The 111,530-nt window shown below is 68.3% G+C and carries 109 protein-coding genes, 1 tRNA gene, 1 pseudogene and 1 riboswitch (2 of these 112 cut by a window edge); of the genes and pseudogenes, 44 read left to right on the top strand and 67 right to left on the bottom strand.

Annotated elements, in window-relative coordinates; translation table 11 throughout:
• The 8 genes from K9D25_RS07470 to rsfS all read right to left on the bottom strand — a co-directional run.
• Window positions 1-655, bottom strand: partial view of an efflux RND transporter periplasmic adaptor subunit gene (locus tag K9D25_RS07470; protein WP_244450230.1) — the 5' portion only. It extends 608 nt beyond the left edge of the window; only the first 655 of its 1,263 coding nucleotides appear in the window; its start codon is at window positions 653-655; the stop codon falls past the left edge of the window.
• Window positions 652-1,344, bottom strand: coding sequence for a TetR/AcrR family transcriptional regulator (locus K9D25_RS07465; RefSeq protein ID WP_244450229.1), 693 nt, complete (start codon window positions 1,342-1,344; stop codon window positions 652-654). Before K9D25_RS07465 ends, K9D25_RS07470 begins: the two co-directional genes overlap by 4 nt.
• 159 nt (window positions 1,345-1,503) lie before the next feature.
• A complete protein-coding gene (locus tag K9D25_RS07460) occupies window positions 1,504-2,013 on the bottom strand; it encodes an RNA pyrophosphohydrolase (RefSeq protein ID WP_244450228.1) in 510 nt (169 codons plus the stop codon).
• 88 nt (window positions 2,014-2,101) lie between these two features.
• On the bottom strand, window positions 2,102-2,503 hold the full coding sequence (locus tag K9D25_RS07455) for a hypothetical protein (protein ID WP_244450227.1): 402 nt from the start codon (window positions 2,501-2,503) through the stop codon (window positions 2,102-2,104).
• 172 nt (window positions 2,504-2,675) lie between these two features.
• The gene (locus tag K9D25_RS07450) at window positions 2,676-4,025 is read right to left on the bottom strand and encodes a S41 family peptidase (RefSeq protein WP_244450226.1); all 1,350 of its coding nucleotides are present in this window, start codon (window positions 4,023-4,025) and stop codon (window positions 2,676-2,678) included.
• Window positions 4,022-5,368: a murein hydrolase activator EnvC family protein gene (locus K9D25_RS07445; protein ID WP_244450225.1), complete on the bottom strand. Its 1,347-nt coding sequence runs from the start codon at window positions 5,366-5,368 to the stop codon at window positions 4,022-4,024. The genes K9D25_RS07450 and K9D25_RS07445 overlap by 4 nt, the downstream gene beginning before the upstream one ends.
• Window positions 5,369-5,464: 96 nt before the next feature.
• Window positions 5,465-5,947 (bottom strand): 23S rRNA (pseudouridine(1915)-N(3))-methyltransferase RlmH, encoded by a 483-nt coding sequence (gene rlmH / locus K9D25_RS07440; protein WP_244450224.1) that lies wholly within the window; start codon window positions 5,945-5,947, stop codon window positions 5,465-5,467.
• Between the two features lie 7 nt (window positions 5,948-5,954).
• Window positions 5,955-6,368 carry a ribosome silencing factor gene (gene rsfS, locus K9D25_RS07435; RefSeq protein WP_244450223.1) on the bottom strand — a complete coding sequence of 138 codons (414 nt, stop codon included), beginning with the start codon at window positions 6,366-6,368 and terminating at the stop codon, window positions 5,955-5,957.
• A gap of 253 nt (window positions 6,369-6,621) precedes the next feature.
• On the opposite strand from rsfS, the gene K9D25_RS07430 reads away from it, so the two are divergent.
• Complete coding sequence (locus tag K9D25_RS07430; protein ID WP_244450222.1) at window positions 6,622-7,395, top strand: hypothetical protein; 774 nt, start codon at window positions 6,622-6,624, stop codon at window positions 7,393-7,395.
• A 459-nt stretch (window positions 7,396-7,854) separates the two neighbouring features.
• Here the strand turns inward: K9D25_RS07430 and nhaA are convergent, their stop codons facing one another.
• Window positions 7,855-9,228 carry a Na+/H+ antiporter NhaA gene (gene nhaA / locus K9D25_RS07425; RefSeq protein WP_244450221.1) on the bottom strand — a complete coding sequence of 458 codons (1,374 nt, stop codon included), beginning with the start codon at window positions 9,226-9,228 and terminating at the stop codon, window positions 7,855-7,857.
• Window positions 9,229-9,547: 319 nt separating this feature from the next.
• On the opposite strand from nhaA, the gene K9D25_RS07420 reads away from it, so the two are divergent.
• Window positions 9,548-11,215, top strand: coding sequence for an alpha/beta hydrolase (locus K9D25_RS07420; RefSeq protein ID WP_244450220.1), 1,668 nt, complete (start codon window positions 9,548-9,550; stop codon window positions 11,213-11,215).
• Window positions 11,216-11,278: 63 nt separating this feature from the next.
• Here K9D25_RS07420 and K9D25_RS07415 read toward each other — a convergent pair whose 3' ends face one another.
• The 3 genes from K9D25_RS07415 to K9D25_RS07405 form a co-directional block, all read right to left on the bottom strand.
• The gene (locus K9D25_RS07415; RefSeq protein WP_244450219.1) at window positions 11,279-12,772 is read right to left on the bottom strand and encodes an MFS transporter; all 1,494 of its coding nucleotides are present in this window, start codon (window positions 12,770-12,772) and stop codon (window positions 11,279-11,281) included.
• A 112-nt stretch (window positions 12,773-12,884) separates the two neighbouring features.
• The gene (locus tag K9D25_RS07410) at window positions 12,885-13,562 is read right to left on the bottom strand and encodes a nicotinate-nucleotide adenylyltransferase (RefSeq protein WP_244450218.1); all 678 of its coding nucleotides are present in this window, start codon (window positions 13,560-13,562) and stop codon (window positions 12,885-12,887) included.
• 182 nt (window positions 13,563-13,744) lie between these two features.
• Complete coding sequence (locus tag K9D25_RS07405; RefSeq protein WP_244450817.1) at window positions 13,745-14,986, bottom strand: glutamate-5-semialdehyde dehydrogenase; 1,242 nt, start codon at window positions 14,984-14,986, stop codon at window positions 13,745-13,747.
• 302 nt (window positions 14,987-15,288) lie between these two features.
• Between K9D25_RS07405 and K9D25_RS07400 the strand changes: the two genes are divergently transcribed.
• The 10 genes from K9D25_RS07400 to K9D25_RS07355 all read left to right on the top strand — a co-directional run bounded on the left by K9D25_RS07400 (window position 15,289) and on the right by K9D25_RS07355 (window position 22,492).
• Complete coding sequence (locus tag K9D25_RS07400; RefSeq protein ID WP_244450217.1) at window positions 15,289-16,122, top strand: YihY/virulence factor BrkB family protein; 834 nt, start codon at window positions 15,289-15,291, stop codon at window positions 16,120-16,122.
• Between the two features lie 107 nt (window positions 16,123-16,229).
• The gene (locus K9D25_RS07395; RefSeq protein ID WP_244450216.1) at window positions 16,230-16,688 is read left to right on the top strand and encodes a host attachment protein; all 459 of its coding nucleotides are present in this window, start codon (window positions 16,230-16,232) and stop codon (window positions 16,686-16,688) included.
• Window positions 16,689-16,859: 171 nt separating this feature from the next.
• On the top strand, window positions 16,860-17,336 hold the full coding sequence (locus K9D25_RS07390; RefSeq protein WP_244450215.1) for a TspO/MBR family protein: 477 nt from the start codon (window positions 16,860-16,862) through the stop codon (window positions 17,334-17,336).
• A 34-nt stretch (window positions 17,337-17,370) separates the two neighbouring features.
• Window positions 17,371-17,574, top strand: coding sequence for a twin transmembrane helix small protein (locus tag K9D25_RS07385; RefSeq protein WP_244450214.1), 204 nt, complete (start codon window positions 17,371-17,373; stop codon window positions 17,572-17,574).
• Window positions 17,575-17,584: 10 nt separating this feature from the next.
• Complete coding sequence (locus tag K9D25_RS07380; protein ID WP_244450213.1) at window positions 17,585-18,190, top strand: cob(I)yrinic acid a,c-diamide adenosyltransferase; 606 nt, start codon at window positions 17,585-17,587, stop codon at window positions 18,188-18,190.
• Window positions 18,187-18,852, top strand: a complete 666-nt coding sequence (locus tag K9D25_RS07375; RefSeq protein ID WP_244450212.1) for a glutathione S-transferase family protein — start codon at window positions 18,187-18,189, stop codon at window positions 18,850-18,852. The genes K9D25_RS07380 and K9D25_RS07375 overlap by 4 nt, the downstream gene beginning before the upstream one ends.
• Before the next feature lie 40 nt (window positions 18,853-18,892).
• The gene (locus K9D25_RS07370; protein WP_244450211.1) at window positions 18,893-19,660 is read left to right on the top strand and encodes a rhomboid family intramembrane serine protease; all 768 of its coding nucleotides are present in this window, start codon (window positions 18,893-18,895) and stop codon (window positions 19,658-19,660) included.
• A 207-nt stretch (window positions 19,661-19,867) separates the two neighbouring features.
• Window positions 19,868-20,617: an electron transfer flavoprotein subunit beta/FixA family protein gene (locus K9D25_RS07365; protein WP_244450210.1), complete on the top strand. Its 750-nt coding sequence runs from the start codon at window positions 19,868-19,870 to the stop codon at window positions 20,615-20,617.
• 2 nt (window positions 20,618-20,619) lie between these two features.
• Window positions 20,620-21,564 (top strand): electron transfer flavoprotein subunit alpha/FixB family protein, encoded by a 945-nt coding sequence (locus K9D25_RS07360; protein ID WP_244450209.1) that lies wholly within the window; start codon window positions 20,620-20,622, stop codon window positions 21,562-21,564.
• Between the two features lie 46 nt (window positions 21,565-21,610).
• The gene (locus K9D25_RS07355; RefSeq protein WP_244450208.1) at window positions 21,611-22,492 is read left to right on the top strand and encodes a 3-hydroxybutyryl-CoA dehydrogenase; all 882 of its coding nucleotides are present in this window, start codon (window positions 21,611-21,613) and stop codon (window positions 22,490-22,492) included.
• Between the two features lie 111 nt (window positions 22,493-22,603).
• Here the strand turns inward: K9D25_RS07355 and K9D25_RS07350 are convergent, their stop codons facing one another.
• Together K9D25_RS07350 and tlpA are read right to left on the bottom strand one after the other, a co-directional pair.
• Window positions 22,604-23,566 (bottom strand): DMT family transporter, encoded by a 963-nt coding sequence (locus K9D25_RS07350; RefSeq protein ID WP_244450207.1) that lies wholly within the window; start codon window positions 23,564-23,566, stop codon window positions 22,604-22,606.
• A gap of 247 nt (window positions 23,567-23,813) precedes the next feature.
• Window positions 23,814-24,593, bottom strand: a complete 780-nt coding sequence (tlpA, locus tag K9D25_RS07345) for a thiol:disulfide interchange protein TlpA (protein ID WP_244450206.1) — start codon at window positions 24,591-24,593, stop codon at window positions 23,814-23,816.
• Window positions 24,594-24,619: 26 nt separating this feature from the next.
• Here tlpA and argH point away from each other — a divergent pair, with 26 nt between their 5' ends.
• A complete protein-coding gene (gene argH / locus K9D25_RS07340) occupies window positions 24,620-26,002 on the top strand; it encodes an argininosuccinate lyase (protein WP_244450205.1) in 1,383 nt (460 codons plus the stop codon).
• A gap of 68 nt (window positions 26,003-26,070) precedes the next feature.
• Here argH and K9D25_RS07335 read toward each other — a convergent pair whose 3' ends face one another.
• Window positions 26,071-28,338: a heavy metal translocating P-type ATPase gene (locus K9D25_RS07335; protein WP_244450204.1), complete on the bottom strand. Its 2,268-nt coding sequence runs from the start codon at window positions 28,336-28,338 to the stop codon at window positions 26,071-26,073.
• Between the two features lie 80 nt (window positions 28,339-28,418).
• Here K9D25_RS07335 and K9D25_RS07330 point away from each other — a divergent pair, with 80 nt between their 5' ends.
• The gene (locus K9D25_RS07330) at window positions 28,419-28,853 is read left to right on the top strand and encodes a MerR family transcriptional regulator (protein WP_244450203.1); all 435 of its coding nucleotides are present in this window, start codon (window positions 28,419-28,421) and stop codon (window positions 28,851-28,853) included.
• Between the two features lie 15 nt (window positions 28,854-28,868).
• Here the strand turns inward: K9D25_RS07330 and K9D25_RS07325 are convergent, their stop codons facing one another.
• Window positions 28,869-29,798, bottom strand: coding sequence for a LysR family transcriptional regulator (locus K9D25_RS07325; RefSeq protein WP_244450202.1), 930 nt, complete (start codon window positions 29,796-29,798; stop codon window positions 28,869-28,871).
• Window positions 29,799-29,914: 116 nt separating this feature from the next.
• On the opposite strand from K9D25_RS07325, the gene K9D25_RS07320 reads away from it, so the two are divergent.
• The 3 genes from K9D25_RS07320 to K9D25_RS07310 all read left to right on the top strand — a co-directional run bounded on the left by K9D25_RS07320 (window position 29,915) and on the right by K9D25_RS07310 (window position 32,639).
• Entirely contained in the window at window positions 29,915-31,405 is a 1,491-nt protein-coding gene (locus tag K9D25_RS07320; RefSeq protein ID WP_244450201.1) for a CoA-acylating methylmalonate-semialdehyde dehydrogenase, read from the top strand.
• 96 nt (window positions 31,406-31,501) lie between these two features.
• Window positions 31,502-32,209 (top strand): helix-turn-helix transcriptional regulator, encoded by a 708-nt coding sequence (locus tag K9D25_RS07315; protein WP_244450200.1) that lies wholly within the window; start codon window positions 31,502-31,504, stop codon window positions 32,207-32,209.
• Window positions 32,210-32,264: 55 nt separating this feature from the next.
• Window positions 32,265-32,639, top strand: coding sequence for a VOC family protein (locus K9D25_RS07310; protein WP_244450199.1), 375 nt, complete (start codon window positions 32,265-32,267; stop codon window positions 32,637-32,639).
• 20 nt (window positions 32,640-32,659) lie between these two features.
• Here the strand turns inward: K9D25_RS07310 and K9D25_RS07305 are convergent, their stop codons facing one another.
• The 3 genes from K9D25_RS07305 to K9D25_RS07295 form a co-directional block, all read right to left on the bottom strand.
• Window positions 32,660-33,595, bottom strand: a complete 936-nt coding sequence (locus K9D25_RS07305) for a prephenate/arogenate dehydrogenase family protein (RefSeq protein WP_244450198.1) — start codon at window positions 33,593-33,595, stop codon at window positions 32,660-32,662.
• A complete protein-coding gene (gene hisC / locus K9D25_RS07300; RefSeq protein WP_244450197.1) occupies window positions 33,585-34,709 on the bottom strand; it encodes a histidinol-phosphate transaminase in 1,125 nt (374 codons plus the stop codon). Before hisC ends, K9D25_RS07305 begins: the two co-directional genes overlap by 11 nt.
• Before the next feature lie 71 nt (window positions 34,710-34,780).
• A complete protein-coding gene (locus K9D25_RS07295; RefSeq protein ID WP_244450196.1) occupies window positions 34,781-35,713 on the bottom strand; it encodes a chorismate mutase in 933 nt (310 codons plus the stop codon).
• A gap of 133 nt (window positions 35,714-35,846) precedes the next feature.
• Between K9D25_RS07295 and metX the strand changes: the two genes are divergently transcribed.
• Together metX and metW are read left to right on the top strand one after the other, a co-directional pair.
• Complete coding sequence (metX, locus tag K9D25_RS07290) at window positions 35,847-37,034, top strand: homoserine O-acetyltransferase MetX (RefSeq protein ID WP_244450195.1); 1,188 nt, start codon at window positions 35,847-35,849, stop codon at window positions 37,032-37,034.
• Window positions 37,034-37,687 carry a methionine biosynthesis protein MetW gene (metW, locus tag K9D25_RS07285; protein WP_244450194.1) on the top strand — a complete coding sequence of 218 codons (654 nt, stop codon included), beginning with the start codon at window positions 37,034-37,036 and terminating at the stop codon, window positions 37,685-37,687. Before metX ends, metW begins: the two co-directional genes overlap by 1 nt.
• Window positions 37,688-37,694: 7 nt before the next feature.
• Here the strand turns inward: metW and K9D25_RS07280 are convergent, their stop codons facing one another.
• Window positions 37,695-38,561: a DUF6236 family protein gene (locus tag K9D25_RS07280; RefSeq protein WP_244450193.1), complete on the bottom strand. Its 867-nt coding sequence runs from the start codon at window positions 38,559-38,561 to the stop codon at window positions 37,695-37,697.
• 60 nt (window positions 38,562-38,621) lie between these two features.
• A complete protein-coding gene (locus K9D25_RS07275; protein ID WP_244450192.1) occupies window positions 38,622-39,350 on the bottom strand; it encodes a class I SAM-dependent methyltransferase in 729 nt (242 codons plus the stop codon).
• Between the two features lie 293 nt (window positions 39,351-39,643).
• Here K9D25_RS07275 and K9D25_RS07270 point away from each other — a divergent pair, with 293 nt between their 5' ends.
• Together K9D25_RS07270 and infA are read left to right on the top strand one after the other, a co-directional pair.
• A complete protein-coding gene (locus K9D25_RS07270) occupies window positions 39,644-41,077 on the top strand; it encodes a DEAD/DEAH box helicase (RefSeq protein ID WP_244450191.1) in 1,434 nt (477 codons plus the stop codon).
• A gap of 153 nt (window positions 41,078-41,230) precedes the next feature.
• The gene (gene infA / locus K9D25_RS07265) at window positions 41,231-41,512 is read left to right on the top strand and encodes a translation initiation factor IF-1 (RefSeq protein WP_013168254.1); all 282 of its coding nucleotides are present in this window, start codon (window positions 41,231-41,233) and stop codon (window positions 41,510-41,512) included.
• Between the two features lie 54 nt (window positions 41,513-41,566).
• Here the strand turns inward: infA and tenA are convergent, their stop codons facing one another.
• The 8 genes from tenA to ccmA form a co-directional block, all read right to left on the bottom strand.
• Window positions 41,567-42,256: a thiaminase II gene (tenA, locus tag K9D25_RS07260; protein ID WP_244450190.1), complete on the bottom strand. Its 690-nt coding sequence runs from the start codon at window positions 42,254-42,256 to the stop codon at window positions 41,567-41,569.
• Between the two features lie 90 nt (window positions 42,257-42,346).
• Complete coding sequence (locus K9D25_RS07255; RefSeq protein ID WP_244450189.1) at window positions 42,347-42,763, bottom strand: F0F1 ATP synthase subunit epsilon; 417 nt, start codon at window positions 42,761-42,763, stop codon at window positions 42,347-42,349.
• Between the two features lie 68 nt (window positions 42,764-42,831).
• Window positions 42,832-44,265 carry a F0F1 ATP synthase subunit beta gene (atpD, locus tag K9D25_RS07250; RefSeq protein WP_244450188.1) on the bottom strand — a complete coding sequence of 478 codons (1,434 nt, stop codon included), beginning with the start codon at window positions 44,263-44,265 and terminating at the stop codon, window positions 42,832-42,834.
• A 25-nt stretch (window positions 44,266-44,290) separates the two neighbouring features.
• Window positions 44,291-45,172 carry a F0F1 ATP synthase subunit gamma gene (locus tag K9D25_RS07245; protein ID WP_244450187.1) on the bottom strand — a complete coding sequence of 294 codons (882 nt, stop codon included), beginning with the start codon at window positions 45,170-45,172 and terminating at the stop codon, window positions 44,291-44,293.
• A gap of 24 nt (window positions 45,173-45,196) precedes the next feature.
• The gene (gene atpA / locus K9D25_RS07240; protein ID WP_244450186.1) at window positions 45,197-46,729 is read right to left on the bottom strand and encodes a F0F1 ATP synthase subunit alpha; all 1,533 of its coding nucleotides are present in this window, start codon (window positions 46,727-46,729) and stop codon (window positions 45,197-45,199) included.
• Window positions 46,729-47,283: a F0F1 ATP synthase subunit delta gene (locus K9D25_RS07235; protein ID WP_244450185.1), complete on the bottom strand. Its 555-nt coding sequence runs from the start codon at window positions 47,281-47,283 to the stop codon at window positions 46,729-46,731. Before K9D25_RS07235 ends, atpA begins: the two co-directional genes overlap by 1 nt.
• Window positions 47,284-47,658: 375 nt before the next feature.
• Window positions 47,659-48,330, bottom strand: a complete 672-nt coding sequence (gene ccmB / locus K9D25_RS07230; RefSeq protein ID WP_244450184.1) for a heme exporter protein CcmB — start codon at window positions 48,328-48,330, stop codon at window positions 47,659-47,661.
• On the bottom strand, window positions 48,327-48,965 hold the full coding sequence (gene ccmA / locus K9D25_RS07225) for a heme ABC exporter ATP-binding protein CcmA (protein ID WP_244450183.1): 639 nt from the start codon (window positions 48,963-48,965) through the stop codon (window positions 48,327-48,329). The genes ccmB and ccmA overlap by 4 nt, the downstream gene beginning before the upstream one ends.
• A 220-nt stretch (window positions 48,966-49,185) precedes the next feature.
• Here ccmA and acnA point away from each other — a divergent pair, with 220 nt between their 5' ends.
• From acnA to aguA, 5 genes are all read left to right on the top strand, one after another.
• On the top strand, window positions 49,186-51,870 hold the full coding sequence (gene acnA / locus K9D25_RS07220; protein WP_244450182.1) for an aconitate hydratase AcnA: 2,685 nt from the start codon (window positions 49,186-49,188) through the stop codon (window positions 51,868-51,870).
• Window positions 51,871-52,138: 268 nt separating this feature from the next.
• Window positions 52,139-52,957 (top strand): DUF1223 domain-containing protein, encoded by an 819-nt coding sequence (locus K9D25_RS07215; protein WP_244450181.1) that lies wholly within the window; start codon window positions 52,139-52,141, stop codon window positions 52,955-52,957.
• Window positions 52,958-53,359: 402 nt separating this feature from the next.
• Window positions 53,360-53,701, top strand: a complete 342-nt coding sequence (locus tag K9D25_RS07210; protein WP_244450180.1) for a DUF2794 domain-containing protein — start codon at window positions 53,360-53,362, stop codon at window positions 53,699-53,701.
• Window positions 53,702-53,730: 29 nt separating this feature from the next.
• Window positions 53,731-54,621, top strand: a complete 891-nt coding sequence (gene aguB, locus K9D25_RS07205) for an N-carbamoylputrescine amidase (RefSeq protein WP_244450179.1) — start codon at window positions 53,731-53,733, stop codon at window positions 54,619-54,621.
• Between the two features lie 4 nt (window positions 54,622-54,625).
• Complete coding sequence (gene aguA, locus K9D25_RS07200; protein ID WP_244450178.1) at window positions 54,626-55,717, top strand: agmatine deiminase; 1,092 nt, start codon at window positions 54,626-54,628, stop codon at window positions 55,715-55,717.
• Window positions 55,718-55,720: 3 nt separating this feature from the next.
• Here the strand turns inward: aguA and K9D25_RS07195 are convergent, their stop codons facing one another.
• The 8 genes from K9D25_RS07195 to K9D25_RS07160 form a co-directional block, all read right to left on the bottom strand.
• Window positions 55,721-56,752 (bottom strand): SDR family oxidoreductase, encoded by a 1,032-nt coding sequence (locus tag K9D25_RS07195; protein ID WP_244450177.1) that lies wholly within the window; start codon window positions 56,750-56,752, stop codon window positions 55,721-55,723.
• Window positions 56,752-57,411 carry a nickel pincer cofactor biosynthesis protein LarB gene (gene larB, locus K9D25_RS07190; RefSeq protein ID WP_244450176.1) on the bottom strand — a complete coding sequence of 220 codons (660 nt, stop codon included), beginning with the start codon at window positions 57,409-57,411 and terminating at the stop codon, window positions 56,752-56,754. The genes K9D25_RS07195 and larB overlap by 1 nt, the downstream gene beginning before the upstream one ends.
• Before the next feature lie 3 nt (window positions 57,412-57,414).
• Window positions 57,415-58,233, bottom strand: a complete 819-nt coding sequence (locus K9D25_RS07185; RefSeq protein WP_244450175.1) for an adenine nucleotide alpha hydrolase — start codon at window positions 58,231-58,233, stop codon at window positions 57,415-57,417.
• A complete protein-coding gene (locus tag K9D25_RS07180) occupies window positions 58,226-59,548 on the bottom strand; it encodes a LarC family nickel insertion protein (protein ID WP_244450174.1) in 1,323 nt (440 codons plus the stop codon). The genes K9D25_RS07185 and K9D25_RS07180 overlap by 8 nt, the downstream gene beginning before the upstream one ends.
• On the bottom strand, window positions 59,545-60,852 hold the full coding sequence (larA, locus tag K9D25_RS07175) for a nickel-dependent lactate racemase (RefSeq protein ID WP_244450173.1): 1,308 nt from the start codon (window positions 60,850-60,852) through the stop codon (window positions 59,545-59,547). Before larA ends, K9D25_RS07180 begins: the two co-directional genes overlap by 4 nt.
• A gap of 120 nt (window positions 60,853-60,972) precedes the next feature.
• Entirely contained in the window at window positions 60,973-62,034 is a 1,062-nt protein-coding gene (gene selD, locus K9D25_RS07170) for a selenide, water dikinase SelD (RefSeq protein ID WP_244450172.1), read from the bottom strand.
• Between the two features lie 117 nt (window positions 62,035-62,151).
• Entirely contained in the window at window positions 62,152-63,282 is a 1,131-nt protein-coding gene (locus tag K9D25_RS07165) for a transglutaminase-like domain-containing protein (protein ID WP_244450171.1), read from the bottom strand.
• A complete protein-coding gene (locus K9D25_RS07160; protein ID WP_244450170.1) occupies window positions 63,279-63,839 on the bottom strand; it encodes a TlpA disulfide reductase family protein in 561 nt (186 codons plus the stop codon). Before K9D25_RS07160 ends, K9D25_RS07165 begins: the two co-directional genes overlap by 4 nt.
• A 293-nt stretch (window positions 63,840-64,132) precedes the next feature.
• On the opposite strand from K9D25_RS07160, the gene fdnG reads away from it, so the two are divergent.
• From fdnG to K9D25_RS07120, 8 genes and pseudogenes are all read left to right on the top strand, one after another.
• On the top strand, window positions 64,133-67,222 hold the full coding sequence (fdnG, locus tag K9D25_RS07155) for a formate dehydrogenase-N subunit alpha (RefSeq protein WP_244450169.1): 3,090 nt from the start codon (window positions 64,133-64,135) through the stop codon (window positions 67,220-67,222).
• Between the two features lie 12 nt (window positions 67,223-67,234).
• Window positions 67,235-68,224: a formate dehydrogenase subunit beta gene (gene fdxH, locus K9D25_RS07150; RefSeq protein ID WP_244450168.1), complete on the top strand. Its 990-nt coding sequence runs from the start codon at window positions 67,235-67,237 to the stop codon at window positions 68,222-68,224.
• Window positions 68,221-68,940, top strand: coding sequence for a formate dehydrogenase subunit gamma (locus K9D25_RS07145; protein WP_244450167.1), 720 nt, complete (start codon window positions 68,221-68,223; stop codon window positions 68,938-68,940). The genes fdxH and K9D25_RS07145 overlap by 4 nt, the downstream gene beginning before the upstream one ends.
• Window positions 68,941-69,032: 92 nt before the next feature.
• Entirely contained in the window at window positions 69,033-69,944 is a 912-nt protein-coding gene (gene fdhE, locus K9D25_RS07140; RefSeq protein WP_244450166.1) for a formate dehydrogenase accessory protein FdhE, read from the top strand.
• A gap of 11 nt (window positions 69,945-69,955) precedes the next feature.
• The gene (gene selA, locus K9D25_RS07135; RefSeq protein WP_244450165.1) at window positions 69,956-71,377 is read left to right on the top strand and encodes an L-seryl-tRNA(Sec) selenium transferase; all 1,422 of its coding nucleotides are present in this window, start codon (window positions 69,956-69,958) and stop codon (window positions 71,375-71,377) included.
• Window positions 71,374-73,221, top strand: a pseudogene (gene selB / locus K9D25_RS07130) (selenocysteine-specific translation elongation factor); the annotation flags it as partial. The gene selA and the pseudogene selB, both read left to right, overlap by 4 nt.
• Window positions 73,222-73,359: 138 nt before the next feature.
• A tRNA-Sec gene (locus K9D25_RS07125) sits at window positions 73,360-73,455 on the top strand.
• 180 nt (window positions 73,456-73,635) lie between these two features.
• Window positions 73,636-74,883, top strand: coding sequence for a cupin domain-containing protein (locus K9D25_RS07120; RefSeq protein WP_244450164.1), 1,248 nt, complete (start codon window positions 73,636-73,638; stop codon window positions 74,881-74,883).
• A gap of 61 nt (window positions 74,884-74,944) precedes the next feature.
• On the opposite strand, the gene K9D25_RS07115 is transcribed toward K9D25_RS07120, so the two are convergent.
• The 11 genes from K9D25_RS07115 to rplU form a co-directional block, all read right to left on the bottom strand.
• Window positions 74,945-75,832, bottom strand: a complete 888-nt coding sequence (locus K9D25_RS07115; protein ID WP_244450163.1) for an ABC transporter permease — start codon at window positions 75,830-75,832, stop codon at window positions 74,945-74,947.
• 13 nt (window positions 75,833-75,845) lie between these two features.
• Window positions 75,846-76,856, bottom strand: coding sequence for an ABC transporter permease (locus tag K9D25_RS07110; RefSeq protein WP_244450162.1), 1,011 nt, complete (start codon window positions 76,854-76,856; stop codon window positions 75,846-75,848).
• A 2-nt stretch (window positions 76,857-76,858) separates the two neighbouring features.
• A complete protein-coding gene (locus K9D25_RS07105) occupies window positions 76,859-77,932 on the bottom strand; it encodes an ABC transporter ATP-binding protein (protein WP_244450161.1) in 1,074 nt (357 codons plus the stop codon).
• A gap of 100 nt (window positions 77,933-78,032) precedes the next feature.
• On the bottom strand, window positions 78,033-79,205 hold the full coding sequence (locus K9D25_RS07100; RefSeq protein WP_244450160.1) for an extracellular solute-binding protein: 1,173 nt from the start codon (window positions 79,203-79,205) through the stop codon (window positions 78,033-78,035).
• A 189-nt stretch (window positions 79,206-79,394) separates the two neighbouring features.
• Window positions 79,395-80,411, bottom strand: coding sequence for a serine hydrolase domain-containing protein (locus K9D25_RS07095; RefSeq protein ID WP_244450159.1), 1,017 nt, complete (start codon window positions 80,409-80,411; stop codon window positions 79,395-79,397).
• A gap of 56 nt (window positions 80,412-80,467) precedes the next feature.
• Window positions 80,468-81,700, bottom strand: coding sequence for a PIN domain-containing protein (locus K9D25_RS07090; protein WP_244450158.1), 1,233 nt, complete (start codon window positions 81,698-81,700; stop codon window positions 80,468-80,470).
• A 68-nt stretch (window positions 81,701-81,768) separates the two neighbouring features.
• Window positions 81,769-82,947, bottom strand: coding sequence for a glutamate 5-kinase (gene proB, locus K9D25_RS07085; RefSeq protein ID WP_244450157.1), 1,179 nt, complete (start codon window positions 82,945-82,947; stop codon window positions 81,769-81,771).
• Between the two features lie 198 nt (window positions 82,948-83,145).
• Window positions 83,146-84,180, bottom strand: coding sequence for a GTPase ObgE (gene obgE / locus K9D25_RS07080; protein ID WP_244450156.1), 1,035 nt, complete (start codon window positions 84,178-84,180; stop codon window positions 83,146-83,148).
• 65 nt (window positions 84,181-84,245) lie between these two features.
• On the bottom strand, window positions 84,246-84,917 hold the full coding sequence (locus tag K9D25_RS07075) for a GNAT family N-acetyltransferase (RefSeq protein WP_244450155.1): 672 nt from the start codon (window positions 84,915-84,917) through the stop codon (window positions 84,246-84,248).
• A 144-nt stretch (window positions 84,918-85,061) separates the two neighbouring features.
• Window positions 85,062-85,331, bottom strand: a complete 270-nt coding sequence (rpmA, locus tag K9D25_RS07070) for a 50S ribosomal protein L27 (protein ID WP_244450154.1) — start codon at window positions 85,329-85,331, stop codon at window positions 85,062-85,064.
• Between the two features lie 30 nt (window positions 85,332-85,361).
• Window positions 85,362-85,670 (bottom strand): 50S ribosomal protein L21, encoded by a 309-nt coding sequence (gene rplU / locus K9D25_RS07065; RefSeq protein WP_244450153.1) that lies wholly within the window; start codon window positions 85,668-85,670, stop codon window positions 85,362-85,364.
• 275 nt (window positions 85,671-85,945) lie between these two features.
• Between rplU and K9D25_RS07060 the strand changes: the two genes are divergently transcribed.
• Entirely contained in the window at window positions 85,946-87,184 is a 1,239-nt protein-coding gene (locus K9D25_RS07060; protein WP_244450152.1) for a CaiB/BaiF CoA transferase family protein, read from the top strand.
• 63 nt (window positions 87,185-87,247) lie between these two features.
• Here the strand turns inward: K9D25_RS07060 and K9D25_RS07055 are convergent, their stop codons facing one another.
• The 15 genes from K9D25_RS07055 to ccoN all read right to left on the bottom strand — a co-directional run bounded on the left by K9D25_RS07055 (window position 87,248) and on the right by ccoN (window position 101,074).
• On the bottom strand, window positions 87,248-88,207 hold the full coding sequence (locus K9D25_RS07055; RefSeq protein ID WP_244450151.1) for a hydroxymethylglutaryl-CoA lyase: 960 nt from the start codon (window positions 88,205-88,207) through the stop codon (window positions 87,248-87,250).
• A complete protein-coding gene (locus tag K9D25_RS07050; RefSeq protein WP_244450150.1) occupies window positions 88,204-89,460 on the bottom strand; it encodes a CaiB/BaiF CoA transferase family protein in 1,257 nt (418 codons plus the stop codon). The genes K9D25_RS07055 and K9D25_RS07050 overlap by 4 nt, the downstream gene beginning before the upstream one ends.
• 89 nt (window positions 89,461-89,549) lie before the next feature.
• Complete coding sequence (locus K9D25_RS07045; RefSeq protein ID WP_244450149.1) at window positions 89,550-90,227, bottom strand: energy-coupling factor ABC transporter permease; 678 nt, start codon at window positions 90,225-90,227, stop codon at window positions 89,550-89,552.
• 35 nt (window positions 90,228-90,262) lie between these two features.
• Window positions 90,263-90,495, bottom strand: a riboswitch (cobalamin riboswitch).
• 29 nt (window positions 90,496-90,524) lie between these two features.
• The gene (locus K9D25_RS07040; protein ID WP_244450148.1) at window positions 90,525-91,400 is read right to left on the bottom strand and encodes a Crp/Fnr family transcriptional regulator; all 876 of its coding nucleotides are present in this window, start codon (window positions 91,398-91,400) and stop codon (window positions 90,525-90,527) included.
• 54 nt (window positions 91,401-91,454) lie between these two features.
• Window positions 91,455-91,937, bottom strand: a complete 483-nt coding sequence (locus K9D25_RS07035; protein WP_244450147.1) for a hypothetical protein — start codon at window positions 91,935-91,937, stop codon at window positions 91,455-91,457.
• Window positions 91,938-92,049: 112 nt separating this feature from the next.
• Window positions 92,050-92,742 (bottom strand): sulfite exporter TauE/SafE family protein, encoded by a 693-nt coding sequence (locus K9D25_RS07030; protein WP_244450146.1) that lies wholly within the window; start codon window positions 92,740-92,742, stop codon window positions 92,050-92,052.
• A 7-nt stretch (window positions 92,743-92,749) separates the two neighbouring features.
• Entirely contained in the window at window positions 92,750-93,493 is a 744-nt protein-coding gene (locus tag K9D25_RS07025) for a hypothetical protein (protein ID WP_244450145.1), read from the bottom strand.
• Window positions 93,490-93,648, bottom strand: coding sequence for a cbb3-type cytochrome oxidase assembly protein CcoS (gene ccoS, locus K9D25_RS07020; RefSeq protein WP_018388272.1), 159 nt, complete (start codon window positions 93,646-93,648; stop codon window positions 93,490-93,492). The genes K9D25_RS07025 and ccoS overlap by 4 nt, the downstream gene beginning before the upstream one ends.
• Window positions 93,648-95,873 carry a heavy metal translocating P-type ATPase gene (locus K9D25_RS07015; RefSeq protein ID WP_244450144.1) on the bottom strand — a complete coding sequence of 742 codons (2,226 nt, stop codon included), beginning with the start codon at window positions 95,871-95,873 and terminating at the stop codon, window positions 93,648-93,650. Before K9D25_RS07015 ends, ccoS begins: the two co-directional genes overlap by 1 nt.
• Window positions 95,870-96,343, bottom strand: a complete 474-nt coding sequence (locus K9D25_RS07010; RefSeq protein WP_244450143.1) for a FixH family protein — start codon at window positions 96,341-96,343, stop codon at window positions 95,870-95,872. Before K9D25_RS07010 ends, K9D25_RS07015 begins: the two co-directional genes overlap by 4 nt.
• Window positions 96,340-97,824 carry a 4Fe-4S dicluster domain-containing protein gene (locus tag K9D25_RS07005; RefSeq protein WP_244450142.1) on the bottom strand — a complete coding sequence of 495 codons (1,485 nt, stop codon included), beginning with the start codon at window positions 97,822-97,824 and terminating at the stop codon, window positions 96,340-96,342. Before K9D25_RS07005 ends, K9D25_RS07010 begins: the two co-directional genes overlap by 4 nt.
• Entirely contained in the window at window positions 97,824-98,693 is an 870-nt protein-coding gene (gene ccoP / locus K9D25_RS07000; protein ID WP_244450141.1) for a cytochrome-c oxidase, cbb3-type subunit III, read from the bottom strand. The genes K9D25_RS07005 and ccoP overlap by 1 nt, the downstream gene beginning before the upstream one ends.
• The gene (locus K9D25_RS06995) at window positions 98,680-98,847 is read right to left on the bottom strand and encodes a cbb3-type cytochrome oxidase subunit 3 (protein ID WP_244450140.1); all 168 of its coding nucleotides are present in this window, start codon (window positions 98,845-98,847) and stop codon (window positions 98,680-98,682) included. The genes ccoP and K9D25_RS06995 overlap by 14 nt, the downstream gene beginning before the upstream one ends.
• A complete protein-coding gene (ccoO, locus tag K9D25_RS06990) occupies window positions 98,844-99,587 on the bottom strand; it encodes a cytochrome-c oxidase, cbb3-type subunit II (protein ID WP_244450139.1) in 744 nt (247 codons plus the stop codon). The genes K9D25_RS06995 and ccoO overlap by 4 nt, the downstream gene beginning before the upstream one ends.
• 11 nt (window positions 99,588-99,598) lie before the next feature.
• A complete protein-coding gene (ccoN, locus tag K9D25_RS06985) occupies window positions 99,599-101,074 on the bottom strand; it encodes a cytochrome-c oxidase, cbb3-type subunit I (protein WP_244450138.1) in 1,476 nt (491 codons plus the stop codon).
• Window positions 101,075-101,210: 136 nt separating this feature from the next.
• Here ccoN and K9D25_RS06980 point away from each other — a divergent pair, with 136 nt between their 5' ends.
• The 4 genes from K9D25_RS06980 to K9D25_RS06965 all read left to right on the top strand — a co-directional run bounded on the left by K9D25_RS06980 (window position 101,211) and on the right by K9D25_RS06965 (window position 103,966).
• Window positions 101,211-101,468 carry a hypothetical protein gene (locus tag K9D25_RS06980; RefSeq protein WP_244450137.1) on the top strand — a complete coding sequence of 86 codons (258 nt, stop codon included), beginning with the start codon at window positions 101,211-101,213 and terminating at the stop codon, window positions 101,466-101,468.
• Between the two features lie 15 nt (window positions 101,469-101,483).
• Window positions 101,484-101,831, top strand: coding sequence for a hypothetical protein (locus tag K9D25_RS06975; protein WP_244450136.1), 348 nt, complete (start codon window positions 101,484-101,486; stop codon window positions 101,829-101,831).
• A 315-nt stretch (window positions 101,832-102,146) separates the two neighbouring features.
• Window positions 102,147-103,427, top strand: a complete 1,281-nt coding sequence (locus K9D25_RS06970; protein WP_244450135.1) for an ATP-binding protein — start codon at window positions 102,147-102,149, stop codon at window positions 103,425-103,427.
• Window positions 103,424-103,966: a response regulator transcription factor gene (locus tag K9D25_RS06965; RefSeq protein WP_244450134.1), complete on the top strand. Its 543-nt coding sequence runs from the start codon at window positions 103,424-103,426 to the stop codon at window positions 103,964-103,966. The genes K9D25_RS06970 and K9D25_RS06965 overlap by 4 nt, the downstream gene beginning before the upstream one ends.
• Window positions 103,967-104,009: 43 nt before the next feature.
• On the opposite strand, the gene K9D25_RS06960 is transcribed toward K9D25_RS06965, so the two are convergent.
• The 3 genes from K9D25_RS06960 to K9D25_RS06950 are packed head-to-tail and all read right to left on the bottom strand — an operon-like array spanning window position 104,010 to window position 107,404.
• A complete protein-coding gene (locus K9D25_RS06960; RefSeq protein WP_244450133.1) occupies window positions 104,010-105,263 on the bottom strand; it encodes an SAM-dependent methyltransferase in 1,254 nt (417 codons plus the stop codon).
• Between the two features lie 12 nt (window positions 105,264-105,275).
• Window positions 105,276-106,058 carry a DUF1365 domain-containing protein gene (locus K9D25_RS06955; protein WP_244450132.1) on the bottom strand — a complete coding sequence of 261 codons (783 nt, stop codon included), beginning with the start codon at window positions 106,056-106,058 and terminating at the stop codon, window positions 105,276-105,278.
• A complete protein-coding gene (locus K9D25_RS06950; RefSeq protein WP_244450131.1) occupies window positions 106,058-107,404 on the bottom strand; it encodes an NAD(P)/FAD-dependent oxidoreductase in 1,347 nt (448 codons plus the stop codon). The genes K9D25_RS06955 and K9D25_RS06950 overlap by 1 nt, the downstream gene beginning before the upstream one ends.
• A 206-nt stretch (window positions 107,405-107,610) precedes the next feature.
• On the opposite strand from K9D25_RS06950, the gene K9D25_RS06945 reads away from it, so the two are divergent.
• From K9D25_RS06945 to K9D25_RS06930, 4 genes are read left to right on the top strand one after another with little or no spacing between them, the layout of a single operon-like run.
• On the top strand, window positions 107,611-108,174 hold the full coding sequence (locus tag K9D25_RS06945; RefSeq protein WP_244450130.1) for a sigma-70 family RNA polymerase sigma factor: 564 nt from the start codon (window positions 107,611-107,613) through the stop codon (window positions 108,172-108,174).
• Window positions 108,171-108,857, top strand: a complete 687-nt coding sequence (locus tag K9D25_RS06940) for a ChrR family anti-sigma-E factor (protein ID WP_244450129.1) — start codon at window positions 108,171-108,173, stop codon at window positions 108,855-108,857. Before K9D25_RS06945 ends, K9D25_RS06940 begins: the two co-directional genes overlap by 4 nt.
• 2 nt (window positions 108,858-108,859) lie before the next feature.
• Window positions 108,860-109,741, top strand: coding sequence for an alpha/beta hydrolase (locus K9D25_RS06935; RefSeq protein WP_244450128.1), 882 nt, complete (start codon window positions 108,860-108,862; stop codon window positions 109,739-109,741).
• Window positions 109,738-110,544 carry a DUF1295 domain-containing protein gene (locus K9D25_RS06930; RefSeq protein ID WP_432207919.1) on the top strand — a complete coding sequence of 269 codons (807 nt, stop codon included), beginning with the start codon at window positions 109,738-109,740 and terminating at the stop codon, window positions 110,542-110,544. The genes K9D25_RS06935 and K9D25_RS06930 overlap by 4 nt, the downstream gene beginning before the upstream one ends.
• Here K9D25_RS06930 and K9D25_RS06925 read toward each other — a convergent pair.
• Complete coding sequence (locus K9D25_RS06925) at window positions 110,534-110,935, bottom strand: DUF2177 family protein (RefSeq protein WP_244450127.1); 402 nt, start codon at window positions 110,933-110,935, stop codon at window positions 110,534-110,536. The genes K9D25_RS06930 and K9D25_RS06925 overlap by 11 nt on opposite strands.
• A gap of 166 nt (window positions 110,936-111,101) precedes the next feature.
• Between K9D25_RS06925 and K9D25_RS06920 the strand changes: the two genes are divergently transcribed.
• Window positions 111,102-111,530 carry the 5' portion of a ferritin-like domain-containing protein gene (locus tag K9D25_RS06920; protein ID WP_244450126.1) on the top strand. The gene runs 69 nt beyond the window's last position, so only the first 429 of its 498 coding nucleotides appear in the window; the start codon lies at window positions 111,102-111,104; its stop codon lies off the right edge, out of view.

Genomic DNA, 111,530 nt, shown 5'->3' with positions numbered 1-111,530 from the left:
CCTGGATTTCGTCGCGATTGGCCTTGATCTGGTCGGCCTCGGCCTGCGCGGCGGTGACCATTTCCTCGGCCGCCGTCACCTGCGCCGCCGCGACCTTGGCCGCGCGCTCGCGCTGGTCCAGCACTTCCTGCGAGGTGGCGCCGGTCTTGATCAGGGTACGGGCGCGCTCGACGGCGGCATTGGCCTCGATCAGCTGCGCCTGCGCCTGCTCCAGCTGCGCCCGCTGCTGGGCGATGGAGGCCTGCGCCTTGGCGCCATTGGCGGTGTTCTGGGCCAGCAGCGTCTCCAGCATGTCGCGCGACAGCCGGGCAAGGACCTGGCCCACTTCCACCCGGTCGCCCTCTTCCACCAGGATTTCGGTGATCTGGTAGCCGTCGATCTCCGGCCCGACCATCACCTCCTCGCGCGCCACCAGCGTGCCGGTGACGGGCAGCTTCTCCACCACCTCGCGCCGCTTGGCCGGCACGACGGAAATGGTGATACCCTTCACCTCGCTCGGCGCCGGCGCGGCGACCTCGGCCTGCGCCGGCTCGAACAGGCCGAGCCCGGTGGCGATGCGGTCACGGAAGGCGTAGCCGGCGACACCCACCACCACGGCGGTCATGGTAAGGGCAAGGGCGATGCGCCCGCGCAGGGATGGCGGCTTCACGGTCATGATGTGCGGTCCGGTGAAAGGGTCGGCGCCGGGACGGGCGCCAGCATGCGGGCGACGAGGCCGGAAAGGGCCGGCATCATCTTGTCGAGCGGCAGCGTCGGCTCGAAGCCGTGGCGCAGCACCAGCCCGTCGCCAATGGCGTTGATCATCACCATGGCGAGGTCGGGGTCGAGGGCAGGATCGATCTCGCCGCGCGCCTGTGCGTCGACGAAGCAGGCGCGGATCGCCGCGTTCATCTCGTCCTCGGCGGCGTCGAAGGTCGGCTTCAGCGCCGGGTTGCGGGCCGCCTCGGCGTAGATTTCCGGGCCGAGTTCCAGCGTCACCATGCGCGTCTCGCCGGAGAACAGCGCCGCGCCCATGCGGGCGAGGCCCTCGACGAAGCTGGGGGCGGTCTCCAGCATGTCGACGCAGCTCATCCGCAGCGCCCGCTCCTCGTCGACGATGGCGATGATGATCGATTCCTTCGACGGGAAATAACGGTAGAGCCCGCCCGGGCTCATGCCGGCCTCGGTGCAGATTTGCTGCATTGAGGTGCCGTGGAAGCCGGAGCGGCCGAAACAGGCGATGGCCGCCTCCAGCACCCGGCGACGCGGGTCCCGCCGCTCCTTTTCCGGGCGTGCGGCCGCCGACTTTCCGTCCGGCGTACGGGCCGCTGGGGCGGCGGTCGCGCGGGGGGCAAGGGTGTTCATGCACCGATCCGGGTTGGAGCGAACGTTCATTCGCATTTAGACAGGCCCTTGCCCTGAGTCAAGAACGAACGTTCGTTCGCATTCTGTAACGGCCAGAAATGCTTGCTCCGGCCTTGGATGAAATACGCGGCGCGGGCAGCAACGGATGCAGGCGCCGGCTTATCCCGCCGCCACCACCGGCTGGAAGGCGTTTACCACCTGCTCATAGACCGGCCGCTTGAACGGCACGATCAGCCCCGGCGTGCGCTCCAGCTTCTCCCAGCGCCAGGCGACGAATTCGGGCTTGTGGTGCCCGCCGCCGGGATTGAGCACGTCGATCTCGTCATCCGTGCCGGTGAAGCGCAGCGCGATCCACTTCTGCGTCTGGCCGCGATACCGGCCCTTCCAGGCCTGCCGCGCCAGCGGCTCCGGCAGGTCGTAGGCGAACCAGTCCGGCGCGACGGCGAGGGGCTCGACGGAGGAGACGTTGGTTTCCTCGTAAAGCTCGCGCCGCGCCGCCTCTTCCGGGCTCTCGCCCTCGTCAATGCCGCCCTGCGGCATCTGCCAGGAATGCTGCGCGTCCACCTGTTCCGGCCCGCCCCGGCGCTCGCCAAGAAAGACGAGGCCATCACGATTGACGAGCACCACCCCGACGCAGGGGCGATAGGGAAGCTGGTCGAAAGGGATCATGGGGCCACCGCACAAGCTGGAAACACGCGCCGGCCGGGATCATAGGCAAGCGGCGGCGCGACACCAGAGGCCGCGCGGTGCCGCTTGGTCACGGGGTTAACGTGGTGTCGCCAACGCCGCCGGCGAGCGGACCGGGACCGGTCAGCACTTCGCTGCGGCCGGTCGCGCCGTCGAACACGGTGATGCTCACGCCCTCATCGCCGCCCTGGCTCGGCCGCAGCGCCGGCATGTCGGCGGCGACGCCCATGGTCGGGAAGCCACTATCCTCCAGAGTCAGCGGCAGGCCCTGCGGCGCGGCGCCGGCACCGGGTCGCAGCACATAGGCCGCCACCGCGACGCTGATCACCGAGAGTGCGGCGAGGCCGAACACGCCCACCGCCGCATAGTGCCGCGCGTGGTCGCGGCTGGCGTCGCGGCCGGGAAGGCTGTCACCGGCGGGCAGCGTGTCCAGCGGGCGGGGCGGCAGGCGGAGGGGAGTCGCGCGGTTCATGCTGCCTTTGTCGCCCCCGACCAAGGCAGGATCGGGGCAGAATCGGGCATTCGTCGCGGCAGCGCAAAAAAGCGCCAGAGCCCATTCACGCAAAAGGCCCGCTTGGGGAAGCGGGCCTTGCCTATTTCACGTCGCCACCGGCACGGGGCCGGCGGCGCCCTCTTATCTGCGATCAGTTCGGCACGGCCGCCTTGGGATCGGCGGGATAGGCGGCGTTCTTCTGCACGCCCTCGATCAGGTCGATCGCCAGCTTGAGCTGGGTGTCGTCCTTCGGGTCCGGCGGCACATAGGCCGGGGAACCGGTCTGCTCGTCCTCGCCATTCTTCAGATGGCCCTTGAGCGAGGCCTCGCCGCGCGTGGTCTCGACGCCGGCCGCCTCGGCCTTCGCCTTCACATCCTGCGGCACGTCCTGCACCAGCTCGATGTCGGGCTGGATGCCCTTGGCCTGGATCGAGCGGCCCGACGGCGTGTAGTAGCGCGCCGTGGTGAGCTTGATCGCGGCATTGCCGGAGACCGGGATCACCGTCTGCACCGAACCCTTGCCGAAGGAGAGCGAGCCCAGCACCGTGGCGCGCTTGTGGTCCTGCAGCGCGCCGGCGACGATTTCCGACGCCGAGGCCGAGCCGCCATTGACCAGCACGATGATCGGCTTGCCCTTGGCGAGGTCGCCCGGCCGGGCGTTGCGGCGCTCGGTCTGCTCGGGGTCGCGGCCGCGGGTGGAGACGATCTCGCCACGGTCGAGGAAGGTGTCGGACACGTCGATCGCCTGGTCGAGCAGACCGCCCGGATTGTTGCGCAGGTCGATGATGAAGCCCTTGAGCTTGTCCTCGCCGATCTGCTTGGTCAGGTCGGCCACCGCCTTCTTCAGGCCCTCGCCGGTCTGCTCGCTGAAGGAGGTGATGCGGATATAGCCGATATCGTCATGCTCGACCCGGGCGCGCACCGACTTGATGTTGATGATGTCGCGGGTGATCGACAGCTCGATCGGCTTGTCCTGGCCCTTGCGGATGATGGTGAGCTTGATCGGCGTGTTGACGGCGCCGCGCATCTTGTCGACCGCCTGGTTCAGGGTCATGCCCTTCACCTCTTCGCCGTCGAGCTTGGCGATCAGGTCGCCGGCCTGCACGCCGGCCTTGGCCGCCGGGGTGTCGTCGATCGGGGCGACAACCTTGACGAGGCCGTCCTCCATCGTCACCTCGATGCCGAGCCCGCCGAACTGGCCGCGGGTCTGCACCTGCATGTCGCGAAAATCCTTCGCGTCCATATAGGTGGAGTGCGGATCGAGCGAGGACAGCATGCCGTTGATGGCAGCCTCGACCAGCTTCGAATCCTCGGGCTTCTCGACATAGTCGGCGCGCACGCGCTCGAACACGTCGCCGAACAGGTTCAGCTGGCGGTACGTGTCGGAAGCCGCCGCCATGGCCGCCGTCGGCTCAAGCAGCAGCCGCGGCTGGGTGGCACCGACCGCGATCAGGGCGCCGGCCGCCGCACCGAAGAGAAATACAGACGTCCTACGCATCATCCGCGTACCTTCTCGCTTTCGCTCGTCGCCCACCATGGCGTTGGATCGATCGAGTTACCATCCTTGCGGAACTCGACGTAAAGAATGGGTTGGGCAGTTCCAAGGCCGGCCGACGAGACCAGCTGGGGACCGCGCCCCATGATCCCGACCGGCTCGCCCGACAGCACGAACTGACCCAATTCCACCGTGATCTTATCCATTCCGGCGAGCAGGATATGATAACCATTGCCGGCATTGATAATTAACAGTTGTCCATATGAGCGGAAAGGCCCGGCATAGACCACCCAGCCATCGCTGGGGGAGGCCACCTGGGCCTCGATCCGCGTGCCCAGCGACAGGCCCTTTTCCTGCCCGCCATAACCGTCATCGGCGCCGAAGGCCTTGAGCACCGCGCCGCCGACCGGCAGCTTCAGCAGGCCCTTGGCGTCCTCGAACGGCACGCCGGGGCTCAGCCGGCCAGGGTTCTGCAACGCCGCCAGCCGGTCCGCCGCACTGCCGCCCGCGCCTTGCGCCGCCTCGCTTTGCGCGGCTTCCTGCGCCGCCTTGCGGGTGGCGGAAATCTCCGTCTCCATGCGCTCCATCAGCTCGCGCACATTGCCCGCCTCGGCGGCGAGCGCGGCGGCGCGGGTCTTCTCCTCGGCGAGGGCCGCCTCGCCCTGCTGCAGCGAGTTCTTCTTCTCCTCGATCAGCGCGGCGGTGCGGGCGCGCTCATCGGCGAGGGAGCGTTTCAATTCTGCGAGAGCGTCGCGCTCGCGGGCGGTGTCCTGGCGCACCCGCTCCTGTGCGGCGAGTTCGCTGGCGAGGAGGTCCGTCTCCGCCTTGAGTTCCGGCAGCACGGCGCCGAGCATCATGGCGGAGCGGATCGATTCCAGCGCGTCGTCCGGGCGCACCATCAGCGCCGGCGGTGGACGGCGGCCGAGCCGCACCAGCCCGCCCAGCACTTCCGCCAGCACGGCGCGGCGGGCCTCCAGCGATTCCTTGATGTCGTCCGCCTCGCGGCTGAGCAGCAGCAGGCGCTGCTCGCTGGCGTCGAGCTTGCCCTCGGTCTCGCGCACCCGGATCGCGGTGTCGAGCAGCGCCTCGTTCAGCTTGGCCCGGTCGCCCTCCAGCGCCGCCACCTCGGCGGCGAGCCGCTTCTGCACGGCGGAAGAGTCCTTCAGCTCGGCATCGAGCCGCTCGATGCGCTGCTGCTTGTCCTGCTGCTTGTCGTGCGGCGCGGCGGCGGGTCCAGCCGCAGCGGGCGTGGCGCCGGCCTGCGTGGTGTCGCCCTGCGCGGCGGCCGGCCCTGCCCACAGCCCGGCCAGCAGCGCCAGCGCGCACACCCCCGCGACCGCCGCGCGCAAGGGCGGGCGGGGTACGGGGGGCGAAGAGGAGCGGCGCGCGGGCATCGGGATAGGAGGGGCCGGCGTGGTTAAGAACGGGTTAGCGCCGCCGCCCGCTCAGGCCTTATGGTAGGGATGGCCTGCGAGGATCGTCGTCGCGCGGTAGATCTGTTCGGCCATCATGACGCGGACGAGCTGGTGGGGAAAGGTGGCGCGGCCGAAGGCGATCAGCCGGTCCGCCCGCCCGCGCACCGCCTCGCTCAGCCCGTCCGCTCCGCCAATGACGAAGGTGAGGCTGCGCGAACCCCGGTCGCGCAAGGCGGCGAGGTCGGCGGCGATCTGCTCGCTGGTCATCTCTAGCCCGCGCGGGTCGAGCGCAAGCACCGCCCCGGCGTCGGGCAGCGCGGCGAGAAGGGCGGCGCCCTCCTCGGCCATGCGGTCCTCGGGGCGGCGCGCGGCGCTTTCCGCGATCTCGGTTACGTCAGGTCCGGAGAGGCCCAGCGCCCGCCCGCTTTTGGCCGAGCGGTCGAGATAGCGGGCGCACAACTCCCTTTCGGGCCCGGCCTTCAGCCGGCCGACCGCGAGAATAATGAGCCGCAAGACGCGCTCAGCCGCGCGTCAGCGTCGACGGCCCGCCGGGAATGGCGGCCGACCACATCTTCTCGATATTGTAGAACCCGCGCACTTCCGGCTGGAAGATGTGGACGATCACGTCGCTCGCATCGATCAGCACCCAGTCGCAGGCCGGCTGGCCCTCGACGCGCACGCCCTTGACGCCAAGGCCCTTGAGCGCCTCGACGAGGTGCTCGGCAATGGCGCCGACATGACGCTGGTTGCGGCCGGAGGCGACGACCATGTAATCGGCAATGGTCGTCTTGCCGCGCAGTTCGATGGAGACGACGTCCTCGGCCTGGTCATCATCGAGACGGGCGAGAACGAGGGCAAGAATCTCCTCGGCGTCGAAGCGCGCGTCGGAGACAGGTGCAGTCGCCGGGCTGGTGTCGGCCGCTGCAAGCGCCATGATGGACAGGGGTCCTGATCCTCTCGTCTTTACCGCAAGCCACGGACGGACCTTCCGCACCGTGCCTGCCCCCTTAGGATAATGCGGATGCGGCCGATCTTCAACCAGGCGGTGGGGAGGCCAAATTCGGTAGCCCCTTACGCGGGACGGTTGACGTACCAGATGTCCCAATACCCATGATTATTCCGAACACATCAGCACACCCGGCCTTTCTTTTGCTATAACAGCCAGAGATACGTGGGGGGGGACGTACATGGTGAAGAAACCGCAGCGCAGAACGCGCATCGAACATCTTTACGGCACCACGGCGGGCGACGTGAAGGAAATTGGCGTGACGTTCGATGAAAGAACTGGCGAAATCCAGTTCGCTAACGCGATGGTCGACACTTATTCCGAAGTCAGCTACGAACGCCCAAAGGGACCAAAGGTAATTTCGCGAATTCCTCAGGCTTCCACCACCCTTACATTTCACAATTCAATTGCATTATCAAGCAATTATGACTTTCTTTGCGCGGTAGATACAAATACTCGCATAATAAATCAGCGGAAGATATCCGCCGTGGGCTTTGTTACGTTTTCGAAGGCGCCACCGCCGCAAGGCACAGGTGATTACTGGTCGCTTGATGTCCCATTTTGTTGGGAATTTGTAAATATTAAGGTAGAAAATCCAGAAAATTTTGGATGGCTAGTTGCATTAGAAACTATATATTTTCGGCGATTAATTACGAATGAGATGCGTATTGGCATGGTCGTGGATTCAGATTTAGGAAATTTGATCGCATACAATGCGCGACGTAAACCATTCTTCGAAAATCGTCTATTACCCAAAAATGTTCAACTCATTTATGCAAGCGCTGACACGGGCGGGGAGAATATAATCAATAAAGTACTAAAGATTGCAGATTCAGTATCCGGGCAGATTCTCCATGCGGTAGAAACCGGTAAAGTGACCCCAAACCTCGAGGTAGCGAATAGCCCATATTTCGAAGGTCAGCGAATCGTGATGCCTTCCTTGAAGAGATACTAGTCCACATGGAAGCAGTATAGCGTCGAGAGAATTTTATCGCCCGAATGAATCGGAGCATCAGCCCAAGATAGGACCCGAGCGGGCGCCGCGTCGCCAGTGGCAAGGCATCTCGGCGGACCGCCGCCACGCCAAGGGCCCCTTCCCAACCAACTATCATCCCCCCGTATCCGCATCGAGGACACCGGCGACTTGAGGGCGTGCAAAAAACCCACGCCGGCAGGCGCCGCGTGAGGAGCATGGCCGCCTCGAACTCCGACACCCGCGGGCGAGCGCCTGCGCCACCGGGCTGGCCATGGCGGGGAAGGTGCACCCATGGCGGCCGATGATCGCCATCGGCACCAGCGCCGCAATCTCGCGCCAGTGCTGCCAGCGGTGGAAGGCGGCGAGGCTGTCCCCCCTCTGCCAAACCGACAGGCACCACCGGGAAAGCGCCCCTTCCGCCCGCCCCCCAGGTGTGCCTCAGGCCGAGGCGGAAGCGGCCGCCACCGCCCGCGCCCGCCGCGCCTGCACCAGCCCCCAGCCGAGGCCGAGGCCGACGGCGGTGAGCGAGGCGACCAGCACGCCGAGCTTGGCGGCGCCGAGCAGCGCCGGGTCGGCGAAGGCGAGCGTCGCGATGAAGATCGACATGGTGAAGCCGATACCGGCCAGCAGCCCCACCAGCAGCACCCCGCCCCAGGTGACGCCCGGCGGCAGGCTGCCCCAGCCGGCACGCACCACCAGCCAGCTGGCGGCGAACACCCCGAGCGGCTTGCCCACCACCAGCGCCACCACCACGCCCGCCATCACGGCGAAGGCATCCGCCCGGCCGAGATCGACCCCGTCGAGGCTCACCCCGGCATTGGCGAGGGCGAAGATCGGCATCACGCCATAGGCGACATAGGGGTGCAGCAGCATCTGCACCCGCGTTACCGGCGGGGTCATCTCGCGCTGGGCGAGGGCGAGGCGGCGCAGCGGCGGCAGCAGGCTGGCGGCCGCCTCGGGCGAACGGGCGGCCCTGGCGCGGATCTCGTCCAGCGCCCGCATCGCCGCATTCAGCGCCGGCTCGCGCCCGCGCGCCGGCAGCACCGGGGTCAGCATGCCGAGCATCACCCCGGCGAGGGTGGGGTGCGCGCCCGCCTGCAACAGCCCGATCCACAGCACCGCGCCGGGCAGCACATAGGCCCAGGCCGAGCCGATGCCGGCCATTTGCAGCGCCACCACCATGGCGAGGCCCGCGAGCCCGATCAGCAGTCCCGCCGGATCGATGCCGCCGGAATAGAACAGGGCGATGATGAGGATGGCCGCGATGTCGTCGATGATCGCCAGCGCCAGCAGGAACACGCGCAGATTGGGCGGGATGGAGCGCCCCAGCAGCGCCAGCACGCCGACGGCGAAGGCGATGTCGGTCGCCGTCGGCACCGCCCATCCCTCGATCTGGCCAGGCACCGGGTTCAACGCGACATAGATCAGCGCGGGAAGGGCGACGCCGCCGACCGCCGCCGCCATGGGCAGCACCGCCGCGCGCAGCTTGGAGAGCGCGCCTTCGTGAATCTCCCGCCGTATCTCCATCCCCACCACAAGGAAGAACAGGGTCATGAGCGCGTCATTGACCCAGAAATGCAGCGAGTGCGACACGGTGAGCCCGCCAATGCCGAAGCTCAGCGGCGCGTGCCAGAGGTCGTGATAGCTCTGCGCATAGGGCGAATTCGCCCAGATCAGCGCGATCGCCGCCGCGGCCAGCAGCACCAGGCCGCTGACGGCTTCGATATGCAGGAAACGTTCGGCGGCGTGGAAAGCGCGCTCGGTGGCGAGGCGCGCACGCGCGCTGGTGCGACGATAAAGGCGTCCGGCCATGCAAACAGGTCCCGCGCGGCGGCCCGACCAGCGCATACCTGCCCCAGCTGCGGGATGCAGCCGACGACACCCGGAAGCCTATTTAGGGTATGACGCTGCGGAAGGCTAGGGGCGGGGGGTCGGAATCCGGCACCCTGGCGGAAGCGCTCGTTTGCCGGACGACCGAGAGACAATCCCATGGCATGCGGGCAATCGTAATTGCATGAGCCATATTTCGCTGTTGACCAGTATAATCGTAGGTGCAAACCTTTTCGAGGCTCTTATTTATTGAGAAAGTGACCTCTCTTCTCCCAGCGACCGCGCGCACGAGGGGGCTGCCATGAAAGGCTCACAGCACGCAATTGCGACTGTCATCGCTTGGTTGTCCTTCGCCATGCCATGCGCAGCGCAAACTCCAGCGATCATTGGCTTCGGTCCAGCCGGCGAACCGATATGCGGCGGTACCTTTGGTCCCGTCCTTTGCAGTCCTTCCGAGCAAGACGTTTCCCAACGCCCCACCACAGACCCTTTTATCTCAGCGCAAAGCCTTGCATTCACGGAAGCATTGCTGCGCCACACAACAACCACCTCCACTGATGCGAAGTTGAAATCGCTTGGTCGCCCTGTCCGTGTCGCGTTCAGCGCGGCCGTAGCATCTCAGGGTTTGATACTCGTCAACGCCCGCGTTTTTCATGATGGCGGCGTGAGTGAGTGGCGCCTTGGCCTTCTTCCCGATGGGTCGATTGCCTCGCAGGAGCTCATCGATACGCGACCCTCCTCTCTAACCTCTCGCTTAGATAGTAGTAATGGCCGGACATCTGGCTTTTACGAATGGGATCGGGCAACAAAACAAAATTGGTGGAGCGATTACGCTGGAATCTCTCCTGATTTACTTAATCAGGGACATTTAAGGGCTGATGTCCCAAACGAAGATTTCATCGACCCGCTGAAGATTAACCCGCTACAGCCAGCGCAGGCCGTAGACCTTGCGCCTCCGCCCCCTCTCGTTGACGCGCGTGTCGTCGAGTTCCTGATTGCGACAACGCGGCAAGAGGTTAAACCGACGGATACGGCGATCGCTTCCTACAGCGGAAACCGAGCGGGTCTCAGCTACGGGATCGCCTCCGTGCGCATCCCGGAGGACCACAAGATCGGCCACATCGAACTTCCCGCAAGCTGGAGTCTGTTCGGAATTACATTTGGCTTTACGCCGAATGACAACAAACATTTCGTCATCAAGCGCGTTATTCCGGTAAATGAGGAGTTATTTGGAAACATCATAAGGAGTCATCACTCGCGGACAGCACTTATATTTGTGCACGGCTTCAACACAAGTTTCGAAGAGTCCGCATTTCGGAATGCGCAGATAATCTGGGATCTTCAGTTCACAGGTATATCGGTGCTCTTCAGTTGGGCATCAAGGGGCGAAACGACCGACTACCTCTATGATAAGGAGAGCGCAGCGCTCGCGCGCAGCGCCTTTCTTGAACTGATCGAAAAGCTCAACCGCGAGTATGGTGTCGAACAAATCAATGTGCTGGCTCACAGCATGGGAAATCTCCTAACGCTCGATGCCTTGGCCGGCTACGCCCAGACCACCAATCCAATCGGGATCGCACGGCTTGTCATGGCGGCGCCGGATGTCGACCGGGACGTATTTCTGGATCTGGCTCCGAAGGCCAAGGCCATCGTTGGCGGTATGACGCTGTACGCCTCGGCTGCCGATCGCGCGCTGGCCGTGTCGCGTGGGCTGGCGGGCGGCGTACCTCGTGCCGGTGATGTCCCCACGACGGGTCCTGTTTTGGTCCCGGGCATAGAGACAATCGATGTAACGGCAGTTGGCAGCGATATTTTAGGCCTCAACCACAATGCTTTTGCGGCTTCCCGCGCCGTCTTGGAGGACATCGGATCGATGATGCGGCTGAATCAGCCGCCTCCCCGCCTCGTTCAGATCCGAGCGGTCCCCGAACCGCCCAGCCCCGTCCAATACTGGCGGTACGCACCATAAGGTCGGGCAGCTCGGGGACGTAGCACGCGGCTGACACGGTAAATGGCGCAGCTGCTACCCGCCTCACCCCTTCCGCGCCTCTGCGGCCCCTCCCCCCGCCGCCTTCCGCGCCGCGACGGCGGCTAGGAGCGCCATCAGCGCCAGCAGCGGCAGGCTGGTGCGCACCGCCGCCAGCAGGCCGGGGCCGTCGGCGGCGAGGGTCGCCACAGCGGCGGTGCCGGCACCGCTTCCCGTTTCCACCGCGAGCCGCCAGGCCAGCATGCTCGCCCCGGCAGCGACGCCGAGGCTGGTGCCGAGCACGCGCATCAGATTGAGCAGCGACCCCGCCGCCCCGGCGAGGCCGGCCGGCGCGGCGGCGAGGGTGGCGTGGCTGTTCGGCGCCACGAACAGGCCGAGCCCGATGCCGATGAGCACGAAGGACACCGTGTCCAGCACATGATGATAGGGCGAGAGGCCGAAGGTCGCGCCGAGGATCGCCAGCCCGGCCAGCACCAGCCCCATGCCGGCGGGGCCGATGCGGCGGGGGCCGAGCAGGCGGCTCGCATCATGGCTGAACGGCGCGGTGAGCCCCAGCGCCACCGGCACCAGCGCCAGCCGCAACCCGGCCGCGCCGGCGCTTTCGCCATAGCCATGGGCGAGGCCGAAGGACATGAGGAAGAACACGCCATAGAGCAGCCCATAGCCCAGCACCACCGCCAGCGCGCCCCAGCGGAAGGCGCGTGCGGTGAACAGGCGCGGGTCGATCAGCGGCGCGGCGGTGCGCGTTTCGCGCCGCCGCAGGACCCATAGGAGCAGCGCGGCGACGAGGAGGCTCGCCAGCGTCAGCGGCGAGGCGAGGCCCCAGCTGGAGACATGGTTCAGCGTCGCCACAATGAGGATCAGCGCCGGGCCGATCAGCAGCGCCCCGCCCCCGTCGAAGGCCGGCTTGTCGCCACCCGCCGCCCCACGCGGCAGAGCGAGCCAACCGGCCAGAATGGCCAGCACGCCAAACGGCACGGTAAGGCCGAAGATCCAGCGCCAGCCGAGCGCCTCGACGATGAAACCGCCCAGCGCCGGGCCGGCGCTCATCCCCACCGCCTGCGCCGCGGCGAAATAGCCGAGCGCCCGGCCGCGCGCCGCCTCCGGCACCGCCTGCACCAGAATGGCGATGCTGTTGGCGCCGAGCAGCGCCCCGCCCATGCCCTGCAGGAAGCGGAAGGCGACGAGTTGGCCGAAGCTCTCGGCCAGAGCGCACAGCGCGCTGGCCACGATGAAAAGTGCATAGCCGGCAATGTACAGCGTCTTGCGGCCATGGATCTCGCACAGCCGGCCGAAGATCGGCAGGAAGGAGGCGAAGGCGAGGAGATAGGACAGCGCCACCCAGCTCACCTGCTGCAGGCTCACGTCGAAGGCCCGCCCCAGCGCGGGCAATGCCAGCTGCACGATGGTGGCGTCGAGCTGGCCGACAAAGGCGCCGATGGAGACGAGGCCGACAATGAGCCAGGGATGCCAGCTCTGGCGCTCCAGCCACGCGAGAGGCGCCGGCTCCTGCAGAAGCCGGTTCGGGGAGAACAGCATCAGGCACCGCGAGGCATGGCTGGGGGAGGAAGGGCTGGGGAGGAACGGTGGCGCAGGAACAGGACACCAGTCTGGCACGGCCCGCCGGCCCTCGCCAGAGCGCCGCCCGCGCCTACCCCTGCGCGCGCAGCTGGGTCGAGGACAGCGGCGATTTCAGCCCGTGCAGGAACACCCAGGCCGGCGGGCGCAGCAGCGGCAGGGCGGCGGCCTCGCTCTCGGGCACGCGCCAGCGCGCCAGCGCCTGCGCCGCCGGGCTCGCCATGGCGGGGAAGGTGCAGCCGGGCCGGTCGATGATGGCGATGGGCACCAGCGCCGCGATCTCCCGCCAGTGCTGCCAGCGGTGGAAGGCGGCGAGATTGTCCGCCCCCATCAGCCAGACGAAGCGCACGCCGGGAAAGCGCCGCACCAGCGCCGCCACCGTGTCGAAGCTGAAGCGGGTGCCGAGCCCGGCCTCCAGCCCGGTCGGCACCAGCGCGGGATGGTCGGCCACCGCCCGCGCCTGCGCCAGCCGGGCATCGAGCGGGGGCAGCGCGCGGTTGTCCTTCAGGGGGTTGCCGGGCGTCACCAGCCACCACACGCGGTCGAGCCGCAGCCGCTTCAGCGCCAGCAGGCTGGCGGCGCGGTGCGCCTCATGCGCGGGGTTGAAGCTGCCGCCATAGAGCCCCACGCGCAGGCCCGGCGCCAGCGGGGGAATGCGGGCAAGCGACGGCAACAGGCCAACGTCACCTCTCCCCGCCGGGGAGAGGTCGGCGCGGAACGCGCCGGGTGAGGGGAGCGGGCGATCGGTCATCCCAGCCCCAACGCCCCCCCCCCCCCGCCCCCCCCCCCGCGCGGGGGGGGGGGGGGGGGGGGGGGGGGGGGGCCCCCCCCCCCCCGCGGGCGATCGGTCATCCCAGCCCCAACGCCCCCTCACCCCGGCCCTCTCCCCGGCGGGGAGAGGGGGCGCGCGCGCGGCAGGTCAGCGAAGGCATGTCACGGCCGGATCTGGCCGGAGCCGCGCACGCGGTATTTGAACGAGGTCAGCTGCTCGGCACCCACCGGCCCGCGCGCATGCATGCGCCCCGTGGCGATGCCGATCTCGCCGCCGAAGCCGAACTCGCCGCCATCGGCGAACTGGGTGGAGGCGTTGTGCACCACGATGGCGGAATCGACCTCGCCGAGGAAGCGCTCGGCGGTGGCGGCGTCCTCGGTGAGGATGGCGTCGGTGTGGTGCGAGCCATAGGTCTCGATATGATCGATGGCCTCTTCCACCCCGTCGACCAGCTTCACCGAGATGACGGCGTCGAGATATTCCGTGCGCCAGTCCTCGTCGCTGGCCTCGGTCACGCGCGGGTCCACCGCCCGGGCGGCTTCGTCGCCGCGCACCGCGCAGCCCTCGTCGAGCAGCATGGTGACGAGCGGGGCGAGCAGGCGGGACGCATCCGCACGGTCCACCAGCAGCGTCTCCGCCGCCCCGCACACGCTGGTGCGGCGCAGCTTGGCGTTCTTCACGATGGCGAGCGATTTTTCGAGATCGGCGGCCTTGTCGACATAGACATGCACCAGCCCTTCGAGATGGGCGAAGACCGGCACGCGCGCCTCCGCCTGCACGCGGGCGACGAGGCTCTTGCCGCCGCGCGGCACGATCACGTCGAGCTTGCCGCCGAGCCCGGCCAGCATCTCGCCCACCGCCGCGCGGTCGCGGGTCGGCACCAGCTGGATCGCGTCCGCCGGCAGGCCGGCACTGGTGAGCCCTTCCACCAGCGCTTCATGGATGGCGCGGGAGGAATGGAAGCTGTCGGAGCCGCCGCGCAGGATCACCGCATTGCCGGCCTTCAGGCACAGGCTGCCAGCGTCCGCCGTCACATTGGGCCGGCTCTCATAGATCACGCCGATGACGCCGAGCGGCGTGCGCACCCGCTCCAGACGCAGGCCGTTCGGCCGCTCCCAGCTCTCGGTCACCTGCCCCACCGGGTCGGGCAGCGCGGCGATCTCCTCCACCGCGCGGGCGATGGCCTCAAGGCGCGCCTCGTTCAGCACCAGCCGGTCCTGCAGCGCCGTGCTCATGCCGGCGGCGCGGGCGGCAGCGAGGTCCTCGCCATTGGCGGCGAGAATGGCGGGCGCCCGGTCGCGGATCGCCTGCGCGGCGGCGCGCAGGCCCGCCTCCTTCACCGCCGCCGGGGCCAGAGCCAGCGTGCGGGCGGCGGCGCGGGCGCGGGCGCCGATCCCGGCCATGACTGTCGCCACATCCTCGCCCTCCGGCCCGCGCGGCGCCGGCGCGCCGGCAACGGACGCGGAGACGGTGGCGGGGCGCAGGGCGGAGGAGGCGGTCATGATGTCACCCGTTCGAGTTCAAGGGGCGCTAAAAGCGGGCGCCCTCTCTACCACGAAGCGGCGGCCGGGCGCCAAAAGCAAATGGCCATCATTGCGGCTCTTTACCATATCGCGCCCGCGAGGCTTGCCATTTGCGCGCGGGCATCCGATGTCACGGCACAATGCCCGCCCGTTGAGGCGCATCCGCGAGGAGACCGCCGCCGTTGTTTCGCGCCTTCGACATTGCCTGGGACGCCTTCTGGCGCTTCGTCGAGGATGATGGCTGGGCGATCGCCAGCCACATCGCGCTGTCGGCGCTGATGTCGCTGTTTCCGTTCCTCATCTTCGTCACCGCGCTGGCGGCGTTCTTCGATTTCAAGAACCTCGCCGAGGAGACGGTGCAGCTGATGCTGGAAGCCTGGCCCTCGCAGGTGGCGGACCCGATCGGCCGCGAAATCCGCAACGTGCTCACCCAGGTCCGCACCGACGTGCTGACCATCGGTGTGGTGCTGGCGATCTATTTCTCGTCCAACGGCATTGAGAGCCTGCGCATCGGGCTCAACCGCGCCTATGGCATGCGCGAGGCCCGAGCCTGGTACTGGCTGCGCCTCGAATCCATCGGCTATGTCGTGGTCGGCGCCGCCGGGCTGCTGGCGCTGTCCTTCCTCGTGGTGCTCGGCCCGGTGCTGTGGCTGGCGGCGGTGCGCTATGTGCCGGCGCTGGAACCCTTTGGCTGGGTCATCACCTTCCTGCGCTACGCCGCCACCTCGGTGATCCTGATCGTGGCGCTGGTGGTGGCGCATATGTGGCTGCCGGCGGGGCGGCGCACCCTGTCGCAGGTGCTGCCGGGCATATTGGTGACGCTGGCCTTGTGGCTCGCCGCCGGTGCCGCCTTCGGGCGCTACCTCGCCGAATTCGCCGGCAATTACGTCACCACCTATGCCGGCCTCGCCTCGGTCATGATCGCGCTGGTCTTCCTCTACACCACCGCCTCCATCTTCGTGTATGGCGGCGAACTCAACGCCGCCATCCGCCGCGCCCGCGAAGGCCGGCTCTGACACGAACGGCGGAACCTCCCCGCCCTCCCGCCGCTTGACCAAGGTCAAGGCTCCCGGCGCCGCCCGGGTGCCCAATGGCACGGTGAGTTGAAGGGAAGGAGGCTCGAATGAGCACCAGCTACGACAAGATCCGGATCGAAGAAGGCGCGTGGGTCGTCGTCTGCGACGGGCGCAAGGCGCTGATCCTGTGCAACAAGGGCGACGCCACCTTCCCCAATCTGCGCACCCATGAGGTGCATGAGCAGGAAAACCCGCCGACCCGCGAACAGGGCACCGACCAGCCCGGCCGCGTGCACCAGTCCGTCGGCTCGGCGCGCTCCTCGGTCGAGCCCACCGACTGGCAGGAAGAGGGCGAGCGCGCCTTCATGCGGCAGGTCGCCGGCCGGCTCGATGCGGCGGTGACGGCGGGCGAGGTGAAATCGCTCATCATCGTCGCCGCCCCGCGCGCGCTCGGCGCGCTGCGCCCGCATCTCACCAAGGCGGTCAGCGACATCCTCGCCGCCGAGGTCGACCGCGACATGGTCAAGCTGCCCGTCTACGAGATCGAGAAGCATCTGGCCGCCTGAGGCCGGCGGTTTCGCCGAAGCCCCGAAGAGGATTAACATTGCCCCGTCGCCGGCCTCCGGCGGCGGGGTTCTGCGTCCGGGGCCCTTGGGCAAGTGAACCCGGCGCCCGCCTCATCCGTAGTGCCTCCGCACGCACCGGCGGCGGCGTGCCCGAGCCTTGCAGGAACCGCGATGAAAACCCTCTCCTTCTTCCGCCTCGTCCTCGCCGTCGGCCTGTGCCTCGGCGTCGGCGCGCTCGGCTCGCTCACCACCACGCCGAAAATCCCCACCTGGTATGCCGGCCTGGTGAAGCCGTCCTGGACCCCGCCGGACTGGGCCTTCCCCATCGCCTGGACGACGCTCTATGTGCTGATGGCGGTGGCGCTGTGGCGGCTGTGGCAGCTGCACGCGCCCTCCCCGGAGCGCCGCCGCGCCATCGGCCTGTGGCTCGCGCAGCTGGCGCTCAACGCCATCTGGTCGCCGATCTTCTTCGGGCTGGAGGCGCCGGGCGCGGCGCTCATCGTGGTGGTGGCGCTGTGGCTCGCCATCGCCGCGACGATCTGGGCTTGCCTGCGGATCGACCGCATCGCCGCCGCGCTGCTGGTTCCCTATCTCGCCTGGGTGTCCTATGCCACCTCGCTGAACGCGGCCATCGTGGCCCTGAACTGAGCGCCCCGGCGGCGGGCGCTAGCGGAGACTTTCGATGGACCTCGTCACCATCGCCAAATTCATCGTCCTGCCCATCGCCCTCGGCGCGGTGGCGGTGGTGCTGCTGCTCGGCCTCGCCAATATGGCGCGCGGCGGCTCGCCGCAGCGCTCGCAGAAGCTCATGCAGTGGCGTGTGCTGCTGCAGGCGGTGGCGCTGTGCTTCGTGCTCATCACCATCTTCCTGATGCATCAGGGCTGAGAGGGTTTTCATGGTCGTTCTCAACCGCATCTACACCCGCACCGGCGACGACGGCAGCACCGCGCTCGGCACCGGCGAGCGGCGGCCGAAATATGATCTGCGCGTCGCCGCCTATGGCACGGTGGACGAGACCAATGCGGTGATCGGCGTCGCCCGGCTGCACACCGGCGCGGACCCGGCGCTGGCCGACATCGACGCGGTGCTGGCGCGCATCCAGAACGACCTATTCGACCTCGGCGCCGATCTCGCCACGCCGGAGACGGGCGAAGACCTCGGCTACACCCCGCTGCGCATCGTCGCCGCGCAGGTCGACAAGCTGGAGCGCGACATCGACACGCTCAATGCCGGCCTTAAACCCCTGCGCTCCTTCGTGCTGCCGGCCGGCACCCCGGCGGCCGCGCATCTGCATGTCGCCCGCACCGTCTGCCGGCGCGCCGAGCGCATGGCGGTGGAGCTGTCCGCCACGCTCGGCGAGTTCGTCGGGCCGGAAGCGGTGAAATATCTCAACCGGCTCTCCGACCTGCTCTTCGTCATGAGCCGCCTCGCCAATGCCCGTGCCGCCGGCGAGGGCGAAGCCGGCGACGTGCTCTGGGTGCCGGCGGCGGGGCGGGAGTGAGCGGCACGGACGACGCACCGGCCGAGCGCCCCCGCGTGTTCGGCACGGCGGACAGCGTCTATGTCCGCATCGTCCGCCTGACGCTGATCGAGAAGGGCGTCGACCACGAATTGGTGCCGGTCGATCCCTTCGCGCCGGAAGGCGTGCCGCCCGCCTACCGCGCGCGCCACCCCTTCGGCCGGATTCCTGCCTTCGAGCATGACGGCTTCCGTCTCTTCGAGGCCGGCGCCATCGCCCGCTATGTCGATGAAGCCTTCAAGGGCCCTGCCCTCCTGCCCGAAGGCGTGAAGGCGCGGGCCCGCGCCAACCAGATCATCAGCATCGCCGATTCCTACGCTTATCGGCCAATGGTCTGGGGGGTCTATGTCGAGCGGGTGGAAAAGCCGGCGCAGGGAGAGCCAAGCGATGAGGCCCGCCTCGCCGCCGCGCTCGCCGAGGCGGATGTCTGTCTCGCCGCCCTTGCGGCGCTCATGGAGGGTGGGCCGTTCCTCGCCGGTCCCCGGCTGAGCCTTGCCGATCTCCATCTCGCGCCGATGATTTCCTATTTCCAGCAGGCACCGGAAGGCGCGGCGCGGCTCGCCGCCCATCCCGGCCTTGCGCAGTGGTGGGCGCGCATGAGCGCCCGCCCATCGCTGCGGCAGCTCGGCCTTTGCGCCGGCTGAGAGCGCCCGATGGCGTTTTCACCCGCGACGCGGCAATGTGGTGCCGCGTCGCGCCCGCGCCGCTCTCGCGATTCGCTGTGCCCGCGCCATGCTCATCCCGTTCAACGACGACAACCCGCTGGAAGGCATCACCCACGCCTATGTTACCTGGGCGCTGATCGCGGTGAATGTGCTGGTCTTCGTGCTGGTGCAGCATGGCTACCGGGCCGAGCTCGACATTCCCTCCGCCTTCGGCTTCGGCGCCATTCCCGCCGTGGTGACGCATGCGGCGGTGCTGCCGGAGGAATATGTCCGCCTGCCGGCCGAGCTCACCCTCGTCACCTATATGTTCCTGCATGGCGGCTGGCTGCATCTCGCCGGCAACATGGCCTTCCTCTGGGTGTTCGGCGACAATGTCGAAGACGCGCTCGGCCATGCCCGCTTCCTGCTGTTCTATGTGCTGTGCGGCGTCGCCGGCGGCCTCGCCCATTCCCTCGCCGTGCCTGATTCGGCCTCGCCCTTGGTCGGCGCTTCGGCGGGGATATCCGGGCTGGTCGGCGCCTATCTGATGCTGCACCCCAATGTGCGGATCTGGGTGCTGATGTTCCTGCGCGTGCCGCTGCGCGTGCCCGCCATCTGGCCGCTCGGCGCCTGGATCGTCTTCCAGCTGTGGAGCCTGTTCCAGTCCGGCGACGAGGAAACCGCGTGGTGGGCGCATATTGCCGGGCTCGTCGCCGGGGCGGTGCTCATCGTCTTCCTGCGCCGGCCGGGCGTGCCGCTCTGGGTGATGACGCGCGACGGCACGCCGGACGGGCGCCCGCCAGTGTGATCACCGCCCTTGCACGCCGCGCGCGGCGTTGACAGTGCGGGGGCCGAATCCTAGTTTGCCGGCGCTTTTCGCCGGCTGCTCCCGCTCCCCCCAGATTCCCGCCCCCAAGCCCCCTCTTCCGGCTTTCCGCGCGGCCCTGGCAGGCGGCGCCGCCGGCGCCGATGGCTGCCAGAGGCGGGGTCGCTGCCCTGCCGGGGGAGACAGGTGATGAAGATCCTCGTGCCCGTGAAGCGGGTGGTCGACTACAACGTCAAGATCCGCGTCAAGGCCGACGGTTCCGGCGTCGAACTGACCAATATCAAGATGTCGATGAACCCGTTCGACGAGATCGCCGTCGAGGAGGCGCTGCGCCTCAAGGAGGCGGGCAAGGCGACCGAGGTGGTCGCCGTCTCCATCGGCCCGGTGAAGACCGACGAGACCATCCGCACCGCGCTGGCCATGGGCGCGGATCGCGGCATCTGGGTGAAGACGGACGAGGCCGGCATCGAGCCGCTCACCGTCGCCAAGCTGCTGAAGGCCATCGTCGCGGCCGAGGGCCCCTCCCTCGTCATCCTCGGCAAGCAGGCGATCGACGACGACTGCAACCAGACCGGCCAGATGCTCGCCGCCCTGCTCGGCTGGCCGCAGGCGACCTTCGCCTCCAAGGTCGTCATTGGCGAGGGCACGGTCGATGTCACCCGCGAGATCGACGGCGGCCTGCAGACGCTGCGCCTTGCTCTGCCGGCGGTGCTCACCACCGATCTGCGCCTCAACGAGCCGCGCTACGCCTCGCTGCCCAACATCATGAAGGCGAAGAAGAAGCCGATCGAGGAAAAGACCGCCGCCGAGCTTGGCGTCGACCTCGCCCCCCGGCTGGAAATCCTCGCCACCACCGAGCCCGCCGGCCGCACCGGCGGCATCAAGGTGGCTTCCGCGGCCGAGCTGGTCGGCCATCTCAAGCAGGCCGGAGTACTCTGACCATGGCCACCCTGCTCTTTGCCGAACATGACGATGCCAGCCTGAACCCCGTCACCGCGCGCGCGCTCACCGCCGCGCTGGCGCTCGGCGCCCCGGTGCATGTGCTCGTCGCGGGCGAGAACGCCCGCCCCGCCGCCGAGGCTGCCGCGAAGCTCGCCGGCGTCGCCGAGGTGCTGCTGGCGGACGATGCCGCCTATGCCCACCGCCTGGCCGAGCCGGTGGCGGCGCTGGGTGTCAGCCTCGCCAAGGACTATGGCGCGCTGGTCGCCCCCTCCACCGCCTTCGGCAAGAGCGTGATGCCGCGCATCGCCGCGCTGATCGACGTGATGCAGGTCTCCGACGTGATCGCCGTTGTGTCGCCCGACACGTTCGACCGGCCGATCTATGCCGGCAACGCCATCCAGCGCGTGCGCGCCACCGATGCGGTGAAGGTGCTCACCATCCGCACCGCCTCCTTCGCCGCGGCCGGCGAGGGCAATGCCGCGCCGATCCGCACCCTCGGGGCGGCCGAATCCGCCGCCGGCTCCAGCTTCCTCGGCGAGGAAATCGCCGCCAGCGCCCGCCCGGACCTGTCCGCCGCGCGCATCATCGTCTCCGGCGGCCGCGCGCTCGGTTCGGCCGAGCAGTTCCACGCCATTGTCGAGCCGCTGGCCGACGAACTCGGCGCGGCGGTCGGCGCCTCGCGCGCCGCGGTCGATGCCGGCTACGCCCCGAATGACTGGCAGGTCGGCCAGACCGGCAAGGTGGTGGCCCCGGATCTCTATGTCGCGCTCGGCATATCGGGCGCCATCCAGCACCTTGCCGGCATGAAGGATTCCAAGGTCATCGTCGCCGTCAACAAGGACGAGGACGCGCCGATCTTCCAGGTCGCGGATTACGGGCTGGTGGGCGATCTGTTCGAGATCGTGCCGCAGCTCAAGGCCGAAATAGCTAAGGCAAAAGCCTGACGGGACACTATACTGCCGCCTCCGCAGGGGCAGAACGGACGCAGCAATGGCTTTCGAGATCAAGCGTATCGGCATTATCGGCGCCGGCCAGATGGGCAACGGCATCGCGCATGTGTGCGCGCTCGCCGGCTATGATGTCGTGCTGAACGACCTTGAGGCCGACCGCATCAAGTCCGGCCTCGCCACCATCAATGGCAACATGTCGCGCCAGGTGGCCAAGGGCCTCTATGGCGAGGACGAGAAGAAGGCGGCGCTCGCCCGCATCCACGGCACCGATCAGGCCCCCGACCTCGCCGAGGTCGACCTCGTCATCGAGGCGGCGGTGGAGAAGGAAGAGATCAAGCGCCGCATCTTCTCTTCCATCTGTCCGTTCCTGAAGCCGGAGGCGATCCTCGCCACCAACACCTCCTCCATCTCCATCACCCGGCTGGCCGCCTCCACCGACCGGCCGGAGCGCTTCATCGGCATTCATTTCATGAATCCGGTGCCGCTGATGCAGCTGGTGGAGCTGGTGCGCGGCATCGCCACCGAGGACGAGACCTTCGAACTCTCCAAGGCCTTCATCACCCGGCTGGGCAAGACCTATGCGGTGGCGGAGGATTTCCCCGCCTTCATGGTCAACCGCATCCTGCTGCCGATGATCAACGAGGCGATCTACACGCTCTATGAGGGCGTCGGCTCGGTGGACGCCATCGACACCGCCATGCGGCTGGGCGCCAACCACCCGATGGGCCCGCTGCAGCTGGCCGACTTCATCGGGCTGGATACGTGCCTCTCCATCATGCAGGTGCTGCATGAGGGGCTGGCCGATTCCAAATACCGCCCCTGCCCGCTGCTGGTGAAATATGTCGAAGCCGGCTGGCTGGGCCGCAAGACCCAGCGCGGCTTCTACGACTATCGCGGCGAAAAGCCGGTGCCGACCCGGTAGAGGCGGGGCACGCCGTTACGCTGAATGAGACCGGTCCCGCCCGCCTAGCCCCCGTCATCCTTAGGTGCCCGGCAAAGCCGGGCCTCGAAGGACGCAGACGGGTGCGGCCCCCTAGCCCATCTTCCCCCGCACCCACCGCGCCGGCCTTCCGTCGATCGCCGCCAGCCCCAGCGCGATGATGGCGAAGCCGGCGAATTCGCGCGGCTCCAGCGCCTCGCCCAGCACCAGCGCGCCGAGCAATATGGCACTCACCGGCACCAGGAACGTCACCAGCGAGATATTGGTCGCCCCGTTGCGGCCGACGATGCGGAAATACAGGATATAGGCGAGGCCGGTGGAGAGCACGCCGAGGCCGAGCAGCGCGCCGATAACCGGCGTTGAGGGCGCCGGCAGGTTCCACGGCCGGTCGATGAGCGCCACCGCCGGCAGCAGCAGCAGGCTGGAGGTCGCCAGCTGCGCCATGGCGATGCCGAGCGGCGGCAGATGCCGGAAGCGCCGGGAATACACCGCCGCGAAGCCATAGGACACCGTCGCGCCGATGGCGGCGAGCTGCGCCGGCAATTCGTGCCCGCCAAGCTGGCCGAGCAGCGCCGGCCCCATCATGACCGCGACGCCGACAAAGCCGAGGCTCACCCCGATCAGCTTGCCGAGCGTGAACTTCTCGTCATGGGTGAAGGCCTGCGCCACCAGCACGGTGAACAGCGGCGTCGCCGCATTGAGGATGGAGGACAGCCCGCTCGGCAGATGCTGCTGCGACCAGGCGATCAGCCCGAACGGAATGATGTTGGCGATCACCGCCAGCAGCAGGAACTCGCCCGCCAGCCGCCGGTTCAGCGGCAGATGGATGCCGCGCGCCCGGGCAATGATCCACAGCGCCAGCGCGCCGATGGCGACGCGGGTGAGCACCATGGTGAGCGGGGGAATCTCGGCGATCGCCACCTTGCCGAAGAAGAAGGAACCGCCCCAGATCACCCCGAGCAGCGCCAGCGCCGCCCAGTCGGAAGGCGCCATCGGCAGCGGGCCGGCGATGGTCGTGGCGAGCCCGGTGCGGTGGACGGGGCTCGACGCGGACATGGCACGCTCCTGCAAGGGGGTGCGGCCTTTTAGCCCTTCCTCGGGCGGCGCGCCACCCGGTTTCGACGCGAAGACGGCCGGCCTATGCGCCCGGCCCGTCATCCTGAGGCGCCCGGCACCGCCGGGCCTCGAAGGACGCAGAAGGCTGCCACCCCCAGGCCCGGCGGGACAGCGGCCCGGCCCTGCGGGCTTCGAGGCCGGCCTGCGGCCGGCAACTCAGCATGACGGAGCCTCCGGCGGAGGCGTCCTAGGGGGCCTTGCCCGTCTCCGCCAGCGCCGCCTTCACCAGCGCCACCGCGTCCGGGCTCGCCCATTCCGCCGGGCCGGCGATGTGGCCGAGCTCGCAGCCCTTCGCGTCGATCAGCATGGTGGTGGGCAGGCCGAAGCCGCGCCCGACCACGCGCAGATCCTGGAACGCCTGCGCCTTGGGATCGGTATAGAGCGCGAGATGCTTGAGCCCCGTCTCTTCGAAGAAGGCCTTCGGCTTGGCGGCGTCGCGCGTGTCGATGTTCACGGTGATGACCTCGAAGCCCGGCTGACCTCCGGCGCCCTTGGCGCCGAGTTCGCCCTGCAGCTGGTCGAGCGCCGGCATCTCCTTGCGGCAGGGCACGCACCAGGTGGCCCAGATGTTGACGAGCCTCAAACCGTCGCCGCCGACCTGCGACAACCGGGTCGGCTTGCCCTCGGGATCAAGGAAGGCGAGATCGGGGATGCGGGTCGGCTTTTCAGTCGGGGCGAAGGCGGCGAGTTCGCCGGTGGCGAACGTGGCCAGCCTTTTGCCGGCCGCACTGGCCACACTGCACTCACTATCCACCTCACCGGCCTCATCGGCCACGACGACCGGCGCCGGCGCGGCGGGCCCGGTGGCAACGGCGTTGCGCGCCCCGCCCCCAATCCCGTATACGCCTGCCAGCCCGACAATGGCGCCCAGCACCAGCGCGGCCGCCAGCATGAGGGCGAAGCGGCCCGTGCGGCGCGGCGGAACCCCGCCCGCCGGTGCAGCGGCGTCCTCAGGTCGTTCGGTCATGGCCGTCCTCGCGGAGAAAAGTGAGCATGAGCAACAAGATGTGGGGCGGCCGGTTCGAGACCGGACCCGACGCGATCATGGAGGAGATAAACGCCTCCATCGGTTTCGACCAGCGCCTGTACGCGCAGGATATCGCGGGTTCGAAGGCGCATGCCTCGATGCTGGCGGCCCAGGGGATCATCGACAAGGCTGATGCCGAAAAGATCGCGGCGGGTCTAGACACGATCCTGTCAGAGATCGAAGCGGGCGATTTCACCTTCCAGCGGGCGCTGGAAGACATCCATATGAACGTGGAATCGCGCCTCGCCACATTGCTCGGCCCCGCCGCCGGCCGCCTCCACACCGCCCGTTCGCGCAACGACCAGGTGGCGACGGATTTCCGGCTCTATGTGCGCGACACGATCGATACGCTGGACGGGCAGATTCGCGATCTCCAGCAGGCACTTGTGGAGAAGGCGCTGATCCATTCCGGCACGGTCATGCCGGGCTTCACCCATTTGCAGACCGCCCAGCCCGTGACCTTCGGCCACCATCTTCTCGCCTATGTCGAGATGCTGGGCCGTGATCGCGGCCGGCTGCGCGACGCCCGCGCCCGGCTCAACGAGTGCCCGTTAGGGGCCGCCGCGCTGGCCGGCACCTCCTTCCCCATCGACCGCTTCGCCACCGCAGCCGCCCTCGGCTTCGACCGGCCGACGGCGAATTCGCTCGATTCCGTCTCCGACCGCGACTTCGTGCTGGAGACGCTGGCGGCCGCGTCCATCGCGGCGATGCACCTCTCCCGCTTCGCCGAGGAGATCGTGATCTGGACCTCGCCGCTGGTGGGGCTGATGAAGCTCTCCGACCGCTTCACCTCCGGCTCCTCCATCATGCCGCAGAAGCGCAACCCCGACGCGGCCGAGCTGGTGCGCGCCAAGATCGGGCGAATCGCCGGTGCTTTCAATGGCTTGCTGATGGTGATGAAGGGCTTGGCGCTGGCCTATGCCAAGGACATGCAGGAAGACAAGGAAGGCGCCTTCGATGCGTTTTCCACCCTGTCGCTGATGATCGCCGCCACGGCCGGCATGGTGCGCGACATGGTGCCGGACGAGACGCGGATGAAGGCCGCGGCGGGCTCGGGCTATTCCACCGCCACCGACCTCGCGGACTGGCTGGTGCGTGTGCTCGGCCTGCCCTTCCGCGAGGCGCATCACGTCACCGGCCGCATCGTCGCGCTCGCCTCCGCCAGGAACGCGCCGCTGCACAAGCTGACGCTGGCGGAGATGCAGAGCGTGGAGCCCCGCATCACGGGGGAAGTGTTCGGCGTGCTGTCGGTGGCGAAATCCGTGGCCAGCCGCGTTTCCTATGGCGGCACCGCGCCAAAGAATGTCCGCGCCCAGGCCAAGCGCTGGCTGAAGCAGCTGGCGAAGTAGGCGTTACAGATAGTCGCCCTCATCCCGGATCGGCCTTGAGCCGTCCGGGATGACCGGCAGGCGGCGCGCTACCCCTTCCGACCCAGCAATCGCAAGGCATTGGCCGTCACCAGCACGGTGGCGCCGGTATCGGCGAGGATGGCCGGCCACAGGCCGGTGATGCCGGCGAGGGTGGTGACGACGAACACCGCCTTCAGCCCCAGCGCCAGCGTGATGTTCTGATGGATGTTGCGCATGGTCGCGCGCGACAGAGCGATCATCCCCGCGACATCGCCGACCCGGCCGTGCAGCACGGCCGCGTCCGCCGTTTCCAGCGCCACATCCGTGCCCCCGCCCATAGCGATGCCGACATTGGCGGCGGCGAGCGCGGGCGCGTCATTGATGCCGTCGCCAACCTTGGCGACCTTCAGCCCCTCGCGCTGCAACTCGTTGACGATGCGCTGCTTGTCGGCCGGCATCAGGCCGGCGCGGACCTCGATGCCGAGAGCGGCGCCGATCGCCTGCGCGGTGCGCTCATTGTCGCCGGTCAGCATCAGCGTGCGGATGCCCTCGGCCCTGAGCGCGTCGACCCCCGCCTGCGCATCGGCGCGCGGCTGGTCGCGCAGCGCGATCAGCCCCTGCGCGCGCCCGTCCGCGACGAGCACCGCCACCGTCTTGCCGGCGGCGTTGAGTGCGTCGATCGTCGCTTGCTGTTCGGCCGTTAGAGCCGCGCGGGCACCGGCGGCCTTAGGCGAGCCAAGGAACAGCGCCGCGCCCTCCACGGTGCCGCTCACACCCTCGCCGCCCAGCGCCGCCGCCGCCTGCACGGGCGGGATGGCAAGCCCGCGCGCCGCCGCTTGCGCAAGAATCGCGCTCGCCAGCGGATGGGTGGAGCCCGCTTCCAGCGCCGCCGCCCGGGCCAGCAGCCCGGCGTCGTCCCCGATAAAGGCCATGAGATCGGTGACGGCGGGCTTGCCCCCGGTCAGCGTGCCGGTCTTGTCGAAGGCGACGGCATTGATCGTGCGCAGTGCCTCCAGCACCGCGCCGCCCTTGATGAGCAAGCCTCGCCGCGCGCCGACCGCCAGCCCGGCGGCGATGGCGGCGGGAGTGGAAATGACCAGCGCGCAGGGGCAGCCAATCAGCAGCAGCGCCAAGCCCTTGTAAATCCATTCATCCCACGCCGCGCCGAAGGCGAGCGGCGGCACTACGGCCACCAGCGCGGCGACGACGACGACCAGCGGCGTGTACCAGCGCGCGAAACGGTCGATGAAGCGCTCGGTCGGTGCCTTGCTCTCCTGCGCTTCCTCGACGAGACGCACGACGCGGGCGATGGTGTTGTCGGATGGGGCAGTGGTGGCGCGCAAGGTAAGAGCGGCTTCACCGTTCACCGTGCCGGCGAACACGCTGTCCCCCGCCTGCTTGGCCACCGGCACACTCTCGCCCGTCACCGGCGCCTCGTTCACCGAGCCCGCACCGTCCAGCACCGCGCCATCGGCGGGAATGCGCTCGCCGGGGCGGACGAGAATCACGTCGCCGATCCCAAGGCTCTCGGCCGGCACCTCGCGCGTCACGCCGCCCTCGACGAGGCGTGCGGTCTTCGGCACCAGCGCGGTGAGGGCGCGGATGGAACTGCGGGCGCGGCCGGCAGCGACACCCTCCAGCAACTCGCCGACGAGAAAGAGAAACACCACCGCCGCCGCCTCTTCCGACGCGCCGATGGTGACGGCGCCGATGGCGGCGATGGTCATCAGCGTCTCGATGGAGAAGGGCGTGCCGGAAAGCCCGGCCATGACCGCACGGCGGGCGATCGGCACCAGGCCGATCAGCAGCGCGGCGATGAAGATCCACGGGTCGAGGCGTGGGAAAAAATGGCCAAGACCATAGGCCGCCGCCAGCGCCGCGCCGCAGAGAAGCGTGAGCCGCGCCTTGCCGCTCGTCCACCAAGGCCCGTCCAGCGCCAGATGCGCGTGATCATGGCCCCCAGAGGCCGGTGGGCTGGACGCGCCGTGGGCAGCGTCCGCGGGCGCGGCATGGACATGACCCGCGTGGTCATGTTCATGGTCATGCGCGTGGTCGTGATCGCAGCCGGGCCCGTGCGTGTGCGCGTGAGCGTGAGCGTGACCGGAAGGCACCGCCGCCGCTGCCGCCAGCGGCGCGATGCCGTAGCCGAGGCCAGCGACACGGCGCTCCACCAACGGCAGATCGGCGCCGTTGTGTTCCACCGTCATCGTGCCGGCCGTCACCGAGACCGCGACATCCGCGACGCCGTCGACGCGCCGCACCGCCGTCTCGATCTTCATCGCGCAGGAGGCGCAATCCATGCCCTCGATACGGTAACGGGTCTTTTCGGCCAGCATGCGCGTCACTCCTCCGTCCCGCCTTGCGTCGGCGGCAGAGCCAACCTAGTTCCTCTAGTGACTAGAGGAGCAAGCGGGAAATGACGGCCCATTACACGATTGGCGACGCGGCGCGCGAAAGCGGCGTGAAGGTGCCCACCATCCGCTATTACGAGGAGATCGGTCTCCTCCCCGCCCCGCCGCGCACCGACGGGGGAAGGCGCGCCTATGGCGATGAGGACCTGCGGCGGCTGGCCTTCATCCGCCATGCACGGGAACTCGGCTTCGAGATCGACGCGATCCGCACGCTGCTGCATTTGCAGGACGCGCCGGACCAGTCCTGCGCCGCCGCCGATGCCATTGCCCGCGATCATCTCGCCAGCGTGGAACGCCGTATCGCCAGCCTCACCGCGCTGCGGGCCGAACTCCAGCGCATGGTCGAAGGCTGCGCCCATGGCCATGTCGCCACCTGCCGGGTGATCGAGATACTGGCCGATCACGGCGCCTGCGCCCACCATCAGCGCGCCGGCGCCTGACCGGGAAAGGCCGGCTCAGGCCTCCGCCGGCGCTTCCTCGTCCTGCGGCGCGGCAACCGGCTCGCAGGTGAAGCCCGCCCGCGCCGTGCGCACCGCGCCGGCGATGAAATCCTCCACCGTGCGGATGCGTCGGAGGTCGCGGATATCCGCATGGGTGACCAGCCAGTAGGACCGGCGGAAGCTCAGGTCCGGCAGCAGCCGCACCAGCTCGGGATGCGCCAACGCGGCGTAGTCGTGCAGGATGCCGATGCCGCCTCCGGCCCGCACCGCCTCCATCTGCCCCACCACGCTGGCGCATTCCAGGCGGCGCGCCTCGACCTCGCGGAACACTTCGAAATAGTCGAGCGCCGGCGAATAGACGAGATCGGGCACATAGGTGACGATCAGCCGCCCGGTGACATCGCGCAGGGTCCCTATGGGTCCGGTGCGGGCGAGATAGTCCCGCGCCGCATAGACCCCGAGCGTGTAGTCGGTGAGCTTGCGCGCCACCAGCCGCCCCTCGCTGGGCCGTTGCAGCGTGACCGCGATGTCGACCTCGCGCTTGGGCAGAGAGAAGCTGCGCGGCAACGGCGCCAGCTGGATCGACAGACCCGGATGATCCTCCGCGAGGCGCCCGAGGCGCGGGGCGAGGAAATAGGTACCGAAGCCGTCCGGAGCGCCGATCCGCACCGTGCCCGCCAGAGCGAGATCGACATTGCCCAGCGCGGCCTGCGCCTGCAGCATCTCGGTCTCGATGCGCTCGGCATGCGCCAGCAGCCGCTCCCCGGCCGGGGTAAGTTCGCTCCCCGTGGTGCGCCGCTCCAGGAGCTTGGAGCCGAGGCTCGCTTCCAGCGCCCCCAGCCGGCGACCGACGGTGGCGTGGTCCAGCCCGAGCTGACGCGCGGCCGCCAGCATCTGGCCGGCACGCGCCACGGCGAGGAAGATACGCAAATGGTCCCAATCCATGGCATGCTGCCTATCGCAATGTGCGCAGCCGCACAACGGATGCGAAAACATCGTCGTTGAAGTGACGACTTTCAACAAGCAAAACCGCAGCCAGGAAAACCAGAGGAGAGATCGCCATGGCGGTCATCGGGCATTATATCGGCGGCAAGGTGGTGACCACGGCGGGGCGGACCTCCCCGGTCTTCGACCCCTCCACCGGCGCGCAGACTGGCGAAGCCCTGCTCGCTTCCGTCGCCACGGTGGGTGACGCGGTCGCCGCCGCTGCCGCCGCGTTCCCCGGATGGGCCGACACGCCGCCGCTGACGCGCGCGCGCATCATGTTCAAGTTCAAGGCGCTGCTTGAGCGCGACATGGACGCGCTGGCCGAGGCCATCACCCGCGAGCATGGCAAGACGTTCGAGGACGCCAAGGGCGAAGTCACCCGCGGCATCGAGGTGGTGGAATTCGCCTGCGGCATCCCGCACCTGATGCGCGGCGACTTCACCGAGCAGGTGGCGCGCGGCGTCGACGTGTTCTCCGCCCGCCATCCCGTCGGCGTGGTGGCCGGCATCACCCCGTTCAACTTCCCCGTCATGGTGCCGATGTGGATGTTCCCGGTGGCGCTGGCCTGCGGCAATTCCTTCGTGCTGAAGCCCTCGGAAAAGGACCCGACTCCCTCGCTGATGCTGGCGGAACTGCTGGCCGAGGCCGGCCTGCCGGCGGGCGTGTTCAACGTCGTGCAGGGCGACAAGGAGGCGGTCGACGCCCTCCTCACCCATCCCGATGTCGCGGCGGTGAGCTTCGTCGGCTCCACCGCCATCGGCGAATATGTCTACAAGACCGCCGCCGCGCACGGTAAGCGCGCGCAGGCCCTGTGCGGCGCCAAGAACCACCTGGTGGTGATGCCCGACGCCGATCTCGACAAGACCGTCGACGCGCTGATGGGAGCGGGCTACGGCTCGGCCGGCGAGCGCTGCATGGCGGTGTCGGTCGCGGTGGCCGTCGGTGGCGTCGGCGACGCGCTGATGGAAAAGCTGGTGCCGAAGGTGCGCGCGCTGAAGGTCGGCCCCGGCCTCGACCGCGAGAGCGAGATGGGTCCGCTCGTCACCAAGGAACACCTCGCCAAGGTTTCCGGCTATGTCGATGACGGCGTCGCCGCCGGCGCCGAGCTGGTGGTCGACGGGCGCGGCCTCAAGCTGCAGGGCTATGAGAACGGCTATTTCATTGGCGGCTGCCTGTTCGACAAGGTGACGCCGGACATGAAGATCTACAAGGAAGAGATCTTCGGCCCGGTGCTCTCCGTGGTGCGCGTCGACCGCTATGACGAGGCGCTGAAGCTGGTCAATGACCACGAATATGGCAATGGCGCCGCCATCTTCACCCGCGACGGCGACGCCGCCCGCGCCTTCGACCGCGACGCCAAGGCCGGCATGATCGGCATCAATGTGCCGATCCCGGTGCCGGTGGCGTTCCACTCCTTCGGCGGCTGGAAGCGCTCGGTGTTCGGCGACCGCAACGTCTATGGCATGGAGGGCGTCGGCTTCTACACCAAGATGAAGACCACCACCGCCCGCTGGCCGACCGGCATCCGCGAGGGCGCCCAGTTCGTCATGCCGACCAGCGGCTGACGCATGACACAAAGCAACTGGCAGCGCCGCACGGGGGAGACCCGCGCGGCGCTGCTGCCATTTTCAGGCAGTGGCGGATGCGAGTAGTCTCGGCGCATGTCCCGCTCCGAGCGCCTGTTCGATCTGCTGCACGTCCTGCGCCGCCACCGCCAGCCGGTGAGCGGGCGCGTGCTCGCCGACGAGATCGGCGTGAGCCTGCGTACCCTCTACCGTGATATCGCCACACTGCAGGCCCAGGGCGCGACCATTGAGGGCGAGGCCGGGGTCGGCTATGTGCTGCGCCCGGGCTTCCTGCTGCCGCCGCTGATGTTTCCGCCCGAGGAGATCGAGGCGCTGGTGCTCGGCTCGCGCTGGGTGGCAGGGCGGGCGGATGGCCCGCTGGCCGAGGCGGCACTGTCGGCGCTCGCGCGCATAGGCGCCGTGCTGCCGGCGGAGCTGCGGGCCGAGATGGAGGCCTCGGCGCTGTTCGTGGCGCCGGGCGCCCCCATTCCCGCCGATTCCATCGACCCGGCGCTGCTGCGTAAGGCCATCCGCACCGAGCGCAAGCTCTCCCTCGCCTATCTCGACGCGGCCGGCACAGCGAGCGAGCGCACCGTCTGGCCTTTCGCGCTGGCCTTTTTCGACCAGGTGCGGCTGCTCATCGGTTGGTGCGAACTGCGCGGCGCGTTCCGCAGCTTCCGCACCGACCGCATCTCGCGGGCAGACGTGCTCGACGCGCGTTACCCCACGCGACGGGCGGAACTCATCCGGCAATGGAAGCTGACGAAGCAGGCGGCTGCTGCGGAAAGACCCGAACCCTGCTGACATAAACTGGCAGCAGCGCCGCCTATGCTGACCCCTCGATTCTTCGGGGGACGACATGACCGACGCCAGCAATATCCTTCTTTATGTGAACGACGCACCCGCCAGCGCCCGCTTCTATGGCGCGCTGCTGGAGCGCGCGCCGGTGGAGCAAAGCGCAACCTTCGCCCTGCTGCCGCTGGCGCCGGGCATGATGCTCGGCCTGTGGCAGCGCGACGGGGTGACGCCGCGGCCGCATCTGCGGGCCGGAGGCAACGAAATCGGCTTCAAGGTCACCGATCCCGCTGCCGTCGACGCCGCCTATGAGAACTGGGCGACGAAGGGCGTGGCGATCGCCCTGCCGCCGACCGATCTCGATTTCGGCCGCAGCTTCGTGGCGCTCGATCCCGACGGCCACCGGCTGCGGGTCTACGCGCTCAATGACGTGCCGTAGGCGCGTGCGTTCCCCGCGCCTCAGTCGTGCGAGCGGCCGAAATCCGGCGCGGCGGTTTCCTGGCCGATTTCGATGATCGAACGGCGGATGGCGCGGGTGCGGGTGAACAGGTCGAACAGCTTGTCGCCCTCCGCCCAGCGTATCGCCCGCTGCAGCGCGATCAAATCCTCGGTGAAACGGCCGAGCACCTCGATCACCGCCTCGCGGTTGTTGAGGAACACGTCGCGCCACATGGTGGGGTCGGAAGCGGCGATGCGGGTGAAGTCGCGGAAGCCGCCGGCCGAGTATTTGATCACCTCGGACTGCGTCACCGCCTCAAGGTCCGCCGCCGTGCCGACGATGTTGTAGGCGATGAGATGCGGCACATGCGAGGTGATGGCCAGCACCAGGTCATGGTGCTCCGGCGTCATCGTCTCGACATTGGCGCCCATGGCCGTCCAGAGCCCGGACAGCGCCGCCACCGCGGCGGGGTCCGTGCCCTCGGGCGGGGTGAGGATCGACCAGCGATTCTTGAACAGGGTGGCGAAGCCGGCATCCGGGCCGGAATACTCCGTGCCGGCCACGGGATGGCCGGGCACGATGTGGACATTGGCCGGCAGATGCGCGCGCAGCGCATTCACCACGGCGCCCTTCACCGAGCCGACATCGGAGACGATAGCGCCCGGCCTCAGATGCGGGGCGATCGCCTCCGCCACCGCCCCCATGGCGCCCACCGGCACGCATAGGATGACGATGTCGGCCCCCGCCACCGCCTGCGCCGGCGTCGCGGCGACGAGGTCGGCGATGCCGAGGTCACCGACGCGATCACGTACCGCCGCAGCGCCATCATAGGCGACCAGCGTGCCGGCAAGCCCGCGCGCCTTCACCGCGCGCAGGATGGACGAGCCGATCAGGCCGATGCCGATGACGGTCAGCCGGCCGATGAGCGGATGCGCCAGCGGCGGGTCAAGCACCATGGCCCGCCTCCCCGCCCATGAACGCCTTCAGCGCCTCCACCAGCAAGCGATTTGCCTCCTCGGTGCCGATGGTCACGCGCAGCGCGTCCGGTAGGCCGTAGGAGTCCACCCGCCGCAGGATCAGCCCACGCTGGCTGAGGAAGGCGTCCGCCTCCTTCGCCGTGCGGCCGGGGGTCTGCGGGAAATGCACCAGCAGGAAATTGGTGACGCTCGGCGTCACGGTCAGCCCAAGCGCGGTGAGTTCCTGCGCCAGCCAGGGGAGCCAAGTCTCGTTATGCGCCACCGCCTGCTCGACATGCACCGTGTCCTCGATGGCCGCCACGGCGGCGGCGAGGCCGGGGGCGGAAACGTTGAACGCCCCGCGAATGCGGTTGATTGCGTCCGCGACCTCGGCCGGCCCGTACAGCCAGCCGACCCGCAGCGCCGCGAGCCCGTAAATCTTGGAGAAGGTGCGCAGCATGACGACGTTCGAGCAGGTCGCCACCAGCTCGATGCCCGCCTCATAATCGTTGCGGCGGACATATTCGGCATAGGCGGCGTCGAGCGCCAGCAGCACATAAGGCGGCAGGCCGCGCTGCAGCCGCTTCACCTCGTCGAAGGGCAGATAGGTGCCGGTCGGGTTGTTGGGGTTGGCGAGGAAGACCACGCGGGTCTTCTCGGTCACGGCCGCCAGCAGCGCGTCGACATCGCTGCGGTAGTCCTTCTCCGGCGCCACCACGGGCGTCGCCCCTGCCGCCAGCGCGGCGATGCGGTAGACGAGGAAGCCGTGCTGGGAATACAGCACCTCGTCGCCCGGCCCGGCAAAGGCAGCGGCGGTCAGCATCAACAGCTCGTCCGAGCCGGTGCCGCAGACGATGCGTGTGGGATCAAGCCCATATTGCGCGGCGATGGCCTCGCGCAGCTTGGTGGACGAGCCGTCGGGATAAAGCTCCAGCGCGTTCGCCGACTGGAAGGCGGCGACCGCCTTCGGGCTGGGGCCGAGCGGGTTCTCATTGGCCGAGAGCTTATGCACCTTCACCCCCGGGCCGCCCTGCGACTTGCCCGGCACATAGGCCTCGATCGCCAGAACGCCGGCGCGCGGGACGGGACGGTTGGGGCGGGGGGCGGTCGACATGACGGGGCTCCAAGGGAGGCGGTCGAGAGAAGAAGGAGATCGCGACGAGAAGAGGAGGAAAGGCGCCGGGGTCAGACCGTCGGCGCGTGGGTGACGGGCGCGTGGAGCGCCGGTGCATGGGTATAGCGGCTGGCATGGCTGCCGACGAGGGCCGCCGCGCGCACAGAGGCGCCGCTTTCGCGTAGTGCCGCCAGCACGGTGTCGAGGCTGACCGCCCCGCCGACCGGAATGGAGGCGAGCAGCGCCGCCCCGTCAAGGCCGCGGTCGGGCACGGCGATCACATCGGCCAGCGGCGCCAGCGCCCGCGCCGCCTGGGCGTTCCAGCCGGAAACATGCAGGCTCCACGCCTCCACTTCCGTCACCGCCCCATCCGTCACCGGATGAGCGATGCAGAACACCGGCAGGCCGGCGGGGTGGTCGGCGCGCTCGACGAAGGGCAGACGGGCGATGATCTTCGGCGTGTGGGGGCCTTCCAGCGCCGTCCACCAGGCACCGGCGGAGGGCGAGGCGAAGGCCGGCACCAGGCCCAGATCGCCACGCGAGCGCGCCACCGCCGCCACCACGCCGGAAGCGCCCATATGGCCGATGAAGGGGACGGTGAAGCCGAAATGGAAGCGCGACGCGTCGCGCATCGCCGCCTCGCCCGAGGCGAGATCGGCATGCACCGCGTAAGGCGCCTGCACATAGGTGAAGGTGGAGATGATGACCCGCCAGATGCCCTCGACCGTGTCGAGCGGCAGAATCCCGCGATGGCGATCCACCAGCCGACGCATCATGGAGGCCTCGCGCGCTGGACGGAAGGCCGAGCCGCTCTCGCTGCCCTGCGCCCGCTTCACCGCCACCAGCCGGTCGATGATCTGGCTGCGCTCGATCAAAAGCGCGTGCATCTGAGCATCGATGCGGTCGATCTCCGCGCGCAGGCTGCCGAGATCCGGCGCGGCGGCGTCGGAAGCCGGAGAAACCGCCCTTTGCGGCGCGTCCTGAGTGTGGGCCTTCATGTCCATGGCGGCTTGTCGTAAACCTCACGCGGGCGCCGCGCAAAGCAAAATCTGACGCAGCGCTCTATTGACAAGTGCCGGCTGTGGGATCATCGCATCGTCCGGTATAACGAACTCTTCGTCCGGTATGACGGTTCCCATGTCCGACACCACGGCCCTGCGCGATCTTCCGGCCTACGAAGCCGCCCGCGGCGAAGCGGACCATCCGCATTCCGCCGTGGTACGCTTCGGCGCCGACAAGCCGCTCGCCCTCGATGCCGGCGGCGTCCTGACCCCGTTCCAGATCGCCTACCAGACCTATGGCACGCTGAACGCGGCGCGCTCCAACGCCATCCTGCTCTGCCACGCGCTGTCCGGCGACCAGCACGCGGCCAATGTCCACCCCGTCACCGGCAAGCCGGGCTGGTGGGAGACGCTGGTCGGGCCGGGCAAGCCGATCGACACCGAGCGCTTCTTCGTCATCGCCTCAAATGTGCTCGGTGGCTGTCTCGGCACCACCGGCCCCTCCTCCACCAATCCGGCCACCGGCCAGCCCTATGGGCTTGACCTGCCGGTCGTGACCATTCGCGACATGGTGCGGGCGCAGGCCATGCTCATCGACCATCTCGGCATCGAGAAGTTGCTGGCCGTGGTCGGCGGCTCCATGGGCGGGATGCAGGTTCTGCAATGGGCGGCGAGCTATCCCGAGCGCGTCTTCGCCGCCATGCCCATCGCCACCGCCGCGCGCCATTCGGCACAGAACATCGCCTTTCACGAGGTCGGTCGCCAAGCTGTCATGGCCGATCCGGAATGGCGCGGCGGGCGCTATCTCACCGAGGGCACCAGCCCGCGCCGTGGCCTCGCTGTGGCGCGCATGGCCGCGCACATCACCTATATGTCGGATTCCTCGCTGCACCGGAAATTCGGCCGGCGGCTGCAGGACCGCGACGGGCACACCTTTTCCTTCGACGCCGACTTTCAGGTGGAGAGCTATCTGCGCCACCAGGGCGAGGCCTTCGTCGACCGCTTCGACGCCAATTCCTATCTCTATGTCACCCGCGCCATGGATTATTTCGACCTCGCCGGGGAGTATGGCGGCGTCCTGGCCAATGCCTTCCGGGGCACGACGACCCGCTTCTGCCTCGTCTCCTTCACCTCCGACTGGCTGTTCACCACGGCGGATTCGCGCGCCATCGTCCACGCGCTTAACGCGGCGGGCGCCCAGGTCTCCTTTGCCGAGATCGAGAGCGACAAGGGCCACGATTCCTTCCTGCTCGACGAGCCGGAATTCTTCGCCATCACGCGCGGTTTCATCGATTCCGCCGCGCGCGCCGTGGGAGTGACGTGATGACCGCGCGCGACCGCACCATGAGCGAAGCCGCGCGGGCGGCCTCCGGCAAGCGTGTCGACCTGCTGCTCATCGCCGACATGGTACGGCCGGGCTCGCGCGTGCTCGATGTCGGCTCGGGCGACGGCGAATTGCTGGAACTGCTCGCCACCACGCGCGGCTGCGACGCGCGCGGCATCGAGCTGTCGCGCGAGGGGGTGAATGCCGGCGTGGCGCGCGGTCTTCCCATCATCCAGGGCGACGCCGATGTCGACCTCGCCGACTATCCCGACAATTCCTTCGACTATGTCATCCTCTCCCAGACCATCCAGGCGACGCGCCGGCCGAAATGGGTGCTGGAGCAGATGCTACGGGTCGGCAGCCACGCCATCGTCTCCTTCCCCAATTTCGGCTTCTGGCGGATGCGGCTCGACCTGTTGCTGAACGGGCGGATGCCGAGCACGGAAAATCTGCCCTACAGCTGGTACGACACGCCCAACATCCATTTCTGCACCATCCGCGACTTCGTCGCGCTGGTGGAAGAGGTGGGTGCCCGCATCGACCGCGCCGCCGCGCTCAACGGCTATGGCCACCCGGTGCGCTTCAACCTGCCCTGGGCAGTGTGGAACCTGCTCGGCGAACAGGCGGTGTTCCTGCTGTCGCGGAAGGGGTGAGCGGGGATCAAAAGACCTCTTGATGATAAGAGGTGACATATTGGAAAGGAGTTGGAGACGCCCGATGCCGTTTGAGGGCGGCACCCACGTCCAGACTGATACCTAGCATAGCACCCGCTACCAGCGAGGGCACCATAGGCAGCCCAGTAGAATAGGCCGTAATTGCACTGGCCCCTATTGGAAGCAAATTCAAGCTGGCGCTTATATCCGCTAGGCGGAGACGAAAACTTGTCTCTCTTGAAGTCTTTATGTGATCTTGGATGGCTCGCTGCAGCGCTTCGACCTCCGTATTCCAAGCCAGCTCACCATCTCCTGCGCTTATAACACGCTGATAAACGGACTCCAGATGGGTTCGGAGTGCGAGCAACTCGTCGCTGCGACGCAGTCGGAATTCCAGAATATCTGCAAGAGGAACATCTTTATCAGGAACCGGGATCGCGCCATACAATCGAACAAGCGCGCCCCTACCCTGCTGAAGCGCATGATCTCCGAATGAAATAGAGCGCTCTCCGGTGGCTAGACTCCATCGACCTGGCTTCTCTTGATCAAGCCGACGAAAGGCTTCGACATGAAGATTCCTATATATCTCTGCCATGTCGCCACTGCCGGAAAAGAGCACTTTTGATCTCTGTAGCACCCCTGCTTCTTCCAGAAACTGAGCGTCATTATCCAATCCGATATGAATAATGTTCTGTTCAGGAAAATCCAGTCGGTCCCAGAAAAGGAGATTTGATCGAAGCTCCTGCGGATCGAGAGCGCCCGACTTCATCAGAAGTCGATTGCCGGAAGATTCGATGGGAGGCGACACAACCAGGCCACGCCATGGCTTCCCGTGCCTAGGATCGATTGCCCTGCGCCGCTTTGCCTCGCCCATCAGACACTCCTAGAACTGATTTTGCGCAAGATACCATTCATGGTCGAAGCCCGTACCCCTTCACCCCCCCATCGGCTGCGGCGCCATCACGGGCTCGAACACGGTCAGGCGGGCGCGGCGCTTGGTGGGGACCGGCTTGTAGACCTGCTTCGTCGCCTCGACGACGTGCACGCCGGCAAAGGGCAGCGCCAGCGTGGCGCCCACGCGCTCCCACGCCACGGCCGAGCGCAGGAACCAGTTGCGCGGCACCGGCGGCATATAGAGCGCCTCGTCCCAGCCCACGGGCGTGAACAGCGCGCCGCGCAACAGATCCGTGATCTGGGTGCGCGAGAAGGGGCGCCCATGGCCGAACGGGTTGTTCTCGGTGCGCGCCCACACGCCGCGCCGGCTCGGCACCACGCAGATCAGCCGCCCGCCCGGCGCCAGCACCCGCCACACCTCGCGCAGAACCTCGCCGGCATCGGGCGTCATCTCCAAAAGATGCACGGCGATGACCCGGTCAATCATGCCGGCGCGCAGCGGCAGTTCGGTCTCGTCCACCAGCGCGGCCAGCGTCGGCGCCGCCGAGGGCCAGCGCGTCACCCCCTGCGCGCCCGGCATGAAGGCGAGGGCGCGCTCGCATTCCTCGCGGAACATGCCGAGATAGGGCGTGGCATAGCCCATGCCGAGAACGGAAAGCCCGCGCATGTTGCCGGCGCGGGCGCGAATGGCGCGGCCGACAAGGCGGCGCGTCACCACGCCGATGGGCTGGGCATAGAAGCTGCGAAGGCCGACCACGTCAGGATACATGGCCGAAGCTTATAGCCTGAGCGATGACGCCTTGAAATCACCACCCTTTTGCGCCACATAGGCGGGGCATGCGGTCGCTTCGTCCGCATCGGGGCCGCGTCGCTCGATGTCCGCTTCGGCTGGGAGCCGGATCCGGCCAGGTTTTCCTGGCCGCTTTTCCGCCTCCACTTCTGAGCCGCGGCAGTCTTCGGCCCCTCATCATCGGAAATCGCCGACGTCCCAGGCCACGCGGGGTGTCTCAACACCCCGTGATTCGCGGTTCGCGCTGCTCCTGCGCGCGGACGCAATCGCCCATGAAAGAACGCTACTTGACCACTTTCAACGAACTCGGCCTTGCCGAGCCGATCCTGAAGGCCCTCGCGGAAGCCAACCACACCACGCCCACCCCGATCCAGATTCAGGCTGTGCCGCAGGTTCTCGCGGGCCGCGATCTCATCGGCATCGCCCAGACCGGCACCGGCAAGACCGCCGCCTTCGCGCTGCCGATCCTGCAGCACCTCGTCACCCACCGCTTCCGTCCCGAGCGCCGCTCGGCCCGCGCGCTGGTGCTGAGCCCGACCCGCGAACTCTCCGGCCAGATCCTTGAGAGCTTCCGCCTCTATGGCAAGCATGTGCGCCCCTCCACCGCGCTCGCCATCGGCGGCGTGCCGATCGGCCGCCAGGCCCGCGCGCTCGCCAATGGCGTCGACGTGCTGGTGGCGACCCCCGGCCGCCTCGTCGACCTCCTTGAGAACAACGCGGTCCGGCTCGACATGGTCGAGGTGCTCGTGCTCGACGAGGCCGACCAGATGCTGGACATGGGCTTCATCCATGCCATTCGCGCCATCTGCGCCCGGCTGCCGGCCAAGCGCCGCAACCTGTTCTTCTCCGCCACCATGCCGCGCGAGATCGAGAAGCTGGCGGATTCGCTGCTGACCGATCCGGTGCGCGTCGCGGTGACGCCGGTCGCCAAGACCGCCGACCGCATCGAGCAGAAGGTGTTCTTCACCGACCGCGCCGGCAAGCCGAACCTGCTGGTCGAAGTGCTCTCCGAGCCCGATCTTGATCGCGCCCTCGTGTTCTCGCGCACCAAGCATGGCGCTGACCGCGTGGTGAAGGGCCTTGCCGGGGCCGGCATCGCCGCCGAGGCGATCCATGGCAACAAGTCGCAGCCGCAGCGTGAGCGGGCGCTCGCGGCCTTCCGCCAGGGTGTCGTCAAGGTGCTGGTCGCCACCGACATCGCCGCGCGCGGCATCGACGTGCCGGGCGTCAGCCATGTGATCAATTACGACCTGCCCAATGTGCCGGAAAGCTATGTCCATCGCATCGGCCGCACCGCGCGCGCCGGCCGCGAGGGCATCGCCATTTCGCTGTGCGACGGCGAGGAGCGCGCTTTCCTGCGCGACATCGAGCGGCTGATCAAGATCACCATCCCCTCGGTCGACCGCCGCGGCGAAAGCCGCCGCGAAGGCGCGCCGCGCCTGGAAGGCTTCCGCTCCGATGGCCCGCGCCCGGCGCGCGAGGAACGCGGGCCGCGTGGCCCGCGCAGTGACGCCCCGCGTGGCGCCCGCCCGTTCAACCGTGGGCCCCGTCCCGAGGGCGAGGCCCGCAAGGACGGTCCGCGCCATGACCGGCCGCACCATGACGGCCCGCGCCACGAAGGCCGCACCGATGGCGTCCGCCGCGAGGGTCCGCCGCGCGAGGGGCGCCGCCCGCCGCGCCGCAAGGCCTATAACGCCGCGCCCTGATCGGCAGCGAGCGAACACCCCGCGCACCGAAGGGAGCGCGGGGTCCTCTGGTGTTTGCTGCCGCGCAGCATTATCAGGACAAGACAAATGCCGGCCGTCAGGGTATTGGCCTAGCGGCAAGGCCGGCAGCAGCCTGTACGAGGAGAGCCATTAATGGCGAAAGAGGAACTGCTCGAGTTCGACGGCACCGTGACGGAAGTTCTGCCCGACGGCAATTTCCGCGTCGTGCTCGACAATGAACACGAGATACTCGCCTATGCGGCGGGCAAGATGAAGAAGAACCGCATCCGCACCATCGTCGGCGACCGCGTCGTCGTCGAGATGTCGCCTTATGACCTTGAGCGCGGACGCATCAATTTCCGTCACAAGACCGGTGGACCGACCCCGCCGATCGGCAGCGGCCAGCGCCGTCCGCCTCCGGGCCGTCGCCGCTGAGGCGCCGGGCGTTTCGCCCGGCCGCCCGCCTGCTCGCGCCCCTCGCCCCGCCGGTCAGACCGGCCAGTCGGCGAGGCGCCAGGCCGAATCCCAGAACATCCATTCGAGTTCCGTGGCCCGCTTATAGGCCGCGTGCATGCGCGCGAGCACGGCCGGCGGTGCGCCATGGGCCGCGCGATCGGTGGTGGCTATCACCGCCCGCACCGCCTCGTGGAACTCCTCCCCGGCATAGGTGTCGATCCAGGCATCGTAAGGGTTCGGGCGCACGGCACGGCCCAGAATGTCCCGTCCGACCTCGGCATAAATCCAGAAGCAGGGCAGCAGCGCCGCCAGCACCACCGGATAGGGCTCGGCATAGGCGGTGGCGATCAGGAAGCTGGAATAGTGGTGGCACACCGGCGACATCGGCGTGCGCGCGAACTCGTCCGCGTCGATGCCGAATTTCTCGAAGAAATCCGTGTGCAGCGACCGCTCCACCACCACCGCGACCTTCGCGCCCTCAGCGAACTGGACCAGTTCGTCCGGATCCTCCGCCTTCGCCGCCGCGATGGCCAGCGCCCGGCCGAAGGCGATGAGATAATGCGCGTCCTGCAGCATGTAATGGCGGAAACGCTCGCTTGAGAGCGTGCCGTCCGCCAGTGCCGCGTTGAACGGCATGGTGCGGATCGCCTCATAGGTCGGCAGGTTGCGGCCCCAGGCGTGCGCGCTGAAGGAATGGGCGCTGAGGGTCGAGCCGTCGCTCATGGCGTTTCCTCCTGACATGAAAAGGGCCGCTGGTGACAGCGGCCCGGATCATACTGGTCTGATGGCCGGCGGCAAACCGGACGGGATGGTTCAGTGCGACGTGCGGGCGTCCGCCTCGATTGCCGCCGCCGCGGACTTCAGCTGTTCGAGGAACTGCTGGCGGCTGGCCCGAATGGACTCGTCGCGGGCGTCCTCGACATCTTCCTGCGCGTCGCGGATCATCTGTGCGAGATTTTCCGCCTTCAGCTCGGCGAGCGGGATGGCGGTCTCGGCCAGCACGGTGAGCCCGGCCGGATTGGCTTCGGCAAAGCCGCCGCGCACGAACAGCTTCTTCGGACCGCCATCGCCCTTGATCGTCAGCACGCCGGGCTTCAGCGTCGACACGAAGGGCGCATGGCCGGCAAGGATGCCGAACTCGCCCTCGGCGCCGGGGACGATCACCTCGGTCACCGCGCCGGAATAGACGAGGCGCTCGGGCGAGACGAGTTCAAACGGGAAGGTGGCCATGGATCCTCCAGGGGATGCGTCAGCGTCAATGATCGACGCCCCGTGCCGTTACGGCCGGGGCGCGCGGATCACGCGGCCTCGGCAGCCATCTTCTTGCCCTTCTCGATCGCCTCTTCAATGGTGCCGACCATGTAGAAGGCCTGCTCCGGGAGGTGATCATACTTGCCTTCCACCAGGCCCTTGAAGCCCTTGATGGTGTCGGCGAGGTCGACGAGCTTGCCGGGCGAGCCGGTGAAGACTTCGGCGACGTGGAAGGGCTGCGACAGGAAGCGCTCGATCTTGCGGGCGCGGGCGACGGTGAGCTTGTCCTCTTCCGAGAGCTCGTCCATGCCCAGGATCGCGATGATGTCCTGCAGCGACTTGTAGCGCTGCAGCGTCTGCTGCACCTGACGCGCCACATTGTAATGCTCCTCGCCGATGACGAGCGGCGAGAGAATGCGCGAGGTGGAGTCGAGCGGGTCCACCGCCGGATAGATGCCCTTTTCCGCGATCGAGCGCGACAGAACGGTGGTCGCGTCGAGATGGGCGAAGGAGGCGGCCGGCGCCGGGTCGGTCAGGTCGTCGGCGGGCACGTAAATGGCCTGCACCGAAGTGATCGAGCCCTTGGTGGTGGTGGTGATGCGCTCCTGCAGCGCGCCCATGTCTGTGGCGAGCGTCGGCTGATAGCCCACCGCCGAAGGAATGCGGCCGAGCAGCGCCGACACTTCCGAACCCGCCTGGGTAAAGCGGAAGATGTTGTCGACGAAGAACAGCACGTCCTGGCCCTGGTCGCGGAAATGCTCGGCGACGGTGAGGCCGGTGAGCGCGACGCGGGCGCGGGCGCCCGGGGGCTCGTTCATCTGGCCATAGACCAGCGCGCACTTGGAACCGGAGGACGAGCCGCCATTCTCGTGCGGATCGACGTTCACCTTGGACTCGATCATCTCATGGTAGAGGTCGTTACCCTCGCGGGTACGCTCGCCCACGCCGGCGAACACGGAATAACCACCGTGCGCCTTGGCGATGTTGTTGATGAGCTCCATGATGAGCACGGTCTTGCCGACGCCGGCGCCGCCGAACAGGCCGACCTTGCCGCCCTTGGAATAGGGCGCCAGCAGGTCCACGACCTTAATGCCGGTGACGAGGATTTCCGCCTCGGTCGACTGCTCGGCATAAGAGGGAGCCGGCTGGTGAATGCCGCGGGTGGTCTCGCCGACAAGCGGACCGGCTTCGTCCACCGGCTCGCCGATGACGTTCATGATACGGCCGAGGCAGGCCTCGCCGACCGGCACCGAGATCGGGCCGCCCGTATCCTTCACTTCGGTGCCGCGGACCAGACCTTCGGTCGAGTCCATGGCGATGGTGCGCACGGTGTTCTCACCGAGATGCTGGGCGACCTCAAGCACGAGGCGGTTGCCCTGATTGGTCGTCTCCAGCGCGTTCAGGATCTCCGGGAGGTGATCCTCGAACTGCACGTCCACGACGGCGCCGATGACCTGCGTGATGCGTCCGACATTAGCCATGTTCGTCGTCCTTCCGGGTCCTGCCTCACAGCGCCTCGGCGCCGGAGATGATCTCGATAAGTTCCTTCGTGATCATCGCCTGACGGGTGCGGTTGTAGGTCAAAGTCTGCTTCTTGATCATTTCACCCGCGTTGCGGGTGGCGTTGTCCATCGCGCTCATGCGCGCGCCCTGTTCGGACGCGCCGTTCTCGAGCAGCGCCTTGAAGATCTGCACCGCGAGATTGCGCGGCAACAGGTCGGCGAGGATTTCGGCCTCGCCCGGCTCGTATTCATAGACCGCTTCGCTGCCCTTGGGCGCCTCGGCGGGGGCGGCGAAGGTCGCCGGAATGAGCTGCTGCGCCGTCGGGACCTGCGAGATCACCGACTGGAAGCGGCTGAAGAACTGCGTCGCCACGTCGAATTCGCCGGCGGCGAACATGGCGCCGATCTTCTCGGCGATCTTCTGCGCGTCGGCGAAGGTGGCGCCCTTGTTGGCGCGCAGCTCGACGACCTCGACGATCTGCTTCTCGAACTGGCGGCGCAGCGCGTCATGGCCCTTACGGCCGACACAGAAGATCTTGACCGTCTTGCCCTGCGCCATCAGCGACAAAGCGCGCTCGCGGGCGAGGCGGACGATCGAGGAGTTGAAGGCGCCGCACAGGCCGCGCTCGGCGGTCAGCACGATGAGCAGATGCGTCTCGTCCTTGCCGGTGCCGGTCAGCAGCAGCGGCGCGTCCGGCCCGCCGGAAATCGCGCCGGCGATGTTGCCGAGCACGCTCTCCATACGCTGGGCATAGGGACGCGCGGCCTCGGCCGCCTGCTGGGCGCGCCGCAGCTTGGCGGCGGCGACCATCTGCATCGCCTTGGTGATCTTCTGCGTCGCCTTCACCGAAGCGATGCGATTGCGCAGATCCTTAAGGCTGGCCATCTACCCGATGCTCCGCTCTGCCGATCAGGCGAAAGTCTTCGAGAAGGCGTCGAGCGCCTTCACGAGCTTGTCGGCGGTGTCCTTCGAAAGTTCCTTCGAGGTGCGGATGGTGTCGAGGATGTCGGCATGCTTGGAGCGGAGGAACAGCAGGAGGCCCTGCTCGAACTCGCGCACCTTCGACACCGGCAGGGCGTCGAGATAGCCATTGGTGCCGGCATAGATCACCACCACCTGCTCCTCGACCTTCAGCGGCGCGAACTGCGACTGCTTCAGGAGCTCGGTGAGGCGGGCGCCGCGGTTGAGCAGCTTCTGGGTCGAGGCGTCGAGGTCCGAGCCGAACTGGGCGAAGGCCGCCAGTTCGCGATACTGGGCAAGCTCGCCCTTGATCTTGCCGGCGACCTGCTTCATCGCCTTGATCTGCGCCGAGGAACCGACGCGGGACACGGAGAGGCCGACGTTCACCGCCGGGCGGATGCCCTGGAAGAACAGGTCGGACTCAAGGAATATCTGGCCGTCGGTGATCGAGATCACGTTGGTCGGAATGTAGGCCGACACGTCGTTGGCCTGGGTCTCGATGACCGGAAGGGCGGTCAGCGAGCCGGCGCCGTTCTCGTCATTGAGCTTGGCGGCGCGCTCGAGCAGGCGCGAGTGGAGATAGAACACGTCGCCGGGATAGGCTTCGCGGCCCGGCGGGCGGCGCAGCAGCAGCGACATCTGGCGGTACGCCACGGCCTGCTTGGACAGGTCATCATGAATGATGAGGGCGTGCATGCTGTTGTCGCGGAAGAACTCGCCCATGGCGGTGCCGGCGAACGGCGCCAGGAACTGCATCGGCGCGGCGTCAGACGCGGTGGCGGCGACGACGATGGAATATTCCAGCGCGCCCTGCTCTTCCAGCACCTTCACGAACTGCGCGACGGTGGAGCGCTTCTGACCGACCGCGACATAGACGCAGTACAGCTTCTGGCTCTCCGGCGCATCGCCGGCGTTCAGCGGCTTCTGGTTCAGGATCGCGTCGAGCGCCACGGCGGTCTTGCCGGTCTGGCGGTCGCCGATGATCAGCTCGCGCTGGCCACGGCCGATCGGGATCAGCGCGTCGATGGCCTTGAGGCCGGTCTGCATCGGCTCGTGCACGGACTTGCGCGGAATGATGCCGGGGGCCTTCACGTCGACGCGGCGGCGCTCGGTGTACTCGATCGGACCCTTGCCGTCGATCGGATTGCCAAGGGCGTCAACGACGCGGCCGAGCAGGCCCTTGCCGACCGGCACGTCGACGATGGCGCCAGTGCGCTTGACCGTCTGGCCTTCCATGATCTCGCGGTCGGAACCGAAGATGACGACGCCGACATTGTCGATTTCGAGGTTCAGCGCCATGCCGCGCGTGCCGTTCTCGAACTCGACCATCTCGCCCGCCTGGACGTTGTCGAGACCGTAGATACGGGCGATGCCGTCACCGACGGAGAGGACCTGACCGACCTCGGAGACTTCGGCTTCCTGGCCGAAATTCTTGATCTGCTCCTTGAGGATCGCGGAAATTTCAGCGGCGCGGATATCCATCAGCGAACCTCTTTCATCGCAGTGCGGATCGAATTGAGCTTGGTCTTGAGGGAAGCGTCGACGAGCTTCGAGCCGACCTTGACCTTCAGGCCGCCCAGGAGCGAGGGATCCACCTCGATGGCGAGCTTGACGTCCTTGCCGGTCAGCGTGTCGAGCGACTGCTTCAGCGTAGCGGCGTGGGCTTCCGACAGCGGCTGCGCCACGGTGACTTCCGCCGTCACCTCGCCCTTATAGGCGGCGACGAGCAGGCCGAAGTCGCGAATGATGGTCTCGACCGTGAACAGGCGGCGATTGGCCGCCACGGTCTTGAAGAAGTTGGCGGCGAGGCCGGTGATGCCCGCCTTGGCGAGCAGGGCGGCAACCGCCTTCTCCTGCTCTTCGGAGGCGAAGACCGGGCTACGCACGAGGCGCTTCAGGTCGGCGCTCTCGGCGATCATCGCGCTGAAACGGTCAAGGTCCGCCTTCACCGCATCGACGGCATGGGCGTCGCGGGCCAGCTCGAAGAGCGCCGTCGCGTAGCGTCCTGCCACTCCGGATACGTAGGTCTCGGCCACGTTGCCTCTCTCGGGGCTCGTCCGGAGCGCGCGCCACCCGGGAGGGGACGCTTCTTCCGGACTGGAAGGATGTGAACTCAAGGCGGCGTAGGGGTTTCCCTTACCCGACAGCGAAGTCGGCGGTTCCCTAACACGGCTCTCCGCATGCTGCAACACGAGCGCGTGAGGGAAAAACCGGGGCAACTGACGCAGCGGCCGGAGATTCCCCGCCAGTGCACCATCTCATGATGCCACAAGGCTTTGCGGGCCCTGCGGCGCATTGTTGCACCGCGCCGCCCGGTCATTGGCGCGCCGGCTTTTCCACCCCTGCGCGAGGATGTCGCGGGCTCTGGCATACCAGAGCCCGGTGCCGAGCCGTCGACAGGCGACGCGGGATCAGTCGCGCGCCACCCGCAGCGCCGCCGCCGCCGCCACCGGCCCGAGCACCAGCGCCGCCAGCGACAGGCCGAGCAGGATGCGGAACGGCGTGCCGAAGGGCACGGTGCCGCCCAGCACGGTGGCGGTCGCGGCGACGGCGAAAATCAGCACGGGAATGGTCAGCGGCATGACCAGCACCGCCACCAGCAGCCCGCCGCGCCGGAACACGGCAGCGAAGGCGGCGCCGATCAGGCCGAGAAAGGTGATGGCGGGCGTGCCCACCAGCAGGGTCAGCGTCAGCGCCCCGATCGACGCGGGCGCGAGATTGAGCAGCAGCGCCAGCACCGGCGCGGCCACCACCAGCGGCAGGCCGGTGGCGATCCAGTGCGCCAGCCCCTTGGCTGCCGCCACCAGTTCCAGCGGCAGCGGGGCCATGGCGAGCACATCGAGTGCGCCATCTTCCGCATCCGCCGCGAACAGGCGGTCAAGCCCGATCAGCGAGGCGAGCAGCGCGCCGATCCACAGAATCGCCGGGCCAATGCGGGCGAGCAGAGCGAGGTCCGGCCCGATGGCGAAGGGCGTCGCCACAACCACAGCCAGGAAGAAGACGACGCCGAGCCCTGCCCCGCCGCCGGCGCGGAAGGCAAGTCGCAGGTCGCGGGCGAGCAACGCCACGAACGCCCGGCTCACAGCCCCTCCTCCGCAAGGAGAGCCCGCGCCGGCCGCCAGGCGCCGAGGTCGAGCGCGTCGCTGGGCCCGAAATCGAGCGGGGCATGGGTGGCGGCGACGATCAGCCCGCCCGCCGCCACATGCGCCCGCGCCAGTTCGCCGAAGCGCGCCTGAGCGGACACGTCCAGCGCCGTCGTCGGCTCATCGAGCAGCCAGAGCGGGCGCTGCGCCACGAGGAGACGTGCCAGCGCCAGGCGGCGCTTCTGCCCGGCCGAGAGCACCGCCACCGGCAGCCGCTCCAACCCGCCCAGCCCGACCGCCTCCAGCGCCACGCCGACGGAAAGCGCGGGACGGCCGAGCATGGCGCGCCAGAAGGCGAGATTCTCCTGCGCGGAGAGCGAGGGCTTATGCGCGTCGAGATGACCGAGATAATGCGTCTCCTCGGCGAAATCGTCCGGCTCCGGCGCGCCGTCGAGGCGCAGCGTGCCCGCCTCCGGCCGCGCCAGCCCGGCGAGAAGGCGCAGAAGCGAGGATTTGCCGGTCCCGTTCGGCCCGGTGACGATGAGCGCCCGTCCGGCCTCAAGGGTGAAGCCCAGCCCCTGAAACAGCAGGCGCACGCCGCGTCGGCAAGCGAGATCGGCCACCACGAGCCGCATCAGAGGCCCCGCACCCGGAAGCCGCCGACGCGCCGCACAAATTTCCAATGCATCGCGTCATGCCCTCTAGGATCGAAGTTTGAAATGGCTCTATATAGAAAACTGAACGATGCGCCCGGCGCCCTGCCAAAGCCCGCGCGAGCTGAGCTATAGCCCGCGAGCCCACTTCCTTCCAAGGCCCGGCGCATCCTGTCACTTTGTTAGCGGGGATCTGCCAGCCGTGACGTCGCTCGACAGCTTCAAATGCCGGAAAACTCTCACCGTCGGTTCCAAGAACTACGTCTATTACAGCCTGCCGGAGGCGGAGAAGAACGGCCTCGACGGCGTCTCGGCCCTGCCCTTCTCGATGAAGGTGCTGCTGGAGAACCTGCTGCGCTTCGAGGACGGGCGCTCCGTCTCGAAGAAGGACATCGTGTTCATCAAGGACTGGCTGGTCAATCGCGGCAAGGTCGAGAACGAGATCGCCTATCGTCCCGCCCGCGTGCTGATGCAGGACTTCACCGGCGTTCCCGCCGTGGTCGACCTCGCCGCCATGCGCGACGCCATGGTGCATCTGGGCGGTGACCCCAAGCGCATCAACCCGCTGGTTCCGGTCGACCTCGTCATCGACCATTCGGTGATCGTCAATTTCTTCGGCAACAACGCCGCTTTCGGCAAGAATGTCGAAGAGGAATACAAGCAGAACCAGGAGCGCTACCGCTTCCTGAAATGGGGCCAGTCGGCCTTCGACAATTTCCGCGTGGTGCCGCCCGGCACCGGCATCTGCCACCAGGTGAACCTCGAATATCTCGCCCAGACCGTGTGGACGAAGGATGAGGACGGTGTCACCGTCGCCTATCCCGACACCTGCGTCGGCACCGACAGCCACACCACCATGGTCAACGGCCTCGGCGTGCTCGGCTGGGGCGTGGGCGGCATCGAGGCGGAAGCGGCCATGCTCGGCCAGCCGGTCTCCATGCTCATTCCCGAGGTGATCGGCTTCAAGCTCACCGGCGAGATGAAAGAGGGCATCACCGCCACCGATCTCGTGCTCACCGTCACCCAGATGCTGCGCAAGAAGGGCGTGGTCGGCAAGTTCGTCGAATTCTTCGGCCCGGGCCTCGACCACCTCTCGCTCGCCGACCGCGCCACCATCGGCAATATGGCGCCGGAATATGGCGCGACCTGCGGCTTCTTCCCCGTCGATTCGGAGACCATCGCCTATCTCGACGAGACCGGCCGCACCGATGACCGCATCGCGCTGGTCGAGGCCTATTCCAAGGCCCAGGGCATGTGGCGTACCGCCGGCACCGCCGACCCGGTGTTCACCGATGTGCTCGAACTCGACATCTCCACCGTGCTGCCCTCGCTCGCCGGCCCGAAGCGCCCGCAGGACCGGGTGCTGCTCTCCGGCACCAAGCAGGGCTTCCTCGCCGCGCTGGAAGGCGAGTTCAAGAAGGCGGGCGAGACGGGCAAGCGCGTGCCGGTCGCCGGCACCGACTATGATCTCGGCCATGGCGACGTGACCATCGCCGCCATCACCTCCTGCACCAACACCTCGAACCCCAGCGTGCTCATCGCCGCCGGCCTGCTCGCCCGCAACGCCGTGGCGAAGGGGCTGAAGTCCAAGCCCTGGGTGAAGACCTCGCTCGCGCCCGGCAGCCAGGTGGTGGAAGGCTATCTCGCCTCCGCCGGCCTGCAGGACGACCTCGACGCGCTCGGCTTCAATCTGGTCGGCTTCGGCTGCACCACCTGCATCGGCAATTCCGGCCCGCTGCCGGAGGCGATCTCCGAGGCGATCAACAAGAACGACCTGATCGCCGGCGCCGTCATTTCCGGCAACCGCAATTTCGAAGGCCGCGTGAACCCGGACGTGAAGGCGAACTATCTCGCCTCCCCGCCGCTCGTCGTCGCCTACGCCATTGCCGGCTCGCTGCAGATCGACCTCGCCACCGAGCCGCTCGGCACGGGTTCGGACGGCCAGCCCGTCTATCTCAAGGACATCTGGCCCTCGAACCAGGAAATCGCGACCTTCATCCGCGAGAACGTCACCAAGAAGATGTTCCAGGAGAAGTATTCCGACGTGTTCAAGGGCGACGCGAACTGGCAGAAGATCGCCATTCCCGTCGGCGAGACCTATGCCTGGGACGACCGCTCCACCTATGTGCAGAACCCGCCCTATTTCGAGGGCATGAAGATGGAGCCGGAGCCGGTCACCGACATCATCAAGGCGCGGGTGATCGGGCTGTTCCTCGATTCCATCACCACCGACCACATTTCCCCGGCCGGTTCGATCAAGGAAGCGAGCCCGGCAGGCGCCTATCTGCGCGACCATCAGGTCCGCCCGGCCGACTTCAACCAGTACGGCACACGGCGCGGCAACCATCAGGTGATGATGCGCGGCACCTTCGCCAATATCCGCATCAAGAACCAGATGCTGGCCGGCAAGGAAGGCGGGTTCACCCGCCACTGGCCGGATGGCACCGAGATGCCGATCTACGACGCCGCCATGCTCTATAAGCAGGAAGGCGTGCCCACCGTGGTCTTCGCCGGCAAGGAATATGGCACCGGCTCCTCGCGCGACTGGGCGGCCAAGGGTACGGCGCTGCTCGGCGTCCGCGCCGTCATCGCCCAGAGCTTCGAGCGCATCCACCGCTCGAATCTCGTCGGCATGGGCGTGGTGCCGCTGGTGTTTCAGAACGACGAATCCTGGCAGTCGCTTGGGATCAAGGGCGACGAGATCGTGACGCTGAAGGGCATTGAGGGCGACCTTAAGCCGCGCCAGACGCTGATCGCCGAGATCCTCTTCGCCGACGGCACGATCAAGAACGTTCCGCTCACCTGCCGCATCGATACGCTGGACGAGCTGGACTACTTCCGCAATGGCGGCATCCTGCCCTTCGTGCTGCGCAATCTCGCCGCCTGAACCGACGGCGCGTCTTGACGACAGGCCGGCACGGGACACCTCCTGTGCCGGCCTTGTCATATCGGGATCATCCGCCTGAGACGTCACGCGAGCGTCAACGGCGACACCCGAATGTGACTGGTGACGTGCCGCGCGTCGTCCTATTGCCTTGGATGCAGGCCCGCCGGTGATCCCGGCAGATGCCCGCGTCGAACCCTGCGAGGGCGACCTTCAGACCGGCTGCCCGCTGCGTGCCCTGAGTCCCCGCGCCCAAGGACAAGCGCCCGACATGTCCCTGACCGCCGCTTCCGCTTTCGGCCCGCCCGTCCGCGCCTCTCTCTTCACCCGTGCGCTGTTTTCGGGCGTCACCCTCGCCCTGATGAGCCTGCTTTTCGCTCCTGCCGGGGCCCATGCCGAGGACATGCCTGTCAAGGCCGAGCCGGTGAAGCCCATCACCGCGCCGAAGGCGGTGATCGAGCTGTTCACCAGCCAGGGCTGCTCCTCCTGCCCGCCCGCCGACAAGTTGATGGGCGAACTCGCCGCCCGTTCCGATGTGCTCGCCCTCACCCTGGCGGTGGATTACTGGGACTATCTCGGCTGGAAGGACACGCTTGCCAAGCATGGGCATTCGCTGCGCCAGAAGGCCTATGCGCATATGCGCGGCGACGGCAAGATGTTCACCCCCCAGGCTGTGGTGAACGGTCGCGCCATGACCATCGGTTCGGACCGGGCGGCACTGGAGCGCGTGCTGGCCACCAGTTCCGCACCCGTCGTGCCGGTGTCGGTCGAGTCCGTTGCGGGCAATGTCACGGTTCAGATCGGCGCCCTGCCCGGGGCGGCCAAGGCCGAGGTGTGGCTTTGCCCGGTAGCGAGCCGCATGGAGGTCGAGATCGGCCGGGGCGAGAATGAGGGCGCCCACGTCGTCTACCACAATGTGGTGCGCGGCTGGGTGCGGCTCGGCACGTGGGAAGGGTTGCCCGCCCGTTTCGAGGCCCCGGTTCACCGTGCGCCTGGCGATGGCGTCGACGCGGTGGCGGTTTTCGTCCAGACCGGCTCGTCCACTGAGCCCGGCACCGTGGTCGGGGCGGCACTGCAGCCGCTCGACTGACATGTGACATCCGACGACACGCGGACATCCGAATCACAGCCTCGTTAACCGAAAACACACGGCCGCCCGAATTCGGCCGTTGCGATGCCCCGAGCGCCCTCCATCTTCGCATCATAGCGTTGGGCCGGTTCGCGAGCGCATCGGTTTCCCAGCCCCCCAGCCCCCCGCGGCGTTTGTGGGCCGGCCTGACGCTACCTAGGTTCAATCCCCGAATTGCTCTTCAGGGCCGGCCATGTCGCCGGCCCTTTTTTCGTTTAGGCCCCTCTCATCGCCCGCGCCGCTCCGACGGCGTGCGAGCAGGGGACTTGAAGCCGCGCGCCGGGCGGTGGATCATGACGGCGACATGACACGGTTCAGCCCACAGGCCCGCTCACGCCGGGCCGCACAGGCCGGAGGCGCCGCGTGGCGGACATCGAGCCCATAGCCTTGCCGGCCGGTGCGCGCGTTGACCGCGTCACCTTCGACCGGCGCGAACTCGACCGCATCCTCGATCTCTACGGCCGCATGGTCGCCCTGGGCGAATGGCGGGACTACGCCATCGATTTCACCCGCGACAAGGCGGTGTTTTCCATTTTCCGGCGCGCCACCGAGGTGCCGATCTACCGCATCGAGAAAGACCCGCGCCTCGCCCGCAAACAGGGCGCCTACACGGTGGTGTCGCAAACCGGCCTCATCCTCAAACGCGGGCATGAGCTTGCGCGCGTGATCGCGGTGCTGGAAAAGCCGCTGCGCGCCGTCAACTGACCGGCCTTCACATCGATTCGGAGATCTAAATGCGCAGCCTGACTGTCGCCGCCACCCAGATGCGCTGCGACTGGGATATCGAGGGCAATATTGCCCGCGCCGAAGCGCTGGTGCGCGAGGCCGCCGCGCGGGGCGCGAAGCTCATCCTGCTGCAGGAACTGTTCGAGACCCCCTATTTCTGCCAGGACCAGCTGCACGAATTCCTCGACCTCGCCAGGCCCTTTGAGGGCAATCGGCTGGTGGCGCATTTCGCCCGTCTGTCGAAGGAGCTGGGCGTCGTGCTGCCGGTCTCCTTCTTCGAGCGGGCCGGGCCGGCGGCGTTCAACAGCGTCGCTATGGTCGACGCCGATGGCGATGTGCTCGGCCTCTATCGCAAGAGCCATATCCCCGACGGGCCGGGCTACACCGAGAAGTTCTATTTCTCGCCCGGCGATACCGGCTTCCGCGTCTGGAACACGGCGGTCGGCCGCGTCGGCGTCGGCATCTGCTGGGACCAGTGGTTCCCGGAATGCGCGCGTACCATGGCGCTGCTCGGCGCCGAAGTGCTGCTCTACCCCACCGCCATCGGCTCCGAGCCGCATGATGCGAGCCTCGATTCGGCCGGGCACTGGCAGCGCGTGATGCAGGGCCATGCGGGTGCCAATCTGATGCCGGTCATCGCCTCCAACCGTATCGGCCGCGAAGAGGGCCGCAACGGCACCTCCATCACCTTCTACGGCTCCTCTTTCATCGCCGGGCCGACCGGCGAAAAGGTCGCGGAAGCCGGGCGGGAAGACGAAGCCGTGCTTACCGCCACCTTCGACCTCGACGGCATCGCCCGCCAGCGCCACAGCTGGGGCGTATTCCGCGACCGCCGGCCGGAACTTTACGCGCCGGTGCTCACCCTCGACGGGCGGGCGCCGACGCGGGCGATCGGGTGAGAGCATGAGCGAGACCCTGACCACGCTTCCCGCCACCGACGGCTTCCGCATGCCGGCGGAATGGGAGCCGCATGCCGGCACCTGGATGATCTGGCCGGAGCGGCCGGACAATTGGCGCGCCGATGCCGAGCCGGCGCAGGCCGCCTTCGTCGCGGTCGCCAGCGCCATCGCCCGTTTCGAGCCGGTCACCATGCTGGCGAGCCCGCGCCAGTGGCGGCACGCCCGCGCCGCCCTGCCGCCCACGGTGCGGGTGGTGGAGGCGACCTCGGACGATTCCTGGTGCCGCGACAGCGGGGCCACCTTCCTCACCGATTCGGCCGGCCGGCTTCGCGGGGTGGATTGGGGCTTCAACGCCTGGGGCGGGCTCTACACGCCCTTTGACCAGGACGAACTGATCGCCGCCAAGATGCTGGAGATCGAGTGGGCGCCGCGCTACGCCGCCCCGCTCGTTCTCGAAGGCGGCTCGATCCATGTCGACGGCGAAGGCACGGTGCTCACGACAGAGGAATGCCTGCTCAACCCGAACCGCAACCCGGACCTCACCCGCGAGGAGATCGAGCAGCATCTCAAGGACTATCTCGGCGTCTCCAAGGTGCTCTGGCTCGGTGCCGGCCTCGTCGACGACGAAACCTCGGGCCATATCGACAACCTCGCCTGCTTCGTCCGCGCCGGCGTGGTGGCGCTCACCGGCTGCGACGACCCGCTCGACCCGCAATACGCCATCTCCAAGGATGCGCATGAGCGGCTGTCGAAGATGACCGACGCGCGCGGCCGCGCCCTTGAGATCGTCACCTTGCCGCTCCCCGGCCCGCTGTTCCGCACGGGCGAGGAAGCGCTCGACCTCGGCACCGAGCCCGGCACCATGTCGCGCCGCCCCGGCGAGCGGCTCGGCGCCTCCTATGCCAATTTCTACCTCGGCAACGGTTTCGTGCTGATGCCGCTGCTCGATCCGGCAAAGGACGAGGAAGCCCGCGCCATCCTCGCCCGGCTGTTCCCGGAGCGCGAGGTGGTGGGCGTGCCCACGCACGAGATCATTCTCGGCGGCGGCAATATCCACTGCATCACCCAGCAGCAGCCGCTGGGCACGCCGGGCTGACGCTTACGGCTTCACAAGCCCCAGCCGGATCAGGCTTTCGGCGGTGGCGAGGATCGCCTCCTCCGCCGGTCGGGGCGACCAGCCGAGCATCTCCCGCGCCTTGGCGGAACTGGCGCTGCGGCGGATGCCGAGCCGGGGGACGGCGAGCCGCGCTGTCGGCAACACCAGCGCGGCGAGGCGCACCGCGAGATCGGGCAGCTCAAAGCGCGGCACCCGCCGTGCCGCCGGGCCAAGCCCGTCGCGCAGCGTGCGCGCGATATCGGCGAGTGACACCGCCGGGCCTGTCGTCGCCAGAAAGCGCTCGCCCGCCGCTTGCGGCGCCGTCATCGCCTTCACGTGCAGATCGGCGACATCGCGCACGTCAACCAGGCCGAGATAGACCCGAGGCAAGGCGGGCACCGCGCCGTCGAGCAGCGCGCGGACGAGATCGAGCGAGGCCGACATGTCCGGTCCCAGCGCCGGGCCGAGCACCACCACGGGATTGACCGTCGCAAGCTCCATCCCCGCGCCGTCGCCCTCCATGAAGCGCCACGCCGCGCGTTCCGCCAGCGTCTTGGAACGCGTATAGGCATCGACCCCTTCGCCGTCGGCATCGGTCCAGTCCCGCTCGTCATAGAAATCGGCGCGCGGCGCGTGGCCATAGCCCACCGCCGCGAAGGAGGAGGTGACCACCACGCGCCGCACCCCGGCCGCCCGCGCCGCGCTCAGGACCCGCAGCGTCCCCTCGCGGGCGACACGGATCAGCGCCGCCTCATCGCTCGCCGCCATGCCCGCCGGCACGGGCGAGGCGACGTGGAGCGCGTAATCGCAGCCTTCCATTGCGGCGGACCAGCCGTCATCGGCGAGCAGATCGGCGGCGTGAAAACTCAATTGCGCCGGCGCCGGCGCGCCGCCCGCCGCCAAATGGGCGCGGGCCTCGGCCTCTCGCCCCATGCCGCGCAGCGTCGCCCGCACCTCGTGCCCCTCGCGCAGCAAAGCGAGGATGACATGGGCGGCGATGAAGCCGGAGCCGCCGGTGACGAGCACCCGCGCCATCAGCCCTCGCCCCCTGCAGCGGCGCCGAGCATCTTCAACGCGGCGCAGGCGGCGCCGAAGCCATTGTCGATGTTCACCGCCACCACGCCCGGCGCGCAGCTGGCCAGAGCCGAGGTCAGCGCCGCCTTGCCCCCCTCGGCGACGCCATAGCCAACGGAGGTCGGCACCGCGATCACCGGCGCCGCCACCAGCCCGCCGAGCACGCTGAACAGCGCCCCCTCCATCCCCGCCACCGCGATCACCACCCGGCAGGCGCGGATCTCCTCGATCCGCTCCATCAGCCGCCAGAGCCCGGCGACACCGACATCGGCGACGAGCAGCGTTGCCTCGCCGGAGAAGGCAAGGGTCTGCACCGCCTCGCGCGCCACGGGCAGGTCCGACGTGCCGGCCGCCACGACGGCGACGCGGGCCTCGGACAGCGCGACCTCCCCGCCCAGCACGGCGGTGCGGGACAGCGGGTCATAATCCAGCCCGGCGCGGGCCGGCTCGTCCAGCGCGGCGAAGGCCGCCGGCTCCAGCCTCGTGAGCAACAGCCGCGCCCCGCGCGCCCGGGCGGCGGCGAGGATTTCCGCGATTTGTGCCGGCGACTTGGCGCTGCACAGCACCGCCTCGGGCAGGCCCGTGCGCGCGGCGCGGCTCCAGTCGAAGGTGAAATCCATGGCTCAGGCTCCCATGGCCGGCGCGCCGACGAACATGGCGCCCCGGCGATAGGCCCGGCGGCCGGCATAGATCCGCCCGACCCCGGCGCAGAGCTGCGTCATTAAGGCGTCGACGGCGCCCTCCCGGCCCGTCGCCCCCTCGCCCAGTTCCACGGCGACGCCCTGATGGGTGATGCGGCAGCGCAGCGTGCCGCTGCCGGTAAGCGCGGCCAGCCGCCGCTCCGCCAGCTCGACAAAGGCGAGGTCGCCGGCATCGATGGCGATCCCGGTCTCGACCCGGCTGGCGAGGCAGGGCTGCGCCGGCAGTTCCGCCACCGCGCCGAGACCGAGTTCACGGGCGAGCGCGCGCACCTCGGCCTTGGTGATCTGCGCTTCGATGAAGGGATGCACCACGCGCCGCTCGGCGGCGGCGATGAGGCCGGGGCGGTAATCGCCGAGATCGTCGAGATTGGCCCCGGAGGCGATCGGCCGGTCGGTGAGCCCGGCAATGCGATCATAGAGATTGGTCTTGCAGAAATAGCAGCGGTCCACCGGGTTGTCGCGGTAGCGGGCATCGTCGAACTCGCCGGTGCCGGTGACGATCAGCTCCCAGCCCTGCGCGGCCGCCATCGCCCGCACCCGCGCCGTCGCCTCCGTCGGCACCGCCGGGGAGACGGCGTGGATGACGGTGAGCGGCAGGCCATGGGCGTGCGCGAAGCTCGCGAGGGTGAGCGAATCCACCCCACCACTCACCGCCACCGCGAGAGCGGGGAAGCGGCCGAGCACGCGCGCCAGCCGCTCGGCCGGCGGCTCGACCGGCGGCTCGGCCGCCGGGTCACTCATCGCCGCGCTCCGCCCGCTGCTTCAGCGCCCGCCGCGCCGCCAGCGTGTCTCCGGTGAGCGCGTCGCTCTCGGCTTTCACCGTGTCGCCGCCCGGCCGCGCCGCCCGCTTCACCGCCACGCCCGCCGCCTCGCCGGCCGCGCGCTTCAGGACCAGCCGCCGCTCGTCGCGCCGCCGCAGCCCCAGTGTCGAGGTCTGGGCGAAGCAGGCCTGCGCCACCGCCTCCGCGCTGTCCGGCCGCACCAGTAACCGCAGCGCCGCCATGGGCCGCCCCTTCTTGCCGAAGCGCGGAGCGAAACTGGCATCGAGCACGCCCGGCTCAGCGCGCAGAAGCTCCATCGCCGTGCCGATCTCCTCGCCGGTCATGTCGTCGATCTCGCATTCGAGAACGGTGACCACGTCGCCCTCGTCCACCGCCGGCTCGAACACCAGCGCCCGCAGCACATTGGGCAGGCCAGGGAGGTCACGCGTGCCTGCCCCTGTGCCGGAGGCGGCCAGCCGCCCGCCGAGGGGAGGGCCGGAGCGCGCCAGATGCTTGAGGATCGCCGCGCCGGTCGGCGTCACCCGTTCGCCGGAGACGCCGTCGTCGCGCCAGTCGAAACCTTCCAGCAAGGCGGCGGTGGCCGGCGCCGGGACCGGCAGCAGCCCGTGCTGCGTCTTCACCAGCCCGCCGCCCAGCGGCAAGGGTGAGACGCTCCACACCGCGCCTTCCAGCGCCGCCGCGAGGCTACCGGCGGCGACCACATCGAGCAGCGAATCCCAATCGGCGATCTCGTGGAAATGCACCTCCTCCATCGGCACGCGGTGCAGCGCGGATTCGGCCTGCGCGATGAGGCCGAGAATCGCCAGCGCATGGCTGGCCGTCCCCGCGCTCAGCCGCGCCGCCTCGATCCGCGCGACCATGTCACGATAGGTGCCGGCGCCGTGAGTGTGGGGATGATGATGAGCCGGCTTACCACTCTCACGCGCGCCCTCATCCCCGGGCTCGACCCGGGGATCCAGCGCTTCCACCAGAACCGCAGGCGAAGCCTGGGTGGCCGGGTCAAGCCCGGCCATGACGGCTAAAGAAGGGTGAGCGCTGTGGGTGTGGGAATGGGAATGCCCGCCTTCCAGCCCGAAGCGCCACACCGCGAGCCCCCCGCTCAGCCCCGCGCGCAGAAACGGCGTCCCGACCCCTTCCGGCAGCACGGCGCGGGCATCGGCCAGCACGCGCGGGGCGAGACCGGGGAAGGCATCCAGCAGCGCCGCGACGAACATGTCGCCGGCGACGCCGCCCACCGCATCGAGATGGATGCACCTCACGCCGCTGGAGTTCACGCCGCCGCCTGCTGTTCCCGGCACACCGGAATCACATAGGGGCCCTCGGGAATGATCGCGAGCGCGTTGTCGCCGGACCGCGCAAGGCTCGCCGCGATCGCGGCATTGAGATCAGGCACGATCTCCACCGCGGTGATGCGCCGCTCCTCCTCGGTGAGCCCGGTCGTGTAGAGCTGGATGCGGCCGACGCGCATGGGTTTCAGCTGCATCTCGGTCTGCCATTCATCGACATCGGCCAGCGTCTTGGCGGTCAGCGTGGCGAGAAAGCGCTCCGGGCCCAGCTCCACCAGCCGCGCCTGAGCGGCGCGGAATTCCTCGCTGCCGAAGCCTTCCGAACATTCCGAGGCGATGATCAATGTGCCGCCGGGCTCCAATATGTCGAGCGGCGTGACCATGCCCTTGACCGTCTGGTAATAGGTCTTGTCGAGGGGATAGCCGGCTGAGGATGTCACCACCGTGTGGTAGCGGCGCGGCGTCTCGATGACGGTCGCGCCCTCGACGAACTCCACCGCCGCGAGGTGGCTGGCGATGATCTCGCCGAAGGAGACGAAGACGAGGTCGCGTTCCTCATCCAGCACCGTGTTCAGCGCATAGACATCGCCGAGCTTGCGGACGATCTCCAATTGCTCCTCATGCAGCGGGTTGCCAATGAGGTTGCACTGCACCGCCAGCGGGTCTTCCATGAAGCGGGCGGAATGGAAGGTGCGGATGGTCTGGTGCCCGGCGACACCCGGCGCCACCACCTTGCGGCCGCCCGACCAGCCGGCCATGAAATGCGGCTCGACCAGCCCGGTGGCGATGCGCAGTTCGGCTTCCACGAAGCGACGGTCGATAAAGACAGGCGTGCCGCGCGTTGGAGTGGGACCGAGATCGACATGGGCCGCCTCGTCGCGGGCGAAGTGATTCTCGACCCTTACCGTCTTCAGCACCCAGGGGTCGCCGACGAGTTCGGCGAGCTCTTCGCCCTCATTCGGCCGGTGCAGGCCGGTCGCCACCAGCACGGTGATGCCGTCGGCGGGGATGCCGGCCGCCATCAGCGTCTCGATCATCGGCCGCAGGAACAACCGGTTCGGCACCGGGCGGGTAATGTCGCAGATGAGGATACAGGCGCTGTTGCGCCCCTTGGCGAGGGCGGCGAGCGGGGCCGAATCGATGGGGTTGTCGAGCGCATGGCGGATGGCCGCCGCATTGTCCGGCAGCTTGGGCAGCGTCGCCTTGCGCAGCACGGTCGGCTTCGCCCCCGGCGGGAGACTGAGATGCTGCGCGCCGCGCCCAAAGGCGAGTTCGAGACCCGTGTCTGACATGGCCGATCCTTCAACTCCACGCGCGGCCACAGGTCCACCCTCCGGCCGCCTCACGGGTGAGGATATCCCGCCGCCGCCCGCGCATAAACCCGCAAGCGAGTCACGAAGACGGGGCACGGCTCAGATCACGGTGACGGCCGGCGCCCCCTCCACCACCCGGCCGATGAGGGCGGCGCGGGGGAAACCGGCGGCGCGGATTTCGGCAAGCACCCGCTCCACTGCGTCCGGCGCCACCGCCACCAGCAGCCCGCCCGAGGTCTGCGGGTCGGTGAGGAGGTGCCGCTCCGCCTCCGGCAGCCCGTCAGGCAGGCGCACCCCCTCGCCATAGCTCGCCCAGTTGCGGTGCGAGGCGCCGGTGACGAACCCCGCCTGCGCCAGCGCGCGGGCCTCGCCAAGCACGGGCAGCGCCGCCGCCTCGATCTCCAAGGCGAGCCCCGAGCCCCGCGCCACTTCCAGCCCATGGCCGAGAATGCCGAAGCCGGTCACGTCGGTCACCGCATGCACCGCCGCGTCCCGGCCGAGCGCGGTGCCGACACGGTTCAGCGTCGTCATTGAGGCGATCATCTCGTCATAGGCGGCGGGCGGGAGCTTCTCCTTCTTGAAGGCGGCGGAATAGATGCCAACGCCGAGCGGCTTGGTCAGGATCAGCGCGTCGCCGGCGAAGGCGGTGCTGTTCTTGCGGATCTGCTCCGGCCGCGCCGTGCCGATCACCGCCAGCCCATAGATCGGCTCCGGCGCGTCGATGGAATGGCCGCCCGCCACGGGAATGCCGGCCTCCGCCGCGATGGAGGCCCCGCCCTTCAAGATCTCGCGCACCAGCGCCGGCTCCAGCTTGCCGAGCGGCATGCCGAGAATGGCCAGCGCCAGCAGCGGCTTGCCGCCCATGGCATAGACATCGGAAATGGCGTTGGTGGCGGCGATGCGGCCGAACTCAAAGGGATCGTCCACCATCGGCATGAAGAAATCGGTGGTGGCGATTAGGCAGGTGTCGTCGTCGAGTTGGTAGACTGCCGCGTCGTCGCCGGTCTCGGTGCCGACCAGCAGCCGCGCGAAGCCGGTGCCGGAAGGCTGTTCGGAGAGCAGTTCGCGCAGCACCGAGGGCGCCAGCTTGCAGCCGCAGCCGCCGCCATGGGCGAGGCTGGTGAGGCGGAACGGGGCGGCGGTAGTCGGGGTGTCGAGCATGAGCATGGCCTGTGTCGCCCGTCATCCCGGACGGCCGCAAGGCCGATCCGGGACCGCGTCGTGGTGGGAGAACGATCCCGGCTCTCGCTACGCGCGGCCGGGATGACGATTGGCCGCTCACGCCGCCACTTCGCTCGCCTTGTGCACATAGGCGAAGGCGTCGGGGTCGAGGCAGTCATGGCGCAGGCTGGCCACTTCCGCCTGCGGATACATGAGGAAGCCGAGCTTCGGCCCGGAGGAGCCCGGCAGGGCGATGTCGTGACCGTCATTATAGGCGAGCCAATTGCCCTCCCAGGAGCCGAACAGCGCCTTGCGCGCCGCCACCACCTTGGCGTCGTCGAGCGCGTTCTTGCCCGGCGGCTCCTCCAGCACGACCTTGCGCACATCCGCGGGGTCGGCCGGCACCCAGCCGAAGCCCTCCAGCCACACTTCGGCGCGGCAGTGCTGCGCCTTGGAGATGGTGGGCGAATTGGCGCCGAGGCTCTTATAGCCGAAGGCCGAGGGCGCCACGCGGATGCCGTAGAGATCGCGGGCGGGAATGCCGGCGGCACGGTTCAGCCCGACGAACAACGCGTTGAGATCGGCACATTTGCCGCCGAGATTGCCGCTCGCCAGCAGCGAGGCGACATCGCCCGTGCCGCAGCCGCGCGTCGCGGCGTTGCGGTAGGTATTCTCCACCACCCACTCATAGATGGCGCGGGACTTCTCAAGGTCCGAGGTCTTGCCGGCGGTGATCTTGTCGGCCGTCGCCTTGACGATGCCGTCGGTGGGGATGAGGTCCGTGGGGGCGAGGAACAGCGCCCGCTCCTCGGCCGACAGCGCCGCCACCGCACCGGGCGCGGCGAAATCGGTGGCGCGGTCGCGGGTGGAGAAGCGCGAGGTGATCTCGACACTGGGCTTTTCCTCGCCCGGCGCCCAGGTCAGATGCAGCATCTGCGCGCCGTAATGCGGGTCCTTCACCACTTCCGCCGTGGCGGCATTGGTCTTCCAGGTGCTTTCGCCCGGCTTCATCCAGTCGGCGGCGGTGTAGGAGGGCAGCGGCACCCAGGCCTGCGCGGGGCCGCCCTTACCCTCCACCGGCTTCACGTCCAGCACCGTCACCACCTCGAAATCGCGCCATCTGCCCGGCTTCGGCGCGAAAGCGGCGGCGGCGGCCGGGCCGGCGGCCTGCGCCAAGGCGGCGTGCGGCACGGCGGCGACGGCGGCAAGGGCGACGCCAGTCTTGAGGAAGTCACGGCGAGTGGTCATGGCGCATTCTCCCGGGATTCATCCATGTTGAGCGAGGGCAGCCGCGCGCCATCCGGCGCAGCGGCGGGGTCGGCGAGCGTGTCGAGCAGGCGGTCGGCGGCGGGGTCATCCCAGTCCACCGGGCCGTCGGCGTAGAGGCGCAGCGTGTGCGAGGCGTCGAGCACGAAGGTCGCGGGCAGGCCGGCGACCTTCCACGCCTTCAGCGCGGCGCGGTCCTCGTCCAGCAGCACGGGGAAGGGCACAGCTTGCGTGGCGAAGAAGCGCCGTACCCGCACCGGCACCTCGCCCACATCGACGGCGAGAAGGACGAGCGGTCCCTCGCCGCGTCGGTCGGCAAGCCGCGCAAGGCCCGCCATTTCGTCGCGGCACGGCGCGCACCAGGTCGCGAAGAAGTGAACCAGCACTGGCCGCCCGTGCAGCGCCGCGAGGCTCTGCGGCCCATGATCGAGTGAGGGCAGCGCCAAGGGCGGCGGCACCTCGCCCAGCGGCAGCGGCACACCAGCATGAGCGGAGGGCCCTTCCGCCAGCGCCCATGACGCAAGGGAAGCGACAGCCACCAGCAGGATGAGGTTCTTTCCGCCCCGACACGCGGGAGCCGCAGAAGCGAGCACGGTGTAATGCTGCGCCGGGGGCGGGAAATCGTCAATCGGCCCTTGGGCGAAACCCGTATTGGTTGCAGCGCAACATGTCGGGATCGCACGGCAACATTACGAACGGTCTGAAATCACACGACTTTTTGTTCCTCACCTCACCTTAAGTCTGTTTGACATTGGAGGAGCTAAAAAATAGCCTTGTGATTGGGAAAGCCTATCGGGCGATGGGCTTTGTGACGAGAAACGGGAGGGCCACGATGAATATGGAGCTCTCGCGCCGTACGTTCCTCAAAACGACGGGGGCCGGCCTTGCCGGTACCACGTTGGGTGCCTTCGGCTTCAGCGAGGCGGAGGCGGCCGTCGCCGCTGCCGTGAAGCCGTTCCACCTGGTGAACACCACGGAAGCGCGAAACACCTGCACCTACTGCTCCGTCGCCTGCGGCATCATCATCTATTCCAAGGGTGATCTGCGCAAAGGCGAGAAGGCCGACATCGTCCATATCGAGGGCGATGCCGACCATCCGACCAATCGCGGCACGCTCTGCCCCAAGGGCGCGGCGCTGCGCGACATCGTGAAATCGCCGACCCGGCTGACCCAGCCGATGATCCGCAAGGCCGGCTCCGACAAATTCGAGGCGATCTCCTGGGACGCCGCGCTCGACAAGATCGCCCGCGCGATGAAGGACGACCGCGACGCCAATTTCGTCGCCACCAACCAGGATGGCGTGACCGTCAATCGCTGGCTCACCACCGGCTTCCTCGCGGCTTCCGCGACCACCAACGAGACGGCGTTCGCGACCTACAAGGTCGTACGCTCGACCGGCATATTGGCGTTCGATAACCAAGCGCGTGTCTGACACGGCCCGACGGTGGCGAGTCTCGCCCCAACTTTTGGCCGTGGAGCAATGACCAACGCCTGGACGGACATCAAGAACACCGACCTCGTGGTCATCATGGGCGGCAATGCCGCCGAAGCCCATCCGTGCGGATTCAAATGGGTCACCGAGGCGAAAGCCAACCGTGGCGCTAAGCTCATCGTCGTCGACCCGCGCTATAACCGCTCGGCGTCGGTAGCGGATTTTTATGCGCCGATCCGCCAGGGGTCGGACATCGTCTTCCTCATGGCCCTGATCAATCACTGCATCAGCAATGACAAGGTGCAGTGGGACTATGTGAAGCCCTTCACCAATGCCAGCTTCGTGGTCCGCGAGGGCTATGGCTACCAGGACGGGCTGTTCACCGGCTATGACGAGGAAAAGCGCGATTACAATCGCGACACGTGGGAATATGAGATCGGCCCGGACGGCTATGCCGTGGTCGATGAGACGCTGCAGAATCCGCGCTGCGTGTGGAATCTGCTGAAACAGCACGTCGCCATCTACACGCCTGAGATGGTGGAACGTGTCTGCGGCACACCGAAGGACGCCTTCCTTAAGGTGGCCGAGATGGTGGCGGAATGCTCGACGCCGACCAAGACCATGACGAGCATGTACGCGCTCGGCTGGACCCAGCATTCCAAGGGCGCGCAGAATATTCGCGGCATGGCGATGCTCCAGCTCATCCTGGGCAATATCGGCGTGCGCGGCGGGGGCATGAACGCCCTGCGCGGCCATTCCAACATCCAGGGGCTGACCGATCTCGGGCTGATGAGCAACCTCATCCCCGGCTATCTCAACATCCCCACCCAGAAGGAACCCGACTTCACCACCTATATGTCGACGCGCGCCTTCAAGCCGCTGCGGCCGAACCAGACCAGCTACTGGCAGAACTACCGCAAGTTCTTCGTCAGCTTCATGAAGTCGATGTACGGCCCGGCCGCCACCAAGGAGAACGACTGGGCCTACAGCTACCTGCCCAAGCTCGATGTCGCCAGCTACGACGTGCTGCGCGTCTTCGACATGATGAAGCAGGGCAAGGTGAACCTCTATTTCTGCCAGGGGTTCAACCCGCTGCAGGCTTTCCCCGACAAGGGCAAGCTCGCCGCCGGCCTCGCCAAGCTGAAGATGCTGGTCATCATGGACCCGCTGGAAACCGAGACCGCCCGCTTCTGGGAGGATCACGGCACCTTCAACAAGGTGAGCCCGGCCGACATCAAGACGGAGGTGATCCAGCTTCCCACCACCTGCTTCGCCGAGGATGAGGGCTCGCTGGTCAATTCCGGCCGCTGGCTGCAATGGCACTGGCCTGGCGGCTCGCCTCCGGGCGAGGCGAAGACCGACATCTGGATCATGGCGCAGATTCATTTGCGGCTGAAGGAGCTGTACAAGAAGGAAGGCGGCGCCTTCCCCGATCCGATTGTCAACCTCAACTGGTCCTACAAGGACCCCGGCGAGCCGACGCCGGAAGAGCTGGCGAAAGAGATGAACGGCTCGGTGCTGGTCGATGTCTTCGACCCCGCCGACCCGACCAAGAAGATCCTGGAGGCGGGCAAGCAGCTCTCCGGCTTCGGCCAGATGCGCGACGACGGCACCACGGCGGGCGGCTGCTGGATCTTCTCCGGCTGCTGGACCGAAGCCGGCAACATGATGGCGCGGCGGGACAATTCCGACCCCGGCGACGCCGGCATGTTCCTCAAATGGTCGTTCTCCTGGCCGGCGAACCGGCGCGTGCTTTACAACCGCGCCTCCTGCGACCTCGACGGCAAGCCGTGGGACCCCTCGCGCAAGCTGATCGAATGGGACGGCGCCAAGTGGACCGGCTACGACGTGCCGGACATCGCGCCCACCGCCAAGCCGCGGGATGTCGGCCCCTTCATCATGAACCCCGAAGGCACGTCACGCTTGTGGGTGCGCAAGATGATGCGGGACGGGCCGTTCCCGGTGCATTACGAGCCGTTCGAGAGCCCGGTCGCCAATGTCATCGCGCCGAAGATCCGGGGCAACCCGGTGGCGCGCGTGTTCAAGGACGACTGGAAGAGCTTCGCCGATATCGGCGATCCCAACTTCCCCTATGCCGGCACCTCCTACCGTCTCACCGAGCATTTCCACTACTGGACCAAAAACAACCATGTGAACTCGGTCCTGCAGCCGGAACAGTTCGTGGAGATTTCCGAGGAGCTGGCGAAGGAAAAGGGCATCGCGCTCGGCGGCTGGGTGCGGGTGTGGTCGAAGCGCGGCGAGCTCTACGCCAAGGCGGTGGTCACCAAGCGCATCAAGCCTATGACCATCGACGGCAAGACCGTGCACATCGTCGGCGTGCCTATCCACTGGGGCTTCGTCGGCTCGGCCCGCAAGGGCTTCCCGGCCAACACGCTCACCCCCTTCGTGGGCGACGCGAATATCGAAACCCCGGAGTTCAAGGCGTTCATGGTCAACATCGAGCCCTCCACCGGGCCGGTGGTGGCATAGGGAGGCGGCATCATGTTCCCACCGATCCCCAATCCCAACGTCGCCACCGACGCCGCCACTCCGCGCTTCGGCGAGAAGGACATTCTCCGCCGCAGCGCCTCCACGGTCACGCCGCCCGCTGAGCGGCTGACCGAGGTGGCCAAGCTGATCGATGTCTCCAAATGCATCGGCTGCAAGGCCTGCCAGGCCGCGTGCCTGGAATGGAACAACCTCACCGAGGAGATCGGCTTCAACCACGGGATCTACACCAATCCCATGGACCTGACGCCGGACACCTTCACCCTGATGCGCTTCACCGAATGGGTGAATCCCGAGACCGAAAACCTGGAATGGCTCATCCGCAAGGATGGCTGCATGCATTGCGAGGATCCGGGCTGCCTCAAGGCCTGCCCGGCCCCCGGCGCCATCGTGCAATATTCCAACGGCATCGTGGATTTCCAGCACGACAACTGCATCGGCTGCGGCTACTGCATCAAGGGCTGCCCGTTCAACATTCCGCGCATCTCCAAGGTCGACCACACCGCCTATAAATGCACGCTCTGCTCCGACCGTGTCGCGGTCGGCCAGGGTCCGGCCTGCCAGAAGGCCTGCCCGACCCAGGCCATCGTCTTCGGCACCAAGGACGAGATGAAGGAATGGGCGGATTTCCGCATCAAGGACCTGAAGTCGCGCGGCTTCGAGAATGCCGGGCTCTACGACCCGCCCGGCGTCGGCGGCACGCATGTGATGTATGTGCTGCACCACGCCGACACGCCGTCCATCTATGCCGGCCTGCCGGACAATCCGCGCATCTCCCCCCTCGTCGACGCCTGGAAGGGCGTGACGAAATATGTCGGCCTCGCGGTGATGGGCTTCGCCGCCGCCGCCGGCTTCCTGCACTATGTCGTCGCCGGGCCGAACAAGGTGTCGGAGGAGGATGAGGAGAACGCCGAGCGGCTCGCCGACGGCGCCCCGACGCCGCCGCCGACACCCGCCGGCCCTGTCGAGAGGAGGACGCCATGAGCGCCGGCAACCTCAAGACCCACGCGGCCGAGGATGTGGAACCGGGCGACGCCGTGCGCCCGGGCCACCCGGTCGAGGTGTCGCGCTACACGGTCGGCGCGCGCATCAACCACTGGATCACCGCGCTGAGCCTGATCCTGCTGGCGCTGTCGGGACTTGCTCTGTTCACGCCGAGCCTGTTCTTCCTCACCGGCCTGTTCGGCGGCGGACAGTGGACGCGGGCGATCCATCCCTGGATCGGCGTGGTGCTATTCTTCTCCTTCGCCGGGCTGTTCCTGCGCTTCTGGCGGGCCAACCTGCCGGCGCGCGAGGACGGCACCTGGCTCGCCCGCATCAGCGATGTGCTGCGCGGGCGGGAAGAGCGTCTGCCGGAGATCGGCAAGTACAATGCCGGCCAGAAATTCGTCTTCTGGGGCATGTCGGCGCTCATCGTCATCCTCATCGCCAGCGGCGTGGTGATGTGGGACCAGTATTTCTACCCCTATACCAGCATCGAACAGAAGCGCGTCGCCATCCTCGTCCATTCCATCGCGGCGGTGGCGATCATCTGCGTGTGGATCATCCACGTCTATGCCGCCATCTGGGTCAAGGGCACCATCGGCGCCATGACGCGGGGCAAGGTGACGGGCGGCTGGGCGTGGCGCCACCACCGCAAATGGCTGCGCGAGCTGGTCGGCACCCGGCCGGGCAAGCGCCCGCCGACACCGGCGGAATAGGCGCCGCCCGCTTTCGTCTCCGTCCCGGATGCCTGCCCGTCCGGGGCGGAGCCCTTCCGTTCCACGTGGCCCGTGCGGTTCGTGAGGTCAGCATGTCGCAGAACCTTCAGCCCGATCCCAGCGTGATCGGTGCCGTCTCCACCCCGCCCTTCGCGGTGCTGCCCGATCCCGCGCATCTGTTCGGCCTGCGGGCGAAGCGGCTGCGCACCTATGCGGCGGTGAGCCCGCTTAAGCCCTATCTCGATTTCGTCGCCGGCCTCATCGAGGCGCAGCAGGCCATCGTGCCGGCCTTGCCCCCGGCGGAGCCGCCGGACCCGGAACATCTGGAGCGCGCCCGCGCCTTCGAGATGCCGGCGCTGGACCGTGCCACCACCCTGCTCGACGACACGCTGGAGGCGACGCTCGACCACTTGTTCGACGCTGCCGCCCGTGTGGCGATGCCCGAGGAAGCCGCCGCCGCTCTCGCCCGCGTGCGCCGCGCCGATGGCGCCGAACGCGCGCAGATGGTGCGCGACGTGCTGGCGCACGACCTCCCCGTCGAACGCCTAGCCGAACATGTCTATGTCGCGGGCGCCCTGCAGGTGCATTTCGCCCGCCTCGCCGCGACGCTCGACGCGAAAAAGCTGGTGCCGGTGGGCGATGGCGTCTGCCCCGCCTGCGGCGGGCCGCCCGTCGCCTCGCTCATCGTCGAATGGCCGAACGCGCATGGCAATCGCTTCTGCGCCTGCTCGCTCTGTTCCACCCTGTGGAACTATGTCCGCATCCGCTGCTGCGCCTGCGGCACCACCAAGGGCATAGGCTATCAGGAAATCGACGGCAGCCCCGGCACGGTGAAAGCGGAAACCTGCGACGAGTGCCGCACCTATGTGAAGGTGATGTACCAGAACAAGGATGTCACCATCGAGCCGGTCGCCGACGATATCGGCACGCTGGGGCTCGACCTGATGATGCAACAGGGGCCGTACCGGCGCGCCGCCTTCAACCCGTTCCTGCTCGGCTATTGAGGGGCGCGGCGATGGATGCGCCTTCCCGCCCCGCTGCCCCGTCCCTTCGCGACCTGCCCTCGGTCGACCGCGTGCTCGCCACTCCTGCGGGCCAGGAAGCCGTGGAAGCGTTCGGCCGCGCCCCCACCACGTCAGCCATCCGCGCCGCGCTGGAGGAGGTGCGCGCCTGCCTGCTGGCGGGCAAGCTCGCCGCCCTGCCCACGGCCGATCACGTGGCGCTGGCCGCAACGGAAGCGCTGGAGCGGGAGGCACGCACGCGCCTGCGCCCGGTGTTCAACCTCACCGGCACGGTGCTGCATACCAATCTCGGCCGCGCGCTGCTGGCGGAAGAGGCGGTGGAGGCGGCCACGAGCGCCATGCGCGCCGCCGTGGCGCTGGAATATGACCTCGCCACCGGCAAACGCGGCGAGCGCGACGACCACGTGCGCGAACTGCTGATCGAATTGACGGGCGCGGAAGACGCCACCGTCGTCAACAACAATGCCGCCGCCGTGCTGCTGGTGCTCAACACGCTCGGCCTTGGCCGCGAGGCCATCGTCTCGCGCGGCGAACTGATCGAGATTGGCGGCGCCTTCCGCATGCCCGACATCATGGCCCGCGCCGGGGTGAAGCTCGTCGAGGTCGGCACCACCAACCGCACCCATCCCAAGGACTATGCCGGCGCGCTCAACGAAGCCACCGGGCTGGTGCTGAAGGTTCACACCTCGAACTACCGCATCGAAGGCTTCACCAAGGAAGTGCCGGCGCGCGAACTGGCGGACATCGCCCGCGCCAAGGGCGTGCCGCTGGTCAATGATCTCGGCTCCGGCACGCTGTTCGATCTCGCCCGGATTGGCCTCGCCCATGAGCCGACGGTGCGCGAAGCCGTAGTGGAAGGAGCGGATATCGTCACCTTCTCCGGCGACAAGTTGCTCGGCGGGCCGCAGACCGGCTTCATCGTCGGCCGTGCCGACCTCATCGCCGCCATCAACCGGAACCCGATGAAGCGGGCGCTGCGGGTCGACAAGATCCGCCTCGCCGCGCTGGAAGCCACGCTGAAGCTTTACCGCGACCCGGACCGGCTCGCCGCGCGCCTGCCGACATTGCGGCTCCTGGCGCGTAGGCGGGCGGAGATCGCCGCTCAGGCCCATGCGCTCGCCGAGCCTGTCGCCGCCGCTCTGGGCGATGCGTTCGACATCGAGATTGTCGACTGTTCCAGCCAGATCGGCTCCGGCGCATTGCCGCTGGAAACCCTGCCCAGCGCCGGCTTCGCCATCCGCCCGGCGGCGGAAGCCTCCGGCGGGCGGCTCAACGCGCTGGCGAGCGCGCTGCGGGACCTGCCGGTGCCAATCATCGGCCGCATCAGCGAGGGCGCGCTGATTCTCGACCTGCGCTGCCTGGAAGACGAAGCCGGCTTCCTCGCCAGCCTCGCGAACATAAGGGTGCCGGCATGATCATCGGCACCGCCGGCCATATCGACCATGGCAAGACCGCGCTGGTCGGTGCGCTCACCGGCGTCGATACCGACCGGCTGAAAGAGGAGAAGGCGCGGGGCATCTCCATCGATCTCGGCTTCGCCTATCTGCCCACCGAAGCTGGCACGCTCGGCTTCATCGACGTGCCCGGGCATGAGAAGTTTATCCACACCATGCTGGCGGGCGCGAGCGGCATCGACTTCGCCCTGCTCATCGTCGCCGCCGACGACGGGGTCATGCCGCAGACACGCGAGCACCTCGCGCTCATCGACCTCCTCGGCATCAATCGGGGGCTCGTCGCCCTCACCAAGGCCGACCTTGCGGACGCACCGCGCCGCGCCGAGGTGGCGGGCGAGATCGCGGCGCTACTGGAAGGCACGTCTCTCGCCGGCGCCGCCATCCTGCCGGTTTCCGCCCATACCGGCGAGCGAGTTGCGGCGCTGCGCGACGCGCTCATCGCCGCCGCCCGCCGGTCCGAGGCCCGCCCGGCGGAGGGGCGCTTCCGTCTCGCGGTGGACCGCAGCTTCACCCTTGCCGGTGCCGGCACCATCGTCACCGGCACCGTGCTTTCCGGCCGTGTCCGCGTGGGCGATCCGCTGATGGTGAGCCCATCCGGCCTGCCCGCGCGTTTGCGCTCGCTGCATGCGCAGAACCGCAAGGCGGAGGAAGGTCGCGCCGGCGAGCGCTGCGCGCTCAACCTCGCCGGCGAGGCGATCCGCGCCGAGGCAATCAAGCGCGGCGACCTCGTGATCGACCCGACGCTGCACGCCCCCACCGAGCGGATCGACGCCACGATCACCGTGCTGGCGGGCGAGCCGAAACCGCTTGGTGCGTGGTTCCCGGTGCGCTTCCACCATGGCGCCAGCGAGATCGGGGCGCGGCTGGTGCCACTCTCTGCCGACACAATCACGCCCGGCACGACCGGCCTCGTGCAGATCGTGCTGGAACGACCGATCGCCGCCGCGGCGGGCGATCGCTACGTCATTCGCGATACCTCGGCGCAGCGCAGCATCGGCGGCGGCCGCCTCATCGACCTGCGCGCCCCCGCCCGCAAGCGGCGCACGCCGGAGCGCCTCGCCCAGCTCGCGGCGCTGCGCGAAAGCGATGCCGACGCGGCAGTGTCCGGCCTGCTGGAGGTGGCGCCCTTCCATCTCGACCTCGCCGCTTTCGCCCGCGACCGGGCGCTGGGGGCGCAGGCGGCGGAGGCGATCGCCGCCCGGCTGGGGCTGGAGGTCCTCAATGAGGGCGAGATGCGCATCGCCCTCTCCCCCGCGCGCTGGGCGCTCTATACGCAGGCGCTGCTTGGCGAAATCGGCGCCTTTCACGACGCCAATCCCGACCTCGCCGGCATGGGCGCGGAAAAGCTGCGCCTCGCGCTTGTCCCGCGCCTGCCCAAGCCGGTGTTCACCGAGGCGCTGCGCCGCCTTGGTGACAGCGGCGCGCTGGTGCGCGAAGGGGCCTGGGTGCGACTTCCCGGCCATGAAGTGCGCCTCACCCCCCGGGACGAGGCGCTGTGGGAGCGGATCGCCCCCGCCCTCGCCGCCGACGCCCGTTTCCGCCCGCCCCGCGTGCGCGACCTCGCCGCGCAGACCGGCGAGGCGGAGACGGATATACGCCGGCTCATGAAATTGCTCGCGCGCATGGGCAAGGTGGACGAGGTGGCGCACGACCATTTCTTCCTGCGCGCTACCGTAGCGGAGATGGTGGCGCTCGCCTGCGCCCTCGCCGAGCCCGCGCCGGGGCGGGAATTCACCGCCAGCGCCTTCCGCGACCGGATCGAGCAAGGCGGCCACGCCGTCGGCCGCAAGGTGGCGATTCAGATCCTGGAATTTCTCGACCGCCACGGCGTCACCCTCCGGCGCGGCGATCTGCGCCGCATCAACCGCCACCGGCTGGACCTGTTCGGTGCGATCGACCACACTGATGCGCCCGCCCCCGCTCGGGGCGCGGACATGCCTTCTGGAAGAGCGTTACCTCCGGTGAGGTATCCGGACTTCAAATCCGGAAGGGGCCGCGAGCCGGTCCCTGGTGGGTTCGACTCCCACTCTCTTCCGCCATCCTCCCCGCCCGGCCTCGACCCGCCGCGTTAGCGCGCGGCGCGCCCGCCCGATTTTGCGCATCCGCCCGCTCACGTGCCGGATCGTGCACGCGCGCAAGATTCCCCCGCTCGCTCCCCGCACAGTCCGGGCCGCACAGGAGGCTCGCCCCCTGCCCCCGATCCCGTGAGGAGAGCGACAATGGAAGATCTGTCCCGGCGCACCCTACTCGCGCTCAGCGCCCTTGGCGGCGTCGCCGTCGCCAGCGGTGCTGCGCAGGCCGCGAGCTTCGGCAATCCCGACCAGCCGCCGGAAGGCGCGATCAACTCGACGCCCGGCGCGCTGTCCAATCCCGGCCCGCAGAATCCGGCGCTGGAGGCTCAGATCCCGTCCTTCCAGAACCCGCCCGCCACCGATGTCGGCAGCATGCCGATGCTGTGGTCGTCGTTCAACATCATGCCCAAGCGCGTGCAGGCCGGCGGCTGGGCCCGGCAGATCACCGCCACGGAGTTCCCGGCGGCCAAGGAAGTGTCCGGCGTGAACATGCGTCTCGGGCCGGGCGGCATTCGCGAGATGCACTGGCACCTCGCCGGCGAATGGGCGCTGATGACCAATGGCCGCTGCCGCATCACCGTGCTGGACAAGGACGGCCACCCCTATGTGCGCGATGTCGGCGCCGGCGACCTGTGGTTCTTCCCCGCTGGCTACCCGCACTCGCTGCAGGGCCTCGGCCCGGAAGGCTGCGAGTTTATCATCGTCTTCGACGACGCCTTTCAGTCCGAATACAACACGCTGCTGCTCACCGACTGGTTCGCCCACACCCCGCCGAAGATTCTCGCGCAGAATTTCGGCGTGCCGGCGGACACGTTCAAGAACATTCCGCTGCAGGACCTGTGGATCTTCCAGGGAAAGGAACCGCCGCCGCTGGCGGTGGACCAGGCCGCCGTCGCCTCCGGCGGGGCGCCGGCCGAGCCCTTCACCTTCTCGCTCACCGGCACGCCGCCGGTGAAGAAGAACGAGGCGGGCGAGGTCCATCTGGCCGACAGCCGCAGCTTCAAGGCCTCCACCACCATCGCCGCCGCCATCGAGACCATCCGCCCCGGCGGCCTGCGGCGGCTGCACTGGCACCCCAATGCCGATGAATGGCAGTACTGGATCAAGGGCCGGGGCCGCATGACGGTTTTCAACACCGGCCCGCGCGCCCAGACCATCGACTTCCAGGCCGGCGATCTCGGCGTCGTGCCCAAGAGCCAGGGCCATTACATCGAGAACACCGGCGATGAGGATGTGCAGGTGCTCGCCGTGTTCCGCACGGCGGAATATCAGGAGGTCGACCTTGCGGATTGGCTCACCCACGCCCCGCCGGAACTCGTCGCCGCGCATCTCAACATCGACCCTGCGGTGATTGCGCGCTTCCCGCGCGGGCAGGTCGGCCTCCAGCCGCGGTGAAGCCGGGCGCCTGCCATGGCGAGGGGCGGGCGGACCTGTCGTCCGTTCGCCCCGCCGGGCCTCACCCCATCGCGGGCGTCGGCGTGCCGGCGAGCTCGGCCTCCTCCGCCTCCAGCGCCGCGCGTTGACGCCGCGCCGCCGCCGCGTCCGCCCGCCGCTTGTAAATCTCGAAGGCGATGGCGCCGACCACCGTCACCGCCACGATCACCACGGCCAGCGCCGAGATGGCGGGCGTCGAGCCCTGCCGCACCCGCCCGGCGAGCACGGTGGTCAGAGTCTTGTCGGAGAGGATGGCGAAGGTGGTGGTGTTGTAGTTCTCGAAGGAGGAGAGGAAGGCCAGCACCGCCGCCGAGGCCAGCGCCGGCTTGAGGAAGGGCAGCAAGATGTGGCGGAACACCTGCGGGTAGCTGGCGCCGAGATCGAGCGCCGCCTCTTCCTGCGAGCGGTCGAAGCGCTGTAGCCGGGCGAGGATGATCAGCATGCAATAGGCGGAAATGAAGCTCGCCTGCCCCAGCACGGTGAGCACCACGCCGTCATAGAGGAAGCGCGTGCCGGTCTGCCCGGTGAACTGGCGCCAGAACACCACGGTGGAGATACCGATGATGATGCCCGGGGTGAGCACCGGCGAGACCACGACGAGATAATAGAGCGAACGCACGCGCGGCTGGATCTGCGTCATGATGATGGCGCCCGCGAGCCCGATGGGCACGGAGATGCACACCACCAGCAGGCCGATCCACAGGCTCATCTTCAGGCCCGTCATCATGTCCTGGTCGGCGAACAGCGCCGCGAACCAGTCCAGCGTCAGCCCGTCGATCGGCCACACCTGCGGGTATTGCGGGGTGTTGAAGGCGGAAACGCCCATCACCACCAGCGGCCCCAGCAAATAAAGGAAGAAGATCACCGTATAGAGCGCGAACATCACCCGCTGGAACGGACCCGGAATCATCGCGTGTACTCCATCATCGCGTGATTTCTCCAAGGCTGAGCCGGAACGCCTTGAGCACCACCAGCACGAACAGAATGCAGCTCACCAGCAGGATGAAGGCATAGGCCGCGCCCTGCGGCCAGTTGAAGGCCTGGTAGAAGCGGTCATAGACGATGGGGGTGAACCACAGCGTGCGCGGCCCGCCCAGCACCAGCGGCGCCGCCAGCGCGCCGGCGGTGAGCATGAACACCAGCGTGCAGCCGGAGGCGATGCCCGGCTTGGCGTGCGGCAGCACGATGAAGGCATGAATGTGCCACCACGGCGCCCCAAGGTCCCGCGCCGCTTCCACCTGGTTGCGATCGAGGCTCTCAATGGCGTTGTAGAGCGGGAAGATCATCATCAGGAGATAGGCGTAGGACAGGCCCATATAGAGCCCGACATCGGCGCCGAGGAAGTCGATCGGCTCATTGGTCAGCCCGCTGCCCATCAGCAGCTGGTTGATGATGCCGCCGGACGACAGCAGCACCCGGAAGGCGAAGGCTCGCAGGATCTCGTTCACCCAATAGGGCAGGATCAGCAGCAGCAGCAGCACCCGCAGCCGCGCCGCGCTCGCCGATTGCGCCATGTGGAAGGCCAAGGGGTAGCAGATGGCGAAATTGATCAGCGTGATGAGGATGCTGACCCCGATGGTGAGGAAGAAGGCCTTGATGTGCAGCCAGTTCCATTCGGCCGTGGAGGTGGTGGAGCCGAACAGGAAGTAGCGGTAATTCTCCAGCGTGTAGAGGTCTTTTGGCCCGCCCATCTGCGCCGGCGGCAGCTTCGGGCGGAACGACATGTCCACCATGGCGAGCTGCGGCAGCAGGATGATGAAGAAGGCCCAGAAGCCGACGGCCAGCACCAGATAGAGGCCGACGGCAAGACCGTTGCGCTGGAAGAAGCCCGGCCCGGTGGCGATGCCCATGCGCCGCTCATAGGCGCTCAGCGCGAAGAACAGCACCACGACCGCCAGCGGCAGGCCGAAGACGAAGGCGAGGCTGCCATTCATGGTCAGTGCCCTTCCGGCAGGGCGAGCAGCAGCCCATCCTCGGGGGTGAAGCCGAGATGCAGCTCCTCGCCCGCCGCAGGCAGCGCCACGCCACCGCCGACGCTCGCCGTCACCTTCTGCCCGGTTTTCACCCGCAGCGTGATGTGGGAGACGCTGCCTTCATAGGCGACATCCAGGGTCTCGCCGGCAAAGCCGCTGGTTCCGCCATTGGCGCGCAGCCGCATCGCTTCCGGCCGCACGAACAGCAGCGCTTCCTGCCCCACGCTCAGCGCCACCGGGTTGCGCCCCTTCAGCGCGCCGAGCGGCGTGTCGAGCGTGGCGAAGCCATCTTCCACCGCACTCACCCGCCCGCGAATCCGGTTGTTCTCGCCGACGAAAGAGGCGACGAACGGGGTGCGCGGCTCGGCATAGACGGCGCGCCCGTCACCCACCTGCTCGATCACGCCGGCATTCATGACCGCGATGCGGTCCGACATGGTCAGCGCCTCGCCCTGGTCATGGGTGATATAGATGAAGGTGATGCCCACACGCTTCTGGATGGCGCGCAGTTCGGCCCGCATGTGCTGGCGCAGCTTGAGGTCGAGCGCGGAGAGCGGCTCGTCGAGCAGCAGCACGGAGGGCTCGACGGCGAGCGCGCGGGCAATGGCGACGCGCTGCTTCTGGCCGCCGGAAAGCTCCGACACCTTCTTGTGGCCGTGCTCGGAAAGCGCGACCTGGATGAGCAGGGTTTTGACCTTCTCGTCGCGCTCGTGCCGGGGCACGCCGCGCACGCGCAGGCCGTAGCCGATATTCTCCGCCACCGTCATCATCGGGAACAAAGCGAGGTTCTGGAAGATCAGCGCGGTCGGCCGCTTGTTAGGGCCGATGCCCTTCATGTCCTGGCCACCAATCTTCACCTGCCCCCGCGTGGGCTCGATGAAGCCGGAAATGGTGCGCAGCAGCGTGGTCTTGCCGCAGCCGGACGGGCCGAGGAAGGAGAAGAACTCGCCCGGCTCGATGGTGAGGTTCGCGTCTTTCACCGCGACGAAATCGCCGAAGGTGACATTGACGCCCTCAAGCTCGACGGCAGCGGCCATGCGGATTTCCTGTACTCGGGGAACATGCGGGCCACGGCGGGGCCCGGACGCCCTCACGGCCGGAGGGTCCGGCCGTGAGGGGTGTGTCAGTGGGCAGGGCTCACGCCGCCTTGAACTTCTCGGCGTACTGGGTGCGCAGTTCGGCGTACCAGGACGGCTCCGGCGGGCGGCTCCAGAGGTTTTCCAGCGCGTTGCCGGGATAGGCCTCGGCGAAGTTCTTCTTGGCGACCTCGGAGAGATACTTGTCCGCGCCCTTCACGACCGGGTTGTAGCCCGAACCGTCGGCGACGGCGGCGGAGGCTTCCGGCGTGTGGATGTAGTTGAGGAACTCATAGGCCTGGGCGATGTTCTTGGCGCCCTTGGTCAGCGACCAGCCGTCGACCCAGGTGATCGCGCCTTCCTGCGGCGCCATATAGGTGACCGGCTTGCCCTGCTTCTTCAGCGACAGCGGCGGGCCGTCCCAGGTCTGGCCGATGACGCAGCCATTTTCCATGAAGCCGGACTTGGTGTTGTCGGCGGAATCCCAGAACTGCTTGACCTGCGCCTTGTTCTCGATGGCGAAGGCGAGGATGGGATCGTAGATCTTCTTCATCGTCGCCTCGTCCTTGAAGGCGTCGAGCATGCGGTTGGACGGCAGCTTGCCGGTCTTGTCCCACCACAGGCCGATGCCGAGCAGCAGCGAGTGCGGGCGGCCCTGCATCTTGCCCTTGAATTCCGGGCTCCACAGCGTGCCGTAGCTCAGCTTGTCATAGGTCAGCGTGGCGAGGTCGGTGCGCCAGGCGATGGCTTCCGAGCCCCAGCAATGCGGCACATGGTAGAGCTTGCCGTCCCAGGTCCACACGCTGGTCGAGGCTTCCAGCATGGAGGGCAGCAGGTTGTCGAGGTTGAGCTTGGAGGTGTCGTAGGGCGCCAGCACGCCCAGCTCCTTGAACTGCGGGGCGCGGTCGCGCGTGGGGGCGCAAAGGTCGAAACCTTCGCCGTCGGTGGCCTGCAGCTTGTTGATCTGCTCCTCGTTCTGCGAGAACGGGGTGGTCTTCACCTTGATGCCGGTCTTCTTCTCGAAGTTCGGGATGACCGGCGCCGGCAGTTCGTCGTCCCAGTTGAGCAGGCTCAGCTCGCCGGAGGAGGAGAAGGCGTCGCGCACCAGATAGGGGCCGGCGGCGGCCATGGTGCCGGCGGCGAGCGCGCCCTTGAACAGCACGCGGCGGGTGAAGCTGCGGGCGGCAAGCAGCGTCTCGATGGACGAATTGGTCGGCTCTGTCTTCTTCGTCACGGCGTTCCCCTCGGGATGGCATGGACCGGGGGAGAGGGGAGCAGGAACTATGCCAGCAACGCGCGCCCGTCGCTGCGTTGCACAAATCCGACCACGCCCTTGTCGAATCCCGACGCCATGTCGCCACTGCCGCGCTTTTCAGCAGGCCGGAATACCTCCCTGCACGCGAAACGGGCGCCACCCGCCCCTTCACCCCAGCGCGGCCAAAATCTCCCCGGCGAGCGCGTGCACATCGTCGCGGTGGCCGGTGCGGCCGGAGGGCGCGTCGGTGGTCGAGGTCATCACCAGCGAGACGCCCCGCGCGGGCACGACATAGAGCATCTGCCCGCCATAGCCCCAGCCATAATGCGCGCGCGCCCCGTCGATCTCGCGCGTGAACCAGCCATAGCCATAGGCATCGCCGGTGAAGCGCGAGGCCGTGCGCGCCTGCCAGCATTGGGCGATCCAGTCTTGCGGGATCACCTGTTCGCCGGCCCGGTTGCGCCCGGCGTTGCGGCAGCACTCGGCGAAGGCGAGCAGGGAGGTCGGCCGCATCGCCATCTGGTTGCCGCCGAAATACACCCCTTGAGGGTCGCGCTCCCAATCGGCGATGGCGAAGCCCTCGATGGCGCCGAGCCAGTCGCGCGCGAGGGCCAGCGTCGAGCGCCCGCTGGCCCGGGTCAAGACCGCCGAGACGAGGTGCGAGGAGCCCGTGGAATAGAGCATCTGCCCGCCCGGCTCATCGACAAAGGGCCGCGCCAGCGCGGCGCGCACCCAGTTGGGACTGGCGATCCACGCGCCATAATTGGGCCCGGAGGTGCGCTCCAGCCCCGCCTGCATGGAGAGAAGGTTGCCGAGCGTGATCTCATAAAGGCGCGGGTCGGGGTCGGCGGGCAGATCGGCCTTCAGCAGCGGGGCGATCTTCTGCTCCGGCCCTTCCAGCACGCCTTTCTCGATGGCGATGCCGGCGAGCATGGCGAGAATGCTTTTCGAGGCGGATTTGATGTTGGTCGGCCGGTCCACCCGCCCACCGTGATAGCCGCGCGCGGCGAGCGTTTCGCCGTGCTTGGCGACCAGCACGGTGCGCAGCGGTTCGAGGTCGCCGGCGCGGTCGAGCACCGCGTTCAGCGCGGGCGGCGTGGTGTCAGGCGCGGGCGCACCTTGGGCGCGGCCAAGGCGCGGGGCGAGCAGAAGCAGCGGAGCGGCAAGCAGGGAACGACGGTGCATGCCGGAGAAGATAGGGCAGGCGCGCCTACGGAAAATGGTGGAAAGGAAAAGATGACTTAATCGGTTTGCCCGTGATCACGCGCCATCCGACGACGCCACATTCGCACCATATCCAGCCTTACGGCCTCTCTTTCTAGCTCCAACTCCTTAAGGCTTTGAAGAGATACATTAATGTCTTCCAGCACTGCCTTTCTCGACATCTCTAAACTATCTAGAAAACCGCTCTCGAAATTTTGCTCGCCCGCGTCCCGATCAAATCGACGGATACCAACCTTCAGGAAATCGGTCAATTCGTTCAATTTTCTACGATCAGAATCCAGCTTTTCCTTCAACTCAGAATATTTAGCGTCTAGCTGTCGACTCTTCCTAGCCAAAATAACTCTGGATTCCCGTAGGCTTTTGGCGGAATCTTCATCTATTTTTTGATGAGACTGAGCTCGCTTAATTGTATCGTCGCTAACTATTTCAGAACCCTTCAATTTATTCAGAGACAACCAATGAGCCAATGTATAAGCATAAAATTGACACCCCGTCTTGTCGAAGAATTCTCTTCTCAACTCTCTCCTAGGGCCAATACTTCGTCCGCCGATCCGAAACCACCAATCCTCCTTCATATCCTCCGTAACAAATATAATATCTTTCTTATTTTCCTTTGAATATTCAATCAATTGCTGCCATACAATAAAATCACCGTAGCCACCGTCGGATTTTTCGGCATCTAGGTATCCAGGAGGCATCTTCATCTGATATCGGATGTCAGCCTGTCTACAAAATTCCTTATAATCCGCATCCGAATAAGGTCTACCTATTCTATTCTCAAATAGAGATGCAACTCTTTCGATTATCGAGTTTATATCGTCAGCTTTTGAGTTTATTGTCTGATTCGACTTAATTTTATTCTCAATATCTTTTATTGCTTCAAATAATGAACTCTTACCATCTTCAAAATCAAGTGAAGGATGAAATCTATATTCCGATTTTATTTGATCTATTTTTTTTGCCGAAATTGACCTGATTTCATCATAAGCGCTGGATAGTTTGATGTAGGCCTGCTCCATAGAGAAAAAAACGCTGTGGCAATTATTCAGAAACTCATAAGCAACTTGATGAGGTATCCATATTTTATATTTTATCTTCTCAAATAAACTAAATAAGTCATCGGATGATTTTCTATTATACCGGATAAGGGTAAGCAGAACATTTGCATCGGGAACAACTATTCCCTCCTTCCAAAAATTATCAAATTCTGTGTCCGTGGGCCTAAAAAACTCAAACAGTTCCGATTTCATCGTCGGCCATCAATGTTGTGACATCATTGGCAGCATCAGGCACAACTTGGCGCATAGTCAAGTACCCCTCACCCACCCCCCAGCACCAGATCGTCCCTGTGCACCATCGCGGTGCGGCCCTCAAACCCGGTGATGGTGGCGATCTCGTCGGAGGAGCGGCCCTTGAGCCGTTCGGCGTGGTCGTGGTCATAGGCCACCAGCCCGCGCCCGACTTCCGCGCCGTCCGGCCCGCGCAGCACCACCGCGTCGCCGCGGGTGAACTCGCCCTCGATGCGCTTCACCCCCGCCGGCAAGAGCGAGGAGCCCCGGCGCAGCGCGGCCACGGCGCCGGCGTCGAGATGCAGCACGCCGCGCGGTTCCAGCGCGCCGGCGATCCAGCGCTTGCGCGAGGCCACCGGATTGGCCGGGGCGAGGAACCAGGTGCAGCGCGCCCCGGTTTCGATGGCGCGGATCGGGTTCTTTACCTTGCCTGACGCAATGACCATATGCGCGCCCGCCGTGGTGGCGATCTTGCCCGCCTCGATCTTGGTCTTCATGCCGCCGCGCGACAGCTCCGTGCCGGCGCCGCCGGCCATGGCCTCGATCTCGGCGGTGATGCGCGGCACAACGGGGATGAGGCGGGCCTCCGGGTCCTCATTCGGCGGGGCGGTGTAGAGCCCGTCAATATCGGACAGCAGAATGAGCAGATCGGCGCTGGTCATGCCGGCGACGCGGGCGGCGAGCCGGTCATTGTCGCCATAGCGGATTTCCGAGGTCGCCACCGTGTCGTTCTCGTTGATAACAGGGACGACCTTCAGCTCCATGAGCTTCGCGATGGTGGAACGGGCGTTGAGATAGCGCCGCCGCTCTTCCGTGTCGCCGAGGGTGATGAGGATCTGCCCGGCGGTCACCCCCTCATGGGCGAGGGCTTCCGACCAGGCGCGGGCCAGCGCGATCTGCCCCACGGCGGCTGCGGCCTGGCTTTCCTCCAGCTTCAGCGCCCGGCGCGGCAGGCCCAGCACATTGCGCCCCAGCGCGATGGCGCCGGAGGAGACCACCAGCACCTCCCGCCCCTCGCGGTGCAGCTGCGCCACATCTTCCGCCAGCGCCGCCAGCCAGGCATGGCGCAAAGCGCCGCGCGCCTGATCGACCAGCAGGGCCGAGCCCACCTTCACCACGATGCGGCGGAAGGCGGAAAGCTGGGGTGCCGCCGGGGTGGCCTCGGAAGCGGCAAGGGCGTCGGCGGCGGCGTCGGTCGAAAGGGTCATCGCGGCGGGCTTCGATCAGAGGGAAGACGGCGCGCTACATACGCCGATTTGGCCGGCAAGGCGCGGGAATTGTGGCTTCACCTCTCCCCGTGGGGAGAGGTCGCCGCGCAGCGGCGGGTGAGGGGCAAGACCGCACAGGGCCGGCGCGCCTCGGGCCGGGGCGCAGCCCCCCTCTCCCCCGAGGGGAGAGGGAGCGCCTCACGGGCGCCAGGGCTCCGGCACCACCTTGTCGGCCTCTTCCGCGCGCCCCTCGTCGATGATGCCGAGCAGCGCGCGCAGCGCCTCGCGCACGCCATCGCCGGTGGCCGCGGAGAGCGCGAGCGGCTTCTTCTTCGCCGCGCGCTTCAGCCGGTCCATCTGCGCCTTCAGCGTCTCGGCGTCGAGCGAATCGATCTTGGTGAGGGCGACGATTTCCGGCTTGTCCTCCAGGCCGGCGCCATAGGCGTCGAGCTCGGCGCGCACGGTCTTGTAGGCCTTGCCGGCATGCTCGCTGGTGCCGTCGACGAGGTGCAGCAGCACGCGGCAGCGCTCGATATGGGCGAGGAAACGGTCGCCGAGGCCGACGCCCTCATGCGCGCCCTCGATCAGGCCGGGAATGTCGGCGAGGACGAATTCGCGCCCGTCGACCTTTACCACGCCCAGGCCGGGATGAAGGGTGGTGAAGGGATAGTCCGCCACCTTGGGCTTGGCGGCGGTGGTGGCGGCGAGGAAGGTCGACTTGCCGGCATTGGGCAGGCCGACGAGACCGGCATCGGCGATCAGCTTGAGCCGCAGGATGATCCAGCGCTCCTCGCCCTCCTGGCCGGGATTGGCGCGGCGCGGGGCCTGGTTGGTCGAGGTCTGGAAATGCGCGTTGCCGAAGCCGCCATTGCCGCCTTTGAGGAAGCGGATGCGCTGGCCGACCTCGGTCAGATCGGCCAGAACGGTCTCACCATCCTCCTCAAGAACCTCGGTGCCCGCCGGCACTTTTAGCACAACATCGTCGCCTTTGGCCCCGGCGCGGTTCTTTCCCATGCCGTAGCCGCCTTTTTTGGCTTTAAAGTGCTGTTGGTAGCGATAGTCGATGAGCGTGTTGAGCCCATCGACACACTCGATCCAGACATCCCCCCCCCTCCCCCCGTCGCCGCCGTCGGGGCCGCCGAACTCGATGAACTTCTCGCGCCGGAACGAGAGACAGCCCGCGCCGCCATCGCCGGCGCGGACATAGATCTTGGCCTGGTCAAGAAACTTCATCGGTACGGCTCAACGTTGCGGACACCCACGGGGCGGGAGCCCTCCAAGACTAACAAAAGGCCGGCTCAATGCCGAACGGCTTCGAGCTCGTGCAGCCGCGCCGGCTGGGTGGCGCCCCAGGCACGCAGCGAGGTCCAAAGCCGCCGTTCCAGCCGGAAGCGATCGACCGGCACCGAGGCGCCGATCGCCCGCACCCGCGCGAGGCCGACGCCGGTCCACTGAAAGCCGCACTTCTCCAGCACGCCGCGCGAGGCCGGATTGACGACCCGGGCCGAGGCGGTGAGCGCGGTCAGCTTGCGGTCGCCGAAGGCGTGGTCGATCAGCGCCCGCACGGCTTCGGTGGCGATCCCGTGGTCCCAATAGGGTTCGCCGAGCCAGTAGCCGATCTCAGGCACGTCCTCGTCGCGGCGATTGAAACCGCACATGCCGACCGGAATGGCCGGCCCGAAGGCCGGCTGCCCCGGCAGGCGCAGCGCCGCTTCGTTCTTGAGGAAGATGGCGAAGGTCGCCGCTTCCGGCCCACCGGGCAGATTGGCGACGAAGGAGGCCGCGTCCGCCATGCCGTAGGGATGGGGGATGTTCGCCGTCATCTCCGCCACCTTTCGGTTGTCAGCGAGCTCGGCGATCCACGTCATGTCCTCGATCCGGGGCACGCGCAGCAGGAGGCGGCCGGTTTCGAGGACGGCGGTACTGCTCTCGACGAGGGGTGACCCGAGGGTCGCTTCGACAATGGTCATCTGAGGGCTCCTGGGACCGGAACGACGAAGGGGAGGCGGTTTCCTCGCCTCCCCTGTCGGGTACCCCGGGTGTCCATCACGGACGTTCGGGAAATCCTTCCGGTCGGGCGAGACCGGCGGGATTTCCAAGAACCCTCACCGGCTTTATTCGGCGGCCTCGGCGGCCGGAATGACGGATACGTAAGTGCGGGAATTCGCTTTGGCTCGGAACTCGACTCGGCCGTCAATCAGCGCAAAGAGGGTATGGTCTTTGCCCATGCCGACATTGGTGCCGGGATGCCAAGTGGTGCCGCGCTGACGCACGATGATGTTGCCGGCCACGACCTTCTCGCTGCCGAACTTCTTCACGCCAAGACGACGACCGGCCGAGTCGCGACCGTTGCGGGAGGAACCGCCTGCCTTCTTATGAGCCATGTTGCTCTCCTACTTTCCTAGCTGGCGGTCTCAGGCGCCGGTAATCGAGGTCACGCGGACGACGGTGAAGTCCTGCCGGTGGCCGATCTTGCGACGGGAATTCTGACGGCGACGCTTCTTGAAGGCAATGACCTTCGCGCCGCGGGTGTGCTTGACAACCTCGAGGGTCACGGAAGCGCCGTCCACGAGGGGAGCGCCGACCTTCGGGCTGTCGCCGCCGAGCATGAACACCGGCAGGGTCACGGAGGCGCCAGCCTCGGCGTCGATCTTGCCGACGGTGACGAGGGCGTCGGGGGCGACGCGATACTGCTTGCCACCCGTCTTGATGACCGCGAACATGTTTTGTCCTTTCGTTCGATGCCGGCCTCCGGCGTTGCCGCCTGGACCGGCTTCTTTCGGTCGGTTGAAGAAACGCAGGGGACACAGCATCCCACCACGCAGGCGGGCTCCTTACAAAGCGAGCCCTCCGCTGTCAAGGAAAAGCGCCTCTCGCCGGGTGGCGATAGGGCCTGCGTAGCTCTGACGCCACAATGTCCGGAAGCCCGCAGGCCAATGGCGCAACCCAGGCGGCGCGGCTATCGTGCGCGCCCCGCGCCCCGCCCGAGGATGCTTGCATGACCGATGCCGCCGCCCCTTCGCCGTCCGCTCAGGCCCTCTCCGGCATTCGCGTGCTCGACCTGTCCCGCGTCCTCGCCGGCCCATGGGCGACGCAAGCCCTGGGTGACCTCGGCGCCGAGGTGATCAAGATCGAAAAGCCCGGCGAGGGCGATGATACGCGCGGCTGGGGCCCGCCCTGGCTGGCGGATGGTGAGGGCAAACCGACACGGGAAAGCGCCTATTTTCTCGCCGCCAACCGCAACAAGCGCTCAGTGACCATCGACATGGCCCGACCCGAAGGTCAGGCGCTGATCCACGCTCTGGCGCGCGAGAGCGACGTGGTGGTCGAGAATTTCAAGGTCGGCGGCCTGAAGCGCTACGGCCTCGATTATGACAGCCTCGCCGCGCTGAATCCGCGCCTCATCTATTGCTCCATCACCGGCTTCGGGCAGGACGGGCCGGAAGCGGGCCGCGCGGGCTACGACTTCATGATCCAGGGCATGTCGGGCCTGATGTCGGTGACCGGCAGCCCGGAGACCGAGCCGCAAAAGGTCGGCGTCGCCCTGGTCGACATCCTCACTGGCCTGAACGCCACCATCGCCGTACTCGCGGCGCTGGAGCAGCGCCACCGGAGCGGGCGCGGGCAGAGGATCGACATCGCGTTGTTCGATGTCGCGGTGGCGAGCCTCGCCAACCAGGCGCTGAACTTCCTTGTCGGCGGCACCGCGCCGCGCCGGCTGGGCAATGCCCATCCGAACATCGTGCCCTATCAGGCTTTCGAGACGGCTGACGGCCACCTCATCCTCGCCGTCGGCAATGACGCGCAATTCGCCCGCTTCTGCCGCCTCGCCGACCTCGCGGCACTGGCGCAGGACGCGCGCTACGCCACCAATCGCGAGCGTGTGGCGCATCGCGACACGCTCGTGCCATTGATCGCGGCGGCGCTGAAGCGGCAGACCACCGCCGAATGGCTCGCCATGCTGGACACCGCCGGCATTCCCGCCGGACCGATCAACACCATCGCGCAGGCCTTCGCCGAACCGCAGGCGCTGGCGCGGGGTCTGGCGATGAACCTGCCCCATCCGCTCGGGGGCACCGCATCAGGGGTGCGCAGCCCGCTGCGGCTGGCGGATTCGCCGATGGACAACGCCACCGCCCCGCCCTTGCTCGGTCAACATACGGATGAGGTGCTCGCAACGCGGCTCGGACTGTCGGCGGCCGAGCGGCAGGCGCTGCGCGCCGCCGGAATCATCTGAAACCGGGCGCAGCTCTTCCGCGTGGACCATCAATGTGGGTCGTGCCCACCATGGCGGGCTCTCCTACTGCGCCGCGCCAAGATGCGCCGGCACGGGATGAAGGTCACTACTGCGGCCGGCCTTGGCGACTTGGCCGGGAATGTCGTGGCCCAGCAGCGCCGGCAGGCTTCGTGCCAGCGCCAGCAGGGCCGCGAGGTCGACATCCGTCGCGACGCCCATCTCGCCCAGCATATGGGCGAGGTCTTCGGTCGAGATGTTGCCGGTCGCCCCGGGCGCGAAGGGGCAGCCGCCAATGCCGCCGAGCGACGCATCGAAACGGTCCGCGCCCGCCTCCAACGCGCTCAGCACATTGGCGAGGCCCATGCCGCGCGTATTGTGAAAGTGCAGCGTGAGCGGCACGCCGGGGAAGCGCGCCCGGAAGGCGGAGACCAGCCCGCCGACCTGTCGGGGATTGGCCATGCCCGTGGTATCGGCCAGCGTCACCGAATGCAGGCCCGCCGCGAGCAGAGCCTCCGAGAGATCGAGCACCTTTTCAGCGGGCTGCCGGCCCTCGAACGGGCAGCCGAAGGCGGTGGCGATAGAACCGTTGAGCGTCGCTTTTGTGCCCGCCGCTGCGGCGACGATGGCGTGGAAGCCCTCCAGCGACTGCGCCGGCGTCATGCGCATATTGGCGAGGTTGTGCGTTTCGCTCACGGAAAGCACGAGGTTCAGCTCGTCCATCTCCGCCTCCAGCGCTGCCTCCGCACCGCGCAGATTGGGCACGAGTGCGACATAGGTCACATCGGGCCTGCGGGTGATCGCGCGCGCGACCTCGGCCGCATCGGCAAGGTTCGGTACGGCCTTGGGCGAGACGAAGGATGTCACCTCGATCTTGGCGACGCCGGTCTGGGACAGCGCGTCGATCAGAGCCACCTTATCCTCGGTGGGCAGGAAGCGGGGTTCGATCTGCAACCCGTCGCGGGTCACCACTTCCTGGAGGAAGACGCGCGGCGGAGAGCCGGCGCTGCAAGCCGGGGCGTTCACGGCGCATCTCCGTCGGCCTCAACGGGCTCCCCGGCCGCGGCCACGGCGCCGCTCGCGACCAGCGCGGCGACCTCCTCGGCCCCATAACCCAGCGCCGCCAGAACCGGCGCGGTGTGTTCGCCGAGTTGCGGGCCCAGCCAGTTCACAGCGCCGGGTGTGGCGGAAAGCTTGGGCACGATGCCTGGCATCTTCACCTTCAGCCCGTCGGGCAGTGTGGAAGGCAGGATCATGTCGCGGGCGAGATACTGCGGGTCGCTCACAATGTCGGCGACCGAATAGATGCGCCCATTGGGCACTTCGGCGGCATCGAGCGCGGCGGTCACCTCGTCGAGCGAGTGCCGGCCGGTCCAGTCCGTGATCGCCCCGTCAATCTCCTCGACATGGCGCACGCGCCCGTCATTGGAGGCGAGGCGCGGGTCGCCGGCGAGATCGTCGCGGCCGATCGCGCCCATCAGCCGACGAAAGATGCCGTCGCCATTACCGGCCACGATCACATAGGTACCTTCCTTGGTCGGGTAGGAATTCGACGGCGCGATGCCCGGCAGCGCGCCCCCCGAGCGGGTGCGCACAAAATCGAAGGCATCGAATTCCGGGACCAGGCTCTCCATCATGTTGAAGACGCTCTCGAACAGCGACACATCCACGACCTGCCCCGTGCCGCGCCCGGACTTGATATGGAGCAGTGCCATCAGCGCCCCCATCACCGCGTGCAGCGCGGCCAGCGAGTCACCGATGCTGATGCCGGTGCGCGCCGGCGGGCGGTCGGGCTCGCCTGTCGTGAAGCGCATGCCGCCCATCGCCTCGCCCACCGCCCCGAAGCCGGGCCGCTCGCGATAGGGCCCATCCTGGCCGAAGCCGGAGATGCGGACCATGACGAGGTTCGGGTTGATGGCTTTCAGCGCGTCCCAGCCGAGCCCCCATCGCTCCAGCGTGCCGGGGCGGAAATTCTCGATCAACACATCCGCCTCGCGCACCAGGCGGCGCACCACCTCCTGCCCCTCGGGCAGGCGCATATTTATGGCGACGGATTTCTTGTTGCGCGACTGCAGGTACCACCACAACGAGGTGCCCTCATGCAGCTTGCGCCATTTGCGCAGCGGATCGCCCTCGCCCGGCGCCTCGACCTTGATCACCTCGGCGCCGAACTCCGCCATCAGCCGGGCGGCGAAGGGAGCGGCGATCAGATTGCCGAGTTCGATCACCCGGATACCGCTGAGCGGGCCTTCGGTGGGACCGGCTTGCGACGCTTCCATGGTAAGTGCTTCCTCACACGCCGTTTTTTTTCGATCTATCGACGGAAAGGACCAATGCCGGGCGGCTTAGCGCCACCCGGCACGGAGTGTCACGCCGGGTCGTAGAGCCGCCGCTCGAACAGCGGCGTCCCGCGCAGGCCGCTCAGCGCCTTGGCGGCGGCGAGCACCGCGAGATCGACGAGAGGTTCCACAATGATAACAAGCATATAGGCCGCACCGAAGGACGCGATCGACGACGCGTTTTCCACCGTGAAACCGTGGCCGTAGAAGGCCCAGAACGCCACCCAGGCCACGATTCCCGCCTGGTAGGTGGTGGAAAGCGCCAGCGCCTGCCGGTACTTGAGCTCCACATAGGGCGTGTTCGGCGCGACCAGTCGGGTGGACAGTGAGGCCAGTGCGAACAGTGGGACCAGCAGCGTGGTGACGTTCATGCCATATTGCGGCAGGTCGAACGGCGCGAAGAAAACGCCCTGGATCGCCAGCCCCGCCGCCAGCCCGATCGCCGCCGGCGCCACACCGAAGATGAGGAACAGCGTCGAGCCGAGGATGAGATGCACCTCGGAAACGCCCACCGGATGGTGCGGCAGCACCTCGAAAAAGCAGAAGACGAGCGCCGTGGTGGCGAGGCTGCGGATAGCGAGCGAGACGAGGCCGCGCTCGGCCACCGCCTCGGCGGCGAGCTTCAGCGTAAAGGCGCCCGCGCCGGCCGCCGTCACATAGCTGAGCCAGATCTTTCCTTCGGCCACGAGGCCGGGTTCGATATGCATGGTGTTCTCCTGTGCCGTCTCACCCGACGGCGCGCATGGGGTTCCTCCTCCTGGCCGGTCTCCTGACTCGCGGGTCACGGCATGCCTTCCGCCTTCCCGGACGGGCCCGAAGGTCCGTTCCAGTGGCTCGATGGAAGGCCGCTCGCCGCTCACAGTCGCGGGGGCGGTCGGGGCTTCGGGCGCGCCACCTTGCGGCGCCACGCCCTTCCCCGTTCCCGTTTCATCCGCGAGGGCTGGCCTCGCGGACACCATGAGGAATCGATGGGTGCATCGACCCGCGCATAGAACAGCGCGCGCTCACGGCGCGCAAGTCGCGACCTCTCCGGAAGGCGCAGGCCGCGCGGTCCGGCGGCCCGGCCGGCGGGCGTCGGCCGGGTGCCCCGCCGGACGCCCCTTAGCGGCATAGAGCGCCTCCACCTTGCGGGCACCGACGGCGACGCGCGCGAGCGCGGCGGGGTCTTCCAGCACCAGCCCCCCCTCCCGGCCGAAAGCGATCAGCCCCTCTTCGCGCAGGCGGCTCATGCAGCGGCTCACCGTCTCCAGCGTCAGGCCGAGCCAGTCGGCAAGGTCGCCCCGGCCGAGATGCAGGGGAAAGCCGACCGCCGGCCCGCGCGCCGCGCCGGCTGGCGCGAACTGCGCCGCGAGGTCCAGCAGCGCCGCCGCCACGCGCTCGCCGGCGCTCTGCCGGCCGAGCCGCGTGACATGGCCGAGCGCGCGCACCAGCAGCAGTTCCTGGTTCTCCGCCCTCAGCCGGCGGCACAGCTCGGGAGGCGCCGCCACCGGCGCAAGCTCGGTCGGCGCCAGCGTCACCGCCGTCCCCTCCAGCCGCGCGAGCATGGCCGCATCGAGCAAACGGCCGGGACCGAGAATGTCGAGGATCTGCCGCCGCTCGGCATCAAGCTGGCGCATCAGCGCCAGGCAGCCCTTCGCCACACGATAGAGCGGGGTCGTGTCCCCCGCGGCGGGCAGGCCGACGGTGAGGCCCGTCGCCCAGCAAAGCACGGGGCTGGGGGCGAGCGCGGGGCTGCGGTCAAGCGGGCCGGCAGGCAATGGAAGCCGCGCCTCGAAGGCGAACGCCGGCGGCTCTGCCGCTGGAAGGGGACTGAGCGGCGACGCATTGATCGGCAACGGGCCGAGAGGACGGGAGTCGGCGGGAAGGGGGCTCATATACATGGAGGCAATCCGGCAAGGCGCCGGAAGCCCCTCAGACGGGCCGTTCCGGCAGCATTACAGCACTGGCAGGCGCCCGCCTGCCGCGAACAGGGCGGTGAGGCCGGGCGTCGGCGGCCCGCGCGAGGAGAGGCGATAGAGCGGCGTCGGCGTCCCGCGCCGGGCATCGGGCGCGAGCGCCTGCACCAGCCGCCGGTAGAAAGCGCGGACGAACTGATCCTCCGCCGGCCCCGGCAGGGCGGCGATGGCCTGGAGGCGGCAGGCCTCGCAACCCGGGCGATGAACGGCGGTGAGCGGCGTGCCGTCCGCCCCCACCCCGGTGAGACAGAGATCCGGCACCGTGCCGTCCGGCAGCGTGTACTGGGCGAGGTCGATCCCCGGCCCAGCCGGGCTCGCCACCGGCGGGCGGTGCAGGGCAAGCGCCAGCATCAGGGCCAGCGCGCACAGCAGCCGCAGCGCGATGCCGCCGCCGCGCGTGACCGAGGACCGCGCGGGCAGGCCGGCGATCAAGCGGTCAAGGCGAAGGTTCGGCTGTGCCATGGCGGCCCATGCAAGAGCAGGAAGACGCGACGGCACAGGCCCGGCGCGCGGGGCAAAGTCTAGCACCCAGCCATGGCGCCGACAGTGGACAAGTCGTCCTATCGCCGGCGCGTCAGCTCAGGCACAGAGCCTGCCACGCCGCCTCCGGCATCAGCGCGCTCACCGTGGCAAGGATGAGAAGGCCGGTGCCGGCCAGCACCCGCAGGCGCGGCGCCCGCGCGCTATGGCGCAGGCTGGCGACACCGAAGGCGGTGGCGGTGACGGCCGGCAGCGTGCCCAGCCCGAAGCCGGCCATGACCAGCGCCCCGCCCCCGCCGCTGCCGGCGAGCATGGCATAGAACAGCGCGCCATAGACCATGCCGCAGGGCAGCAGCCCCCAGGCGAGACCTGACAGGAAAGGACGCGCCGCGCCCGCCGCACCAGACCCCGGCGCCCCTCGGAGCCACAGGGCGAGGGGGGCGGCGAGCCGGTCCACCGCCGTCAGCGGCGGGGCGAGACCGAGCAGCGACAGGCCGATCCAGCCCAGCGCCACCGATGCCGCCCAGCGCAGCACGAGATGGGCGGCGCTGTGGTCGAACGCACCATAGAAGGCCGAGCCGACCACGCCGAGAAAGCCGCCGGCCGCGACATAGGCAGCGATGCGGCCGGCCTGCGCGACCAGCAGCACGCGGGCGCGGGCGCCCGCGCCGTGCCCCGGCTCGAAGGCGAGCAGCAGGCCGGAGGCGATGCCCCCGCACATTCCGGCACAGTGCAGGCTGGACGCGAGGCCCAGCATCAGGCCGCCGAGAAAGCTGAGATCGACCATTCCCGCTTCAGTGCGCTGCGGCTCCCGCCGTGACGGGTTCCCTCGCGGGAGAAACCGCCGCGATGGAAGAGGCAGCGACGGAAAGGGTGGGAACGGGTGCCGCCGCCTCTTGTGCCGACACGGGCACTGAGGCGGGCCCGTCCTCGGGTTCGCGGCTCGATTCCACCGCCAGCATCATCAGCGCGCAGATCAGCACCGGCACGGCGGCGAGCGCGACATAGAACGCCACCTGAATGCCGCCGAGGACGCAGCCGAGCACGAGGAGCAGCAGGGCATTGACCGCCGTCATCGGCAGATTGCCCGCCGCCAGCAGCCCGCCCAGCAGTTCCCGCAAGGCGTCGATCCGCCGCTGCAGCGCCGCGATGACCGGCAGTTGCGGCGGGTTCAGCCGCCCCAGCGTGCGCTGCCACGCCAGCAGCAGCAGGCTGGCGCCGATCGTCACCAGCGCGGCCGGCGGCAGCAGCATGAGGCCGAGCAGCGGACGCAGCACCGCCCCCAGAGGCGCGGTGGCGCGGGCGAGCCGCGCCGCGAGCGGCACCACCTGCCGCGCCAGCGCCGGCCCCAGCACGAAGGCCGCCAGCAGCGCCAGCAGCACCCCCGCCCCGGCCAGTGCCCCGGCCCAGCCACCAAGGAAGCCGCCCAGCGCGGCGGCAAGCGCCATGTTGAGCAGAAACGGCACGGCACGCGGCATCGGCGCCGGCCGAAGCGGCGCGGCGTCACGCAAGGCAGCAGGCGGAACGGGACGGGTCATGGAGCGGCCTCCGGGGAATCATCGTCGAGCAGGACACGGGCGGCGGCGCCGTCGAGATCGTCATACTGGCCGGCGCGCAGCGTCCAGAAGAACGCGGCGAGGCCGAGCGTGCCGAGTGCGAGGGCGATGGGGACGAGAAACAGCAGCACATCCATCAGCCCCGCTCCCCGGCAGGCACACCGGCCCGCAGCGCGTTGAGCGTGACGGTGAGTGAGGACGCCGCCATGGCGATGGCGGCGCCGAGCGGCGTCACCAGCCCCAGCACCGCGACGGGGATCAGCGCCATGTTGTAGAGCGCGGCGAGGATGAGGTTCTGCACGATGAGGCGCCGAGCGCGCCGCGCCGCCCGCCAGGCCACCGGCAGCGCCGCGAGATCGTCCGATGGCAGCACCAGATCGGCGGCGCTCTGGCTGGCGGGGGCGCCATGGGCGAAGCTGGCGGAGACGAAGGCGCCGGCCAGCGCCGGGGCGTCGTTCAGCCCGTCGCCGGCCATCAGCACGCGGCGCCCCTGTGCCCGCAACGCCTCCAGCCGCGCCAGCTTGTCGCCGGGGCGCTGGTCGGCCTGCCAGTCACCGATGCCGACCGCCCCGGCGAGGCGGGCGACCGCGGCAGGGCGATCGCCGGAGAGCAGGGTGGCGGGCATGCCGGCGGCGGCGAAGGCCGCCACCACACGCGCCGCCTCCGGGCGCGGAGCATCCTCGATGAGGAAGCGCGCCGGTGGATGGCCGGGGCGTGTGAGCCAGACCTCGCTCGCCGCCGCGTCCCCGGGCATCGTCTCGTCAGATGCGAGACCGCAGAAGGCGGCGCGGCCGAGACGGACCTCGCCGCCCGCGCACGGCGCCCGAAGACCCTCGCCCGGAATCTCCTCCACATCCGCGAGCGGGCGTGCCTGCGGATGGCCCGCGTGCAGCGCCCGCGCCACCGGGTGCCGGCTCACCGCCGCCAGCCCGGCGGCGAGGCGGATCGCCTCCGCGTCGTCCGGCCAGCTTGTGACGGTGGGCGCGCCTGAGGTCAGCGTGCCGGTCTTGTCGAAGACGACCTGGTCGATGCGGGCAAGCCGCTCCAGCGCATCCCCCGCGCGCAGCAGGATTCCGCGCTTCAGCAGGGCGCCGGTCGCCACCACCTGCACCGCCGGCACGGCGAGGCCGATGGCGCAGGGGCAGGCGATGATGAGCACGCTCACCGCGTGCAGCAGCGCGGCAGCAAAGCCGGCATCGGCGAGGAGCCACCAACCGGCAAGCGTCGCCAGTGCGACGCCGTGGATGACCGGGGTCCAGATGCGCGCCACGCGGTCAGCCAGCGCCACGGCAGAGCCGCGCGTGCGCTCGGCCCGCTCGACCAGACGGACGATATCGGCGAGATGGCTGTCGGCGACGCCGGCGCTGGCGCGGATGCGCAACGGCGCGGTGAGGGCGACGCTGCCGGCGAGCACCAGCGCGCCCGGCGCCACCGCCTGCGGCTGGCTCTCGCCGGTGACGATGCCGACATCGAGTTCGGTTTCGCCTTCCAGCACAGTGCCATCGACCGGCACGCGCTCACCCGCGCGCACCAGCACCACCATGCCGGGGCGGATCGCGGAGGCCGGCAGCACCTCGACCGTGCCGTCCTCGCGGCACACCGCCGCGCCCTGCGCTTTGAGCATCAGCAGCCGCTCGACCGCGCTGCGGGAACGGGCGCGGACATGGAAATCGAGGGTCCGGCCGAGCAACAGCACGAAGAGCAGCGCGGTGGCGCTGTCGAAATAGACATCGCGGCCCTGGCGGGCGAGTTCGATCAGGCTGATGAGAACGGTGAGGAGGAGGCTCAGCGCGATGGGAACATCGATGTTGCTCCGCCCCGCCCGCAGCGCCCGCAGCGCCGAGCGGAAGAACGGGCGCCCGGCGACCGCCACCGCCGGCACGGTGACGAGCGCGGCGAGCCACTGGAACAGCGCCTGCGTGCCCGGTGCCATGTCCTGCGCCTGCCCGGCCCAGACGGCGAGCGAGAGCATCATCACATTCGGCGAGGCGAAGGCGGCGATGGCGAGCGCCCGCAGCCATTCGCGGCCCGTATCGGCATCGAGCCGGGCGAGATGGGCGGGATCGAAGGGCGCCACCTTGTAGCCCAGCGCCTCCACCGCCTCCGCCAGCACATCGGCATGCCGCGCCTCGCCCTGCCATTCGACGCTCAGGCGACGCAAAGCGAGGTTGAGCCGGGCGCCGGTGACGCAGGGGTCCGCCCTTAGCCGGCTCTCGATCGTGCCGATACAGGCGGCGCAATGGGCGCCGTCGACCAGCAGATGCAGCCGGCGGCTCTCCCCTTCGCTCTCGACGAAGCCAAGGACGGAGCGGGGGCCCGACGCCGCCTCGAACGTGGCACCGGGCGCATAGGCGAGGCTCACGGCGCCACCTCCAGCGTCTCGATGCGCTCGGACGTCGCGCCAGCCTGCGTCAGGGTGAGGCGGATCGCCCAGTCGCCGGCCAGCGGCAGACGCAGCGGCGCCTCGAAGCGGCCGGGCGCGACCTCGTGCAGGACGATGGGCAGGAGCTGGGGAAAGCGCGTGGCGCGCTCGGCGGTGGCGACGAGCCGCTCCGGCGTCAGCGGCGCGCCGTTCGCCCCGGCAATCTCCATGGCGAGGGTGCCGGCGAGGGCTTCGCTCGGCACGAAGGCGAGCCGCGCCGTCCAGTCCGGCGCCTGCGCCGCGTAACGGCCGGCGGCCGGTTTCGGATCGGTAACGAGGCCGGAAAAGCTGCGATTGGCCAGCAGCACGAACCAGAGCTGGAGCCCGGCCAGCGCGACGAAGAACAGCACGAAGCCGGCCGGAATCCATAAATCGCGGCGCGGGCGCGGCGAGGTGTCGGGGCCGCTCACCGCTCCGGCCCCCAGAAATAGCTCGGCAGCCGGGCGAGTTCGGCGCCGCTATCGGGATCGCTCAGCACGATCGTCATGTCGTGACGCCCAGAGGGCGCCGCGGCGCGCGGCAGCTGCACCAGCAGGCGCTCGTCGAGACTGCGGTCGGGGCCGATGGCGATGCGCAGCTTTGGCGCGGGAGCGCCGTCCTGCGTGCCGAGCCGCAGCTGCGCCCCCTCCAGCCCTTCGACCCGCAGCACCACCTCCGCCAGCCCGGCGCGGCGATGGGCGAGGCGCAGCGCGTAATCATTGCGCACGCTGCCATCCGAAAGCTGGACGAAGGGCGGGTTGCGCTGCGGCTCGGCATGGGCGCTCACCGGCGGCAGCGTCGCCATGCCATAGCCGGAAAAGCCGAGCGCCAGCAGCGCAGCGAGGCCGAAGGCCAGCGCCTTGGGCCGCAGCCAGTCCACGCGCGGCGGCGCGAGGAAGGAGCGGCGCGGCGCGCTTTCCACATCGAAGCGGATCAGCCCTTCGGGCCGGTCGAGCTTCGCCATCACCTCATTGCAGGCGTCGATGCACAGGCCGCAGCCGATGCAGCCCATTTGCAGGCCGCGCCTGATGTCGACCCCGGTGGGGCACACGGTGACGCAGCGCGTGCAGTCGATGCAGTCCCCGCGCAGCCCGGCGACGGGCGCGGGCGTGGCGAAGGCCGTCGCCTCGGCGACCAGCGCCAAAAGGCCGGGCGTCGCAAGCGCCGGCCCGGCGAGATCGGGGCGCAGCGGGGTCCGCCGGCGCCCGCGCGGCTCGCCGCGCCCGTGCTGATAGGTGACGACGAAGCTCTGCCGGTCGAGCAGCGCCGCCTGGAAGCGCGGCCAGGGGCACATGTGCAGGCACACGCGTTCGCGCGCATAGGCGGCGAGCAGCCAGGTCGTGCCGGTGAGTACCAGCACCGTCGCATAGGCGATGGCGGGCGCCTGCCCGGCCAGCAGCAGCCCCGGCAAGCTGGGCGCGTCGATGAAATAGGCGGTGAAGCCGACCCCGGTGGCCAGCGCGATCAGAATCCACGCCATGGTGCGCAGCCGCCGCTCCGCCGCCCCCTTGCCGACAAGGCGGACGATCAGCCGGTCGACGACGAAAAACAGGTCCGACCACACGGTTTGCGGGCAGGCGAAGCCGCACCAGACCCGCCCGGCCAGCGTGGTGGCGAAGAACAGCGCCATGGCGCCGAACACCATCATCCCCACCGCAATCGGCAAATCCTGCGGCCAGAATTCCAGCCCGAACACCAAAAGCCGCCGCCCCGGCAGATCGAACAGCACCGCCTGCCCCGGCAGCCCCTCGCCACGCTCCCAGCGCAGCCACGGCGTCAGGAAGAAGAAGCCGAGCAGGACAATGGTGAGCGCGGTCTTGATGCGGCGGAAGCGGCCGCGCACGGCATGGGGAATGTCCGGGCGGGCAATGGCGCGGGCGGGGGCGAGCCCCTGGAGAGCGGTGGCCGGCATCAGCGTTCCCCTCCCCCCAGCGAATGGACATAGAGCGCCAACATGCGCAGCGTTTCCGCGTCCAGCTTGCCGGCAAAGGCCGGCATCACGCCCATGCGCGGCGTGGCGATCTGGTGGCGGATCGCTTCCTTGGTGCCGCCATAGAGCCAGATCGCGTCATTGAGCCGGGGGGCGCCCATGTCGCGATTGCCCTCGCCTTTGAGGCCATGGCAGGCGGCGCAGTTCTGCTGGAACAGCGTGGCGCCGGGCAGCGCGGCGCGCCGCGCCTCGGCACTTGGGTCTCCAAGCGCCAGCACATAGTCGGCGATGGCGTCGATCTCCGCCGGGGTGAGCATCTCGCCGAAGGCCGGCATCAGGCTCTGGCGCGTCTCGTCGTGACTGGAGCGGATGCCGTAGCGCACGGTCTGGTGAATGTCGGCCAGCGTACCGCCCCACAGCCAGTCATCGTCCACCAGCGCCGGAAACTGGCCGATCTGCCCACCCGCGCCGACGCCATGGCAGGGGGCGCAGTTCTCGTTGAAGGCGGCGCGCCCGCCGGCAATGGCGAAGCGGCGCAAATCGGCGTTCGCCTCCACCTGTTCCAGCGGCGTGTCGGTAAGCAGGCGGCGCCACTGAGCCTGCGCCGCGCGGCCCTGCGCCATTTCTTCCGCCAGCTGGCCGTGGCTGGTCCAGCCCAGCCGGCCCTTGAAAACGCCGGTCGTGGTCGCGAAGGAAGGAAACAGCCACATATAGAGCAGCGCGACCAGGCAGGAGCCGAGGAACACCGTCACCCACCAGGTGGGAATGGGGGTGTTCAGCTCCTTGATGCCGTCCCATTCATGGCCGGTCGTGTGATAGCCGGTGAGGGAATCGCGTTCAGGCGCGGCCATCGCGGTCCTCCTCGACGGCGAAGGGAATGCGGGCGTGGCGGTCCATCGCGGCGCGGGTGCCGGGGCGGAACACCTGCCAGAGCAGGGCGACGAACAGCGCGAAGGCGGCGACCAGCCAATATTTCAGCGCGAAGACGATGAGGGCCTCGCTCATGGCTGTCCGCTCCCCGTCACCGTGCCGGCGGGGAATTCCGCCAGCGTGCCGAGCACCTGCAGATAGGCGATCAGCGCGTCCATCTCGGTGATGCGGCCGGGCTGGCCGTCGAAATCGCCGAGCCGGGCCTTGGGGTAGCGGGCCAGCAGGCCCTCCGTCTCCTCCCCGCCCGCCTGGGCGCGGATATCGGCGGCGGCGCTGGTGATCATCTCCGGCGTGTAGGGCACGCCGACCGCCCGCAGCGCCCGCATATGCGCGCCGAACCCCTCCACATCGATGTCGCGGTCTTTCAGGAAGGCATAGGCCGGCATGATCGACACCGGCACCACGCTGCGCGGGTCGACCATGTGGGCGAGGTGCCAGGCATTCGAATATTTCGAGCCGACGCGCGCGAGGTCCGGCCCGGTGCGCTTGGAACCCCAGAGGAAGGGGTGGTCATACATGCTCTCGGCCGCGACCGAATAATGGCCGTAGCGCTCCACCTCGTCGCGGAACGGGCGGATCTGCTGGCTGTGGCAGGTGTAGCAGCCCTCGCGGGTGTAGACATTGCGGCCGATCTGTTCGAGCGGCGAATAGGGCCGCATGCCGGGGACCGGCTGCACCGTGGTCTCCAGCTTGAACAGCGGCACGATCTCCACCAGCCCGCCGATCAGCACGACGAGCAGGGTCAGCACGAAGAGCAGCGTGGTGGAGCGCTCGATGATGGCGTGGCCGGTGGGGTTCTCGGTGTTCGTTGCCATGTCCGCCTCCCTCACGACGCGGGCGCTGGCGCGGCCTGCGGCGCGCGGGCGGGGACGGGCGGGCGGATGGGCTGGCGCAGCGTCATGGCGAAATTGACCGCCATCAGCACGCCGCCGGCGAAATAGAGCACCCCGCCGATGAGGCGGATCACATAATAGGGGTGCAGCATGGCGACGCTGTCGGCGAAGGAATATTGCAGGAAGCCGAAGGCGTCATAGGCGCGCCACATCAGCCCCTGCGCGATGCCGGCGACCCACATGGCGGTGATGTAGAGAACGATGGCGATGGAGGCGATCCAGAAGTGCCATTCCACCAGCCGGTGCGACCAGAGCGGGCGGCGCCACAGCCGCGGCACCATGTAATACAGCGCGCCGAAGCAGATGAAGGCGACCCAGCCCAGCGCGCCGGAATGCACATGGCCCACCGTCCAGTCGGTGTAGTGGCTGAGCGAATTGACCGATTTCAGCGCCATCAGCGGCCCCTCGAAGGTCGCCATGCCGTAGAAGGCGACGGCGACGACGAGGAATCGCAGGATCGGATCGGTGCGCAGTTTCCCCCACGCGCCCGACAGCGTCATGATGCCGTTGATCATGCCGCCCCAGGACGGCATCCACAGCATGATCGAGAACGCCATGCCGAGCGTCTGCGTCCAGTCGGGCAGCGAGGTGTAGTGCAGATGGTGCGGGCCGGCCCAGATATAGAGAAAGATCAGCGCCCAGAAATGTACGATGGACAGACGGTAGGAATAGATCGGCCGCTCCGCCTGCTTGGGCACGAAATAATACATGATGCCGATGAAGCCGGCGGTGAGGAAGAAGCCGACCATGTTGTGGCCGTACCACCACTGCACCATCGCATCCTGCACGCCTGAGAAGGCGGAATAGCTCTTGGTGCCGACGAAGGACACCGGCATCGCCAAATTATTGACGAGGTGCAGTACCGCGACGGTGATGATGAAGGCGAGAAAGAACCAGTTGGCGACATAGATGTGCGGCTCGCGCCGGCGCATCAGCGTGCCGACGAAAATGGCGAGATAGGCGAGCCACACCACCACCAGCCACAGGTCGGCATACCATTCCGGCTCGGCATATTCGCGGCTCTGGGTGATGCCGAGGACATAGCCGGACAGCGCGATGACCAGAAACGCCTGGTAGCCCCAGAACAGGAAATTGGCGAGGCGCGGCCCGCCCCATAGCCCGATTTGGCAGGTGCGCTGCACCACATAGAGCGAGGTGGCGATCAGCGCATTGCCGCCGAAGGCGAAGACCACGCCCGACGTATGCACCGGCCGCAGCCGGCCGAAGGTGAAATATGCGCCGAGATTGAGCTGGGGATAGGCGAGCTGCGCCGCCACGATCACCCCGGCGGAAAAGCCGAACAGCGCCCAGAGCACCGTCGCCACGGTGAAGCGGCGGATGATGGCGTCGTTGTAACCGGGAATCGCGCGCGTGCCGACCACCGGAGCAAAGGTGAGAGCCGTATCCATGTCAGACACACGCCTCATAGTCTGTATTATTTGATCGTATTACGTGAATATGTGCGACTTTTACGTATGAATATTGACTTATCGAATAATAATCGAAAATCATGTCGCCGTTTCTAGATTTTCCGGGAGAGCCGATATGACGAATATCCATTTCCTTCTGCTGGCCGGCGCCCTCATCACTGGCGCCTATGCGGCGCTGGGTCCGCGCGGGGAGAAGGTGGGCTGGGCGATCGGCCTCGGCCATGGCGCGCTCGCCCTCCTCGCGCTGGCGGGATTCGCGGCGGCGGGCGACCGCGGCTTCGCGGTTTTCACCGCGCTGCTGGCGGTCTATGCTGGCGGCATGTGCGCGGCGGAGGCCATCGGGCTGATGCGCCGGCCGGCCGCACGAACCTGAACGGGGAACAGCCCCATGCCCCTGCTCGTGCGCTTCCTTCTCCGTCACGCGCTGATCGGCGTCGGCCTCGGCGCGCTGTTCGTCGGCGCGCTGGTGCTGCTCGATGTCGGCCGGCTCGGCACGCTGGCCGGGCAGTCCGCCTCCGGCCTCATTGCGCTGACCGTGCTCACCTGCGCCGTCGGCATCACCTTCGGCAGCGTGCAGATGGGATTTGCCATCATGCTGATGAGCGAGGATGAGGACACGCCGCGGAAGGGCCGCCCGGCGCGCAGCGGAAATCGGCTGATGAAGGCGGCAGCGGTGCGCGTTGCCGCCCGCAGCGGCACCGACACGCACAGGTCGATCCGCTTCCCCGTCGCCTGACGCGCGTGTGTTTTGCGTGCCGCGAAGATTTTCCGCGTCCACCGAGAACAGGCAATACATCCGCATTCCTCAGACTTGCGCCGTTTGAGCGCACGAGGTCTTTGCCGCGCCGTCATCAAGACCGGCGCGTCCATGGGTTTCGTAGAACTACTTAACAGTGGCCCGCCGCCTGCGCCCTTGGACAGAATGCCCAATCGGCCTCAAGGCGCACTCGCTCTAGAAGCCGCAGAAGGGTAATTCTGTGCCCGCGTCGCGCGCCGGCGGCCGGGCAATGCCGCAGACGGCGCCGCAGAGGCGCGGCAGGAGGCGTCGGGATTGGTTTCGGACTCGACCGGTGACGCAAGCGACCGGAAAAACCTGCTGCTGCTGATCCAGCTGCGCTGGATCGCGGCGATCGGGCAGCTCGCCACCATCTGGTTCGTCCATGCCGAACTCGCCATTGCCCTGCCGCTGGCGGAGATGCTGGCCGTCGTCGCCTTTCTCGTCGGGCTCAACCTCGTCAGCCTGCTGCGCTACCGCCACCGCGACCGTGTGACCAATACAGAGCTGTTCCTCGAACTGCTGCTGGATGTCGGCGCGCTCACCGTGCAGCTCTATCTCAGCGGCGGGGCGCTGAACCCGTTCATCTCGCTGTTCCTGCTGCAGGTCATTCTCGGCGCCATCCTGCTGGAGGCGTGGTCGGTGTGGACGCTGGTGGCGATCACCAGCGCCTGCTTCGTCGGCCTCACCGCCTTCCACCGCGACATCAACATGCCGCACAGCCATATGGGCGGGTTCTGGAACCTGCACATACAGGGCATGTTCATCTGCTTCCTGCTCTCCGCCTGCCTGCTGGTGGCGTTCATCACCCGCATCACCGCCAATCTGCGCCGTCGCGACGCAAGGCTGGCCGAACTGCGCCAGCAATCGGCGGAGGAGGAGCATGTGGTGCGCATGGGGCTGCTCGCCTCCGGCGCGGCGCATGAGCTGGGCACGCCGCTCTCCACGCTTTCGGTCATTCTCAATGACTGGGAGAAGATGCCGGCGCTCACGCGCGACAGTGAGCTGGCGCAGGATCTCGCGGACATGCAGGCGCAGCTCGCGCGTTGCAAATCCATCGTCACCGGCATCCTGCTCTCCTCCGGCGAGGCGCGCGGCGAGGGCACGATCCGCACCGGCGTGCGGGCCTTTCTCGACGAGACGGTGGCGGACTGGCAGACGCTGCGCGCGCCGGCCGCCTTCGCCTATGACAATGGCTTTGCCCCGGACGAGCCGGTCATTTCCGATCTCGCGCTGAAGCAGGTGATCGTCAACGTGCTGGACAATGCGCTGGAAGCCTCCCCTAGCTGGGTGGGCGTGGTGGCGCGCCGGCAGGGCGAAACCTTATGCCTGGAAGTGACCGATCGCGGCTCCGGCTTTCCCGCCGATATCGCGGCGGCGCCGGGCAAGCCCTACCGCTCGACCAAGGCGCGGGCCGGCGCCGGGCTCGGCCTGTTCCTCGTCGTCAATGTGCTGCGCCGGCTGGGCGGCGCGCTGGACATCGCCGCGCCCGCCGGCGGCGGCGCGCAGGTGCGGCTGACCCTGCCGCTGGCCGGGCTTTCGGGAGGCCGGCCGTGAGCGCGGCGCGGCCCACCCGGCCGCTGCTGATCGTGGAGGACGACGCCACCTTCGCCCGCACGCTCAAGCGCTCCTTCGAGCGGCGCGGCTATGAGGTAGCGAGCTGCGCCGGGCTGGAGGAGATGGCGCCGCTGCTGATCGCGGCCCGGCCGGCCTTTGCCGTGGTCGATCTCAAGCTCGCCGGCGAATCCGGGCTCGACTGCGTGAAGGCGCTGCACGCCCATGACCCCGGCATGCGGATCGTCGTGCTCACCGGCTTCGCCAGCATCGCCACGGCGGTGGAAGCGATCAAGCTCGGCGCCTGTCACTACCTGCCCAAGCCCGCCAATGCCGACGACATCGAGAAGGCGTTCGAGCGCACGGAGGGCGATGTGTCGGTGCCGCTGGACGGGCGCCCCACCTCGCTGAAAAGCCTCGAATGGGAACGGATCCACGAGACACTGGTGGAGACGGACTTCAACATTTCCGAGACCGCGCGCCGGCTCGGCATGCACCGGCGCACGCTCGCCCGCAAGCTGGAGAAGCGGCCGGTGCGGTGAGGCCGTGAGCCCGGCCGCGCGGCGCTGCGCGCGGCGTAGCCCGTCAGCCCTTCAGCCGGTACAGACCGACATCGATAGCGCCGGCGCGGAAGCCGCCTTCGCAATAGGCGAGGTAATAGTCCCACAGCCGCCGGAACGCCTCATCAAAGCCGAGCGGTTCGATGCGCGGCCAGGCGTCGAGGAAGCGGGAGCGCCATTCGGCGAGCGTCTGCGCATAGCCGAGGCCGAAACACTGGGTTTCCACCAGTTCCAGCCCGGCACGCGCGGCCTCGTCAGCGATATGCGCCTTGGTCGGCAGCATGCCGCCGGGGAAAATGTGGCGCTGGATGAAATCGGTGTTGCGGCGATAGGCCTCGAAACGGTCCTCGGCGATGGTGATGACCTGCAGCACCGCCGTCCCGCCCTCATTCAGGCAGGAACGCAGCTTGGCGAAATAGGTCGGCCAATAGGCCTCGCCCACCGCCTCCAGCATTTCGATGGAGACGATGCGGTCATAGCGCGCGCTCACATCGCGGTAGTCCTGCAGCCTGAGATCGGTGCGCCCGTCGAGCGCCGGGTCGGCGGCAATCGTCGCCTGCGCATAGGCAAGCTGTTCGCGCGACAGGGTGATGCCGGTGACGCGCGCGCCAGCGCGCGCCAGCGCGGCGGCGAGAGCCCCCCAGCCGCAGCCGATTTCCAGCACGCTCTGGCCGGGCCGCACCTCCAGCATGTCGACGATGCGGGCGAGGCGTTCCTGCTGCGCCTGCTCCAGCGTCTGGCCGGGGGCGACACCCATCGCCGATGAATAGCTCATGCCGGCATCGAGCCATTCCCGGTAGAAGTCGTTGCCGAGATCGTAATGGAACGAGATGTTGCGGCGGCTGCCGGTGCGGGAATTGCGGCGGAGCCCATGGCGCAGCCGGTTCCACAGCCGGACCGGGGCGAGCGCGTCGAGGCGCCCGGCGAGAACGGGGAGATTATGGGCGGCGAGTTCGATGAGCGCCGGCAGGTCCGGGCTCGACCAGTCGCCGGCGATGAAGGCATCGGAAAAGGCGATGTCGCCACCTGTCACCAGCCGGCGCACCGCCCGCCAGCGGCGCAGCACCAGCGTCGCCTCCGGCCCCGGACGGGCGCCGCGCCCCATCAGCCGCCGTCCTTCCGGCGTCACCACGGTCAGCGTGCCGATGGCAAGCTGCGCGAGCAGCCGCGCCAGCGCCGCCTCGCGCCAGCCGGTGCGGCCGGCCCGCGCGGCCGGCGCCTCATGCGCGTGGGAGAGTTCGGTGGACGGATCGGCGAAGATGTCGGCGTCACGCGGCATGCGGCTTTTTCCTCAGTGTCGGTGCGCGGGCGAAACGGTGACCGGCGCATCGGGCGCCTTGGGACGCGGGCGCAGGCCGATGCCCTTGGCCCAGATGAACAGCGCTTCCCAATGGATGCCGGCGATCACCTTCAGCGTCAGCAACGGATAGCTCAGCGCCGCGCGCAGCAGTTCGCCATCGTTTAGCGGGCGGCGGGTGGCGCTGTGCACCGCGCTCAGCACCGGCCCCTCCGTGTCGCTGGCGAGAATGGCGATGCGCAGATCCTCGCCCGGCGGATGGACGCGGAAGGCATAGGTCAGGCCCATATCCATGAAGGGCGAGACATAGAAGCGCTTCTCCGCCTTCTGCCGCAGCGGCGTTCCCTCCCCCGGGGCGACCGGGATGAGATAGGAATGGCGCTGGCCGAAGGTGTTGTTGACCTCATAGAGCAGCGCCAGCAGCGCGCCGTCGCGGCGGTGGCAGAAATACACGCTCAGCGGGTTGAAGGCGTAGCCGAGAAGGCGCGGCAGGGTCAGCAGGCGGATGGGCCCGCCATCGGGCTCCAACCCGGCGGCGACGAGCAGGCGTTCCACCTGCGCCTTCAGCGGGCCGGCGGCGGGGTCGGCATAGTCGCGGTCGTGGAGGCTGAACAGGTTGAAGCGCCCGCGCGAGAACAGCCGCAGCCGGCGATCGAGCCCGTCGATCTCGTCGAGGTCGAGCAGCAGCGAGAACAGGCGATAGGCCAGCCGGTGCCGGCGCGGCTTCAGCCGCACATGCATCACCTCGCCGGCATAGAGCGCCGAGGCCCCGTCCATCACACCAGCTCCGCCAGGGTGGGCGGCGCATAGCCGGGCGGAAGGGCGATCCGGCCGGATTCGTCCGCCACCGTCCAGGGGCGCCGTATCCCGCCCAGCGCTTCCGCCACCGCCAGCCCCGCCTGCAACCCGTCCTCGTGAAAGCCCGCGCCGAAATAAGCCCCACAATACCATACACCGCCCTCGCCCTGCAGCGACCACAGGCGCTTCTGCGCCGCCATGGCGCCGGTGTCGAACAGCGGGTGCTCATAGGAGGCGCGGTAGTGGACCGAAGCCTCGGCCGGAGGCTCCACCGGGTTGAGCGTGACGAAGAGCGGGCGGTCGGCGGGCAGGTTCTGCAGGCAGTTCATCCAGTAGGTGACGCAGAGCTTGGGGTCGGCGCGGCGGTCGGCGAGGTAGTTCCACGCCGCCCATGCCGCCCGGCGCCGCGGCATCAGGCTGGCATCCGCGTGCAGAATGGCTTCGTTGCGGCTGTAATGGAACGCGCCGAGCACGTCCCGCTCGCGCGCCGTCGGCCCGTCCAGCAGCGCCAGCGCCTGGTCGGCATGGGTGGCGATGACCACATGGTCGAAGCGCCGCACGTGACCGGAGGCATCGGTGACGCTCACACCCGTGCCGCTGCGGGTCACCGCCCGCACCGGGCCGCCCGTCACCACCGCGCCGCCGAAATCCGCGCGCAGGCGGGCGACATAGCGCCGGCTGCCGCCGGTCACCGTGCGCCAGATCGGCCGGTCGGCCAGCTGGAGCAGGCCGTGATTGGCGCAGAAGCGGACAAAGGCCGCGACGGGATAGCGCCCGACCTCGGCCGCCGGGGTCGACCAGATCGCCGCCGCCATGGGGTAGAGATGATCGTCGCGGAACGCCGCGCCATAGCGGTTGGCGTCGAGATAGGTGTCGAGGCTTTCCTCGCCCATGGTGGCGAGGTCGCGCGGCGCGTTGCGGTAGAAGCGCAGCAGGTCGGCGAGCATGGAGGCGAAGCGCGGCGAAGCGAGATTACGCGGCTGGGCGAACAGGCCGCGCAGATTGGCGCCGGAATATTCCAGCCGCCCGCCATCCAGCGACACGGCGAAGGACATGTCGGTGGCCTGCGTCGCCACGCCGAGATGGGCGAACAGGGCGGTGAGATTGGGATAGGTCCGCTCATTATAGACGATGAAGCCGGTATCCACCGCCAGGCCCGCCGCCTCCACCGTGTTGGAATGGCCGCCGAGCCGGGCCTCGGCCTCAAACAGTGTCACATCATGCCGCTTGCCCAGCAGCCACGCCGCCGACAGGCCGGAGATGCCGGCGCCGATGACGGCGATGGACAGCGCCGAGCCGGGCGCGAAGTCCTGACGAATGTTCATGGCGCGAAAACCTGAGGCTGTGGAGCGGCGTACGAAGGTTGTCTAGTGTACGGGGGCGGTTCGGCGGTGGATCACTCGCGGGCGGAATGATCCAGCCGCCACGCCGGCGCGTAGAAGGAAGCATGAATGCCTCGCTCGACCATTCCCGCTCACAAGAGCCCGGCGCAGCCTCCCCCGTTCGGCGGAGGACGGCGGTGACGCGGCTGATGAAAGATGACGGCGCGCCCGATGGCGACGAGCTGGCGCGGCTGATCGGCCAGGTCGCCACCGACCGCGACCGGCAGGCCTATGCGCGGCTCTACAGCTATTTCGCGCCGCGGCTGAACGCCTTTCTGCGCCGCTCCGGGCTGCCGCCCAACACGGCGGAGGAGATCGCCCAGGAGGTGATGCTCTCGGTCTGGCGCAAGGCGTCCTATTTCGATCCGGCCCGCGCCGGAGCGGCGACCTGGATCTTCACCATCGCCCGCAATTTGCGGATCGACCATTTGCGGCGGCTGCGCACCGCCTCGGCGGGCGAAGAAGAGCCAGTCGAGGTTGAAACCGCGCCCTCGGGCGAAACATTACTGCTGACGGCGGAGCGCGAGGCGCGGGTGCGCGAGGCGCTGAAGACGCTCTCCGACGAGCAGGCGACCGTGCTGCGCCTCTCCTTCTTCAGCGAGAAGGCGCATTCGGAAATCGCCCGCGAACTGGGACTGCCGCTCGGCACCGTCAAATCCCGCGTGCGCCTCGCTCTGGGGCGGCTGCGCGTTCTTCTGGAAGGCCACTCATGACGATCCGCCACCACGCGAGCGACGAATCGCTGCTGCGCTACGCCGCCGGCCAGCTGCCGGCCGGGCCGGCGCGGGTGCTCGCGGTCCATCTCGCGACCTGCCCGTGCTGCCGGGAGCGCCTCGCCGCCTTCGAGGCGGTGGGCGGCGCGCTGCTGGAAGCGACCCCGCCCGCGCCCATGGCACCCGATGCCTTCGCCGCCGCCCTGCGCGCCATCGACCGCGAGGAGGCTGCCCGCGCCCCCGCGACCCCGGCGCCGACGCATCTGGAAGCACGCGCCAAGCCCCGCGCCCCGGTGACGCTGCCGGGCGGCATTCCCCTGCCGGCGCCGCTGCAGGACTGTGAGATCGGCCCCTGGCGCTGGATCGGCCTTGGCGTGCGCGCCAGTACGGTGCGGCTGCCGGAAGACCCGGAGGCGCGGCTGACGCTGCTGCGCGTCGGGCCGGGGCGTAAGCTGCCGGAACACGGCCATGTCGGCACCGAGTTCACCCAGGTGATTTCCGGCTCCTTCTCCGATGGCTATGGCCGCTATGGGCCCGGCGATCTCAGCGAGATGGACCAGGAGATCGAGCACCAGCCGATTGTCGACCGCGAGGGCGAATGCTACTGCCTGGCGGCACTGGAAGGCAGCATGCGGCTGAACGGCTTTTTCGGCCGGCTGGTGCAGCCCTTCGTCCGGATCTAGGCATGCGCGCGGCGCTTCTGCTCGCCCTCGCCTTGCTGATGATGGCCCCCGCCCGCGCCGCCGAAAGTCCCATCGCCCTGCTCAACGCGCTGTCGCGGCTAGACGCGGCGAAGGTGAGCGCCGACCATGCCTATGCCGCAGGCCCGCGGCACGGGCTCGATGTCTATACTCCGAGGACCGGCCGGAAACGCGACCTGCCGGTGGTGGTGTTTTTCTATGGCGGCAGCTGGGATTCGGGCGAGCGCGCCATGTACCGCTTCGTCGGCGCCGCGCTGGCGAGCCGGGGCATGGTCGTCGTCATTCCCGACTACCGGGTCTATCCGCAGGTGCGCTTTCCCGCCTTTGTCGAGGACGGCGCGCGCGCCGTGCGCTGGGCTCGTGCCCATGCCGCCGACTACGGCGGCGATCCGGGGCGCCTCATTCTGATGGGCCATTCCGCCGGCGCGCAGATCGCGGCGTTGCTGGCCTTCGATCCGCAATGGCTGGGGGCGGTCGGGCTCGACCCGGCGCGCGACGTGGTCGGGCTGGTCGGCCTCGCCGGCCCCTATGATTTCCTGCCCCTGCGCAGCGAAAGGCTGAAGGCGATCTTCGGCCCGGAGGCGGAGCGCTGGCGCAGCCAGCCGATCAACTTTGTCACCGGCGCGGCGCCGCCCGCCTTTCTCGCCACCGGGGCCCGCGACACCACGGTCGATCCCGGCAACAGCACGCGGCTTGCCGAAAGGCTGCGCGCCAAGGGCGGCACGGTGGAGCTGAAAAGCTACAAGACTCTCGATCACCGGCTGATCGTCGGCGCTTTCGCGCCGCCGCTGCGCCTCCTCGCCCCGGTGCTCGGCGACGTCAGCGGCTTTATCGAGCGCCTGCCGGCGCAAGGAGCGCCACGGTGACCCTGATGCTCTCTCTCGCCGCCGTCGCCCTGTTTCTCAGCCTCGCCATGGCGGGGGCCTGGTGGGCGGCGGAACGCAGCGGCAATCATGGCTGGGTGGACACGATCTGGTCCTATGCGACCGGCGTCGCCGGCGTCGGTGCCGCGCTGCTGCCGCTCGGCGGCGATCCCTGGCTGCCGCGCCAGCTGCTCGTCGCGGGTATGGTGGGGCTGTGGTCGGCCCGGCTCGGCACTCATATTCTGCAGCGGACGATGCGCGGCCATGACGACCCGCGCTATGCCGATCTGCGCCGGCAATGGGGCGCGGCGGCCTCGCGGCGGCTGTTTCAGTTCCTGCAGGTTCAGGCGCTCGCCGGGCTGGTGCTCGCGGTCGCGGTGGGGGCGGCGGCGCACAATCCGGCGCCGTTCTGGCGGCTCGGCGACGGGCTCGGCGTCGCGCTGTTTCTCGGCGCGCTTGTCGGCGCCGGCCTTGCCGACCGCCAGCTGGCGCGCTTCCGCGCTGATCCCGCCAATCGCGGGCGTGTGTGCGATGCCGGGCTGTGGGGGGTGACGCGCCATCCGAATTATTTCTTCGAATGGCTGGGCTGGACGGCCTATCCCGCCATCGCCCTGTCGCTCGCCTATCTGCCGGGCGCCGCCGCGCTGCTCGCGCCCGCTTTGATGTATGTGCTGCTGGTCTACGCCTCCGGCATACCGCCGAATGAGGCGCATATGCTGCGCTCGCGCGGCGAAGCGTTCCGCGCCTATCAGCGCCGGGTCAACGCCTTCTGGCCGGGCCCGGCGCGGCGCGAGCCTACGCGGTGAAGGCGCGGGTGATCAGCATGCCGGCGGTGGCCGCCACGGCGGTGGCGAAGGTGCCCCAGGCGAGATCGATCGCCGTCATCGCCACCGGCCAGTTGCGCAGGGTGGCGTGGTTGGTGAGGTCATAGGTGCCGTAGGCGAGCAGGCCGAGAAAGGCGCCGAGCATCAGCGCCGTGGTCCAGCGGCCGGTGGCCAGGGCCGGCTGCACCGCGAAGAACACCACTCCGGCGATATAGAGCAGATAGAAAAGCACCGCCGGCGGCCAGTTCGGCTGCTCGGCCATGAGATCGCCGATCAGCGGCCGGTAGACGCGGCTCGCCATGAAGCCGAGCCAGAGCGCGTCGAGGGCGAGGAAGACCAGCCCTGTCGAGAGATAAGCGACGATAATCTGCATAGGCGCGCCTCTGGAGCGGGAACGGATGTGCCAGCGGGTACGGCGCGCCGCGCCGCGCGGATCATTCCGCCCGGCACGTGAAAAGCCCGCCCGCGCTGTGGGAACGAAGCACGCCAGCCAAAGTTGTCGGCGCGAGGCTTGGGGACATCACGCGACGGAGACCGACATGGCCGAGAAGAACCTCGAAACCCTGTTTCACGAGACCCTGAAGGACATCTACTACGCCGAGCGCAAGATTCTGAAGGCGCTGCCGAAAATGGCGCGCGGCGCGCAGTCGCCGGAGCTCAAGGCGGCGTTCGAGAAGCACCGCGACGAGACCGAGGGCCAGATCGAGCGCCTGCAGCAGGTGTTCGAGCTGATCGGCAAGCGCCCGCAGGGCAAGACCTGCGCCGCCATCGAGGGCATTCTTGAGGAAGGCGAGGAAATCCTCGACGAGTTCAAGGGCCAGCCCGCGCTCGACGCCGGCCTCGCCGCCGCCGCGCAGGCGGTGGAGCACTATGAGATCAGCCGCTACGGCACGCTGAAGCGCTGGGCGCAGGTGCTCGGCATGAAGGACGCGGTGACGCTGCTCGACGCCACGCTGAAGGAAGAGTCA

Source organism: Ancylobacter polymorphus (assembly GCF_022836935.1).
GTDB classification, from domain to species: domain Bacteria; phylum Pseudomonadota; class Alphaproteobacteria; order Rhizobiales; family Xanthobacteraceae; genus Ancylobacter; species Ancylobacter polymorphus_A.
This window is presented reverse-complemented; position numbering and strand designations above follow the sequence as displayed.

Excerpts from the sequence above, each read along its gene's own strand:
- K9D25_RS07465 (WP_244450229.1), bottom strand. The coding sequence starts at position 1,344 with ATGAACACCCTTGCCCCCCGCGCGACCGCCGCCCCAGCGGCCCGTACG.
- K9D25_RS07460 (WP_244450228.1), bottom strand. The coding sequence starts at position 2,013 with ATGATCCCTTTCGACCAGCTTCCCTATCGCCCCTGCGTCGGGGTGGTG.
- K9D25_RS07455 (WP_244450227.1), bottom strand. The coding sequence starts at position 2,503 with ATGAACCGCGCGACTCCCCTCCGCCTGCCGCCCCGCCCGCTGGACACG.
- K9D25_RS07450 (WP_244450226.1), bottom strand. The coding sequence starts at position 4,025 with ATGATGCGTAGGACGTCTGTATTTCTCTTCGGTGCGGCGGCCGGCGCC.
- rsfS (WP_244450223.1), bottom strand. The coding sequence starts at position 6,368 with ATGGCGCTTGCAGCGGCCGACACCAGCCCGGCGACTGCACCTGTCTCC.
- K9D25_RS07430 (WP_244450222.1), top strand. The coding sequence starts at position 6,622 with ATGGTGAAGAAACCGCAGCGCAGAACGCGCATCGAACATCTTTACGGC.
- nhaA (WP_244450221.1), bottom strand. The coding sequence starts at position 9,228 with ATGGCCGGACGCCTTTATCGTCGCACCAGCGCGCGTGCGCGCCTCGCC.
- K9D25_RS07420 (WP_244450220.1), top strand. The coding sequence starts at position 9,548 with ATGAAAGGCTCACAGCACGCAATTGCGACTGTCATCGCTTGGTTGTCC.
- K9D25_RS07415 (WP_244450219.1), bottom strand. The coding sequence starts at position 12,772 with ATGCTGTTCTCCCCGAACCGGCTTCTGCAGGAGCCGGCGCCTCTCGCG.
- K9D25_RS07410 (WP_244450218.1), bottom strand. The coding sequence starts at position 13,562 with ATGACCGATCGCCCGCTCCCCTCACCCGGCGCGTTCCGCGCCGACCTC.
- K9D25_RS07405 (WP_244450817.1), bottom strand. The coding sequence starts at position 14,986 with ATGGCCGGGATCGGCGCCCGCGCCCGCGCCGCCGCCCGCACGCTGGCT.
- K9D25_RS07395 (WP_244450216.1), top strand. The coding sequence starts at position 16,230 with ATGAGCACCAGCTACGACAAGATCCGGATCGAAGAAGGCGCGTGGGTC.
- K9D25_RS07390 (WP_244450215.1), top strand. The coding sequence starts at position 16,860 with ATGAAAACCCTCTCCTTCTTCCGCCTCGTCCTCGCCGTCGGCCTGTGC.
- K9D25_RS07385 (WP_244450214.1), top strand. The coding sequence starts at position 17,371 with ATGGACCTCGTCACCATCGCCAAATTCATCGTCCTGCCCATCGCCCTC.
- K9D25_RS07380 (WP_244450213.1), top strand. The coding sequence starts at position 17,585 with ATGGTCGTTCTCAACCGCATCTACACCCGCACCGGCGACGACGGCAGC.
- K9D25_RS07365 (WP_244450210.1), top strand. The coding sequence starts at position 19,868 with ATGAAGATCCTCGTGCCCGTGAAGCGGGTGGTCGACTACAACGTCAAG.
- K9D25_RS07360 (WP_244450209.1), top strand. The coding sequence starts at position 20,620 with ATGGCCACCCTGCTCTTTGCCGAACATGACGATGCCAGCCTGAACCCC.
- K9D25_RS07355 (WP_244450208.1), top strand. The coding sequence starts at position 21,611 with ATGGCTTTCGAGATCAAGCGTATCGGCATTATCGGCGCCGGCCAGATG.
- K9D25_RS07350 (WP_244450207.1), bottom strand. The coding sequence starts at position 23,566 with ATGTCCGCGTCGAGCCCCGTCCACCGCACCGGGCTCGCCACGACCATC.
- tlpA (WP_244450206.1), bottom strand. The coding sequence starts at position 24,593 with ATGACCGAACGACCTGAGGACGCCGCTGCACCGGCGGGCGGGGTTCCG.
- argH (WP_244450205.1), top strand. The coding sequence starts at position 24,620 with ATGAGCAACAAGATGTGGGGCGGCCGGTTCGAGACCGGACCCGACGCG.
- K9D25_RS07335 (WP_244450204.1), bottom strand. The coding sequence starts at position 28,338 with ATGCTGGCCGAAAAGACCCGTTACCGTATCGAGGGCATGGATTGCGCC.
- K9D25_RS07330 (WP_244450203.1), top strand. The coding sequence starts at position 28,419 with ATGACGGCCCATTACACGATTGGCGACGCGGCGCGCGAAAGCGGCGTG.
- K9D25_RS07325 (WP_244450202.1), bottom strand. The coding sequence starts at position 29,798 with ATGGATTGGGACCATTTGCGTATCTTCCTCGCCGTGGCGCGTGCCGGC.
- K9D25_RS07320 (WP_244450201.1), top strand. The coding sequence starts at position 29,915 with ATGGCGGTCATCGGGCATTATATCGGCGGCAAGGTGGTGACCACGGCG.
- K9D25_RS07315 (WP_244450200.1), top strand. The coding sequence starts at position 31,502 with ATGTCCCGCTCCGAGCGCCTGTTCGATCTGCTGCACGTCCTGCGCCGC.
- K9D25_RS07310 (WP_244450199.1), top strand. The coding sequence starts at position 32,265 with ATGACCGACGCCAGCAATATCCTTCTTTATGTGAACGACGCACCCGCC.
- K9D25_RS07305 (WP_244450198.1), bottom strand. The coding sequence starts at position 33,595 with ATGGTGCTTGACCCGCCGCTGGCGCATCCGCTCATCGGCCGGCTGACC.
- hisC (WP_244450197.1), bottom strand. The coding sequence starts at position 34,709 with ATGTCGACCGCCCCCCGCCCCAACCGTCCCGTCCCGCGCGCCGGCGTT.
- K9D25_RS07295 (WP_244450196.1), bottom strand. The coding sequence starts at position 35,713 with ATGGACATGAAGGCCCACACTCAGGACGCGCCGCAAAGGGCGGTTTCT.
- metX (WP_244450195.1), top strand. The coding sequence starts at position 35,847 with ATGTCCGACACCACGGCCCTGCGCGATCTTCCGGCCTACGAAGCCGCC.
- metW (WP_244450194.1), top strand. The coding sequence starts at position 37,034 with ATGACCGCGCGCGACCGCACCATGAGCGAAGCCGCGCGGGCGGCCTCC.
- K9D25_RS07280 (WP_244450193.1), bottom strand. The coding sequence starts at position 38,561 with ATGGGCGAGGCAAAGCGGCGCAGGGCAATCGATCCTAGGCACGGGAAG.
- K9D25_RS07275 (WP_244450192.1), bottom strand. The coding sequence starts at position 39,350 with ATGTATCCTGACGTGGTCGGCCTTCGCAGCTTCTATGCCCAGCCCATC.
- K9D25_RS07270 (WP_244450191.1), top strand. The coding sequence starts at position 39,644 with ATGAAAGAACGCTACTTGACCACTTTCAACGAACTCGGCCTTGCCGAG.
- infA (WP_013168254.1), top strand. The coding sequence starts at position 41,231 with ATGGCGAAAGAGGAACTGCTCGAGTTCGACGGCACCGTGACGGAAGTT.
- tenA (WP_244450190.1), bottom strand. The coding sequence starts at position 42,256 with ATGAGCGACGGCTCGACCCTCAGCGCCCATTCCTTCAGCGCGCACGCC.
- K9D25_RS07255 (WP_244450189.1), bottom strand. The coding sequence starts at position 42,763 with ATGGCCACCTTCCCGTTTGAACTCGTCTCGCCCGAGCGCCTCGTCTAT.
- atpD (WP_244450188.1), bottom strand. The coding sequence starts at position 44,265 with ATGGCTAATGTCGGACGCATCACGCAGGTCATCGGCGCCGTCGTGGAC.
- K9D25_RS07245 (WP_244450187.1), bottom strand. The coding sequence starts at position 45,172 with ATGGCCAGCCTTAAGGATCTGCGCAATCGCATCGCTTCGGTGAAGGCG.
- atpA (WP_244450186.1), bottom strand. The coding sequence starts at position 46,729 with ATGGATATCCGCGCCGCTGAAATTTCCGCGATCCTCAAGGAGCAGATC.
- ccmA (WP_244450183.1), bottom strand. The coding sequence starts at position 48,965 with ATGCGGCTCGTGGTGGCCGATCTCGCTTGCCGACGCGGCGTGCGCCTG.
- K9D25_RS07215 (WP_244450181.1), top strand. The coding sequence starts at position 52,139 with ATGTCCCTGACCGCCGCTTCCGCTTTCGGCCCGCCCGTCCGCGCCTCT.
- aguB (WP_244450179.1), top strand. The coding sequence starts at position 53,731 with ATGCGCAGCCTGACTGTCGCCGCCACCCAGATGCGCTGCGACTGGGAT.
- aguA (WP_244450178.1), top strand. The coding sequence starts at position 54,626 with ATGAGCGAGACCCTGACCACGCTTCCCGCCACCGACGGCTTCCGCATG.
- K9D25_RS07195 (WP_244450177.1), bottom strand. The coding sequence starts at position 56,752 with ATGGCGCGGGTGCTCGTCACCGGCGGCTCCGGCTTCATCGCCGCCCAT.
- larB (WP_244450176.1), bottom strand. The coding sequence starts at position 57,411 with ATGGATTTCACCTTCGACTGGAGCCGCGCCGCGCGCACGGGCCTGCCC.
- K9D25_RS07185 (WP_244450175.1), bottom strand. The coding sequence starts at position 58,233 with ATGAGTGACCCGGCGGCCGAGCCGCCGGTCGAGCCGCCGGCCGAGCGG.
- larA (WP_244450173.1), bottom strand. The coding sequence starts at position 60,852 with ATGTCAGACACGGGTCTCGAACTCGCCTTTGGGCGCGGCGCGCAGCAT.
- selD (WP_244450172.1), bottom strand. The coding sequence starts at position 62,034 with ATGCTCGACACCCCGACTACCGCCGCCCCGTTCCGCCTCACCAGCCTC.
- K9D25_RS07165 (WP_244450171.1), bottom strand. The coding sequence starts at position 63,282 with ATGACCACTCGCCGTGACTTCCTCAAGACTGGCGTCGCCCTTGCCGCC.
- fdxH (WP_244450168.1), top strand. The coding sequence starts at position 67,235 with ATGTTCCCACCGATCCCCAATCCCAACGTCGCCACCGACGCCGCCACT.
- K9D25_RS07145 (WP_244450167.1), top strand. The coding sequence starts at position 68,221 with ATGAGCGCCGGCAACCTCAAGACCCACGCGGCCGAGGATGTGGAACCG.
- fdhE (WP_244450166.1), top strand. The coding sequence starts at position 69,033 with ATGTCGCAGAACCTTCAGCCCGATCCCAGCGTGATCGGTGCCGTCTCC.
- selA (WP_244450165.1), top strand. The coding sequence starts at position 69,956 with ATGGATGCGCCTTCCCGCCCCGCTGCCCCGTCCCTTCGCGACCTGCCC.
- K9D25_RS07120 (WP_244450164.1), top strand. The coding sequence starts at position 73,636 with ATGGAAGATCTGTCCCGGCGCACCCTACTCGCGCTCAGCGCCCTTGGC.
- K9D25_RS07115 (WP_244450163.1), bottom strand. The coding sequence starts at position 75,832 with ATGATTCCGGGTCCGTTCCAGCGGGTGATGTTCGCGCTCTATACGGTG.
- K9D25_RS07110 (WP_244450162.1), bottom strand. The coding sequence starts at position 76,856 with ATGAATGGCAGCCTCGCCTTCGTCTTCGGCCTGCCGCTGGCGGTCGTG.
- K9D25_RS07105 (WP_244450161.1), bottom strand. The coding sequence starts at position 77,932 with ATGGCCGCTGCCGTCGAGCTTGAGGGCGTCAATGTCACCTTCGGCGAT.
- K9D25_RS07095 (WP_244450159.1), bottom strand. The coding sequence starts at position 80,411 with ATGCACCGTCGTTCCCTGCTTGCCGCTCCGCTGCTTCTGCTCGCCCCG.
- K9D25_RS07090 (WP_244450158.1), bottom strand. The coding sequence starts at position 81,700 with ATGAAATCGGAACTGTTTGAGTTTTTTAGGCCCACGGACACAGAATTT.
- proB (WP_244450157.1), bottom strand. The coding sequence starts at position 82,947 with ATGACCCTTTCGACCGACGCCGCCGCCGACGCCCTTGCCGCTTCCGAG.
- obgE (WP_244450156.1), bottom strand. The coding sequence starts at position 84,180 with ATGAAGTTTCTTGACCAGGCCAAGATCTATGTCCGCGCCGGCGATGGC.
- K9D25_RS07075 (WP_244450155.1), bottom strand. The coding sequence starts at position 84,917 with ATGACCATTGTCGAAGCGACCCTCGGGTCACCCCTCGTCGAGAGCAGT.
- rpmA (WP_244450154.1), bottom strand. The coding sequence starts at position 85,331 with ATGGCTCATAAGAAGGCAGGCGGTTCCTCCCGCAACGGTCGCGACTCG.
- rplU (WP_244450153.1), bottom strand. The coding sequence starts at position 85,670 with ATGTTCGCGGTCATCAAGACGGGTGGCAAGCAGTATCGCGTCGCCCCC.
- K9D25_RS07060 (WP_244450152.1), top strand. The coding sequence starts at position 85,946 with ATGACCGATGCCGCCGCCCCTTCGCCGTCCGCTCAGGCCCTCTCCGGC.
- K9D25_RS07050 (WP_244450150.1), bottom strand. The coding sequence starts at position 89,460 with ATGGAAGCGTCGCAAGCCGGTCCCACCGAAGGCCCGCTCAGCGGTATC.
- K9D25_RS07045 (WP_244450149.1), bottom strand. The coding sequence starts at position 90,227 with ATGCATATCGAACCCGGCCTCGTGGCCGAAGGAAAGATCTGGCTCAGC.
- K9D25_RS07040 (WP_244450148.1), bottom strand. The coding sequence starts at position 91,400 with ATGTATATGAGCCCCCTTCCCGCCGACTCCCGTCCTCTCGGCCCGTTG.
- K9D25_RS07035 (WP_244450147.1), bottom strand. The coding sequence starts at position 91,937 with ATGGCACAGCCGAACCTTCGCCTTGACCGCTTGATCGCCGGCCTGCCC.
- K9D25_RS07030 (WP_244450146.1), bottom strand. The coding sequence starts at position 92,742 with ATGGTCGATCTCAGCTTTCTCGGCGGCCTGATGCTGGGCCTCGCGTCC.
- K9D25_RS07025 (WP_244450145.1), bottom strand. The coding sequence starts at position 93,493 with ATGACCCGTCCCGTTCCGCCTGCTGCCTTGCGTGACGCCGCGCCGCTT.
- ccoS (WP_018388272.1), bottom strand. The coding sequence starts at position 93,648 with ATGGATGTGCTGCTGTTTCTCGTCCCCATCGCCCTCGCACTCGGCACG.
- K9D25_RS07005 (WP_244450142.1), bottom strand. The coding sequence starts at position 97,824 with ATGCCGGCCACCGCTCTCCAGGGGCTCGCCCCCGCCCGCGCCATTGCC.
- ccoP (WP_244450141.1), bottom strand. The coding sequence starts at position 98,693 with ATGGCCGCGCCTGAACGCGATTCCCTCACCGGCTATCACACGACCGGC.
- K9D25_RS06995 (WP_244450140.1), bottom strand. The coding sequence starts at position 98,847 with ATGAGCGAGGCCCTCATCGTCTTCGCGCTGAAATATTGGCTGGTCGCC.
- ccoO (WP_244450139.1), bottom strand. The coding sequence starts at position 99,587 with ATGGCAACGAACACCGAGAACCCCACCGGCCACGCCATCATCGAGCGC.
- ccoN (WP_244450138.1), bottom strand. The coding sequence starts at position 101,074 with ATGGATACGGCTCTCACCTTTGCTCCGGTGGTCGGCACGCGCGCGATT.
- K9D25_RS06980 (WP_244450137.1), top strand. The coding sequence starts at position 101,211 with ATGACGAATATCCATTTCCTTCTGCTGGCCGGCGCCCTCATCACTGGC.
- K9D25_RS06975 (WP_244450136.1), top strand. The coding sequence starts at position 101,484 with ATGCCCCTGCTCGTGCGCTTCCTTCTCCGTCACGCGCTGATCGGCGTC.
- K9D25_RS06960 (WP_244450133.1), bottom strand. The coding sequence starts at position 105,263 with ATGCCGCGTGACGCCGACATCTTCGCCGATCCGTCCACCGAACTCTCC.
- K9D25_RS06955 (WP_244450132.1), bottom strand. The coding sequence starts at position 106,058 with ATGGACGGGGCCTCGGCGCTCTATGCCGGCGAGGTGATGCATGTGCGG.
- K9D25_RS06950 (WP_244450131.1), bottom strand. The coding sequence starts at position 107,404 with ATGAACATTCGTCAGGACTTCGCGCCCGGCTCGGCGCTGTCCATCGCC.
- K9D25_RS06945 (WP_244450130.1), top strand. The coding sequence starts at position 107,611 with ATGAAAGATGACGGCGCGCCCGATGGCGACGAGCTGGCGCGGCTGATC.
- K9D25_RS06940 (WP_244450129.1), top strand. The coding sequence starts at position 108,171 with ATGACGATCCGCCACCACGCGAGCGACGAATCGCTGCTGCGCTACGCC.
- K9D25_RS06935 (WP_244450128.1), top strand. The coding sequence starts at position 108,860 with ATGCGCGCGGCGCTTCTGCTCGCCCTCGCCTTGCTGATGATGGCCCCC.
- K9D25_RS06925 (WP_244450127.1), bottom strand. The coding sequence starts at position 110,935 with ATGCAGATTATCGTCGCTTATCTCTCGACAGGGCTGGTCTTCCTCGCC.